Consider the following 89,647-nt stretch of genomic DNA (forward strand, 5'->3'; position numbering starts at 1 on the left):
CGCCTGTACCCGCTCATCAACACCGACAAGCGGATCGCCAAGTACCGCGACGGCTTCGGGCTGTTCGGGTCCGTGTACACGACCCTGTTCAAGAAGTCCTCCGACGAGGAGAGGAAGGAACGGCTGGGCGAGCTGGGGCCGATGGTCCTGGAGATCATCAACGCCCACGTCCACTCCTTCACCGTGGTCGCCTCCCAGGAGGAAGCCCTCGTCCTGGACGCCCAGGGCATCGCCGTCCTCAAGGAGCTGATGGCCCTCGTCCGCCCCAAGCCCGACAAGGACGACGGCGAGGACAAGACGCCCCCGTCCGCGGCGGAGATCCTGGACCACATCAAGGCCGCCCTCGACAAGGGCGTCGAACCAGGGTCTGCCAAGTACACCGCCCTCGCGGAACGGATCAGGCTGCTGCGGGACCGGATCATCCAGGACGCCCAGGACGCCCTGGAGTTCCTGTCCGAAGCACTCCGGGTCGCCCGCGCCATCGTCAACGCCGAGAAGCACCCCGACGAAGCCGTCGTCGTGCTGGACGACGACCGCGTGGGCGTCCTGTCGCGGATCATCCACGACCACGCACCGTCCGGCCTCACTGTCACGGAGAGGAACCTGGCCGAGGAGATCGACCAGGTGGTCACCCGGACCCTCGCCCGGTCATGGGACAACGCAGACGCTCGCAACCGAGGCGTCCGCCGCGCCACCGCTGCGGTCTTCCGCCGGTACATGTTGAAGCCGGTCGGGGAGCCGTACGACTCCACCGTCGCGTACATCGAAGCCCACTACCTTGTCGACTGACGAATGCGCGGACTCCCGGCAACCTGCGGGCGGTCGTCCGGGACTCGTTGCGCTGCTCGGGCCTCGATACCCGTACCACCGCCACCTGCGGGAGGCTAGGCCCGTCGGACCGGCGTGGCATGCAGCTGAACTGGTGGTGTGCTGCGCTGCAGGAGCGAAGCCGGCGGTGCGGCAGTACGACTAGCCGTGGTTGTTGGGTGAGTAATGGGGCACCTCGGTGCCGTGTCGATTGTCGAGGATGCGCTGCCGTCGGGTGGCGTGGGAGACGGACCGTTGGCCCCAACCCGGATCCGCTGCTGCTGGTCGACCTGGTCGTCACGTCGTGCTCGCCGATGAGCTTGGACAGTTCCTCCAGCCAGTCGGGGTCGGCGACGCCGCCGCCGTAGGTGCGGGCTGTCACCCGCTTCGGCGAGTTTCTCGCCTCATCTGCCGCGGGCGTGGACCGCCTGGATCAGGTCTACCGGGAAGTCCTTGAGCGCTACCTGGCCCATCTGCATACCAAGCTCGGTGGGCGAGTGACGCATCGGCACACGATCGGCCAGCTCCGAGCCACGGCAGCGTGCACAGCTGAACCGCCACACCCAGCACGTTGCAGCCCGTACGGAACTGGCGCACGAACGCCCCGTCCGCACCGGTCAACGTGAAGTACCGGATCAGCTCGGCCCGGTTGATCTCCGGAAAGCCCCGAAGCCGCGCCAGTTCCTCTGCCGAGAACACGTCCTGAGTCGCCACGAACCACCACCCGAGCATCGACCGTCACCGAACGGGACGGCACGCTACGGTCACGTCCGCGCTGGTGGTGTAAGAGACGGCCATCGCGTGATCCGGTCTGATGTTATGCGGCGATCGGTGCTGTGTCGGGCTGGTCGGTGTCGTGTTGGCTGGTGTCGACGGTGATCAGGCGGGCTTTGGTCAGTAGTTCCAGGCCCATGTAGCGGCGTCCTTCGGTCCATTCGTCGGTCTGTTCGGCCAGGACTGCCCCGACGAGACGGATGGTCGCCGCCCGGTTCGGGAAGATCCCGACGACGTCGGTGCGGCGGCGGATCTCCTTGTTCAAGCGTTCCTGGGGGTTGTTCGACCAGATCTGGCGCCAGATCTCGCGCGGGAAATCGGTGAAGGCGAGCAGGTCGTCGCGGGCGGCGTCGAGATGTTCGGCCGCGGCCGGGAACTTCGCCTCGATTGTGGCCACGACGCGGTCGAACTGGGCGCGGACGGCGTCGGCGTCAGGCTGGTCGAAGATTGTGCGCACGAGGGTGGCGATCCACGGCTGCGCGGACTTCGGCACCTTCGTCAGCAGGTTGCGCAGATAGTGGGTGCGGCACCGCTGCCAGGACGCGCCGGGCAGGGCCGCCCCGATGGCCTGCACCAGACCGGCGTGCGCGTCGGAGATGACCAGACGGACACCGGACAGGCCTCGGGCGGTCAGGCTGCGTAGGAACGCCAACCAACCGGCGCCATCTTCGTCGGAGGTTACGTCCAGACCCAACACTTCGCGGCCACCGTCGGCGTTGACCCCGACCGCAATCAGCGCGTGGACGTTGACGGTCCGGCCGGCCTCGCGGACCTTCATCGTCAGCGCGTCCATCCACACGAACGTGTAATGGCCCGAGTCGAGGGGCCGGTTGCGGAACGCTTCCACCTGCGCGTCGAGGTGGGCGGCCATCTCCGAGACCTGCGACTTCGACAGCTGCCGGATGCCGAGCTGCTCGACCAGCTTTTCCACTCGCCGCGTTGGACACCCCGAGCAGATAGCTCGTGGCCACGACCGAGACCAGGGCCTGCTCGGCCCGCCGCCGGTGGGTGAGCAGCCAGTCCGGGAAGTAGCTGCCGTGGCGCAGTTTCGGGATCGCCAGGTCGATCGTGCCGGCGCGGGTGTCCCATTCGCGTGTCCGGTAGCCGTTGCGGGAGTTGACCCGCTCATCGCTGCGCTGCCCGTAGCCGGCGCCGCAGATCGCGTCGGCCTCGGCGGACATCACCGCCTGCGCGAACGTGCGGATCATCGCCTGCAACATGTCCGGCGACGCGCTCTCGATCTGCTCGCGCAGCAGGTCAACAGGGTTCACACTCTCAGATGCGGCCATCGCGTTCTCTCTTCCTTCTCTGACTTGGTCGTCTTGAAGGATCGACGCGATGGCCGTCTCTCATCTACGCAACACGCCCATCACGGGGCAAGTCGTACACCACTCCCGCGGACGCAACCCACGCTTACGGGCCGGATCAGAGCTTGATCAACCCTCAGTTCTTAGCGATGCTTCTATGGGTCAAGTCCGTTCTGCGGCTGCCGATGACGTACTTCCGGACGTGCGGCATGGTCGTACTCTCGAGCACCCGATCGCAGGAGGCACCGATGGGCTTGTCAGGCCGGGATTGTCCTGACTGCGGTCGCAGTGTCCGCGAGCCGTTCGAGAAGACCGTCACCGGCCGGGAGGTTTGCCCGGACTGCGCGAACGCCCTGTTCATGGGCTCCGCCGCAGGCGCGATCACCGGGGATGTCGGGTCCGGGTACGGGGTCTGGGCGATGCTCATGCGCAAGGTTCGACGCTCCGGCTGAACGCATGGAGGTCTGCCTGTCGGCGGTGAGGGGCTCGGAAGATCTCGCGGGCGAGGTAACGCTTGATGCAGCGGATGATCTCGCGTCTGCTCTTGCCCTCGGCCGTGCGCCGGGCCGCGTAGGCGCGGGTGCGTTCGTCGTAGCTGAGCCGGCCCAGCGCCAGGACGTAGAGGGCGCGGTTGCCGCCGCGGTTGAGCCGGTACCGGTTGGTCTTGCCCGACGAGGCCGGGATCGGCGCGACTGCGCACAGGTGCGCGAACGCGGACTCGGTGCGCAACCGCTCGGGGTTGTTACCGGCTGCGGCCAGCAGCGCCCCGGCGGTGTCGGCCCCGACGCCCTTGATCGCCATGAGCTGCGGCGCCGCCTGGTGAGCGAGCTGTTCGATCTCGGCGTCAAGCGTGGTGATCTCCGCCGTGAGCTGCTGGTACCGGGTGGCGAGGGACTTGAGCGCCAGCTTGCTGGCCGCCTCGATCCCGGCGAGCTGGCCAGGCCGGCACCGCGCCGCAGCGTCGACGAGCTGCGGCAACGACAACGCGCGCAGCCGGTCGCGCAAGGTCTGCGGGGCGGTGACCAGCACGGCGCGCAGCTGGTTGGCCGCCTGGGTGCGGGCCTTCATCGCCGAGCGGCGTACCAGTCGCAGCGTGCGGATCATCTCCACGGTGCCGTCGGCAGTCTTGGGCATGCCCAGCGCGGTGCCTGCCAGCACCGACCGCGCGGCGGTCTCGGCGTCGATCGCGTCGGTCTTGCCGCGTCGGCGGCGGGTCTGCCGGTTCGGCCGGACGACCTCCACCACCGAGATTCCCTGGTCCAGCAGGTGCCGCGTCAGCCCGGCACCGTAGCTGCCGGTGCCCTCGACGCCGACCTGGTCGACGCCTCCGAACTCCTGCGCCCAGGCCGTCAACCGGGCGTGCCCGGTCGCGGTGCTCAGCACGCTAGTCGTGCCGAGCAGCCGCCCGTGCTGGTCGATCGCCGCCGCCACGTGCACGTCGGCGTGGGTGTCCACGCCGACGGTGACCCGCACCTCGGCCAGCTCGATCGCCGCTGCCACGCCCACCTCGGACCTCCGTCGCGTCGCCTCATCCTGTGCGGCGCCGCCGCCAGCGGGAACGCGGGCAGAACTCCAGTGGGACGCTTCGGGCTCCTATCAGGCCACATCGACCCCGGCCAGGCGGCGGCACAGCGACGTCCTCCCGCCGGCCGACGTATCGCTAACAAGGCACCGCGGCCCGTTGTTTTTCGGGTCAGACCGCCGGGAAGACGTCGGCGATCATGATGCCTGGAGTTGTTTTTGGTCTGGAAACTACGGACGGGCCTTGTAACCGTGCCCGTTGCTGGGTTTCCCCGGGGCCCTGCAGGTGGAGGCCCCTGCATGCCGGTATCAGCGCAGGTGTACCGCCGGCATTACACTGCGGCGATGCAGATCCGGCGGGTCACCGTGAGCAACTTCCGAGGAATCCGTGAGGCGGAGTGGCGGCTGCCATCGCAGCGCTTCTTGTGTCTCGTTGGTCCTGGTGACAGCACAAAGACAACTCTGCTCGACGCGGTCGCGCTAGTGCTTACGGGACGCTTCAACGTGACCTTCAGTGACGCCGATTTCTATCAGTGCGACACGTCCAAGCCGATAACACTCCGGGTTCTCCTCGGCGACCTCACCGACGAGATGCTCGCCGATACGGCATTCGGAATGCATTTGACCGGCTTGACGGCCACGGGGGAGCTCGAGCATGACCCGATATCCGGCTCCGAGCCCTGCCTGTTGCTGCAGTTGACCGTCGACCAGGATCTTGAACCGTCCTGGTCAGTTGTACGGCACGGGGAGTATGAGGACGGCTTCCCCCTGACCAGCGGGAAGCGGAAGTCAATCGGTCTCTTCCGCGTAGACGAGCGGGTCGATACCCATCTGCGGTGGGGCCGTGGATCTGCCCTCTCGCGCCTGACGGACGACGGTGCGAGCCAGGCGGTGACCGCAGCGCAACGCGCCTCCCGCGACGCCGTGTTCGACCAACCCCTTCCGGCGCTCAAGGCAGCGGCGAGCCGGGTTGCTGAAGCAGCTGGTGCGATCGGAGGCGGACGGTTCGATCTGCGTCCGGGCTGGGATCCCGTGGCAAGCGCTTCGCCCAGCTCGCTGCTGCTACACGATGGGACGGTGCCCCTGACGAACGCGGGACTGGGGACACGGCGCTTGACCAGTATCGCCGCTCAAGAGCAAGCGGCGATCAAGGGTGACATCCTTCTCATCGACGAGATTGAGCATGGCCTAGACCCCCATCGGCTCCTGCACGTGCTTCACCGGATCAAACAGCGTTCGGCAGGGAGCCGAGGACAGGTCATCATCAGTACCCACTCGCCACTCGCCGTGCAGGCAATGGCCGCCACTGACATCTGTGTCGTGAGGAGCGACGCGGGCAGGACCGAAGTTCGTGCTGTGCCGGCGGACATCGCCGAGGCCCAGGGCACACTGCGTGCCTGCCCGTCTGCGATCCTTGCCCGGATGGTTATCGTCGGCGAGGGTAAGACCGAGACCGGGATCCTCCGGCAGATGATCCGTACCTGGAATGACGAACGCGCTCGCGACGGCAAGCCATCACACGCCGCGTTGGGCGTGGCGTTTCTCGATGGCGGAGGCAACCCCGCAGCCACTAGAGCCACGATCTTCCAAAATCTCGGAGTCGACGCTGTGCTCGTGGTCGACAACGATGACCGAAGTGTCGACGAGCCCATCGCCGTTGCCGAGAAGGCAGGCGTGGATGTCGTCCGTTGGCAGGCGGACAACTCAACCGAAGTCGAGGTCATCCATACCTTGGACGAGCTAGCGCTCGTCGCGCTGTTGGAACTCGCCGCAGATCTGAAAGGGCCGGATGCGGTCGTCGACCATGTGAGGGCAGCGCTGCCCGCGTTGCCCAAGAGCGAAGACGCTTTGATGTCGTCGGCCTGGTCGGAGGCGGGTTACACCACTGAAGTGGTTCGCGATGCGATCTGTAGGGTTGCGGGTGGCACCGGAAAAAACGCCTCCAGCAAGGCATGGTTCAAGCGGGAAGATGCCGGGGAGAGGCTCGGAGAGTTCATCCTTCAACGCTGGTCCCACTATCAGGACCAGCACCTAGGCAGGGAGCTGATAAGGCTGCGCCACCGCATCTACGGCGACGAGGAGCAGCGAGGCTCCGATGAATGACACCATCCGCAGGAGCGCCGAGCGCCTCCGAGAAGCCATGCCATGCTCAGTCACGATGCCTGCCGGTACCGGCAAGACCGAGATCGTTGCCACTCTCGCCTTTGTCGCGGCCGAGGCGGGGCAGCGCGCCCTCATCCTGACCCACACCAATGCCGGTGTAGAGGCCCTCCGGCGGCGGACGCGCCGGCTGGGCGTCGCTGCTAATGCCGTCCGGATCGAGACGATCGCCAGCTGGGCACACCACCTTGTACGCCAATACCCCCAGCTCGCAGGAGTATCTGTTCCCACTCACGCCAACTGGAGTGAATCAAAGATTTACTACGACGGGGCGCTCAAGGTCTTGAGCAGTGCCGTCATGCGTCGAGTGCTTCCGGCCAGCTACGGCTTCGTCATCGTCGATGAGTATCAGGACTGTAATATTCGTCAGCACGCGCTGGTGATGGCCATTGCTGAGGTGTTGCCGCTGAGCGTATTCGGCGATCCGATGCAGGCAATTTTTGATTTCGACGCTGACCCCCTGGTCAGTTGGTCTACCGACGTTGCCGCCCGGTGGCCCGCGTTGGCCCAGCCGTTCGTCCCTTGGCGCTGGAGGGGCCATAACGACGACCTCGGACAATGGCTGATTGACATCCGGGAGGATTTCGCGCTGGAGCGGCCTATCAGCATCACCGCGACGACGTCCGTGAGGTGGATCAAAGCCAACGCGAACGATTTTTCAAGCGCGGTAAGAGCATGTCGGGATTTGCGGAATGAATACGGCACCGAGACCATTGTTGCGATCGGTCGATGGGCCCGAGACTGCAACGGTGCGGCCAGTCGACTTAACGGCACCTATACAGTCATGGAGACTATCGAAGGTGAAGACATGATTGCCTTCGCGCGCATGGTCGATCAAGGGCATCCGAATGAAATCGCCGCTGCAACGGCGCAGATTGGCAAGGATTGCGCCAGTGGTGTCGCCGGTTATCTTACAAGCGACGATGTCAAGAAGCTCCGGGCCGGTAAGACCATTACTCACCTCAAGCGACCTGGTGCCGAGGATGCGCAGCGTCACCTTTCAGCGCTTCTTGATGATCCGGCACCACGGAGGATAATGGAGGCCCTCACCGCGATAGCCGCGCTTCCCGGTATCCGCCGCTACCGGCATGACGCCTGGTCAACTATCACCCGAGCCTTGGCTTTGGCGTGTACGAACAATACAACGGTCGAAGACGCAGTAGTGCGCCTGCGGAATCAGACCAGAGTAACTGGGCGGACCGCCGTGCCTCACGTCCTTGCTCGACCCACCCTGATCAAGGGGTTGGAGTACGACCACGCGATCATCCTCAACGCGGACGGGCACACACCTACGAGCCTCTATGTGGCGCTGACTCGACCGAGGAAGACGCTGACAATCATCAGTGCGAGCCCGTACCTGTCAACCGTCGCTCGCGCCAGGGAACGGAGAACCCCGCGCGTGCGGGGATGAGAGTGTGACCCGACCGGTTACGGCCACGTCAGCCTGTGGCGGTTGCTGGACGTAGGTAGCTGTAGACGGTTTCGCGGCTGATGCCGTACTCCTTGGCCAGTACGGATTTGCGTTCGCCAGCGGCGGCGCGTTCGCGGAGCTGCTGGGCCTGAGCGGGGGTCAGAGCGGGTTTGCGGCCGGTATAGACGCCGCGCTGTTTCGCTGCGGCGATGCCCTCGCGCTGGCGTTCGAGGATCAGGGCGCGTTCGAACTCGGCGAAGGCGCCCATGACGCTCAGCAGCAGGGTGGCCATCGGAGAGTCCTCGCCGGTGAAGGTGAGGTTCTCCTTGATGAACTCCACCCGTACGCCCTTGCCGGTAAGGGTCCGCACGAGCCGGCGCAGGTCGTCGAGGTTGCGGGCGAGCCGGTCCATTGAATGCACGATCACAGTGTCGCCGTCGCGGACGAACGCGATCAGCTCGTCGAGCTTCGGCCGGGCGGTGTCCTTGCCGGACGCCTTGTCGGTGAACGTCCGCTCGACGGCGATCCCGTCGAGTTGCCGGACGGTGTTCTGGTCCACTGTGCTGACCCTGACGTAGCCAACCCGCATCGTCCGACCCCTTCCAGCCGAAATGCCAAGCTGGACTCTAAGACCCTGTCGGACAAGCGTCAAGAAATGCCGCGAGGAACCCTATCCTGACGCGGTTTGTCGGGGCCGACGGGTGTGGTATTGGGGTGTACCTCAAATGGACATGACCTAAAGAGCGCCCGCCTCAGATTTAAAACTTGAAATTGACTAAACTGAAGTTTTACTGCAACATGACTGTGTAAGTAAACAAACCGAGGTAAGGATGCAAGGGTGACGCAGTCTGAGACAGAAGAAGAGTATGAAGCCGCTTACGAGACGTGGCAGGAGCTTGACGCCGACGTACGTGCCAATGGCGGGGTACGCCGCGTCTCTATGTGGGACCTCCGGTACCTCAGCGGCTACCAGCGGCTCAAGGTCAACGTCGTAGCGACGATCAGCGCCGAACTGGCAAACATGGGGCTCGGTCACCTGCCCGCCGAGCTTCCCCGCAACCAGAACCACTACGTGGTGGTGTACAAGATCGGGAGCGAGGCCGGTGCGGTCATCAACGCCGTACGCAATGGAGCTAGCAGCGAGGAAGCTGAGCGGGCGCTGCGCAAGCTCAATACCTCCGACACCATCCAGGTCGACAGGGAAAACGAAGCGAAGCTCGAAGAACTCGCTGCCAAGGTTGACGAGCTGGAGGCTTTGCTCAAGGGATTCCGCGAGGTACTGCAAGCCTGATGCTCAACCCGACGCCGCAGTGCGAACGTGAACCCGCCATCTGATGTCAAGAGGCGCGCTCACGTTCCCACTGCGACGTCGCTCGTCAAGGGCGGACCGTTCGCCCCGCAGTGCAGAGAGGCGCGGTCACCTGTGCAGACGACCGCGAACATCGACAGCTACGGGCGGGTCTCCACCCGAGAGCAGAACCTCGCCCGCCAGCAGGCCGCACTGACTGCCGCCGGCTGCGCCAAGTGCTTCTTCGACAAGGCCTCCGGCAAGAACACCGACTGGCCCGAGCTAGCCTGCGCCGCCTCGCCACCACGGCGAAGATCCCGGTGAAGATGAGCCCCCACGTGCTGCGCCACACCTGCGCCACCCTCGCCCGCGACGCCGGCGCCCGCCTAGAAGTCCAAGAGCAACTCGGGCATGCCGACGCCCGCACCACCCGCCGCTACGACCACGGCGGGCAGCGCCTCGACCGGCGCCGGCCTACCCCTTTCCGCGTACCTCACCGCCGCCGGCGACGAGCATTCCGCGGAATCAGCAGAGGGAGACCGGCAGCCCCGGCCGGAGCTACGGTCCGGGTCTACTGCGTGGGCGGGAGCATCCCCGTGAGGCGATCATGACGCTGGACGACCTCCTGGACCGCGGACTGCAGCGTCTCCAGCTGGAGGCGGAAGTCCCGCTCGGTCATCCCGTACTGATTGTGCTCAATCGCGGTGAGGTGCAGCGTGGTAACGGTGCTCGCCACGTGCGCGGCCTCCGCCGCGAGAGACAGGAACGGGTGGTCCGGCTGCCCGGAATCTTCCAGGAGTTGCCCCAGCTCCCTCCAGGTTCTGGTGAGCCGCATCGCGGTGAGAAGCAGGAACGGGGTGGGATCCGGGGTCGAACCGCTCTGACCGATCTGACCCTGGAGGACGCCCATCCACTGGTCGTCGGTGGAGACGTGGTGAGAGATCGCCGTCTCTGTTGCGGCGAGCAACGCGCCCAGCAAGGTCGGCAGGTCCCTGTCCGTCGCGGCGTGGGGCAGCGTGGGAGTCAAGCCGAGTGCGCCGAGGGCGTCGATCACGGCCTGAGAGGTGATGGGTCGTCGAGCTGGCTCGGTCACGCCGGGCAATCTACAGCTGCCCGCCGACATCTCTCATCACGGCGATCAGGATCAGCCCGGTCAGGGCGGACCTGACCCCGGCCCGATTCGTTGAGCAGGCCATGACGGATGTGCACCACCTGCGGGAGAACCCGGCGCGCTACTACGAGGTGCTGGGACGGGTTATGTCGGCTCTGCGCGAGACCGGGGCGCTCAACGGCGCCTCCCACCTCGACTGGTGGCCCGGCGCCGGCGGACGGACCTGGGAGATCGAGTGGCAGGGAGGCCCCTTCCCGGCCGAGGTCGCCGCGCGGCTGCTGGGGGCACCGGAGCCCGGTGTCGACGACGACCAGGGCGATGATGCGGTACGCGGCCTGATCTCGCCCGGCCGGGGCGAGAACGAACGCGCGCACCTGCTGGTGCTCGACGTGCCGGTGAACCTACGCGCGATCGACCCGATCGGCACCAGCCACGTCCGGGCAACCCTCACGCTCACGCGGGGGTAGGAGTGCGGATCGCGGCGCTGACGCCGAGCTGCCCAGCTCGACACCGACGGCTACCCGCCGATGCTGCTCTCACAATCGCGCGCACTCGCGTGACGACCTGATGCCATAGGGTTGCCGGCATGGTCGATGTGGACGACGAGCTGGACCACCAGGGTATGGCGATCAAGCTGATCGACGCCTTCGCCGAGCACGACGCGGCGGGCCTGGCTGCGCTTGACGCCGCTGGCCGGGCAGCGCAGGTGCAGGCCCGGCAGGCGCTGTACGACTACGTCGACCGGATCTGGGAGGCCGCCAAGGCCCGCGGCCTGGACCCAGCGGTGCGACCGGACTGGAACGCCGTGGCGGGGCTGCGGGACCTGACCAACGCGCTGGTCCAGCAGGCCGGGCAGGCGCAAGCCGACGCCGGCGAAGACTAAGCAGCCGATGGCCGAGATCGGCTCGCGGGACGCCGAGATCCGGGACCTGGTCGCCAGTACCGCGATGCTGGGCCGGGTGTCCGGGCGTGAGCTGCTCCTGCGGCTGACCGGAGGCCGGTGGCCGCGCCGGTCCGGCTGGCCGGTCGTGCCCCGGCTGGCCACGCCGTGGCAGGACACCGTCTCGAACGAGCGGATCGGCTGGCGGATGCGCGCGGCGAACCTACGCGCCCACGACCCAGATGACGCTTCCGTACGCGACGAGTTCGTGTTCGAGGTCGACTACCAGATATGTCGCCGGTGCCGGATCGGCTGGGTCGAGCAGCCCCACACCCTGCCGGCCTACCGCCGCCGCGGCTTGGGCGCCGCCGGCCTCGCGGCGCTGCGCAGGGAAAACCCCGGATACGCCTGGCACACGCTCGGCGGGCACATCGACGGCTCGCCGGCGTTCTGGGACGCCATCGGCGCCGGCGTCCCGGGCGGCTACCGGCCCCGCCGGATGTGCGGGCACGTCACCGCCGGCGGCTGAACACCCATCACCCACCTCCCGCCCCGGGCTGGCCGATCCGGGGCATCGTCGGCCTCCGCCGGATGCGCCTCGAACAGATGTGCGCCGCCATCGGCGTGTCGAACCTGGACGGAGGCGGGGATGTGTCGGGTTCGTGGGATACCGTCATTCCTCGGCACTGCGGTTGTCACCAACCGTGGATCTCCTACCGTCCGGCGCCGCTTCTCGGAGCGACCGCGGGGCTCCGAACCCCGGAGCCGGAGAGGAGGAACACGGTGCGACAACAGCCGGAGCAGGACCCTCCGCGGGTCACCTCGCGAACCGAGCGGGTGTGGCAGATCGCGAGGCCTGCGCTGGAGCTGGCCGCCCTGATGGCGGCCTACAACCAGCGCGAGGGCCTCGCCGTGGCGGCGAAGGCCCTCGCGGTGCTAGGGCATGCGACGGTGAGCTGGTTCCTAGGCCGAGGCCACCGGTGATGCCCGGGGCGGGGAGCGTCAGCTTCCCGCCCTTCTCTTTTACTACGTCATACACCCTAAGACGTATCAGAGCTGATACAAGGACCGGCTGGTGTGTTGACTCAATCCGTTCCGCTGATGAGCGAACCTCACTACCGGCTGCACCGTGCCCGCCACGATGAGGTTCCGAAGATGCTCTCGTAGAGGATCCGGAACACCTCTGACATCGCCGAGAAGACTGGGACAGGAACTTCCTGAAGGTTTGAGCGGCGGTAGCGTCGCCGACATGAGCGTGGACTGGGGCCGGCTGACACCGACGCTGCGCGCCGGCGACTGGACCTGCCCCGACCACGGCCGAATCCGTCCCACCTCAGGCGGGCTGGTGCCGACATGCCCGCACTGCGACGTCGTCGCCCACCAGGTCCGCGTGACCCGCGACGGGCACCGCGAGTTCGTTGCTCCCGTCCCGGCGTACTGCGCCGGGCCCGAACGCCACCCGCTTACCACCGGCCGGTACCAGCTGAGCTGGATGCCCTGCCCCTGCCCACCGCCGCACACCCCCCGCGGCATCACACCTGGACGTGCTGCTGCGGTGCCCTCACCCACTATCCGCCGGTGATCCCTGGAGGGGGCACTAGCCGGGCCGGTGGCAGAGGCGGCCGGCGCAGGTGATGCTGCGGAATCAGGCGCCGGTGGCGTCGGGGAGCTGCGCGAGCACCTCCGGTGGCGCAGGCTCGACGGGCAGGGGCCGGGGTTCGGTGTGCTTGTCGGGGCGGCACCTGGTGAACGGGCCGTACTCGGCGGCGAGCGCGGTGAGGTGGGGGTCGAGGTGATCGCGCCACCAGATGCTCATGCCGGTCTGCGGGTCGGACACTCGCAGCGTTTCCCACGCCCGCCACAGCGCATACAGGCGGGAGATCGCCTCGGGGTGCGCCCACCAGCGAGGGCACCAGTTCAGGCCGGAGTCCGGCCCGGAGGCGAGGCGCCGCTCGACGACGTGGGCGAGGTAGTCCCCGACGAACGCCTCCACGTTGCGGTAGACCGGCTCCGCCTCGGCGGGCTCGACGGCTGGCGGCGTGGCCGGCGGCGGAGTGTCGCTCGGGTCGCCGGCGAGTTGGCCGAGTAGGGCGCTGAGGTCGGCGATCGGGTCGCCGGCCGGTCCGGGTGGGGACAGTGTCATGGGGTCGGCTCCGGCGGGGCGTTGTCGGGGGTGAGGGTCCAGTCGGTGCGCTCGTGGGGGTCCCAGCGGGCGATCGACGCGCGGATCGCCGCCGCGTAGGGGCCGGTCTGCCAGGGGGCGGTGCGGGCGAGCGCGGGCGGGGCGCCGGAGGCGTAGACGACCATCCGGCCCCGGGGCAGGGCGTGCAGGTCGGACACGTCGAGGATCCGCTGCCGGCGGGTGGCGTGCGAGACCGACCGCTGGCCCCACCCGGATCCGCTGCTGCTCGTCGACCTGGTCGTGACGTCATGCTCACCGATGAGCTTGGACAGTTCTTCGAGCCAGTCGGGGTCGGCGACGCCGCCGCCGTAGGTGCGGACGTTGGCCGCGGACCAGAGTTTGCGCATGCCCTCGCGGCCCCAGACGTCGACGCCTTGGGGGTAGGACTGGAGGATCGTGATGATGGGCAGTCCGTGGGAGCCGTAGAAGGAGTAGAGGGCCGGGAGCTGGCGTAGCCGGCAGATGTTCGCGGCCTCGTCGAGGATGCTCAGCAGCGGCGGGTCGAGGCGCCGGCCGGGGCAGGTGCGGGCGCGTAGCTCGCCGGCGCGCAGGACGGCGTCGGTGAGGGCGGCGACCAGCGGGGCGGGGGAGCCGGGGCCGCCCTGGGACAGCAGGTACAGCACGTCGGTGCTTGCGGCGAAGGCGGCCGGGTCGAACTCGAGGACCCCGCCGCGCGTGGGTGGGGTGACCCAGGCGGTGACGGCGGGTTCGGTGAGGCACATGAGCATCTTCTGGGCGCCCGCGTAGATGCCGCCTCTCGTCTTGTCGGGCATGTTGACCACCCCGGCGACCGCGTCGGCGGGCAGATCGTAGCCATGCTCGCGCAGCAGCTCCGCCGGTTCGTCGTCGCGAGGGCTGACGGCCCACCGGTACGCGGCGAGGATGTCCCGGCCGGCCACGGCGGCCGCGAGCAGCAGGTTCGCCACCAACTCCTCGCTGGAGGGGTCGAAGAAGGCGTCGCGGCTGACGCCGGGTTCGCGTTCGGCGGAGGCGAAGTGCTCGGCGAGGCGGCGGGCGTCGGTGATGGTGGCCACGGCGCGCAGGGGGTTCCACCACATGCCCTGCTTGGGTCCGAGGATGTGCTGCGGGTCGAACGCCCACACGGTGCCGCGTGCGGCGCGGATGTCGCGGGTGGCGTCGACGATGTCGCCCTTGACGCTGGTGACCAGGGTCGGGCCGGGGGCGGCGACGATGGCGGGGATCGCCCGGCAGGTGGTCTTGCCGGTGCGCGGGCCCCAGATGTCGACGGCCATGTCCTCCCACGACTGGCGCAGCGGCATTCCACCGGCGACGGTGTGGGCGATCAGCACGCCGAGCTGGTCGGGGTCGGGCCGGTCGACGTCGGCGAGGCTGGGCCGCAGCCGCCGCCCGCTGCCGGCAACCCCCCGGGGCCCGAGGTGGGCGAGGTCGGCGCGGCTGGCCATGCGGCGGGCCGCCGAGTCGACGCGGGTGCGGCGCCGCCCGACCCACCGCCACGCGGCGATCCCGCCGAGGACCAGCAGGATGAGGAGGGTCACCTCGACGACCGCGGCAACGGTGCAGGCCGTGGTCCACGTGATCTCGCCGCGCAGCACCGCGGTGGCGACCCGGATCGGCCCACCACCGGTGTATCCGGGCGGGCGGACCAGCACGACGGGCAGCCATGCGCCGCTGGCGAGAATCAGGACCAGGGCGGCGATGCCTCCGGCGATCAGGCCCGCGTCGTCGTGGCCACCGCGCGGGCCGGCGGGCCGGCTCATGCCATGGTCCAGCGGAAGTCGGTGTTGCCGAGCCGCATCTCCGTCTCGGTGGGTTCCAGGTGCACCGGGATGCCCGGCCGCGATCCAACCTTGATCAGGAAGTTCCCACGGCCAACGGTGCCGCTGCCCTCAGTCGAAGTCCAGGACGGCGGCGCCGACCAAGACAAGACCTCGCGCCGCTCCGCGTGCGACAGCGGCCGGACCCGGGCGACGGCGTCGAGTTCCTGCTCGGAGCACGGGCCGATCATCAGCACTGCGGAGCGTTCGGCGAAGCCGCGGGCCTTGGCCCGGTCGTGGGCGGTGGGCAGCGCCTCCAGGTCTGCGAGGCTGTGGGTGATGAAGGCGGTGCCGGTGCCCTTCTGCCGGTTGAGGCGGGTGAGGCCGTCGGCGCGGTCGACCAGGCCGTGGCCGACGCGCAGCGCCCGCCACAGCTCGTCGAGCACGGTGAAGAACGTCCGGGCCGGGGCCAGGCCGAGGTCGGCCATCAGGTGCGCGGCCTCCACCTGGGCGAAGCCGTAGGACCAGGTCGACAGCAGGGTCGCGGCGGTGCGCAGCTCGTCGGTGTCGTCGATGCTGGAGATGTCGACGCACACGGCCGGGGTGTCGAGGCGGATCGGCGTGGTGGTCTGCCCCTCGAAGGTGTCGCCGAGGGGTCCGTGCAGCAGTGCCAGCAGGGTGCGGTGCAGGTTGGCGACGTCCTCCCGGAAGCGGGGGACGTCCCCGTCTTCCTGCCAGAGGGTGACCGCGCGGACCTCGGCCGGGGCGTCGCGGATGACGCGCAGGACGTCAGAGAGCACCGGCGGGGTCTCGGTCTCCCGTTCGGCGAGGTAGCGCAGCGCGGCGGCCAGGACGGTGGTCTCGTCGGAGGTGACGGGCCCGCGCCGCACGAGGGTGGCCAGGGCGACGAGCATGTTCAGCCGCCGGTCGGTCACCGCAGCGCGCACGACAGCGCCGGTGCGCTCGTCGACGCGGTCGAGGACCTGCCGCCACGGGCCGGCGTCCAGGGGGTTGATGCGATCGAGGCCGGGCCCGACGCGCAGCACCTGCCCGCCGAGCGCGCGGACCAGCTCGGCGTAGTCGGGCTTGAGGTCGCCGAGGATCAGCGGGGTGACGCCCTGGGCAGTGAGCCCGAGGACCATCCGCCGCACCGCTGTGCTCTTGCCCATGCCGGGCTCGCCCTCGATCCACACCGACGGGTTGTTGATCAGCCGGGCGCGGGTGTACCAGGAGATCGGGTCGAAGCAGACCGCCGAGCCGGTGTAGAGGTGCCGGCCGACCGGCACGCCGATCATCGGCGTCGACGCGCCGGTGCCGAACGGATACAAACCGCACACCTGCACGGTGGTGCCCCGGTACTCCGTCGAGGGCTCGATCCACGACCACCGGCCGCCCCCGGGCGCGCCGTAGCCGAGGCGGCCGGGCCGACGCCCGGCCGGTCGACGCCGTGGTGGTGGGTTGGTTCGAGGGCTGGTGGTCATCGCCGCCGTCCTAGAAGGGGATCGTGGCGTGGGTGGGCAAGACGATGCCGGCGGGTAGGCCGGCGGCGAATCCGGCGGCCTGGCAGCCGTACATCGGCCGGATCGTCAGGCGGGCCTCGCCCGCGCGGGCCCGGATGATGCCGGTGGCCTCGTCGAGCTGCTTGCCGTCGTCGGCGACAGTGGCGGTGACCAGCACGGTGAAGCGGACGACCCCCGCGCCGGTGGCCTCTTCCTGGGCGGCCTGGTCGGCGGCGGCCAGGTCGGTGAGGTCCCGGGCGCTGGGCCGCGGCTTCTTGGCGGCCATGAACCTCGCGTCGCGCTTGTCGGCCTCCACCAGCCGCGCCGCGTCGGCGGGGGAGTACGGCCGGTAGATCATGCTCACCCGCTTGCGCAGCAGTTGCGGGTCCGGGTCGGTGAGCCGGGCGAACAACCTCGAATACACCACCCCGCGCGGGGCCTCCACCATGCACCAGGTGCGCGAGACGCCGGAGTCGTGCCGGTAGGAGTCCCAGCTCTCCCGGGTGGCCACCGGTCCGGCCTGCGTCCAGTCGGGGGTGAGCTGCGGGTCGCGGGCGAGGTCCAGGGCGGCGTCCGGGTCGTAGGCGGCGCGCACCACGGCGGCGAGGCTGCGGGCGGACATCGGCACGATGCCGGCGCCGGTGGCGCCGGTCAACCCGGCGTGCAGGTGCGGCAGCCGGGCGGCGACCTCCCGGCAGACGTCCTCGTGCGACATGGACCGGCCGGGCGGGGCGGTGTAGGTCAGCGACACGCGGGTGTCGACGGCCGCCGACCCGGCCGGGTAGGACCGTACGACGTCGTCGAGGACCTGCAGGGCCAGCGCCGGGGCGTCGGGGCGGGTCGTGGCGGTGACCTCGGCGGCCAGTCGGGTGCCCGGGTCCGGGGTGGTCTCGACGGTGACCTGTGCCTGCACGAGCTGCGGCTCGCGCGACAGGGCCGCCAGCCACGACGCCAGGTGACTGACGCGGGCGTCGATGACGGCCTGGTCGACCAGGTCCATGCCCTCGGGCGCGCACCGCAGGGTGACGGTGTAGTGCCGGCTCTGCGGCACCACGACGACGGCGACGAGCCCGGACCGGCCGGTCTCCACCTCGTACACCTCGGAGCGGGCCAGCACCCCGGGGAGCTGGTGCGCGGCGGTGACCCGGGACGCCACCCCGGAGACGTACACGTGGTGGCGGCGGGCCCGTGCCAGCCACCACGCGATGCGGGCGGTGATGACCTGGAACCCGGTGCGCCCGTTGATCCGGATCGCCAGGGGGGCGAGCACGAGCAACCCGATGACGGCGGTGACCAGTGCGGCCAGGGCGGAGACCGGCAGCATCGCCGCGGACAGCACCATGACCAGGAACGCGGCGATCGTGCCAGCCGGGCCGAGGCCGAACAGGCCAGCGCCAAGCCCCACGCGCCAGTTGCCGTAGGTGCGCTGCTGCTGTTGCTCGCCGGAGCGAGGTTGTACGTCGGTGCTCATGCGCCCTCACCGCCTGTCGCTCCAGATGCCGTGCCGCCGACTTTGCGGACGGTGGCGGGTCCTGCCTGCGTCGCCGTGACCGCAAGGCCGGCTGGCCCGGCCGCCGAGGTGGCGGCGCCCGCCGCGCTCGTTGTCTGCGCCGCGCTGGTCGCCGTCGGGGCGGTCGCGGCCGTCGACGAGCCGGCCGGGGTCGGGGTCGCCGTGCTAGTCCTGGCGCTTCCACCGGAAGGGCGGGGTGCCGGCACCGGCGAGGACGGGGTGGCACCGCCGGGCCGGCCAGGATCACCACCACCGGAGCGCGCCCCGGGCCCGCCGCTGCTGGCGTTGAGCCGAATCGCCCCCGAGGCGACCTGCCCGGCCGCCGACGTCGCCGCGACCGCCGCACTGCCAGACCCACCGGAGGACAGCACCGACACAGCCGGGGCGATCAGCCGCATCAACGCCGGCAGCGCCACGATCGCCATACAGAACATCACCAGACCGGTGAGCAACGTCGTGAGGTCCTGGCCCTTGCCGAGCATCCAGAACGTGGCTGCGTAGATCGTGGCCGCCGCCGGCTTGTAGAGCACCAGAGCGAGCAGCCACGTCAGGTACCGGTCACGGATCGCGCGGCCGGACCCGGCGATGCCCGACGCGGCGGCCAGCGGGAGCAGCCCGGCCAGCAGCACCAGGCCGGCGCCCCGGGCCAGCAGCAGCAGCAACTGCACCATGGTGGCCAGGAACATCATGATCGAGATGCCGATCGCCATTAGCGGGGCGAGTCCGCTGGTCGCGGCGGCTGGCGCGAAGAGGCGAAGCCGGGCACCGAGGTCACCGTCGGCGGAGGCCCTGATAATCCAGTCGGAGTAGCTGTCACCGATCCCGATGAGCAGTTGCACGGCGGGCACGCCGGCACCGGCGAGCACGACCATCGTCACCAGGCCTCTGGTCAGGGTGCCAGCGTCGCGGCCGTTGCGTTCCCAGGCGAGCCGGATCGCCCCGACGAGCACCGCACCCACCGCGAGCGCGGCCACCGCCCAGTTGGTGTAGGCGCTCAGGTAGTCGACGGTGCCATCGCAGACGAGCTTCCCGGATGCGTCGGTGTGGCAGGAGCCCTGGGACACCTTCGGGGTGGGGATGGACATCCAGCCCGCGACCAGGGCCTTGAGCATCTCTGCGGCGGCTTCGGACGCCTGCTCGGACAGTTCCTCGATGAACCGGCCAGCGGTGCTCTCCGCGATCATCCCCGGGACGCATTTCGGGTCGATGACGGGTGTGCACGGCACTACCGCGCACCCCATTCGACGACGCCGATGAGGTCGGAGGTCATCCGGTTGATCGAGGTCCAGGAACCGCCGGGTGGTGGCATCATCCGCCAGTCGCCGTCGCGCCAGAGCAGCGTCAGCGACAACACGTGGTAGCGCGGCGTGCCAGCGGAGGGGGCGCGGAACACCAGGCCGATTACGGCGGTGTCAGGGGTGTAGGACTGGTAGCTGAAGCCGGCGATCTGGCTGAGCTCGCCGGGATCTGCCGGGGTGTCCCCCGCCTCGCGTAGTGCTGCCAGGAGCCGGTCCCGATCGGCGTTCGGCTCGAACTGTTGCTGGATGGTCGGCTCCCACGACTGGCGACCGGCGGAGTAGGCGGCCCGCGTGCTGATCTGCGCGGCGGCGATCAGCGCGCCCTCGGGGGTGTGCGCGTAGCCGGCTGCGGTCTCGCCGGTCCGGCTCGGGCCGGAGGAGGCGCTAACCGGTACAGCCGTCTGGCCGACCAGCTCCCACCGCACGTCGGCCGGCGGAGCCGTTGGCACAGCCTCCGGCGCTCCTGGTGCCGTAGTGCTGCTATCCGCCGGTGTGGAACCGGGCGTCGGCGTGCTGGTTGCAGCGGCACCACTGCGGCCGTTGTTCGCGATGGCGAACACGGCGACCAGGACCCCGATGAGGATGACGGCCAGGAGCAGCACGGCGGCGGCGATGAAGCCGGGGCGCGTCCATGGCGGGCGCTGGGCGAAGTCAGGCGATGACATGGCAGCCTCCCGGCCTGCTAGGCGATCAGGGCGCCGACGATGGTGGATGCGCTGCCGATCAGGATGCAGGCGGCGAACACCCAGCCGAGCTGGGCGACGTTGGTGTCGTCACCGCGGCGGTGCGCGATGGCCATCTTCGCGGCGCTGTAGATGATTCCTCCGACGCACGCGGCGGTGGCGAGCCACGCGATCCACTGGAGGATTTCCAGCACGTTGCTCTGCACCACTCCGGGGGGTGCCACGCCGCCGCCCGGGTTCGGCACCCCACCAGGGGGAGGGGTGGGCGCTGCCAGGTACAGCCCGAGGCGAGCGGGTAGGTCTGCGAGCGTCATCGGTTCACTTCCGGTCTTGTGTGGATCTTTTGTGCGAGGGCGTGGCGGAGTGTCTCGACGTCGGGGGGTGTGCCGACGTCGCGGGGGTCGTCGGCGGCCAGGAGCGCGTCGATCCAGCCGACGCGCCACACCTGCGGCGCCCAGCCGCCGAGCAGGTGCAGTCGTTCGGTGGCGATGCGCGGGGGGCGCCGTGGGGAGGCCGCGACAGCGACCACGCCCAGCACGGTGGTCGTGCCGGCTATGCCGGCGCGGCGACGCCACTGCTCGATCGCTCCGGTGGCCGCCCAGGTGCCGTGGGCGGACAAGCGGCACACCAGCACCACCTGGGCGGGCGGCATCGCCGGCGTCGTCAGCGGCCACGTCCTACCGAAGTCGACTCCGAAGCCGGCCAGCCGCGCCAGGGTGCTCGTGCCCGCTCCACCGTGGCACCCGACCCACCAGATCGGCGGCCATCCACTCAGGAGGACATTTTCCGGAATCGCCGAGGACGGAAGGTGGGGTGCGCTCCCAAGGCGCGTGCGGTGCGCGGTAACAGCGGTTGTCTTCACCGGCGTTCCCGCCGCGCGCAGATGCTCCCCGCCACCTGATGCCTCCCCCGTGTAACAAGGTCACCGACGAGTAGCCGACAGTAGCACCGCGTTTCTCAATGGATCTATGGTGATTGCTCTGCCGCGACAAGGACGCGAATGAAAGTACGGGGGAGGCGTCATATGGCACGCAGAGCAGCCACATCCGCGCGCATCACAGACGGTGGATGGCAGGTTCGGGCGGCGTTGGCTGCTGTGGGTGCGGCGGTGGCGTTGACGGGGTGCGGCACGGCGGCAGAGCCGGGCACACCGGCACCGGACATCAGCGGCCCGGTGTATCCGACCGTCAGCGCGGTCGAGGTGTCGCCGACGTCGTCCCGCGAAGCACCGGGCAGCGACGACCACGGCGACGAGCGTGCCCCGGCCGCGCTGCCGCCGGCGGCCCAGGCGCCGAGGGTGGTGGAGGCGTTCGCGGTGGCATGGGCACGTTCGGATCTGCCGGCGGACGTGTGGTGGAAGCGGGTCGCGCCGCACTGCGAGGACGGCTTTGCCCGCGCGCTGCGTACCGTCGACCCGGGGCAGGTTCCGGCGACCCAGGTGACGGGCCGCCCGGCGGCGAAGCAGGCGCCGAAGAACGGTGCGGCGGTGTACGAGGTGTCCACCGATGCCGGCACACTGACCGTCACCCTCGCCGCCGTGGCTGGGCGCTGGGTGGTCACCGGTAACGACTTCGTTCGGGCGGTTCGGTGACTCGGCGACCGGTCGCGTTGATCGCGGCGGTGGCCGCCGTGGTCATGCTGGTGTGCGGCGGGACGGTGGGCCTGCCGTTGATGTTGTTCGGCCAGGCGCAGGCTGAGGCGGCGGCGTGCGAGGTGCCGTCGCTACCTGGTGCCTCACCGGTGCCGGGCGGCGGCAGGTGGGACAGCGCGCAGAGCACGCACGCGGCGACGATCGTGGCGGTCGGACGCCAGCGGCAGGTGCCGCCGCGCGGGTACGTCATCGCGCTGGCCACCGCGATGCAGGAGTCCACACTGCGCAACCTCGCCAACGCGACGGTGCCCGAGTCGCTGTCGCTGCCGCACGAGGGTGTGGGCCGCGATCACGACTCGGTCGGGCTGTTCCAGCAGCGTCCAGGATGGGGCAGCGTGCGGGAGCGGATGACGCCCAGCTACGCGGCCGAGAAGTTCTACGAGGCGCTGGTGCGCGTCGACGGGTGGCAGCGGATGCGGCTGACCGACGCCGCGCAGGCGGTGCAGCGTTCGGGCCTGCCGGAGGCGTACCAGAAATGGGAGCCCGACGCGGAGCAGCTCGCCGCGCGGGTGCTCGGTCTGCCGAGCATCGACGACATCGGCGGTGGTGCGCCGACGGCCCCGTGCGGCGTCAACGACCTGGGCCCGGTACCGGTTGGTCCGGGCGGTTGGGTGCAGCCGCTGCGGGCGGTGGTCACCAGCCCGTTCGGTCAGCGCAACGGCCGCCTGCACGCGGGCGTCGACATGTCGACGACGGACGTGCGGGGCGACCCGATCCGCGCCGCGTCGGCGGGGGTGGTCGAGCAGGTCAAGTGCGACTGGCACACCACCTGCGACCGGGACGGGCACACCGGCGCGCGCGGCTGCGGCTGGTACGTCGACATCCGCCACGCGGGCAACGTCGTGACCCGCTACTGCCACATGATCGAGCGGCCCGAGGTGTCCATCGGTCAGCGCGTCGCGGCCGGAGCGGTCATCGGACACGTCGGCAACTCCGGCGGAAGCTCCGGGCCGCACCTGCACTTCGAGGTGCACACCAACGTGCGTCCTGGCCCGTTCCACGCCAACGCCAGCAACGCGGTTGACCCCGAGTCGTGGATGCGGGCCCGCGGCGTGCCGCTCGGGACCAGGTCGTGACCGTCGCCCAAACGATGACGGCCTCCCCCGCCGCAGCAGGGGAGGCCGTCATCGTGACGTGGGCGTGGCCGCTACGTCTGCGACGGGACGTCGGCCGGCGGCACCAGCTCGTCCGGCTGACTCTGTGCGGGCTGCGCCTGGCGGGGCGGGCGGCGCCGCCTGGACGTGGTCGACGGCTCCGGCGCGTCCAGGCCGAGCCGGGCCAGGTCGTCGTCGGTCCATCCGCCGGCGAGAGCGTCGGCGTATCGGGCGGCGTAGCGGGCGTTGGCCTCGCGCAGCGCGTCGACGAGCTGGTCGCGGTCGTGCCGGGCGGTAGCGGCCTCGCCGACCAGGGCCGCGCGCTCGCGCAGCAGTTGCAGCGCGGCCTTCTCGGTCTCGGTACGGACGGCCTTGGCGGTCTGGTCGGCCATGGGATCCTCCCCCTGGATGCTCCGGTCTGGTGGCTGTGGACGCCGAGCCTAGCGGCCAAGATCGATCCTCGTGGGCCCGCCCTTGCGGCACCGCTGGTGGCCGCCGGAGGTGCCGGCAGCGCTCATCGAGGACGTCGACCAGGAGCACGGACGTACCACCGGCACGTCGCACAGTGCCGCGCCGCGTCGTCGACGGCGGACGCTGGCAACCGGCCGTGCCGGGTCGCCACGAGGCCGTCTCGTGGTGCGCGCCGTCAGGTGTGCTCGGGTCCGCGACCACGCGGCCAGGTCGCGCACGCGCGACCCACCGGCCTCGCCGGAGCAAGTTGGAGTAAAAGTCTGACTTTTGGTCAGACGGGCCGCGTGGCGGCCGGGCAGATCAGGGCGGCGTCGGCCCGCCGGGAGGGTGGTCGACGTGGCTGAGTCGCCGCAGGTCGGTGTGGTCCGGTTCGGTGCCAGTGAGCGCCGTAGGCGTGCTCACACCGACGAGGATCCGCGCGTGCACCGGGTGACCGTGCGGCTGTCCGAGGCGGAGCGGGCGGCGGTCGAGGCGAATGCGGCGGCGGCCCGGATGGCCACCTCGGCGTACCTGGCGGAGGCCGGTTCGGCGCCGCTCGTGCCCGCCCTAACGGGCCCGGGCGGGGGTGGGGAGACGGGACCGTTGCTGGTCGAGCTGATGGGTGTGCACCGGCAGGTTCGGGGCGCGGCGACCAACCTCAACCAGGCGGTGGCGCGGCTGCACTCGACCGGGGAGCCGGCCGGGGACCTGGCCGCCACGGCGGCGTACCTGGCGCGGATCGCGGCCCGCGTCGACGACCTCGTGACTGCAATCGCTGCCGCCCAGACCGGCCGACGCTGATGATTCCGAAGGTGACCTACGGTGCCCGGGTCCGGGGCCTGTTGGAGTACCTGTGGGGCCCGGGGAAGGTCGAGGAGCACGTCAACCCGCACCTGGTCGCCGGGTACGACGACGTGTCGCTGCTGGCTCCCGGCCGGCACGACCGCGACGGCGAGCGGTGGTCGCTGGACGAGCTGGCGGTACGGTTGGACGCGCCGCAGATCGCCGCCGGCGAGCGCGGCGTCGCGCAGTACGTGTGGCAGTGCTCGCTGAGTCTGCCGGCCCACGAGGGGCAGCTCGACGACGCGACGTGGGGCCGTATCGCGGGCCGGTTCGTGCAGGAGATGGGCTTCGCTGGTGACGCGGAGCGGGCCGGGTGTCGGTGGATCGCGGTGCGGCACGGGCTGTCGGCGAAGGGCAACGACCACGTGCACCTGGTCGTCACCCTCGCCACCGAGGACGGGGCGCCGGTGTGGCTGCGGCAGGACAAGCGGCGCAGCCAGCAGGTCGCCGACCTCCTGGAGGACGAGTTCCACCTGGGTAAGTGGACGCCCGGTCGGGCCGGTGCGACGAAGCGTCCGGAGCTGACCCGGCCCGAGGTCGAGCGGGCCCGGCGCGTCGACCAGGCGCCGGACCGGGAGCTGCTGCGCCGCCAGGTCCGGGCCGCGCTCGCCGGCGCCACCAGCGAGGCCGAGTGGGTCGCGCGGATGAAGGGTGCCGGCCTCCTGGTCGCTGCGCGCACCGCGGCGACCGACGGGGACCAGGTGGTCGGGTACGCCGTGGCGCTGCGGCCGGCCGGTACCGGCAAGCCACGCTGGTATGCCGGTCGCAGCCTGGACGGTGACCTGAGCCTGACCCAGATCCGCAAACGGTGGCCCGACGCGGCGCCGCCGGCGGCCGGGCAGTGGAAGATGGCGGATTCCGCAGAATCGACCATGCTGCGGGGTGAGGACCGGATGGCGGTGTGGCGGTCGTCGGCCGCCGCCCTGGAGGCGATCAGTGGGCGGCTGGCCGGCGTCGCGTCGGGCTCGCCGCAGTGGCCAGCGGCAGCCCGGGCCAGCGCCGACCTACTGGCGCGGGTCGCGGCCGTCACCGAGCCGTCGGGGCGGGGACCGCTGACGCGGGCGGCTGACGCACTGGCCCGCGCGGCGGCACCACCGCGTCGCGCGGCGGCGCCGGCGGCGTCGACGATCGCCGCCGAGCTGGGCCGGGTCGCCGACGCGCTGATGGTCACCGGACCCGCGCGTGACGGCGGTGAGGCGGCAGTGCTGCTCGCCGTTGTCGTGCAGGCGGCCCGGCTGGTGGTGGCGCTGGCCGAGCTGCGCGCGGCCGAGCAGCAGGCACACGCGGCCGGCGCGGCGGCCAGGGCAGCGGCGCACCTGATGCCGCTGCTCGCGCAGGGCGCGGTGCACGTCGAGCGAGACGTTCCAGGCCCGCGCGTCGGGCGCGAGGAGGCGGATGCGATGCGGGCCCGGATCCGTGTCGACCCGGCGGTGGATCAGCAGACGCAGCGATGAGGGACGGAGAGAGGTAGTGGCCGACAACGAGATGGCCGAGATCCACCAGCGGGCCACCGCGGCGATGACCGCCGCGATCCAGGCCGCCGGCCAACTGGCCCAGGTGCTCATCGACGCGCGCATCGCGCAGCTGCAACGCGCCGCCCAGGCCAGCGAGGACCAGGCCCGGCAGATTCGCGCGCAGGCTCGCGCGGCCCAGCAGGCCGACGCGGCGGTGTGGCGGCCGGCGATGCGCCCGGGGTGGTGGCGCACCGCAGGGACGGAGGACATCGCGCGGGTGTGGCGTGCCGCGTCGACGTGGCAGCACATCGACCCCCGGGCGCAGCAGGCCCGGCAGACAGTCGTCGACCAACTCGCCAAGAGAGCGGGCCGGGCGGCCGAGAAGCCCGAGTCGGCGCGAGAGCCGGACGACATCGAGGTGCTGTCCGACGCCGTCGACCGGGCGGTGCGCGAAGCCACGGACCGGGTGCGGCGGCCGGCGATGTCAGCCGAGGCGGTGCGGGACAGGCAGGAGCGGATGGCCGCCGAGGTCCGCAAGGCATGGCCGTCTGGGCAGCGGGCCGAGCGGGTGCTCGGGTGCGAGGCGTGGGGTGCTCTGGCGTACACGCTGGACCAGGCGCAGCAAGCTGGCCACGACGTACAGCAGCTTCTCCGCGGTGTGCCCAGCTTTGTTGACCGGGCCCGGACCCCGGGGGCGTTCGCGTGTCGGGTGGTGCAGGACCAGCTCGACGGACGCATCGATCTCGGCACGGTACGTCGAGACCGCAGTCAGGAGACCGCCGAGAACCAGGCGGTCCGTGCCGATCCGGGGGAGAGCGTCGCAACCAGCAGTGAACGGGCGGTGACGGCTGCTCGGGCGTACCCCGTTTCGACCCGAGATGCTGTGGTGGGGGCGAAGACCGGCAGCGACGTAGCCGGTCAGGTGCCTGCGGTGAAAGCCGTGGAGGCCGGCCTTGACTCGCCCAGCCGGTAGGCGCATGTTCGGTGACAAGCCCGTAGGCGTGTGGCCACGGCCGCGACTCCTGTCGGTCCCCACGTCGACCAGTCGATGTCCACCATTCGCCCCCCGCCGCGTCGCTACGGTCGTGCAGGCTACGCGAGCGCGCCGACGCCGCGCCGGGCGAGCCGGGACGGGGTTGCTTGCGAGATTTACTCATTTGGCGGCCAGTGTCGGCGTCGGTCGATACCCTCGCAGAGCGCGGATGCAGCTCGGCCGATTCCGGCCGAGCACGAGGACCGCCACCGGGGGGACCAGTGACCCAACCAGTCTGGGAGCAACTTGACCCGGTCGCCATGAACGACGGGGTGTACTACGTGCCGGCCGCAGTCGAGTTGCAGCCCCGCCTTTCGGACTGGGGTCAGCCCGACCAGCCCGCTCTCCGCGAGCGCCTGGCGAACGATCGACCCCACGGCATCCGCGGCCAGAAGCTGCTCTGCCTGCTCTGCATGCGCCACCGAGCCCAGAACGGGCTCGGTCGGTCGCCGGTCTGGATGACGTTGGTGGAGGGGCAGTACGGCCCGGTGTTCCGGCACGAAGACGGTTGCTCACCGCACCCGGAGCACGAGCCCGAGACCGACACTCACAAGGCGCTCAAGGAGCGCAAGGCCCGCACGTGGCAGTCCGTCGGCGGCGACGTCAAGCTCGAAGTGTGGCGACCGCGCGCCCGCCGTCGACCCGACGTCGTGGCCGTCGGCCCCGTCCTGACCGTGGCCGGCGAGGTCCAGCACTCCAAGGTCGCCCCGGGTGACATCCGGGCCCGGCAGAAGGCTCTCCACAAGGCGGGCGACCGAGTGGTGTGGACCACCGACCGCAGCGCCGACAACATCGCGTTCCTTCACCCGGTGCCGCACCTGTCCGTGCCCGCTCTCAGCGACTATCGCCTGTACTTGACCGAGCCCCGGCTTGAGATCGGCGCGGGCGCCATCACGTTCGAGGAGCAGCGATGCGGGTGGGCGGACCTCTGGACCGGCACGAACCGCTGTCCAGTCACCCGCAAGGCCGTGCCGTGCGGGCGCCTGCACCTCTACCCGACCTTCAACCCCCGCAGCTACAGCCGCGAGAAGGCCGCCACCACCGCAGCGTTCCCGTGCGGCCCGCGCCCGCACCTGGACCACCTGCTGGAGGGCATCCTGCACGGGTCGTGGTTGCCGTACCGGCACCGTGACCGAGTTACCTGGATCCCCGCGACCTCCCACATGGAGGTTGTCGCCGAGCGGGGCGGGACCCTGGAGCTAGCCGAGGGCGGAAGCGCCCCGCGTCGCGACCGGACGAACGAACGAGCCTGCGAACGCCGAGCCGGAGCGGTCGCCGCCCAGAGCGAGGCACCCGAGGCGGAAAACCTGTCCCCATGCTGCGGCGAGAGGCCGCCCGGGCGTGCCGGGCAGCCGCTGGTTCCCGCGTGCAAGCTCTGCCGGAACTCCCCGACCTACTACCGCAGGGACGAACTCGACCAAGGGCTGTCCAGCCGGTAGGTCCAGCGACCGGTACGGACATGGTCAGGGCCAGACCGGTGGCAAGCCGACCCGGACCGCAGCGCCGGCCACGGCGCGAGGACCGGAAGCGGTGCGGCAGCACCTTCTCTGGCTTCTTTGGTCCGTAAGCCATGGGTTCGCGGGTCGAGGCTGAGCGTGCCCCATGCCACCCGAGGGGGTGTTGTGCCCGACCTGCTGGCGGCCTCCGGCCGGCATCGGCCGGCACGGCACCCCGAAGGCCGTTTCTCGGACCTGTACGGAATAATCGGATGTGGGAGCCGCCGAACCGAATGTCCTGCATGTTTGGACAAATTTCGGGTGCTTCTTTCCTCCTAATGTCACTCGGACGAGGGAGGAGCACCCATGCGTGGGTGGATCGAAGTGGGCTACATGCTGGCCCTAGGCGTGGCGTTCATGTTTGCCGTGGCGTTTGCCGTGGCGTCGAGGAACGCGGCGAAGCGCGCCGATGCCTACAGGGTCCTGTTGAAGTTGGCGGTGATGATGACGTTCGCGCTGGCCATCATCTCGACCCTGTAGACCGCCCCAGACGTCGATGAGCACCCGGCCACGAGACGCGGGTGCTCATCGGGTCGGGTGGCTGAGGACGCAGATGGCGCGGTATCTGCTCGTAGCGCGAGTGGCTGAGATCGTCAGCGGCAAAAGAAGCTGTCGAGCTTGTCGGCGACGGTGCTGTAACCATCCCGCTTCAGCCCTTCAGGAAGCAGTTGCACAAGGTCGGGCAGCGCGCGGCGACCGCCTTCGGGTCCGACACTGGCCACCCGTCCGTTCGCCGCTCGACCGGCCTGCCGCGTCACGCGCACCAGGCCAAACGTCTCTAGCAGCCGGTGCGCCTCGTAGGTCTCCGGGCCGATGCCCATCAACTGCAGCCGGGCCTTGGCCGGCACGGCGACGCCTTCCTCCTGATCCGGGTGGTACATCAGCATGGTCATCAGCAGGAACGCCAGCTCCGCGTCGGACAGCACGCTGATCCAGCCGTTCGTGAACAGCGCCGTCGGCACCACGAACGAGTCATCGCTGTTTTTCGGCACAGAGTAGGACGGCTTTGGCGTGGGGGCAGCCGTTTCCTCCAGGAGCATGAACTCGCGGTGGATGTTGCGGGGTTCGCCGCGATGCGGCAGGGCCACGAGGCATGCACGTTCGAGTGCCTCAAGGCCTTTGCCGAGATGGCGGCGTTGTTTATCTTGCCGCGTGATCATCGTACGGCTGTCACCGGCGTCGTCGGCGTCGGTGGCCAACAGGTCTGTCCAAGCGACACCGTCGCGTCCGGCATGGGACAGCGGCCGCGGATTGCCCGCCGGTCGCTCGCCCGGCTCAGTCCTGGTCTGCGCCTCGAACAGCGCGGTCAGCATGAGTCGCAACGCGACCCCCTTGCGCCCCATGAGCCGGGTGGATGGCGGCCGAGCGTGCGGTGGCGGAACGCCGCGGTCGGACCCGTTGGTCATCGGCTCCCGAAGGCAGACGAACTCTTTGCGCACACGCACGCCGTCGTTGAGCCTGATCGTCATCGACGAGGCATTGCGCAGCAGGTCGCGAAGGTGCAGCCCCGTATCACTGACTGACTGATCAACCCGTTTCAGTTCAAGGCGCTCCAGCCGTGAGAACAGCCGAGTGGAATCGCGACTGGTCAACATCCAGGGCGCCGGGCCGGGAAGAGTCACCGGCTAAATCTAGCGCTGCCGAACGAACGCTTTTGCCCGACCTCTGCGCAGGACCTGCACCGTCCAGGTCGTGCAAAAGCGTTCCGAGCATACAACAAGATCGACTTTCAGGCGGCGTCGGCAGACGCATCATGGGATCCGCAGGTGCATCCGCCTCGGATAGGGGCCAGCCAGGTCAACGAGCCGCGTCGGTATGCCCTGCACCGAACTTGCGTTGGCACGTCGCCGACGTGAGCGCGTGGCCGGGACGCCCGAGGAAATGCGGGCGGCCCCCGGGTTCCATCCGGAGGCCGCGCACGGCACACCCAACCACCTGGCAAGCAGTAGAGGAGAAACCGCATGGCGAGCGTACGTCGCCGCGACCGCTCGAGTACATCGCAGCGCGAGGAGCAACTGTCGGGCCAGCCGTCCCGGTTGCCTCTGCGCTGGGCGGTGATCGGCATCCTGGCCCTCACCGCAGGCATCATTGGCTTCGCGGCCGGCGGCCCGGTCGCGGCCATCACCACCGCCGTGGCGGTCGCACTCGGCGCGCACCAGATGATCGCGTAATACCGCCGGGACCGCGCCGCCCGGCACGAATCGAGACAGTGGGGGGCCGCCGGACATTGGCGACCGGCGGCCCCCTGGCACGATCGATTTGATCAACGGCAACCAACGGCAACGCTGGCCAGCCGGCTGGCAGCCCTAGCGACACCGTCGTCCTACGGTACCGGCGGGGCAGCACCTTCTCCTGACCTGGCCACCTACCGGGCGGACTCCGGTTCAGCCGCCGGCGCGAGGCTGCGCGCTGCCGATGCTGCGGGCCGTGTCGACGTCAACGTCGACACGGTGGTGGTGGCGGACGGGAACGCGGTGGCCGCGACCGCGGCGGCGTCGGCCGGCCGCGAGCCGGGCACGGTGCCCTGCTCGACGCGCGACAGCGGAGTGAGTTTGCTCCACACGAGTTGGGCCATGCCGCCACGGAACGCCTCATTGCCGTGGAGTTCGGTGAGGCGCTCGACGTCGGCAGGGTCGTCGAGCTGACCGATAGCTGCCGTCATCGCGGTGGTGAACGCGGCGGCGAAGGTCGCTTCGTCACCGGATCGAGCGGCGGTCCGAACGTGGTCGACGCGTACGGCCTGCCTGGTGCAGGAATCGAGCAGGGCCCGGTCCCGCCTGAGTGGTGGCCGCGACGATGGCGGACGGCGTCATCGGGCTCACCGGCTGCGGTTGGTCCGGCTCGACGTCACGCTGTGGCGGCATGGTGGAGGCCGCCGGCGCCGGCCAGACCGCGGAACCTTGAAAGTCAGGCCGACGGGGGCCCGGCCGGCCGCTCCGATCGTGCTCCACACCGACCGCGCCCGTTGCCATCGACGGGTGCGACAAGGATTTGTCATGTGCGGGCACGATTGCTCAGTGTGATGAGACGGTTGAGTGTCGTTCTGATGGCGGTCGGCGGGCTGGTTCTGCTATCGGTCGCGCTGGTGTCAGTTCCCCGGTCGTGGTGGGGTGTGCTGGCTTCCGGGTGGCCGGTGCTGGCGACGGTGGTGGTAGGCGTGGCGGTGCTGGTTGCGGGGGTGCTGCTGTGGCGGCGCGACGGCGTGAAGCACGAGGTGTCCGCTGCGCCGGTGCCGCCGGATCGGCAGGTGCGGCCTCTACGGTCGTGGGTGATCTCGGTGGGGGTGGTCCTGGTAGGGACGGTCACCTGCGCTGCGGTGGCCTGGTTGCAGGGTTCGGTGCCGGCGGTGGGTGACGGGGTGCAGCGGGCGCAGTTGCGGGTGGAGTCCATCCGCACCGGTTTGACCATCGGTGCGGCGGTGACCGCCGCGTTCGCGTTGCTGCTGGCGTTCCGTCGTCAGCAGTTGGCGGAGCGCACCCAGCAGGCCGCCGAGTACGACGCTGGGGAGAAGCGGGTCACCGAGTTGTATGTCAAGGCCGCCGACCAGCTTGGCGCGGACAAGGCCCCGGTCCGCCTCGCCGGCCTGTACGCCCTGGAACGCCTCGCCCAGGACAATCCCACACACCGGCAGAGCATCGTGGAAGTGATCTGCGCCTACCTGCGCATGCCCTACACCCCATCCGACGACCAGCCCACCCCCATATCCGCTGCCCAACCATTAGCGGGTGGCCTCGCTCCAGCCACACCGACGGCCGCCACCGGTGAGGTTGACAAACCGGCCGTGGAACCTCGGGAAGAACATCAGGTTCGCCTCGCCGCCCAGCGCATCCTCGCCCGCCATTTGCGACCAATAACCCCAGAAGGGGAACCCCACCCCTTGTACTGGGGACCAAAGGTGACGCTCGATCTCACCGAGGCCGTCCTCATCGACCTCGACCTCACCGGCTGCCGCCTCCACAACGCCACCTTCACCAAAACTCACTTCACCGGAGTGGCAGGGTTCGTCGGGGCGACGTTCAGCGGCGCCGCAGGATTCGGCGCAGCCACGTTCAGCGGTACCGCCGGGTTCGGCGGGGTGACGTTCAGCGGCGACGTCGAGTTCGGCGCAGCGACGTTCACCGAGGCTGGGTTCGTCGGGGCGACGTTCAGCGGCAGTTCCTGGTTCGGCGCAGCGACGTTCAGCGGCGACGTCGAGTTCGGCGCAGCGACGTTCACCGGCGAGGCCGTATTCGTCGAGGCGACGTTCAGCGGCGGCTCCTATTTCGTCGGGGCGACGTTCAGCGGCGACGTCGAGTTCGGCGGGGCGACGTTCAGCGGTGACGCCTGGTTCGACAGGGCGACGTTCAGCGGCGACGCACGGTTCGGCGGGGCAACGTTCACCGGCGACGCCCGGTTCGACGAGGCCACGTTAAGTGGCGACGCCTATTTCGAGGGGGCGACGTTTAGCGGCGACGTTGAGTTCGGCGAGGCGACGTTCGGCAGCGCCGCAGGGTTCGTCGGGGCGACGTTCAGCGGCGACGCCTCGTTCGACAGGGCGACGTTCGGCAGCGCCGCAGTATTCTCCGGGGCGACGTTCGGCAGCGCCGCCAGGTTCGGCGGGGCGACGTTCACCGGAGTGGCAGGGTTCGGCGGGGCGACGTTCAGTGGCGGCGCAAACTTCGACAAGGCGACCCTCGACGGGGCGAGGTACGACGGACCGGAGTCAGTTGCCGAATAGCGTTGCCGAATCAACCTCCATGGCCTGTGCCCGGCCGACGCTTCCAAAGCGACCGGGGATAGACCGGTGGCAAGCCGACCCGGACCGCAGCGCCGGCTACGGCGCGAGGACCGGAAGCGGCGCGGCAGCACCTTCCCTGACCGCGCCCACGTCCTACCGGGCGGATTCCGGTTCCGCCGTCGGGGCGGGGCTGTGCGCCGCCGACGCTGCGGGCCGTGTCGACGCCGGCGACGGCACGGCGGTGGTGGCGGACGGGAACGCGGTGGCCACGACCGCCGCGGCGTCGGCCGGCCGCGAATCGGGCACGGTGTCCTGGTCGACGCCGGCCAGTGGGGTGAGTTTGCTCCACACGAGTTGGGCCAGGCCGTCACGGAACGCGTCGTTACCGTGGAGTTCGGTGAGGCGCCCGACGTCGGCGGGGTCGTCGAGTTGGCCGATGGTCGTGGCCATCGCGGTGGCGAAGGCGGCGGTGAAGGCCGCTTCGTCGCCGGCCCGGGCGGCGGCCTGGACCTGGTCGACGCGCACGGCCTGCCTGGTGCAGGCGTCGAGGAGGGCCCGATCTGCACGGGTGGTGGCCGCGACGATGGCGGCTGGCGTCATCGGGTCCACGGGCTGCGGTTGGTCCGGGCCGACGTCACGCTGCGGCGGTGCGGTGAGGGCCGTCGGCGCCGGTGGCGGGGCGGCGCGGACGACCTGGTGCACGGCCTGCCCGGCGGCGCTGTAGAGGGCGTGGCGCCAGTCCGGCTCGTCGCAGCGGAGCATGACGGCCACGGCCATTTCCGTGTTGCCGGGGTCGGCCAGCGCGTGGTTGAGCGCGGTGTCGAAGGTGGCGGCGAAGGCGGGCAGATCGGTGGTGCGGGCGGCCTGCTGGACGGCTCTGTCGCTGGCGACGTTCTGTACCCGGCGTTCGAGCCAGCTTTGTTCGTCGGGGGTCAGGCCCTCGCGCACGCTGGCTGGCATCCAGTCGGTGACGGTGACCGGCACGGCGGGCGGGCTACTTGGCGGGGGTGGTGGTGGGGCGGCCATCAGGTCGATGACGGCGTTGATGGCGCGGAGCCGGCGGCGGGTGTCCAGCAGTTCGGCGCGGCGGGGGAAGGGCTGGTCGAGTTGCTCGACGGCCCGGTTGATCTCGTCCTGTTGCTGAGCGATGCGCGTCTGCACGGTGTCCCGGGCGCTGTCGAGGTCGGTGAGCTGGTTCTCCAGACGGCGGACCAGGCCGGTGGGGTCACCCTCGATCGCGGCGGTGAGGCTGATGGTGGTGGAGGAGTCGGTGATTCCGTGGAATTTCAGCGCGACGAGCAGGCCGTCACGGCCGGTCCAGAGCACCGCGTCGACGCGGAAGCCGCCGAGCTCTGCCACGCCGTCGGCTTCGCGCTGGTCGGTGGAGGCGATGCCCTGGGAGTGGGCGGTCAGGGCGTGTTGCAGGGCCCGGCCGGCTTCGGCGCGTTTGGTGAAGCGGTGGCCGGCGACGGTGGCGGCGAACTTGTCGCCGCGGGTGTCCTGGCGGCGGCTGATCGCGTCGTCGAGGACGTCGACGCGGCGGGTGTCCTTGACGATCCACGCCTTGAGGTTGCCGATCTGTCGGCGCAGCGCCGCCTGGGTGTTGTGGTGGGCGCGGTCGGCGCGGTCCAGGCGGGTGAGGTCCTGGGCGACCTGCTCGCGGTCCATCAGCAGCGGGTTGCCGGTGGCGATGGCCTTGATCTGGTGCGCCTGCAACGTCTCGTCGCTGACGTCCTCGATCTCGCGGGCGGAGGTGCCGCGCATGATCTGGTCGATGAAGGTGCCCTTGCGGGCCACGGTCTGCCAGGAGAAGGCGTCGAAGCTGCCGGCGACGACGTAGCGGTAGATGCTGATCTCGGCGTTCTGGTTGCCCTGACGCAGGATGCGGCCCTCGCGTTGGGTGACGTCAGCGGGCCGCCACGGGCAGTCGAGGTGGTGCAGCGCGACCGCGCGGGCCTGGACGTTGGTGCCGACACCCATCTTGGCGGTGGAGCCGATGAGTACAGCGACGTCGCCGGAGCGGCAGGCGTTGAACAGGCTGGCCTTCTTGGCGTCGGTGTCGGCCTCGTGGATGTAGCGGATCTTCTCGCGGGGCATCCCCCGGTCGACGAGCAGGTCGGCGAGGGCGTCGTAGACGTTCCACTTCTCCGGGTTGGGTGTGGACTGGTCGCAGAAGACGATCTGTAGGGCGCCCGGGGTGGGGTGCGGCACCGGCGTGGCGGCGTCGGGGTTGAGCAGGTAGACGGTGTCGCGGGTGTCGCGCCAGATCGCCGCGATGCGGTTGGCGGCGGCGTCGATCTTGCCGGGGGTGTTCTGCTCGCCGCCGATGAGGCGCATGTCCAGGGAGGCGGCGCGGGCCTCCCCGGAGACCTTGAGCATGTTGTCCTGTTCCGGCTCGACGCGGCGGTTGCGGATGTCGTCGACGCGCTCGTCGAGGCTGGAGATGAACTCTTCCAGCTCGGGTGAGGGGTCGAGCGTGACGATGTGCGGGGCGCGTTCGCCGTCGTCGCGTTGGGTCAGCAGCGGCGTGGGCAGCGCCAGGTCCTCGGGCGTGCGGACGTCGCCGTAGGTCCGCATCATCAGCGACAGCTCGGGCACGTTGGTGTACTTGGCCAGCCGGGCGCGCATCTGGAAGCCCTGCCCGGTCGGCGACACCTCGATCGCGGTGACGACCTTGGCGAAGGTGGCCGCCCAGGTGTCGAAGTCGCTGGTGCCGGTGGCCGCCAGCAGGTCCGGGCGGAGTTGGCGGGTCACCACGTACAGCTCTCGCACGCTGTTGGCGATCGGGGTGGCGGTGGCGCCACACACCACCCGCAGGCCCTGCTTGCGGCGCAGGTAGCTCAGCTTCATCCGGAAGTCGACCGCCCGGTCGGAGCCCTCGTGGCCGGCGTCGGGGATGGCGCTGTTGATGGTGTCGTTCTTCAGCTCGTGCAGCTCGTCGCGGTAGATGAAGTCGATGCCGGTCTGCTCGAACGTGACACCCGGATCCCGGGCCCTGCCCAGCTTCTCCTTGATCCGTTCCTCTTTGCGCGCGAGGGTGTTCTGCAGCCGCTTGACGGTGCTGTTGCGCTTGGGGCTCTCGCCGTTTTCGATGGCCTGCTCACCGGCGCGCACAATCTTCTCGCGCAGCTCCGCCAGTTCCTCGTCGAGGAAGGCGCGCTGCTCGTCCGGGGACAGCGACAGCCGCTCGAAGAAGCTCGCGGCCATGATGATGGCGTCCCAGTCGCCGGTCGCGGCCCGGGCGACGAAGCGGCGCCGCCGCTGGGTGCTCATGTCGTCGCGGCCGGCGGCCAGCAGCCGGGCCCGGGGGTAGATCTGGAGGAACTCGCGGGTGAACTGCTCCAGCATGTGGTTGGGCACCACGATCGCCGGCTTGTTGACCAGGCCGAGGCGGCGCTGCTCCATCGCGGAGATGGCCATCACGGCGGTCTTGCCGGCGCCGACGGCGTGGAACAGCCCGACCGCCGGTTCGGCGACGATGCGGGCCACCGCCTCCACCTGGTGCGGGCGGGGTACGAAGCCCACCGCGATGCCCGGCAGCGACCGGGTCACCCCGACGTAGGAGCGCGGCACGGTGGCGTTGAACAGCTCGTTGTAGCGGGTGGCGACCTCGGCGGCCCGCTCCGGGTCCTCCCACACCCAGGCGCCGAAGCGTTCCTCCAGCTCGATCGCCTTGGCCTGCGCCGCTGCGGTGGCCTCCACGTCGAGGGCCCGCTTGCCCTCTTCCACCTCCACGAATACCCGGATCGGGGTCTTGGTCAGCAGCCGCTGCGCCAGGTCCGGCGCGGCCATGCCCGACGTGCCCCAGGTCGAGCAGGCCAGCACGCCGGCGCGCAAGCCGCGGACTCGCCAGTCGGAGCCGCCGACGTGTTCCACCCGCAGCCCCGGGTCCCGCAGCGTCTCCCGCAGGAACTGCTCGACGAGGGCGGCGGGCAGGAACGGCGCACCGAACGCCGCGTCGATCTCGCCCGGCCCGAGGTCGCGGGGCACGACACGGTGCAGCGCCCGCACGTTGGTCTCGAAACGCGGGGCTTCTTCGGCGGCGGCCTGGGCGGCACGCAGCTTGACGCGCACGTTGCCCGACAGGTACTCCGGGGCCTCCACGAGCCGACCCGTGTCGGGTTCGTCGAAGACCAGTTCGCCGAGCGCGGCGCGGGCCTCTGGCTCGCTGACACCCAGCAGCCGGGCCACCTCCGGCAGCCGGACCTCGCCGTGGGTGTCGACGCAGATCGCCAGGGCGTCCTGCGGGGTGTCGGCGCCGAGCTGCGGTGCCCGGGGCAGGATGACGCGCCGGGTGAAGATGTCGGCCTTGGTGGCGCGCTGGGTCGGATCGTCGAAGTGTTCGAGGGCGAACACGGTGGCGGCGTGCGGGTCGGTCTGCCGGAACTTGCCCATCGGCGGGTTGATCCGGGCCATCTTCGGCTCGCCGGTCTCCGGGTCCGTGCGGCCGGTCGGGCGCCGGGTGTACCGGTTGAGCGGCCCGTAGGTGGCCACGTAGGCGTCGTAGCGGTCGTTGAGCTGCGCGCGCAGCGCCGCTGGCGTGCCCTCGGCGGCCGGGCCGCCGTGCTCGTCACCGTCGTCGAGGGTGGCCGCCTCAGCGGACAGCAGGGCGGTCACGGTGTCCCGCAGCCCGAGCAGCGCCCGCAGCTCGTCGGCCTGAGTGGCGGGCACCTCGTGGGGCACGACCTGACCATCAGCGACCGTGGTGAAGGTGCCGGCGTCCAGCGCCTCGATGTGGCCCTCGGCGCGGTCGGTCGGCGCGAGCACCGCCAGCGGTTCGGCCAGCCGGTCGGCGTCGTCGCGGGGCGTCATGGCCAGCCCGTCGCGGCGGGCCTCGGCGACGACGTCGCGCAGTACCCGCGCCAGGTCCTCGGCCGTGTCTGCGCCCGCACGCACGATCAGCTCGCCGTCGCGGTTCATGCCGCGCCCCAGCACCATCTCCCCGAGCACCCGCTCCGGCCGATCGAGGAAGTAGCCGTTGACGTGCTCAGGCTGCTCGGCGTCCGTGTCGAGGCCCAGGGGGCGGGTCTGCTCCCACGTCATCGGAGCAGGCTCACGGTCCGGCTCGCGGCGCCGCAGGATCAGCAGGTCGGTGATGGCCTGCGTGCCGGCGGTGGCCTGGTGCGCGCCCGAGGGCAGACGCACCGCGGCAACCAGGTCGGCCAGCGCGGCCATCTCCCGCCGGGCCGCCGGATGCCGGGCGTCCATCGTGAAACGGGAGGTCAGCACCGCGACCAGCCCACCAGGCCGGGTCAAATGCAGGCTCTTGATGATGAAGTGGTTGTGCAGCGAATGCCGGCCCGGGTTGTGTCGCCGGTCGACCAGGGGTAGCCGCGCGAACGGCACGTTGCCCACCGCCAGGTCGAACGCGCCGGACGGGGCCCGGGTCTCAGCGAAGCTCTCGGTGCGGATCTCCGCGTGCGGGTACAGGGCGGCGGCGATGCCGGCGGTCACCGGGTCCAGTTCTACGCCGACCATGCGTGCCTGCTGCGGGGCCAGGCCGATGAAGTTGCCGGAGCCGCAGCCCGGCTCCAGCACCGCGCCGCCGTCGAAGCCCAGCTCCCGCACCGCGTCCCAGATCGCCTGCACGTAGGCGACGTCGGTGTAGTGCGCGTTGAGGACGGTGCGTTCGGCGGCGGCGAACTCTGCCGGCGATAGCAGCTCCCGCAACTCGGCTCGCTGCTCGGCGAAGCGGGCGTAGTTGGGGTGGTTGGTGCGGGCCTCGAACACCCCCGCCACCGCACCCCACCCGGACCAGCGGGCCAGCACGGTCTGCTCCTGGGCGGTCGCCGGCCGGCCGGCGGACTGCACCTCCCGCAGGGTGCGCAGAGCGGCCAGGTTTGCTCGGAGCTTGGCCATCTCGCCGGCGGGCGCCAGGTCCTGCTGGCCGCTCGGCCGGAACGATTCCGTGGCATCAACCACCGCGGCGTCGGGCGCCGGGTCGTCGGCGGCCGGCCCGGTGGGATCGGGGCCGGCCGCGCCGACGTCGTCGACCGGATCGGCTACCGGGTCGGCGGCACCGGTTCGTCGTTCTGGTCGGCCTCTTCCTGCGCGACCCGCTGCCACCACGGGTCGTTCGGGTCCTCCACCAGCGGCGTCCACGCCGGGCTCGCCGGCGTCGTCGACGCGCTCGGCGTCTCGCCCGGCGGGCCGTCCGTCGCCGGGTCGATCAGGATCAGCTCGGGCAGGATCTCCTCCTCCGCCGTCCGCTGCGCCGCGTTCAGCCGGCCCAGCTTGCCGAGGTAGCCCTCGTCCGGCAGGTCCGGCCCGGCCAGCTCCCGGGCCCGCTGCTCGATCGCCGTCGCTGCTTCCTCCCCCAAAGTCGAGAAGAAGCTGTTCGGGTCCTCGATGGTCGCGTACCGCTGGGGCAGGTACGTCTGCCAGTGCCTCTGGGCCTGAGCCCCGTACCGGTTCATTCCGCGTCTCCGTCTCTGCTCGCTGCTGCTCCGGTGCTGCTGTGGGCGGCTGGTCACCAGGAGCGGATGGAGGGCCGTTCGTGGCGGTGGCGCCGCTGAGCATCACCGGTGCCGGCGCGTCGACGGCGGTGTCCGGGGTCGTGCTCGCAGGTGCCGGTGGCGTGGGCATGACTGGCACACCCAGCCGTTCAGCGGCGTACGAGGCCCACCGGTCAACGAGGTCGGCGGGCTGCCCGTCGAGCATGGCGCGGATGGAGTCGGCGGCCACCGCCCGCCCCTTCGGCGTGACGAACCCTCGGGCGGCCCGGGCGACCCGGCTGGTGACCGCAGCCTCCACCAAGGGATGGGACTCCACGACGGCGCTGGCGCCGGAGTAGGCGTACCCGAGCGGCACTGGCCTGCTCGGATGGCGGGCCACGGCGGGGGCGAGCAGTTGGTAAGCCCGTTCGGCCTGCCGGTCGTGCTCGTTTTCGAGGACGACGGTGACGCCGGCCGCCGTGTCGGCGTGCGCGGTGAGCGCGGCGACCTGCGAGCCGGTCAGCGTGGGCCCGGCGGGCGCCACCACCAGCGGCGCGTCCTCGCCCAGCTCGTCGGCGCGTTCGGCCAGAGCGATGGCCTCCAACGCGCTGCGGGCCACGACGGCCCGGCCGGCCCGCTCGGGCTGCTCCGCCAGGCCGATGAGGCAGTCAGCCGGCCGGTAGACCGCCGTGGTGGGGCTGTGCAGCACCGGCGCCGCGTCGGTCGCCGCGCCGGGCGGGGCGTAGCCGACCCACCCGACGACCGGTGCCCCGGCAGCACGGTGGTCGCGCACCCCGACCATCACCCGGTTGCGGAACCGGTCGACCAACTGCCCGCCGCGGCTGGTCGCGGCCAGGCCACTGGCCACGATCTCGGCGTCGGAGAACCCGCGCCGCCGCAGTTCGTTGACGACCGTTGCCGGCCGATCCGGGGCGTATCCCACCGTCCAGGGCCCGTCAGTCGGCACGTCCTGTGCCGTCAGCCACCGCGATGGCCCTGGCGCGTCGTCAAGCTGCTGGCGGTAGACCTCGGCGGCGACGGCCTGGGCAGCGAGCAACCGCTGCCGGACAGCCTGGTCCACGGACGGCGCCGGGGCGGGGCCGGCTACCTGCGCCGCCAGGGACTCCGCCCGACTCGCCAGGTCATCGACCCGGTCCACCGAGGCGACGATCCGCTCGACCGTCGTGTCACGAGGCGCAGCCATCACCGGTCCTGGCCCGCGCCACCACCATCTGGCAGCAGCCCCGCCGCACGCAGTGCCTCGAATACCCGCTGGTGATCGCCCAGCACCCGCACGATCGCGTCAATCTGGTCCTGCAACCCGGTCAACGCCGCGTCGACGTCGCGCTCTGGCGTGGCCTGGCTGTGCGGCTCGCTCACGATTCCCCCGCATGATCGTTTGAGCACATCAAGGTAGCCGGCCGGCGCATACGCCGCACCCCCGTTGCCGCGCCGCCGGTGGGCGCACCGGGGGCAGCGCCCGCGCGTCGGTGCGGGTCAGTTCCCGCCGGTAGACCGGCGGAAGAACGACGCCTCCGGCGGGGCCTCTCTCGGAGATGCCCGGGGGAGGACCACCGGCGCCAGGTGGATGAGTGGTCACCCAGGGGTGGGATCCCCTCGCGCCGGCCGCCCAGAGGGCTACCAAACCGGCTCCGGGACGACCAGGCCAAGCCGCTTCGCGGTCGGCTACGCCGAGCCTGGCCGTCCCGGAGCCGGCCCGGTCGATCGGAGATCGGCCGACACGAGGAGATCCCACCCCACCCCCGGCACCGCGCGCGGGCAAGCCCGCAACCCCGCCCACCACCACGGCCTACGCCGCGTCGTACCGGTCGAGTACGTACTTGACGCTGCTCTTGGCCCACGTCCCCTTGCCCGACGGGGTCGGCACCTTCTCGGCGTTCAGCCGCTCGGCGATGGCCGCCAGCGACAGCCCCTCACCGCGCAGTTCCGCCGCCCGGGCGGCCGAGGGCGGCACCGGTGCCGGCGGCCGACCCAGCCGCACACCCCGATCCCGGGCCGCCGCCATCCCCGCCGACACCTCGGGCCGGCGCATCTCAGATTCGCTGCTCATGCCCCACAGCGTACGGCAAAAAGGTACAGAAAAAGACCCCCGAAGGAGCTTTTTATGCACCTTTTCCTGTACGATAGAGAGGCAAGGAACGGTCCGGCCAGGTGAGCCACCACCCGGCCGGACCAGGAAGAACAGCCCCTCTGCGAAAGGGAGTTCCATGACCCAGCGTACGACGATCCCGGCCCGGGAGATCAACCACAACGACGAGTGCGTTGGCTGCGGCGCGCACTTCGCCGACCCGTGCCACCCGGAGTGCCCGTTCGAGACCGGCACGTTCAGCCCGGCGGTCATCCTGCGGGCCGCCAACCGGCGGGTGCGCAACCACCCGGCCGGGGTCGGCTACGACATCGCCGGCGCGATCTTCGCCGCCGCCGTCGACCTGGCCGGCAACGACCAGGCGCAGGCCCTCGCCGACGAGGCCCGGCAGGCGCTGGCCGACTACCTGGTCGGCCAGTGGCCGCCGAAGGCCGAGGCGATCCGCAACCAGGTGGTCTACCGCCACGGCCTTTTCGCCCAGCTCACCGAGATAGGGACCTCGCTGTACGGCGCGGCCGACCAGCACGACGGCAACGACCCCGACGACTGCTGACACCCGGCCGGGCCGGCCCCCGGTGGGCCGGCCCGGCTCCCACCACCCACGTCAGCACATCGAAGGGATCCAGAACATGACCAGCACTACCCACACCCGGACCACCCAACTCGCACCGGTCCGCATCGGCCGAGGCCGCGTCGTCCACCTCGGCAACCTGAGCAGCATCACGGGCCCGGCCGACGAGCCCCGCTATGTCGCCGGCTCGTGCGGGGCCAGCACCCGAGGCGACACGTCACGGTCGGTGCCGCCGTCACCGCGCCGATCGACTGCCGTACCTGCACGCGCTCCAACCCGATCCGCGTGGCCTGGATCAACGCCACGGTGACCGCGTCAACCAGCGAGCCGGTGACCCTGCCGCACACCGGACTGACCGTGCCGCACACCCAGCTCCGCGTCGACGGCCCCACCCAGGTCGGCCCCGGCCGCGCGGAGCAGCACCGGCTGTACCTCGGTGCCCGCTTTATTGGCTGGATCACCACCCACCCGCGCCACACGAACCGCAGCGCCACCTACCAGACGAACTCCCTCGGAGGGAGGGAGCTTGACGAGTACGCCCAGCAGTGCCGGCTGTTCAACGGCGAGCCCGCCACCGTCGCCGACGTTCTGGCCGAGCTGGTCCGCGAGCACATCACCGCAGCAGCCGTCGCCGAGCGGCTGGCCGCCTCCCACACCCTGGTCCGGCTCATGCAGCACATCCGCGACGGCGACGGTCAGCCCATCGGGGCCCCGTACCCGACCACCTACGCCAGCGCGAACGCACCGCTGACCACCGATCCCACCTGGCACCGCGCGGTAGCCCGCGCCCTGCACCGCGACTCCCCCGCCGGCCCCGGCCAGCACTGGCAGATCTGGACCCCCACCGGCTGGACCCGCCTGCCCGACGTCGTCGACGTCGACCAGGACCTCGGCTGACCGCACCCGTGCCCGGGCCGCCACCGGCCCGGGCGCGGGGACGCCGACCGACCAGCAACGACGGGGAGACCACCATGACCACCAGCCACCGGACCGACGCTCGCACCATCCTCGCCACCGCCACTCCGACCACCCACCGCCCGCTGCTGGCCTGGGCCGTCGGGGCCATCGCCTGCGCTCACGCCATCGACCCGCTGACCTACTGGCGCACCCGAGACGCCCGACAGCTCGCCCCCGACTACCTCGGGATGTCACTGCCTGCCGGCCGGATGCTCCGGCTCACCAAGACCCGGATCGAGATCACCGACGGGAACCTCCAACAGCCGCTACGGCTGACCTGGACCGACCTGGGCAACGTGCTCGACAGCGGCCGACTCACCGATGACCTGATCCACCGCTGCCAGCAGGCCGTCATCGCCTGGCGCGACCACCCGGGCGGATTCCGGGGAATCGGCTGGAACGACGTCCTCGACGCCTGCTCCCACGCCGGAGACGCCGTATGGGCAGCGTGCCGGCCAACCGAACCTGGCGAGCAGCTCGACCTGTTCGGCCTGGCCGGCATCGAAAGCTGAGGCCCGCCGTACCAGAACGGTGAGCACCTGGACGCCGCGCTCCTCGGGCGCGGAACCGACCCGGGATCCGGGCTGGTTCCGCGCCCGAGGAGCGCGGCGGACCGTGAGCTGACCTTCCAGCGATGGCCTGACTCAACCGGGGCTTGCATCCTCTAAGACGTCAACGACAGCAACCGTGACGTTGTCCGGCCCCCCGTGGTCAAGAGCGAGCACGATTAGGCGATCGACCGCCTGCTTCGGTGTCGAGGCATCTGCCAGCACGGCGTGCACCAGGTGTTCCGGCACGTACGAACTGAGACCGTCGGAGCACAGCAGGAAGCGGTCGCCTGGGGTCAAGGTCAACAGGGTGATGTCTGGTGACCGGCCGTCCGGCCTCCCGTCGAGGAAGCGTGCCAGCCGTTCCGGCAGATTGGGTACGTCTGCTGCGTCGGCGACCAGCAGTCCGTAGACGTGATCTTCGGTGATCTGTGTCGTGTGACCAGTCGGCCTGTGGAGTCGGTAGGCGCGAGAATCCCCGATGTTGGCCAAGGCGGCACTCGTGCCGTTGAGCAACATGGCGACCAGCGTGGTGCCCATGCCAGCGAGCCCAGGTTCGGATGCGATCCGTGCTCGAAGAGCGTTGCTGGCGGCGTTGACAGCCTGCCCCAGCGCGGTGGGTAGAAAGTGCTGATCAACTTCTTGGTCGTATTGCCGCAGCGTCTCGATCACCGTCGAGCTGGCGACGTCGCCGGCGACGTGCCCCCCGAGCCCATCAGCCACGGCGATCAGAGAGCGCCCCAGGTAGATCGAATCCTCGTTGCGCCGTCGGACGTATCCGACGTGGGACCCACCCGCCTGTTCTAGGCGGAGAGCTGGCGTCATGCCGCACCCCCTCGGCCGGCATCGGGTGCATCTCCGGCCTCTTCAGGCCAAGGGTCTCGGGCCAACTCGTCTCGGTGTAGAACGTGGATCGTCTCGACGCGGTCGCTGGCAACGACATACTCCGTCACTTCGACGGGCTGACCGTCGGCCCCGGATGTGCCGACACGCACGATCTCCAAGACGGGGAGGCTGGTCGGGATCTCAAGTAGTGCTGCTTCTTCTTTGCTGGGCATGCGGGCTCTGTGGATCTCCATCCAACTCAGCGGCCAGTGGCCAGCGCGCTCAATCCGGTACAGCCAGTCTCCGGGGCCTGGCGCTTGCGAGGCGACGCCCGGAATGTCGGCCACCCGAGGGTGGATCCAGGAGATGTTGATCTGGAAGGGGGGCTCCGACTCCGGACCGGTGACCCGGAACCGCCGCAGCACCTCGGTGTCGACCGGTACGCCGAGCAGCTTGGCAATCCGGGGATCGGCTAGTGGCTCGACCGTTGCCGCAGGTGGGACGTGGTGCTTCCAAACCTCCTGGCTGGATGCTGAGGGGAACGAGTAGCCAGGTGCGGTGGCGTTCCGCTTGACCAGGTTTCCGCGAGGGCGTCGAGGGCGGATGGTCCCGTGGCGGACGATGATGCCCCTCCCTTGGACCGCCCAGACGTAACCTTCGGCCTCCAGCGCTCCGATGGCCCTTCCGATGGTGTCCCGGTTCGCTTCGTACTCGGCGGCGAAGTCGTCGAGGCGCGGCAGCTTGGAACCGGGCTCCCACTCGTTGGCCTTGATCCGTTCCCGGATCTTGGCCGCTATGTCCAGGTAGCGCGAGTGCACGGCCACCGCATCTCCTCATCTCCAAGAATTGTCTTGGGACTATCGTTGACAGCCGAGAGTCTGACAGTCAACATTGTCCCAAGACAAGACCGAAGGGCCAAAGGATCGCACCCATTGGCCCAAAAAGGGACCGCGGCGGATCGCACCCGCCGCGGTCATGGTCCCGACGGATCGCACCCGTCGTAACCAATGCCCTGTGGATTGACACCGCAGGGCGACGGCATCTCTACCTGAGGAGGCTCAGATGCCTGCAACGAGAGTACGTGCTGCCCAAACTCATGCAGGGCAGACCCAAGCAGCATTGATGACCAACGAGGTGTCGGCGCTGGTGGCGCGGGCGCAGGCCGGTGACGTGGAGGCGTTCGGGCTGGTCTACGACCGGTACTTCGACCAGGTCTTCCGCTTCATCTATCGCCGAGTGATGGACCGCCAGGTGGCTGAGGACCTGACCTCGGAGACGTGGCTGCGGGCCCTGCGTAACCTGTCGGCGTTTCGTCGGCCGGGCGGTGACTTCGGCGCGTGGGTCACCACGATCGCCCGGAACTTGACCGTCAACCACATGCAGTCGCACCAGCGGCGCGAGCGTCCGGTGGCCGAGGTCCGCGACACGGTTTCGGCCGGCGAGGTGGCGGGCCCGGAGGCGCTCGCGGTGCAGCAGCTGACCCGTGAGGCCCTGGCCGAGGGGATCGCACAGCTCAGCCCGGTGCAGCGGCAGTGCATCACGCTGCGGTACCTGCGGGAGCTGTCGATCGAGGAGACCGCCCAGGTGCTGGGCAAGACCCCATCGGCGGTGAAGGCCGTGCAGCACAAGGCGCTGCGGGCGCTGCGTGGGCTGCTGTCGACGACGGCGGTGATGCCGGCATGAACACCACGACGATGACGCCGACCAGCGGCGCCGACCGTGCCGCGCTGCTGCGTGCGGCGAAGGGCCAGCCGGCCCCGACGTCGCAGGTGCCGATGGGCATTCGGGCCACTGTGGGCCCTGGCGTACCGGCGACCCCGACCCCCGCGCCCGCCCCGCCGGTGGCCGAGGCCCGTCGCTCGATGGACGAGCTGCTGCGGGTCGCCGCCGACAGTGAGGCCGCCCGAACGCGGCAGTTCGCCGCGAAGATCACCGCCCTGATGGCGGAGCTGACCGAGCGCGTCGAGGCGGAGGAGACGACGCGCCGGGAGCGGGAGGCCGCCGAGAAGCGGCGCCAGGAGTTGGCCGAGGCCGAGGCGGCGCTGGCGAGCAAGCTCGCCGAGGTGCGGCAGGAGCTGCGGTCGACCGGCCGCCGCGATTCTGCGGCATCCCCGTCGCGTAACCGCCGTGCCGGTGCCGACGACCGGGCCAAGATCCGCGCCTGGGCGCTGGCCAACGGCTACCAGGTCAAGGACCGGGGCCGGCTCTCCCGCGAAATCCGCGAGGCGTACGCCGCCGCGACCGCCTCAGAGGTGGACCAGTGAAGGCGCTGAAGATGGTGATCCCCGCGCTTGGTGTGCTGTCGCTGGCGGGGCACGTGTGGGCCGCGCAGGTGGCCCGCGCCCAGCGGTGCCGGCTGGCGCAGGCCCGTCGGGACGCGACCACGGACCCGCTGACCGGCCTGGCGAACCGGGCGGGCCTGTCGGCCGCGCTGGACGACCTGGACGGCGAGTCCTACGACCTGGTCCATGTGGACCTGGACGGCTTCAAGCCGGTCAACGACACCTGGGGCCACGCCGCTGGTGACCGGCTGCTGGTGGAGATCGCCCGCCGGCTGCGGGCGTCTCTGGAGGACATCGAGGACGCCGTGGTGGCCCGCATCGGCGGTGACGAGTTCGTGTTGATGGCGCCGTCGTCGGTGCCGCTGGCGCACTACCTGGGCGCGGAGGTCATTACCTCCCTGCGGGAGCCGATCGAGGTCGCCGACGGGGTGTCGGTGTCGGTGACGGCCAGCGTCGGCGCGATCCACGCGACCGCCAACGAGGACCGTGCCCGGGTGGCGGCGGCGGCCGATGCCGCCGTGTACGAGGTCAAGGCGCGCGGTGGTGACGGTCTGGTTGAGCACAACCCCCTGTCCAGGCTGCCGGAGGTGGAGCAGCGTCCGTTGCTGCGGATGCGGGACCTGGCCGCCTTGGAGAACGCGCTGGGGGTGGCGGCATGACGACCTCCAACCTTCCGAGCGTCGGGCGTGCGGTGGCGTGTCGGCCGCCGCAGGCCGGGCCCCTGCTGCGGCAGGTGTTTCCGGTTCCGCCGAGCCTGCGGCTCGACGACGTCGGGGCGTTGTGTCCCATGGAGGACGTGGTGCTGACCCGGCAGGTCGACGGCTGGGCGTGCCCGGCCTGCGGGGCCGCGTGGGACTACCAGGGCCACAACGGCTGGTGGCCGATCACGCCGGCCGTGGAGGCGGTCGACCAGGACGACGTCGCGCCGGTCCGGTCGGGCCGGGCGGTGCGGGTCGCCGTCGCTGGTGTGGTCGCGGCTGGGCCGGCCGCCGTCGCGGTGACCGCTGGGCGCCGCTACGCCGAGCACACCGACGTCGCCCCGGACCTGCTGCTCTACTCCCCGGTCGCCGCGCTCGGTCTGGTCGCCGTGGTGGTGGCGGGTCGGCGGGTCGTGCGGTGGGTCGACGAGCACCGCCACGGCCTGGCCGTGGACGTCGACGAGGCCGACCTCGACCCGCTGGGCCCGGAGCTGCTCGCGCAGGTCCGGGCCCGCCGTGGGGAGGTGTGCTGATGGCCGCGCAATTGATGGTGCGGGTGCACCTGGACTGGACCGCGCCGGGTCACTACGAGGCCGGGGTGTCGCTGCCGTGCCGGGTGTGCGTCACCGCCACGCACATGCGTGACGGTCGGGGCGAGGCGTGCCACCAGTCGTGCGCCGAGGACGAGATCGCCCGGGAGCTGCTCGGCACCGGGCGGGCGCTGATCGCCGACGAGCGGATGTCGGCCCCGGCACCGCTGGCCGGCGGGTCGCCCGTCCTGGCGGGAGGTGCTCGGTGAGCACGGAGACGACTCCGAGCGGCGTGGACGTGCCGGTGGACAACCGGGCGGACAAGGTCGAGGACACCGTCAAGCTGGTCGTGCTCATCGCGATCATGTTGGCCGCGCTCGCGGCGTCCTTCACGCACATGAAGGACTGGACGATGGAGTGGATGCCGGAGCACACCCCGGAGTGGTTCGGGTGGGCAAACGCGGTCATCTCCGAGCTGGTGCCGCTGGTGGCGACGCTGTCGCTGCGCAAGCGGCTGCGGCAGGGCAAGAGCTTGTTGTCCTACGCCCTGGTGATCCTGCTGTTCGGCGCGGTGCTGTCCCTGGCGGCGCAGTTGTCGGCGGTCGGCGCGGACGCCTCGTGGTCGGCGAAGTTCCTTTCCTGCCTGCCGTCGCTGGCTTTCCTGTTCCTGTCGAAGCTGGTGCTCGGCGATCTTGACGGCGGTCGGAAGCACGCGGAAATCGAGGCCGAGCGGCAGCGCCTGGCCGACGCCGAGGCTGCCCGTCGGGCGGAAGAGGTGCGGGCGGCGCGGGCGGAAACGGCCGCCGCCCGGGCGGCGCAGGCGGAAGCCGAAGAGACGGCACGGGCGGAAACGGCGCGGGCCGAGGCGGAAACCGCCGCCCGGATCAAGGCGGAAACCCGCGCGGGCGAAGCGGAAACGCGGGCGTGCTCCGAGGCGGAAACGCGGGCGGAAATCGAGGCCGCGACGGAGGCGGAAATCGCCGAGCACGCCCGGGCAGCCGCCGAGGCTCGTGAGGCGGTGCGGGTAGCCGAGCAGCGGGCCGCCGCCGCGATCGAGGCGGCGCGGGTGGCTGAGGGTCGGCTGGCCGAGGCCCGCGACGCCGGGGACCGGGCGGCGACCGCTCGGGCCCTGACCGAGCAGGCCACCGCCGAGCAGGTGCGGGTGCTCACCGAGGCCGCTGAGCAGGCCGAACGCGACTACCAGCAGGCCCTGGCGGAGGCCCGCTACACCGGTCAGGTGGCCCAGGAACGGGCCGACGAGTTGGCCGAGACGGTGCGGGAGCTGCGGGCGCAGCTCGACCAGGCGCAGCGTTTCGCTGAGGCTCAGGCGACCGCGCGGGCCCTCGCCGAGCAGGAGAGCCAAGCGATTACCGACGCCCGCGATGGTCTCGTCAACGAGCTGGAGCGTACTCGCCGGGCCCTCGCCAGGGCCCAGGAGAAGGCGGAAACCAGCGGGGGGCGGCAGCCGGAAATCGTGCGGCCTGCCGCCCGGAAATCTCTGGCCGCCGTGCCGGCGCGGTTGCCGGCTGACCTGCCCGAGGTGGAAACGGTGAAGCCGGAAAAGGTGGCCGCCATCCTGCTGGCCCGGGCGGAAAACCCGGACGCGAAGCAGGCGGAGCTCGCGGTGATCACCGGGATTTCCGACCGCACGATCCGCAAGGTCCTCGCCGCCGTGCCGGCGGAAATCGTCGGCCAGGTCCTCGAACTCACCAGCGGTCGCGTCGCCTGAGCCGACCGGCCAGCGCCGCGCGCACAGCCGGTGGCCGTGAGCCGGTGAGCCCACGGTGCTCGATCCGCCAACGACGTCGGGTCGAGTGCCGTGGCCCCACCCCTCGGCAGGCGGAACAACCCATGCGAGCCCGTATCGACCCGCACCAACCGCACCTGATGGAGGTGATCCCGTGAGCGCCCAACCCGCCGAGGACAACTACCGACCGTCACCGATGCCGCGAATTCCGTTCCGGCGTGAGGCGGACGTCGTTTCCCTCGCTCCGCACAGGTCAGAGGCCCCTCCGACCACTCCCCTACCGGAATCCAACCAGGACGAACCCGCCCATACCGAACCGGCCTCTTCCGGCCCCAACTCCGGCACCGGAATTACTCTCCGTGACATTCCGGGGGATTGGGAGAGCGTCACGGCGGTGTGGACCGGCTCCCCGGAGCCGCTGTCCGACCTCGTCGCGCTGACCGGTCAGGCCCGCGACGGCCAGGACGCCCAGGCCATCGCGATGGCCTGCTGGGCGGTGCTCGTGCTCATCCCCCGTGGCCTGCTGCACCTGGCCTCCTGGGTCCTGGCCCATCCCCTGCGATCGCTGGCCGCCGCTGCGGTGGCCGCGGTCTTCCTCGTCACCCGCACTCTCTGAGAGGAGCACCCGTCATGACTAGCGCACTGATCGTGCTCGGCGGACTCGTCTACATCGTCCTGTCGATCGCCTTCCACTTCACTCCCCGCCTGCGGGTCGCCGCCGGCCTGGTGGTCGGCGCGCTGCTCGCCGGCAGTCTCGTCACCCAGGTCAACAAGTGGCTCGCCAAGGGCATCACGTCGGTCGCCGAGCCGATCGGCGACTGGATCGGTCAGGACACCAAGCAGGTCGCCCTGGCCCTCCCCACCGCGCTGGGTCTCGCGCTCGGGATCGTCGTGGTCGTCTTCATGCGCGGCAAGGGCGGCGGCAAGGGCGCCGGCGGCGGCAAGGGCGCGGCCGGCAAGGGCGGCGGCGGTGGTGGTGGCAAGTCCAAGTTGGCCCACGCCGCGCTCGCCTGCGCCCTGCTGCTGCCGATGATCATTGGCGGTCTCGGCGCGACCATCCGGGACGTGGTCAAGTGATCTTCTTCGACATCCTGGTGTACCTGGCGGTGGCGAAGATCGCCGTGCTGCTGCTCGAGGACGCCGCGTACGCGGTGCGCGGCAAGCAGTCCCCGCGCCGGCAGGCCCGCGCCCGTCAGCAGGCCACCGGCGGCGGCAAGACCACCGGCGACGGCAAGACCGCCGACGGCGCGGCCGGTGCCGCTGGTGGCCGGTCAGGTGGCACGGTCGCGGCGGCCGACGGCTACTTCGCCGGGCTGATCGAGGACGCCACCGAACGGGCTCGGGCCCGCCGCCGCCGCGCGGTGGCCCGTAAGCGCGGCGCCCAGGCCGTCGACGGCGTCGTGGTCGACGTCGACGACGACGGCCGCTGGTACGCCGACTGCGACCACTGCGGCTGGTCCAGCCGCCCCTACCGCATCGAGGCCAACGCCCAGGGCGCCGGCCGCGAGCACACCCGCACCGAGCACCCCGAGCAGTACACCGGGGAGAAGGAGGCCGCCCAGGACAGCGACACCAACACCGATTCCACCGAATCGGCCGCCGACGTCGACGCCGGCGAGCAGGAACCGCGACGACCGGCACTGCGGGTGATCCCGGGCGGCGCCCAGGAGCCGGCCATGCCGGAGGCCGCCGGCCAGCCCGAACAGTCGGCCCAGGCAGCGCAGCCGATGCCCGCCGACCCCGCTCCACCGATGCCGAAGCCGACGCAGGAGTGGCCGCAGCGGTTCCACTACACCAAGTGCGACCGGTGCGGGAACACCAGCGTCACCGCCGAGATGCCGCACAGATGTCCCCGATGCGGGGCGGACGACAGCCGGCTGCGCGCGGTCCCCAATCCGCCGTCCGATGGCCCGGTGTTTCGGTGGCGGTGCCCGCGGTGCCGCGCGGGCCGGGCGGGCTTTGACTCGATGGCCGCCGCCGAGGCCGCCGCCGCCCAGCACACCTGCCCCCCGGCCGCCGACATTCCGGCGCCGACCACCCCGGTCACCCAGGGCGACCGGGAGCGGCTGCGCTCCGAGCTGTACGGCAAGTGCGCCCACCGCGAGGTCCGCGAGGGCTTCCCCGACCAGTGGTGCGACAACCCCGTCGGCCCGGACGGCCCGTACTGCGACGAGCACCAGACCACCGGCACCGACGCCGGGGATGACCAGCACCACCCGGCCGCCGTCCCGACGGCGGCGGCCGGTTCGCCCAGCACCACCGATCTGAAGGAGATGACCGTGAACCTCGAAGCTACTGGCCCTGAGGAGATCCGCGCCGCGTTTACCGCTGCGGCCGAGGGCGCCGGGGAGAACGCCGAGACGATCGGCGGGATCGCCGGCGTGCTGACCGAGGCCGCTGACCGCTACGAGGGGCTGGAGATGGCCGCCTCGACCGTCGGGCACCTGCGCGACGCCGCCGAGCAGTTCTCCGCCGCCCACGCGGCGCTGAACAGCGCCCAGGAGGAGTTGCAGGCCGCCTTGGCCGACTTCAACAACAAGGACGGTGCGGTGGCCGAGGTCGTCGCTGAGGCCGGCGGCAACGTCGCGTCGAAGGAAGTCCTGGTCGGCTGACCAACCCCTCCCCGGGCCCCGGGGCGATCACCGCCCCGGGGCCCCGCCCCTCCCCCCTTTTTCTCGCACCACCTGCCAAGCCCCGACGTATGAGGAGCCCGCGATGTCGACCCGGACCGCTGACGAGATCCGCGCGGAGCGCCTGGCCAAGCTGGGCCGGGCCCTGAGTGCCGTGCTCGCCGTCACCGCCTACGCGCTGGCGTGGCTAGTCAAGCGCAGCTGGCGGCGGCTGCTGCCGGTCTACTGGGTCGCCGCCGAACTGGTGGTCGCCTGGGTGGCCGGGCCGCTCGGTGTGTCGTGGCAGACGGTGGCGATCCTCGCTCTGGCCATCGCCGCCACGGCGGCCGGTTGGCGGACCCGCTCCCGCACGGTGCGGGCGTGGCGGGCCGCGATCGCAGTGGTCCTCGGCGGGTGCGCCGTCGCCACGGTCGCCGCTGGTGGGCCGGCCGCGATGGCCGCCCACCCCACGTGGACCATTTTCGTGCCGACTCTCGCCGGCGTGGTGCTCGGCTGGCCGTGGTGGTACCACCTGCGCCAGCGCCCGCCGCAGCCCGAGCCGACCCCGGCCCCGGCCGTGGCCGACGTGCCGGCCGAGACGGATCCGCTGACCGCGCACTGGCAGCACCGCTGGGAGCACGAGGTGCTGCCCGCGAAGGTGTGTGAGGGCACCACCCTGGTGCAGGCGGTCGCGCCCCGCCCCGGAGTTGTCGAGGCCCTCGTACGGTTGGCTCCCGGCACGAAACCGGGCCCGCTGGTCAAGACCGGCCCGGACGTGGAGGTCGCCCTGGACCTCGACGAGGGCGCGGTCGGGTGGCGCAACACCGGTAAGCGGGCGTGGCTGCGGGTGATCTTCGTCGAGCAGTCGTACATCGCCGGTGGGGTGCCGTGGACCGGCCCCACCTACGCCAACGGCCGCTTCGAGCTGGCCCGGTTCAGCGACGGCTCTCCCGGCCACTACGTGCTGACCCGACCCAACTTCGGGGTGCTCGGCGGTCTGATCGTCGGATCGATGGGCAGCGGCAAGTCCCGCGCCCTGGGCGCGCTGATCGCAAACCTGCTCGCCGCGGGGGTGCAGGTCGCCGTCGGTGACCCGCAGAACGGGCAGTCGCTGCCGGCATGGAAAGACGTGGTGGAGTACCACTCCGGCGTCGAGGCGACCGCCCTGCTGGCCCGCCGATTCCACGCCGAGGTGATGCGCCGCTCGAAGCTGCTCGCCGACGCCGGCGTCGAGGCCTTCGACGAGAACGACCCCCGCGTGAAGGCCCTCGGCCTGAGCACGTTCGTCGCCGTCATCGACGAGTGCCAGCTCGTGCTGATCCCGAACACCCCGATCGTCGGCGTGGTCGAGCAGGCCGCCGAGACGATGCGTAAGACCGGCTGCGCCCTCGTGCTGGCCACCCAGCTCCCCCAGATGAAGTCCCTTGGCGGGTCGGTGCGTCTGCGTGACGCCCTAGTCTCCGGCAACGCCTTCGTGCTGCGGCTGTCCAACCGGGGTAGCGGCTCGACGATCCTGCCCGACGATTTCGTCGGCGACCCGTTCGCGCTGCCCGCCGAGATCGACGGCAAGACCACCGCCGGCATGGGCTACCTGCGCAACAGCAACCGCGTCGGCATGATCTGCCGCGTCCCGAACCTCGACGAGGCCGCCGTGGCCGCCGCCAGCTTCCGCGTGCCCGTGCGGTGGCAGGTCCCGGCGGTCGACCCGGCCAGCCCGATCGTGCTCGCCGGCCACCGTGCTCCGGCCGCCACCGCCAAGACGACCACCACCACGGGCGGCAGCGCCGTGGACCGGCTGCGCGCCGCGTTCGGTGGTGGCCGCAAGAGCACCGTGGTGGTGGAGCAGGTCACTCCGGCCACCCCCGCCGAGTGGGTGCTGGCGTGCCTGCGCCGTGGGCCCGCCTCCGCCCAGGCGCTGCTGGACCGCCCCGACTGCCCCGTCGAGCAGTCCCAGCTCTACGCCCTGCTCGGTCGGCTCAAGGACGCCAAGAAGATCACCCCGCCCGCCCAGCGCGGCGGCCCCTGGACCCTGTCGGCCTGACCGCCGCCGTGACCGCCGGCCCCTGTCGGGTCCGGCCCTCGCGGTGGCCGCCAAGCCCAGCCCACCCCTGCCCCCTGCCGCGCACCCACTCCCGCCCGGACAAGGAGACCCCCATGGCCAGCACCACCCGCCGCCGCACCACCGCGAAGAAAGCCGAGGTCGACCGCAGCGCCGCCATCGCCCGCTGGTGCGGCGCGGCCGTCCGCGCCACCTGGCACCGCGCCGCCGGTCGCACCGGGCGTCTCGCCCGCCGCCTGCCCAGCCCTCACCGCACCCCCGGCCTGGACCTGTCCGGCCACGACCACGCCGGCCTGACCCTGCTGCTGACCGGCCTGACCGTCGCCGCCGCGCATTGGACCAACCCCGCCGGACCGCTCGGGCGGATCCTGGACGTGCCGGCCGCCGTCACCGACGCCCTGTTCGGCGGGCTCGCTCCGCTCGCGCCGCTGCCGCTAATTTGGCTCGCCGTGCAGGTGATGCGCCACCCCGCCCGCACCCACACCGTCCGCACCCTCGCCCAGGCCGCCGGCACGATCGGGATCGCCGCCGGCCTCGGCGGACTGCTCGACCTCGCCGCGCCCGGCGCGGGCGGGCTGTTCGGCCGCCTGGCCGGCGCTCTCGACCTCGTGCTCAGCCCGTGGGGTGCCGTGCCGATCCTGATCGGACTCGTCGCCGCCGGCCTGACCGCCCTCACCGGCATCACCCCGGTCGCCGTGGCGACCAGCATCGCCGCCCTACGCCGCCGCACCCCCGCGTCGCCGGCGCCCGACCTCCTCGACCTCGTCGACGCCGACGACGCCGACGACGTCGACCAGCACGACACCACCGCCACGCCGACGGCCGCCACGGCCCCCGCTGCGGGTGATTCCGCCGAATCCGCGTCTCGCCCGCCGCGACCGCGCCGGGCGGCCGACCCGGCCACCACGACCGCCGCGCCGGTGTCGCCGGCGACGACGGCCAGCGGCTACCAGTTGCCGCCGGTGAGCCTGCTCGCCGCCGGCGAGTCCACCCGCCGCCGCGTCGGGCCCAGCGACGCCGGCTGGATGGCGCTCCAAGGCGTCCTCGACGAGTTCAAGGTCGCCGCGAAGGTGTCCGGCGCTCGCCGCGGACCGACCGTCACCCGCTACGAGATCACCCTCGGCCCCGGCGTGAAGGTCCAGCGGGTCACCGGCCTGGCCAAGAACTTCGCCTACGCCGTTGGCACCGAGAACGTGCGGATGCTCGACACGATCCCGGGCAAGAGCGCCGTCGGGGTGGAGCTGCCCAACCCGGACCGGGAGATCGTGACCCTCGGCGACGTCATCCGCGCCGCCGCCCGCGACCAGCACCGGCTCCTGGTCGGTCTGGGCCAGGACATCGACGGCAGCGCGGTCACCGCCAACCTCGCGGCCATGCCCCACATCCTCATCGGCGGCGCCACCGGCGCCGGCAAGTCCGGCTGCCTCAACACCCTGCTCGTCTCCCTGCTCACGCGGGCCACCCCCGAGGAGGTGCGGCTGCTGCTGATCGACCCCAAGCGCGTCGAGCTGACCGCCTACGAGGGCCTTCCGCACCTGGTCACCCCGATCATCACCAACGCCCGTAAAGCCGCCGACGCCCTGGAGTGGGTCGTGCGAGAGATGGACATGCGCTACGACGACATGGCCGCCCACGGCGTGCGGCACGTCGACGAGTACAACCGCAAGGTCCGCGCCGGGCAGATCACTGCCCCGGCCGGCAGCGACCGGACCCTGGAGCCGTACCCGTACCTGGTGGTCGTCGTCGACGAGCTGGCCGACCTGATGATGGTCGCCCCCCGCGACGTCGAGGACTCCGTCGTGCGGATTACCCAGCTCGCCCGCGCCGCCGGCATTCACCTCGTGCTGGCCACCCAGCGGCCCTCCGTGGACGTGGTGACCGGGCTGATCAAGGCCAACGTGCCGTCCCGCCTCGCGTTCGCCACCAGCTCCCTGACCGACTCCCGCGTCATCATCGACCAGCCCGGCGCCGAAAAACTCCTCGGCAAGGGCGACGGCCTGTACCTGCCCATGGGCGCCTCCACCCCGATCCGGATCCAGGGCGCCTGGGTGTCCGACGCCGAGGTCACCGCCGTCGTCGACCACTGGCGTACCCAGGCCAGCGCCCAGCCGGCCGCCGCGACCGCCGCGACCGCCGCCATGCTGCCGGCCACCACCAGCCCGGCCGGCCCGACGGTGGACACCACCACGGCGCTCGACGACCTCGACACCGACGACCGGGCCCTGCTGCGCGAGGCCATCGAACTGATCGTCACCAGCCAGTTCGGGTCGACCTCGATGCTGCAACGCAAGCTGCGCATCGGCTTCGCCAAAGCCGGCCGCCTCATGGACACCCTCGCCACCCTGCGGATCGTCGGCCCCGCCCAAGGCTCCAAGGCCCGCGACGTCCTTATCCGCCCCGACGACCTGCCCGACCTGCTCACCGCACTCGGCGGCGACACCCCCACCCAGCCCGACGACAGCACCAGCGCCACGGTGCTGCCCTTCCGCAGCGGCACCCGCCGCTAACCACGACAGGAGACCCCCGCCATGACGACTACCCAGACCCGCACCACCACCGCCCCGGTCACCATCCCCGTCCGCCTCCAGATCAGCGACACCGACGCCGCCGACCAGCCCCGCGTCAGCCAGATGATCGTCACCGGCTGGCCCGTCGCGCCCGGCCTGGCCGTGCACGTCACCGTCGACGACGGGCAGCGCCTCGACGGCCGCTACAGCCTCGTGCACCTGCCCAGCGGCCTCGCCCTGGCCCAGCGACTGTGCGCCCGCCACGTCGACGAGGCTGCAGCCGCGGCGATCGCCACCGGCATCGACTGGAGCGACGACGCCGCGCAGATCCTCGCCGACACCCGCGTCACCCCGCTGCGCCCGAGCGACGCCCCGTGGAGCTGGTGCGGCTACGACGACTCCTGCCGCCGCGAGGTGTACCCGCGCCCCGAATCCGTTCTGTACGACCCCACCAGCCGATAACGCCGCGCGGGCGGCCCCCTGCCTCCTACAGCCCGGGGCCGCCCGCCACCCCATCCAGCCCACAAGAACCAGAGGAGCACCCTCATCGTGCCTGATCCCGGAGAGCCGACCTACCTCGGCGTCGACTACGCCAGCACCTACGAGCCGCGCAGCCCACACGGCCCGCGCCGCCACTTCTGCATTCCGACCGCTGGCGCATTCGCGGTGCTGGTGGAGATCTCCACCAGCACCGCCACCAGCACCTCCCGCTGCACCGGCTGCGGCACCACCGACAGCGACCCTTCCGAGCTGGAGATGCTTGCCCGCGCCGGCGCGCACGCCTCCGCCTGCGGTCGAGGCACCGCCACCGCCGCCCTGGACGCCGAGATCGCCACCGCGCGCGCCGAGTTGTACCGCGTCGACCCCAAGGCCGCCGGCTACCTGCAGATGGCTGGCGTGCTGCTCGGCGCTGGCTTGGCCGTGCTCGGCGGCGCCGGAGCTAGCGGCCACCTCCCCACCGCAGCCCTTGTCACCGGCGCGGCTACAGCCGTCGTGGTGCTGACCGCCGTGGTGCTGCTGTTGACGGCCTCCCGCCCGCGCCTGGGCGACGGATACGGGTTCATGGCCTACGCCGACGCTGACGACGCCCAGGACGTGCTCGCCCGCCTCGCCGCTGGCGACGCCGAGCAAGTCGCGCAGATGACCCCACTGAGCCGCGCCCGCGAGCTGCTCTGGTTCTCGCGCACCGTCCGTACCAAGTACGCCGCGATCTCCCGCGCGGTGCCGCTGCTGCTGGCCGGGTACGCCGGCGCCGCCGTCACCGCCGCCCTCGCGATCTGGGCTAGGTGACCGACATGACCGTCACCACCACGATCGTCGTGCAGGACCGCGTCGACGCCTACGAGCTGTTCGCCGCCGCCCGCACCGTGCTCGGCCTGCCCCTTGACGGCCGCTGGCACCTGGTCGACCACGGCCTCACCCACATGCTGCAAACCCTGCCCGACCAGGGCGCACCCGCCCTCGCCAGCGTCCACTTCCCGGTCAACGGCGGCCGGCACCCCGGCGAGCCCGACGCCGGCATTCCCGGCGGCTACGCCCTGCTCGCCTTCACCAGCGACGGCGGCGACACCGGCCGGACCCGCCACTGGCACCGCGACCTCACCGGCCGCGCCAGCGCGTGGCTCACCAACCGGCGCCTCGCCTGGACCTACTCCTACGACGACGGGCCCTACACCACCGGCTACGCCCCGCACACCCCAGCGGGCACCCGATGACCCGCCGCCCGTTCGAGCTGCTCGTCGCCGGCACCACCGACGAGTACCGCCTCGACATCGTCACCGACCCCGAGCCCGACAACCCCGCAGCCGTCGTCTACTTCACCGCTCCCGACGTCGACGCCGCCTGCCGCCAGGCGCAGCGGCTGCTTGACGCCGTCGACAGCCCCGCCGACCGCTACGGCGAGCTGTACGTCCACGACGGCGACGGCATCGCCGTCTACTGCGACACCATTCACCGGCCCGAGTGACCATTCAAAGGACCCGAATGGGCGGCCCAATTGATCGGGCCGCCCATTCGACTGCATACGTTCAGATTTTCTTGGTCACAAACGCCGCCCGGCTCGTGATGGTATGTCCGGATTTCTCGGGCGGTCCACACAGGATCTTCGGGGATGCCTGGTTTCAGCGCGTGTTGGGGTCCCTGCAACGCTGAAAGCCGCCGTAAGATCCACGGGTTATAACCCCGATCTGATCTTGAGGGAGCGCCCGCGCTCAACCCCTAACTCCATAAAAGAACAGAGCCCCAAACCCCTCTCGTTTGGCCGCGGTGAGGGTTTGAGGCTCCAACCAAGCTCGGAGGACACCATAGCACCCACCTCCGGGCTGGGTGCACTCTTGTCTCTCGACACCTTTTCTGCGTGTCGCGGCGACGCCTACGCGCGCCCAGTCCCCTCGCTTGATGTTGCAGCAATCGCGGTGCCGCGATGATTACGGCACCGAACCTGACCCCACTAGCCGCCGACCGGGTGGCCGCGACCGGGCACTGCCCGGTCTGCGCCGCTGTCGGTCGGACGGTGCTAGCCGCTCCCGGCCGCGACCGCTGCACGGTGCACCTGGCCCGGCCCGCCCTGTTGGTAGAGACGACTCGCACCGGGCAGGCCCGGCTGATCGCTCCGGCGGGTGCTCGTCGGCGGCCGGTGTATCCGACGGGTGTGCAGACGCCGTGCGTGTCCTGCGCCAGTGCGGGCCGGGACACGCAGGGCCTGCCCCGTGACGGCGCCGGGTCGGAACCGCTGTGCATCCCATGCTGGCGCAGCCGCAAGGAGCGGGAACAGCGCCGCCAGGCGACCGAGCTACGCGCCGGGGTACTCGACGACGTCGACGACGTCGTAGAGGGCTGTGCGGCGTGTGGTGAGTGGGAGCCGTCGCCGACGTGCTGGCTGTGTGGCTACTCGTGGCTGGCGGCCATCCGCGAGGAGTTCGCCCTAGAGCAGGAGGCCGAGCAGGCCACCGCAGCGGCCGTCGTCCAGGCGGAGCGGGTCGCGGTGGAGGTCCGCTTCGGCCAGCTCGCCGAGATTACCGAGGCTGAGCAGCGGGTGGCGGAGCTGACCGCGTGGGTGCAGCGACTGCGGGAGGTCATCGAGGCGTTCGCCGCCGGCCGTCGCCGTGGCCGCGCTGTGGTGCACCTGGCCGATCTGCTGGCCCGCCAGGCGTCCGTGAAGGCGTCGAAGCGTGGCCGCCCGTCGGTGCTGGCCCGCGTCGCTGGCGTGCTGGCCGTGGACGCCAACGCCCGGATCACCCGTCCGGGGCGGCTGCGTACCGCCGAGCTAGCCGACTGCCAGCCGCGCACCGTCACCGGCTGCTGGGCCCGCGCGGAGGCCCTGGAGTGGATGGAACGCACCGCTCAGGGCCGCCGCCTGTCGCTGGAAGAGCGAACCCGGCTGGGCCGCACGTACGACCGGGCGGAGTTCGACCTGGCGCCCCTGGGCGGCCGGGAGCGTGCCGTCGCGCGGGAGCCGTACCTGCCGGTGGCGCTGCTAGTAATCGAGGGGCTGCTCGCGCACGCCGTGGCGCTGCTGGAGGCCGCCCAGGACGACGTCGACGCGCTGCACGCCCGCGCCGGCACGGTGATGGACATGGCCGCGATGGCGCGGCGTGCTCAGCTTCGCCAGGCCGTGGCCGCCGCCCGGGATACCGCCATCGAGGGCGCCGAGGACCTCGCTCGGCACGGGCTGAATATCTGCCACCCCCGCGCAGCGTCTACAGGTATGAGTGTTTACTCCTGGCTCGTGGTTCGGGGTAAGACTCCTCCGTCGATCACTCGCCCTCGGTCGGTGGGGCCGAGTCGGCGGAAGAATGGCGCTTCGCGCTCACCAGCAAGAGCGGTGCCACGATCCGTACGGCGTCCTAGGCCGATCGAGAAAGCGTGTGCGCCGTCACGAGGGTCGCGCCGTCCAAACTGGATGGAATGGGGCGCGTACGACCTGGCACGGGCCGCACAGCGGGCCTGGAAGTGGCTGGCAAACGTGCCTCTGCCCCGGGTCGCGGCCACGCTCGGGTCCCGGCTCGGTCCGGGCTGGACGATGCCGGTGCTGCTCGACTGGATCGAGCGCAGCCGTGGCGGCCGGGAGCTGCTCGACGCGCCGAAGTTGCCGCTGGGCTACCTGCGGTCCCTGCTCGACGAATCGCTGACCGGCGACGTCGAGCCGCCGCACCCGGCCCGCCGCTACGACCAACACCGCGCCCAGGTCGCCGCCGAGCACCGCCGCGACGTCGTCGAGCAGGCCGCCGCAGTGGCCACCGCCCGCAACGCCGCTCGCGCCGAGTGGGACAGCCGCGAGCAGGCCCGCCAGGCCGAGCGCGCCGGGCCCGGCGCCGGCCGCCACGCCGCCCTGGCCGCCGCCCGCGCCGCCGCGCGTGGCGACCACGCCGCCGCCCGCGCCATCGCCGCCGACGCGCAGGACTGGCCAGCAGTCGCCCAGCCGGGCGCTGGCCTTTCCCCGGCTCTGGCCCACTAGCACCACGTATCCCAGGTACCTCAGTACAGCCCGGCCCCTGAAATCGCCTCACAGGCGTTCTCAGGGGCCCGCTTTGTGATCTTGCCAATACAAGATCAGATAGTATCAAATTTCTAGAATCGGATAACTGTTACTACTTCCTAGAAATGGAAACTAGGATAAGATGGGGTCATGACAGAGACGAGTGCGGCGGGCCCCCGCGGTGTGCCGCCGACCTGCAAGTACGACCAGCGGCCCCTGGCCTACGCCGGCCGGGGCCGCCCGCCGGAGTTCTGCCCGGACGACGAGCGCCGGCACCCTGGCGGGAAGAACTGCCGGCAGATGTACGCCGAGCAGCGGCAGGCGGAGCTGGCCGCCGGCCTGAACAAGCCCCTCGCGGCGTACCGGGAGGCGACGGCGCGGGTGCTGCCGGCGGTGGAGGCCCTCACCGGCGAGCTGGCCACGGTGGTGGGCGCGATGCGCGAGGTAGACGGGTCGGCGGTGGCCCGGGTGGAGCAGGCCGAGGTCGCCGCCGTCGCTGCGGCGCAGCGGGCCCAGAGCGCCGAGGACGACCGCGACAAGGCACTGCGCGAGGCCCGGTCCGCTCGTGCGGGCGAGGCCACCGCGAAGGAGGCGCAGCGGGTGGCGGAACGGCGGGCCCGTGACGCCGAGGCCGAGGCCGAACGCGTCCAGCGCGACGCCTGGCGACAGGTCGCCGACGCCCGCGAGGCCCAGGGCCGCGCCGAGGCTGCCGCCGGCGAACGAGCCCAAGCCGTCATCACCGAAACCGGCCGCCGCGAGGCCGCCGAGCAGCGCGCCGCCGACCTCACCGACCAGCTCAAGACCCTGCGCCGCGACCTCACCGAAGCCCAGGCCGAGGTTCGCAAGACCGACAAGGCCCTACAGGCGGAGGTCACCCGCGCTGAGCGTGCCGAGGCCACCATCGCGGCCGTCACCGCTGAACGCGATGCTGCCCGCGCCGACGTCACCCGCCTCACCGCCAACGTCGCCCGCCTGACCTCCGAGGTGGACACCCTCCGCGCCGAGCTCGTCGACGCGCGTACCGCCGGCGAGCAGTTGCGCGTGGAGCTGGCCGCCGCGACCCGCCGCGCCGAGACCGCCGAGGCCCGCGCCGAGCAGGCCGAGGCCACCACCGCGGCTGTTGCCGCCGAACGTGACACCGCCCGTACCGAGCGGGCCGACGCCGAGAACGCCCGCCGGGACCTCGACGCCGAGCTGCGCGCCGCCCGGGCCACCCTCGCCGAGGTTCGCCGCCAGGTCGAGCAGCTCCAGACCGAGCGCCGCGCCGCCGAGCAGGCGGCCCAGGACGCTCGCGCCGACGCCATCCGACACGAGACCACCGCGACGGCCGCCGTCGACCGCGCCCAGGCCGCCGAGGCCCGCGCCGAGCGGCTCCAGGCCGAGCTCAACCAGGCCCGCACCAAGCCGGGCCGCAAGCCGTGACGGCGGGCGATTCCGAGGAATCGCCCGCCGTCATCCGACCGTTCACGCGGCCGGGGCCGTGTTCCCGCACGACCCCGACCACTACCTCCGGATTCGAAACCGCCGACAGCAACCCCGACACCCGGAAGGCAGGCACCATCATGACCGACCCCCGTACCGACACCCACCCCAACGCTGGCGCGAACACGACCGCGCCGCAGCTGGTGGTGCTCATCGGCCCGGCCGGCGCCGGCAAGTCCACCTGGGCTGGTGCCCACTACCAGTCGCACCAGGTCCACAGCCTCGACTGGCTGCGCGCCGTGGTGTCCGACGACGAGTGCGACCAGGACGCCACCGCCGACGCGCTCGTCCTGCTCACCGCGATCCTGCACACCCGCCTGGCCCGCCGGCTGACCACCGTCGTCGACGCCACCAGCACCAGCGTCGCCGACCGGGCGTGGCTGCTGGGCATCGCCGCCGAGCACCAGGTGCCCGCCGTCGCCGTCACCTTCACCACCCCGCTGGAGGTGTGCCTGGCCCGGCAGGCCGCCCGACCCGGCCCCGCGCCGGGCCGTCGGTGGGGACGCGCCGTGCCGGCCGCCGCCGTCGTCGACCAGCACGCCCGCACCTGCGACGCCCTGGCCACCCTGCACGCCGAGGGCTTTACCCACGTCACCGAGATCGAAGGAGGGGACATCGCCACCGAGATTCACTACCAGACCTACGACGCCGTCACCGACACCGCTGGCGCTGCGACGCTCACCGTGGCGCACCTGGTGGACGGCCTCGGCGAGGCCGACCGCCTGGCCGCCGCTCACGCCGGATCCGACGTCGACGTCGATGTCACCGCCGTCGTGCGCCCGGACGGCCGCGACCTCGTGCGGGAGTGGGAGCGAACCCACGCCGACGTCCTGTGACAGGCCACGCCGGCCCGGGCGGCAGCACCTGCCCCGCCTGACACCACCCGTTCGCGCGGTCGGGGTCGTGCTGGAACACAACCCCGACCACTACCTCCAGCCCCCGAACCGCTGAGCAGCAACCCGAGACACCGAAAGGCAGCATCATCATGACCGAACCCCGCACCTACACCCATCCCGACGTCTACCTGCGCGGCGTCGCCGAGGGCTGGGCCGAGGCCCAGACCGACCCGACCCGCATCGACGACTGGCCCGCCCGGCAGGCCGCCGCCGCGCTCCCGTTCCGGGTCGTGGCCGGCCGCCCGGTCAACCCGTGCGAGTCCACCCCCGTGCGCTACGGCCGCAACCGGCTCGGGCACTGGGGCGAGGCACGCTGCGCCGACGCCGCGGTGACCGCGACCGACGCTACCGGCGCCCGCTGGATCGTCATGATCGAGCGCCCGCGTGGGGACGGCTGGGCGCTGCCCGGCGGCCACATCGAGGCGGGCGAGACCCCCGCGCAGGCGGCGGCGCGGGAGCTGAGGGAGGAGACCGGCCTGGTCGTCACGCTCGCCGACCCGTGGGTGCGGACGCTGCCGGCCCGCTACGTGCCGGACCCGCGTGCCTCGGACGAGGCGTGGATGGTCACCACCCTCACCACGATCGACCTCGGCGTGCACGAGCCGGACCACCTGCCGGCCCTGGTCGCCGGCGACGACGCCCAACGCGCCGAGTGGATCCGCGCCGACAGCTACACCGACCTGGCCCGACACCTGGCCACCACCACCGGTGGCATCGTGTTATCCGCGCACCAGCAGATGCTCGCCGAACTGCTCGGCGGCCCGACGTGGCCGACGCTGGACATGGTGGCCGAGATCAACGGCATCGCGCTGAGCGACATCGGCGAGGACGGCGACATCATCGCCTTGGGCCACCACGACCCGGCCCGGCTGCTCACCGCGCTGCGCCGCTACGCCCGCGAGGTGCGGGGCGAGGCCCTGGCCCCCGCCGACCCGGCCGCCCCTCACGCGCAGATCCGCCACGAGTGGGGCGTCAACATCAGCGAGGCCGCCGGCCCCGATCAGGAGTGGTACCTGGAGACGGCGCCGGCCGACACCCCGGGCGCGTTCCCGATCACCCGCTGGTACGAGAACTGACTACCCCTGCCCCCAGGAGGACAGACACATGGGTTGGATCAACAGAGCGATCGGCACCGGCCGGGACCTCGACCGCGTCGAGACCGAGCTGGCCGGCATGGGCCCCAGGGACCCCCGCCGGACCAAGCTCAGCAAGGAGGCCGCCCGCCTCCAACAGCAGCAGACCACCGAGATCTCCAAGGCCCTGCGCAACGGCGCGGACGAGCAGACCGTTCGCTTCGCTCTCGGGCTGCACGGGCAGGGAGCGAACCGCGCCGACAGCCGTGGCCGACCCACCCCCGCGCAAGAGTTGCAGCAGATGATTGACCGCCACGGCATCGACACCGTTACCGAGGCCCTGTACCGCAGAGACCGACCAACCGACCCGCCGCCGCCGTCGACGAGCCAGTGCGGCCGGCACGGCACGGATCGTCGCCTGCCGTGTGGTTCCCGCTGAGCGGGCACCACACGGCAGGCACGGTGTCGGTGGGTTGCGCTACGCTGCCCGCTGGCCCTGGCCGAACACCCTCACCGTCGCCACCGCCCACGACGGCCTGCACCTCTACTTCCGCGCTCCGATCGGCATCGTGGTGCCCAACTCGATCAGCCGGTGGCCCGGCATCGACGTCCGCGCCCCCGGCCACCGCCTCGGCGGCTACCTCGTCGGCCCCGGCTCCGTCGTCGACGGCCGCCCCTACACGATCGCCCGCGACCTGCCGATCGCGCCGCTACCGCCCTGGCTCACCGCCCGCCTGCCCAACTCGCGCCACACCACCGCGGCGGTCACCTCGTGATCCGGGTACGCCTGGTCGCCAACGACGTCGACGAGCTGCACGCTGCTGCCGCCGCCGTCGCCGAGGCCCTCACCGTCACACACACCAGCCGGCCTGTCCCCCGCCGCAGCGGCGACGGCGTATCCCTCTACCTGCGCGCCGAACTTCCCGCTGGTGCGCCACCGGACAAAAGGAAGAAATCGTGACCGAGAGCGACAGCACTGCGACGGCCTACGACCAGGACCACCGGCGGCTTCCGGGCGGCGGGTTCACCTGCGAGCGGCCGGCCTGCACCCACCTCAACGGCCAAGCCGAGCTGATCGAGCGTGACCTGGCGCGAGAGCTGGCCGACGTCGGCCAACAGCCCCCGACCCCGGTCCCGGACCGCACCCCCGGCCCAGCGCCTTTCTGAGTTCGCGCGGTTGCTGTACGTAATGGTATGACAGGAGTAGCCTGATCGGTATGACAAAGCGCCGAGTGACCGTCTCCGTGCCCGAGGACGTGGCCGAGACCCTGGAGCGGCAGCCCAACGCCTCCGCGTACGTCGCCCAAGCCGTCCGCGACCGCAGGCGCATGGACGAGTTCCGTGCGCTGATGGCCGATGCCGGGGTGCAGCTCACCGAGCAAGGCATGGCCGAGGCCCGTGCTCGCCGGCTACAGGTGCAGGCCCAATGGCCCCACGAGCGGTACGAGGCCGTGCGCGACCGGGTGCGCCAGCACATGCAGGATGAGGCAGACGACGCCAGCCGGCCGGCCGCGTGAGCGTCGAGGGCGAGCAGCGTCCGGTCGTGCTGGTGCTGGACCGCTCAGCGCTGCTGGCCTACCCGTACTCGATCCACGTCGGGGAACCCATCGGTGAGGTCATCACCGATGGCCAGCGCTTCGGCGTCACCGCCGTTACTGCCGCTGAGGCCCTGGAGCTGGCCGCCGACGCCAAGCACCGAAAGCACCTGCACCGGCTGCTCAGCCACGACTCCTGTGCACGGCTGCCCACCCGGGGTGAGTCGTGGCAGGAGCTGTCCTACTGGCGTGGTCTCACCGGGCGCGTCGACCTGGCCGCCACGGTGATGGCCGCCCTGGAGCACCAAGCATCGATCCTGACCAGCGAGGGCAACCGGTACGGGCCCGAGGGGCACCTGCCGGTCATCCACATGCCCGCGTGACAGCAGACCGCAGCGACCCGGCATCCAACGGAAGCACCCGTGCCCCCGGCAACCGGGGACACGGGTGCTTCTCTCGTTGGCTCGACGTCGACCAGGAGGCGGGCGCCGGGATACGCCGGGCCACGCTTCACGCGTTCTTTCCCTCACCCATCATCTGAGTGACAGCCGCAGCGATGTTGCTCCACTTCCAAGCCAAGGTGCGGTTGCGCTGCAGCCCGGCCGGAAGAATGCTGCTGGTCCCCCCTCCGCCGACGTAGACACCAAAGACCGGCACGTCGAGATCCTTGGCCATCGCGATCTCCTTCGCGACACCTGTGGCGGTCGACATGTACTTGCCGACCAAAACGATGCACATGTTCGTGCTCGCCATCTTGATCTTGATCAAATTCTCCCACTGACTCTGCGGCAGCGAGGTCTTGCTGGACCAGTCGTGCACCGTGAACGGCGTCGGCGAGTCACTCTTCGCCTGCCCAGCGAACAGCATCTTTTCGGTCTGGTTGTGGTCGAAATCGAAACTGACGAAGGCGCGTGGGTTGGCCATCAGGGGTACTCCTTAGTCCGGGTCAACAGCAGACAGTAACGCCCAGTACCGACATGCTGGTATCGGCGGACACCCCGAGCGAGCCGCGCTGCCAAGCCGCCGGTCATGCAGAGGGTCTACTGTTTGACGCGGATACCCCGTCTTGCCTCGGCAAGAGCGTGGGCCAAAGCCGGCACCGCAGGCGTGCAGTTCGTCTGTCTCGCCACCCGATACCAGCAGCTCGCGGCAGAGATCAACGCGCTCGACGCCGAGATATGGCTTCGCCATCGATTCGCGAGCGCTCTATGGCCTACGTCTAGCCTCGAAGTCTCTGTGACCACCCTTTTGGCGGCTGCCGTCCTCCTGCGGCCATGAGTAGGGTCATCGATCCGACAAAGCCGTTGGGCGCGCTGGCTCCATTAAGAGAATCAGGCGATGAAGCGGTGGGTGTCGCCATCGGTGTTGGCCGTCCTCGTTGCGTGCCTGGTCTTCGCCGTCCTGCCGTTGGGCACGGCGCACGGCTCGGGCCCGACGCCGGAGATCTTCACAAGCTTTACCCCGAGTCAGCATGTCCCTGGAAACTGGACGGAGGAGAAGCCTAGTGATGCCCTTCGACCAGTCGACACCGGCGCTGGCGTCTGCTTCCCAGGAACCGGGCGGCTTTGGACGGGAGACGACGGCAGTGCATTTGCCCTGAGTTGGTGGACCTGCCCCGAAGAGGCAGCGCGCTATCTGGCCGACGAGGCGTTCGCCGATCGGCTGCGCATGGGGCGTACCACAGGAGCGGAAAGCTACCTCGGCGGCGCGGACGCCGTTTTTCCGCTCGACAACCACACCGCGGTGCGGAAGTGGGTACAGGGCCCGTACTCGATCCAGTTGTGGATGCGATGCGCCACCCTGACGTTTCCCGCCTGCGGACGGTTGACTGGGCCACCGGCCCGGGGCATTGCGGCTGAACTCCCCAGCGAGCCGCGGGTCACCTTCCTTCTGCCGCCGTTCACCAGAGTCCTGTCGTCGATCCTGTCGATTTGGATCTTTCTGGTCGGGACCGTCACGCTGGCCGGGTGGGCGGTCCGGCCGAGGTTCGATACCGGCCGAGGTGATGCCCGTCTAGTCGCAGTTGACGGGAAGGCCAGAGCCTTCCGGTGGCGGCACCGCGGTCAGCGGTTCGCCTATGCAGTCGCGGTGTTGGCGGGGATGTTCCTCCTCGGTGCGCTGCTGCCGCCACACGACAGCGTGGCGGCGACCTCAGCGCGCCTTGGCGCGGCCGCGCTGCTGGTCGGGGTGGCGGTCGGTATCCACGTTGCCTGCCGGCACCAGGCCACCGGACCGGCAATCCCGCTTCGCCGACGGCTCCGGATCGCGCGGCCCTCGCCACGGCGGGTCGTCGGCGCGGCGGTGGCGATGCTGCTGGCGGTCGTCTTTTCCACCGTGCCGGTGGTCATGCTCTTCGCGCTCATCATCCTGGGACTTCTGGCGCACACGACGAACAGCGGGCTTTCGGAATCCAGTGCGCTATTGCTGCCAGCGGTCGGGCTTGTCGTCATCGCCGCGCTGGGTACCCTGTTCGACCGGTTCGCGCGACGGCTGCGAATGCGCAACGCCTGGGAGGCGATCGAGGCGGACCCCCGGCCCCACATTCTCTACCTGCGCAACTTCGGCGATGACCAGCAGAAACTTCCCGTCTCCGCGCTGAGTCGCAGCGGACTGTGGCAGGTTCTAACCGGGTGGCTGAACCCGGTCCGGCGCAGCCGCTTCGAAGAAGTGCTCGCCAAGGCGCTGTCCGCATTTGGTCCTGTCATCGCAGTGGACCAGCCAGGCACGAGATTCTCCCGGCTCGGCGCTGCGAAGAGCGTTCTTATGCAGGAGGGCTGGCTCATGCAAGTGACGCGGTGGGCCCACGAGGCGCACGCTGTCGTCGTTTCGGCCACACCCGACGACATCCGTCCCGGCCTACGCGACGAACTCAGGATGATCGCCAACGCTCTGCCCCACGGCCGCGTGGTCCTCATTCTGGGCCCGAGGAGAAGGAGAACGGTCCTGCACGTCGCCTTCGACCGGTTCTTGCGGGAGGTCCGTAATTACCCCATCTTTGCCTCGCTAACCCGCTGGCCCGTCGCCGACGGGACACTGGTTCTGGTCCACCTGCCGCAACGTGGGTGGGGGTCCTGGCGGGGCTGGTCCGCGCGTCGCCGCACCGCCTGGACCTACACCGCCGCTATCCATGAGGCGATGTCTGTGGCCAGCAGCGTGTGGGGACAACCTGACGCAGAGGCCGTTAGGCAATGAAGAAGGCCGCTGCGGCGATGATCCAGTGCAAGCCGGCGGGGGTTAGGACGTATTGGGCATTCGTCCACGCTGTTGAACATCTTTCACCGGCGCATGTTCGTCGACACCTCCGCCGTGAACACTGCTCGTGTCAGGTAGGCGACAGCGACAGTCGCTGCACCTGCTCCGGGCGCGGATCCAGGGGCGGCCCTGCTGCACTGGCTCCGCCGCCTACGTATCCCCTGGGAAATCGCGACGACATCCACGAAGCCCTCCCCACCCTCGCCTGCGCCACCATCTGCTGGCGCCGACTCCAACGCTCAAAGGGTTAGGAGTTGTCAACCCGTCGCCCCAGCCCATGTCCGTCGGCGCGCTCGATCGGGACGATCCAGCGCACCGACGGTGGTGGTCACAGTCGTTGCGGTGTCGGTTAACCGCGGTTAACCGAAAAACACGCCGGCCCGGACCGGGCTTCTGGCCAGGCCCAGGACAGCCCTAGCATGGCAGGCATCCGAAGTACCGCGGCCACGATCGGCCCCGGGAAGCACACGGAACGGAGCCCGCATGACTCAGGTGCATGTCGTCGCCAACCAGAAGGGCGGCGTCGGTAAGACCACCCTCGCCGTAAATCTGGGGGCAGTGACCTACGATGTCTTGGTCAACCCCGAGCCGATCCTTCGGTCAACCGCTGAAGCTGTCGGCGACCCGGAGAGCCCGGTGATGGTTGCGTCCACGGACCCCCAAGCATCGTCCGTGTGGTGGTCAAAGCGTGTGGAGCAGCAAGGGGGCGGACTACCGTTCGACTTCGCCCAGGTCGACGACCCCCGCGATCTCCGCAAGCTGCGGAACCTGCACTACGAGCACATCTTCGTCGACACGCCGGGCTCGCTAGAGGACGAACGCATCCTCCAAGCCGCGCTCGACGAGTGCGATGACGTCCTCGTGCCGATGGTGCCTGAGCCGCTCTGCTACGACCCGACGACTCGAACGATCGAGTCCGTCATAGCGCCGCGCGGGATTCCGTATCGGGTAGTCGTCAACAGTTGGGACCCGCGAGACGGGCTCCCCGATCTTCAGCAGACCGCCCAGTTCATCCGTCGCAAGGGCTGGCCGATGTGCAACACCGTCATCCGGCGGTACAAGCTGCACTCGCGAGCCTCCGCAGAGGGCTTGGTCGTCACGCAGTACCCGAAGAATCGGACGGCCATGGAGGCACGCGAGGACTTCTTCCGGCTAGCGCTGGAGATGGGCTATGGCGGGGGAGTTGCAATCCCCTCACAGGCCAGCGCACCGAACCTCCAGGAGGTCTGACGTGGCGGGTAAGCGAGTAAATCTTTCGGACCTCGCCAGCGATCCGGTGCTGCCAGAGGCGCGGGTACCGACCTTCGCCGAGGCGGCACCACGAACGGCCCGGGTTCACCAGGTCGCGGCCAACCCACTGAACACCCGGGACCTCGACGCCGACCACGCGAAGATCGAGAGCATCGCCGAGTCGATGCGTACGCACGGGCAACTCCAGCCCTGTGCCGTGGTAGCCCGGGAAGCCTTCCTGCGCATCTTTCCGGAGCATGAGGCTGCGATCGAAAAAGCCGCATGGGTACAGGTCACCGGCGGCAGACGACGCGCGGCGGCGCTCCTGGCGAGCCAACCGACGCTGGACATCGTCGTCAAGAACAACCTGGCGGACAGCAGAGAGGCGTGGGTCAGCGCCACGGCCGCCGAGAACCTCGACCGCGAGAACCTCGATCCAATCGAGGAGGCCAAGGCTGTTCAGCTACTGGTACGGGAGTGTGGATCAGGTAAGGCGGCCGCCGCGCGCCTATCTCGCACCCCCGCCTGGGTAACTCAGCGACTGAATCTGCTCAAGTTGGCACTGGAGGTACAGACACTGCTGCGGTCCGGAGAGCTTCCTCTCCGAGACGTCCGTGATCTCCACCAGCTTCCCCCTGACGAACAACTCGTAGAGCTGCAACGGCGACAGCAACCAACCGAGCCACCGGAATTAACCGCGGTTAACCGAGAGCACAGCCCTGATGGAACCTCACCCCACGCGCCAAGCGCGCGGAGGTCAGCAACTGCGTCCGCCATCAGACGCCTTGGTGGCACGCCTGACAAGATCGCGGAGGCGCTGCGGGCAGAGATGACGAGCGAGGATCTACGAGCCCTAGCAAATCTTCTTCTGCGCTCGTCGGCAGCCGCCAACGGCCAGGACCAGTAGCCACTCCATTGGCATCGGCGAGCAACCCGTCACGCCGGGTTGCTCGCCGATGCCCTTCCGCCGCCTTCTACTACTTCCAGTCAGAACGGATCGGGCCTGTTCCGCACGGGCACGCGCCCGCCGATTTCGAGAGCGTCGACTCGTGCAGCCGGGCGCTGCTGCGCTTCGCGCCAAACCGATGATGATCTTCTCCGGCCGCGCCCTCACCTACGTCACCACCCGCGACCCGTTCGGCGTTGTCGCGCTGTGCCGCTCGGCGACCGGCGACTGCGCGCTCGCCTGGGCGGCCGCGCTGCCGAACGTGGTTGCCGACCCCGCCGAGGTTGGTGACCGGATTGCGGTCACCACGCCGGCGGGAGGGAGGCGTCCTGCTGCTCGACGCGGCCAGCCGTAAAGTTTTCAAGAGTGCCGGCGCGCTGGCTCGCGCCCGTGGAGGGTTGTGGCGTACGGCGGCCGCTTCCTCGTGGTCGACATAACCGACGGCGCACTGGTTGGCGCGGCCCCGATGGCCCTCGACAAGGTCGACGCGGTGGCGGTGCCCAGTCCCAGCGGCCTGCTACTGGCCAGTGACCGGCTGGTGCCCACGAGCATCGAGGACGGCTCGGTCGTCCAGGTGGACCTACGTACCCGGGTGGCGCTGGGCCGCGCGCCGATCGTCAGGATCGACATGATCGCGGGTCGAGCTTGTGGTGGTCCAGCAGCCACCGCATCTCCCAGGCGTGCCGGCGTTCGCCGCCGGCACGACGACGATGAGTTTGGGCTTCTCTGCCAGCGTCCGGCACCCAGCGTGATGTCGCCCGCGCTGCCGGCCGCCATCAGCAGCGCAACCACAGAACCGACTCGACGTGGCTATTTTGGCCGAGAAGAGGCGACCACGCACGGGCACCTACCCGCCAACGTCGTGCCGAATCCCGGTACGGTACTGACCGACTCGACTCCCACTCGTGAAAGAACTCGGGTAGGCGAAAGAGAAGGTGGGACATGACCAGCAGCAGGGCCGACCGCTCCCAGAACGAGAAGCGCGGACAGGAACAGGCGCCGAAGATCGACCGGCCGGTGCGACCGTCCACGCCGCCGATACCTCCGCCGCCCAGCAGCGGGGGAAACAGCGACCGGAGCTAGACCGGAACCTTGATACCCTCCTCGTTGCTCGGCGTGTTCCTATTCCTCTTCATGCTCACACCGGGCCTCGCGTACGTGCTGCGCCGCGAGCGCGCCGTGCCGGAGGCTCACCGATCCGCGTTCCGGGAGACCATTCAGGTCGTTACCGCCAGCGTGGTCAGCCTTTTCGTGACAGGGCTCCTCTTCGCCGGCGCGCGCGCGATCTGGCCGACCCGGACGTTGAACATCCGCGGTCTGATTCAGGCGCCGGAGAAGTTCTTCGTGGGCCATCATGTCCAGGTCGGCTGGTGGGCTGTGGCGTACCTCGCCGCAGCGAGCCTGTTCGCCTGGCTCGCTGCCGACCCGCGACTAGCCAAGTCACGCGTCGCGAAGCAGCTGGCGAAATCCAGGATCGTCCGCCTCGCAGTTGGACCACCGGCTCCGATCACGCCGACCTCGGCTTGGTACGTGGCGGCACATGCCTTCGACGGCGACGAGCCGGGGTTGATCCAGGTTGGCGCCCAACTCGACGACGGGACCTATGTCATCGGGTACCTCGATCACTTCAACATCGACACCGGCGAGACGGCCGACCGCGACATATTGCTGCACGGACCACTCGGGCTGGTCACGACTGACGGGCAGAAGCACAACCTGGAATCGACTTTCACGGTCATCTCGGCGCGGCGGATCGTCCGCGTCGACTTCACACACCTGGCACCCTCGGTCCGGCCCGCGCCGGTCTTCGCTCCGGTCGCGCCGGCTCCCGCAGTTCCGGATGTGCCAACGCTGGCGCGCGAGGGTGGCAAGCTAATCCGCTGGGTCTGCCGCCGGTAGCATTGCTCTCGTGTTTCGCCGACGGCCACCGGCATTCCGCTCGGCCAGTGGCTGAACGACCGGACCAAACTGACCGTGCGTACTGGTGCTACCGGCTAAGCCGTCTGCGAAGCTGCTGGTCGGACTCCACCCGGAGAGGGGGCCATGCGAAAAGCACTGATCGTCGGTATCGACTACTACGAACGCCTGCGTGACCTCAGTGGATGCGTCAATGACGCTACCGCGGTGCATGCTGTGCTCGAGCGGCATGCCGACGGCACGCGTAACTTCGTCACTCCGCTGATCCTGACGGCGCGCGACGCCACCGAGGCAATCAGCAAACACGAGCTCAAAGCGGCCGTACGGGAGTTGTTCGCGGATGCGGCCGAGATAGCACTGTTCTACTTTGCCGGCCACGGATATATCGAGGACACCGGCGGTTTCCTGTGTTCCAGCGATGCCGCGTACGGCGACGACGGGCTGGCCCTGTCCGAGGTGATGACGTGGGCCAACACGTCCCCGGCTCGCAATAAGGTCATCGTGCTGGACAGCTGCCACAGCGGGGTCACCGGCAACAACCCGCTTAGCAGGCAGGTGGCCGAGGTCTCCGACGGCGTGACCATCCTGACGGCCTCCACCGCCAACCAGTACGCCATGGAGACCCCAGGTGGCGGTTCCGGAATCTTCACCAACCTGTTCGTGGACGCGCTGAACGGAGGGGCGGCCAACCTTACCGGCGACATCACCCCGGGCAGCGTGTACGCGCACATCGATCAGTCGCTCGGGACCTGGGCGCAGCGACCGGTGTTTAAGACCAACGTCAAGACCTTCGTGTCTCTCCGGAAGACCGAGCCACCCATCGCCCTGGTGGAACTCCAGGCGCTGACGAGATACTTCCCGTCGGCGGACCACGAGTTGCGGCTCGACCCGAGCTTCGAACCTGAGCGGTCCGCCGCCGACCAGCTCGATCGTTCGATCCCGCCACCCGACCCCGTCAACACACGCACCTTCCGAGTCCTGCAGAACTATGCGAGGGTCAACCTCCTGCGTCCAGTCGACGCACCGCATATGTGGCATGCCGCCATGCGGAGCAGATCCTGCCGGTTGACCGCGCTCGGACAGCACTACTGGCGACTAGTCGATGGAGGCCTGATCTGACATGTTGGACGATCTGCCGGCCGTTCTCCGCGCGGCACAGGTGATGGAGCAGTTGGCGGCGGTGGAGCACGAACGCTGGTCGCACTGGCAACGTTACCTGCACTCGCAGTGCGTTCCGGCCGGTGACGGCTCGCTCATCATCCCTGCCGCACTAGTCGCGAGGTGGACCGAGCAGATGTCGACCGCCTACGCTGACCTGACGGAGGCGGAGAAGGAGAGCGACCGGGAGCAGGTACGGAAGTACCTTTCGGTGATCGGCTCCGTGTTGCGGTCCACCGGCCGCTGAGCTCCGGCCAGGCACTGCCGGCGACTTTTCACATCGGGTCAGCTCCGAACGTTAGGTTCTGCGTTGATCTTGTGGCTACCCTGTCGACGAGTTCGAGCTCCCCGGACCGGATGCGCCGATGACGACCTTGAGCTGGGCGCGGCTGATGTTCGCCGCGTTCCAGCTCGCCGCGCAGGCCAACCTCGTCGAGTCTGACCAGCTGACCCACGGCGCGACCGGAGCGCCGCCGGACCGAACGCGCCGGCCTGCCGCCCCGCGACGTGCGAGTGGCCCGGCTGCGCCGCGTCCTGAGCGCCAACGGAGACTCCGAGGCCGACCGGGGCGGCCGCGAGTGGCGGCACCGGTGGGTCGTGCGCGGCCACTGGCGCAAGCACTGGTACCCCAGCCTCAACGACCACCGGCCGCTGTGGATCGCCCCGTACCTCAAGGGCCCGGTCGACGCCCCCCCTGATCGGCGGCGACAAGGTCACCATCATGAACACCCCGCCCGTGCAGCGGTAGGGGCAGCGAGCCCGCGCGCCCGTCCCGGTGAATCGGACGGGCTCACGGCGAAGGAGCGGGGCGCGGTGGAGCGCAATACTGCCCTGAGTTGGCGGTGCCGGCGCGTCCAGGGCGACGCGTGACAGGTTCCTACAGCTCGCCGAGGATGCGCTCGCGTTGTTCGGCGTACTCACCGTCGCTGATGAGGCCGTCGCGATAGAGGGTGGCGAGTTGCCGGAGCCGATCGGCGATCCCGCTTGGCGGTGGTGTCGGGTCGGTGTGCGGGTGTGTTGCACGGTTGTCGGGATCCGACCCGACAGCCTCGCCAGCGCTGATGGCTTGCGCTGATGAGTTCGTCTGGTTGACGGTGCTGGCGATGTGCCAGAAGCATTCGTCGAGGGCGGTGGCGTTGCTGGCGGCGGTGGTCAGGTGCCGCAGGGTCTCCGGCACGCAGTCCAGCACGGCGGTCAGGCGAGTGGCGTGGGCGGTGGTGGGCACCAAGCGCCCGGCGAGGATGTCCATCGTCACCGTCGCGGCGATGTCGGCCCTGCTGGCCAGCTCGGTGGGGGACACGCCGGCGAACTCGGCGTAGGTGCACAGGTAGCGGGCCAACGCCCGCCGCGCCGGCGGGACCTGCGGGTCGATGGTGGTCACCAGGTGTCCGAGGCGGATCCGGCGACGGGCGACGGGCGGTTCTGGCAGGTCGATGATCGGCTTGTCGCGGAGAGCCGGCGCGGCGATGAGTTCGAGGTAGACGCACTGGCGGGCGTAGTCCTCCCGAAGGGTGGCGACTTCCGCGGCGATGGTCTTCACCCGGAGCAGCTCGTCCCTGGTCTGGTGGAACTGCGCTTCGAGCTGGTTGGCGCGGCGCACCTCGTAGTTGCGGCTGTTCTCCGAGGCCCGCAGGTTGTCGATATAGCGTGCGGTCTCCTCCCTGAGGCGGTCCTGCAGCCGGGCGAGCTTGCGCTGCAGGACCGGCACGACCGGCTCGCTCTCGGGCACGTTGCGCTGGCCCGGTTTGCCTGGCGGCCGGCTGACCGGGCCGTTGTAGCCGTGGGGCCGGTGACCGCGAGCGCACTCGTACCAACCCGCGGCGACGGCCCGGATGCTGGCCGTGTCGCAGCTGTCCGGCAGGCACCCGATGATCAGCTCGGTCATCTCCCACGTCGGACCGAGGCGGTAGCGGCTGAGTTGCTCGGACAGCTTCTGTCGGTTCAAGCCGGGGAAGTCCAGACGACGCTTGCGGGCGTTGCGGATGATCGCTGACTGCCCGCCGATACCGAGGTAGTCGTCGATGAGGCTGCGCACGTAGAGGGTGTATTCGGCGGCGTCGGGGTTGGCGCTGCGCCGCCGGATCGTGGCTTCGTCCACGACGTACGGGCGGGTGTTGCGGGCAGGCGAGCGGTGAGCAGCGGTGCTCATTCGGGTCGTCCTTGAGGCACGAGAGGTGGGCCCGGCAACGGCGATGTTGTCGGGAGTCTGCCGGGATCCCTTTCCCGACATCGCGGGCGCCGGGGAGGGTAATCCGTGCCGATCAGTGCTGACTGGCTGGTCGGTCAGGGTGCTCCGCGTGGGTCAGATGGCCGCCTGAGCAGCGTGGAGCACCCGTCATCTATACATGATGCGAGACGGTGGTGACAGAGTGCAGTACACAGCCGGGCTCCGGCGCGCCGCAGCGGTTATCAGCGCACTGGTTGTGTGCCCTTACGCCCTTGGTGACGGCAGGAGAGATCGTCCAGGTCAACCCCGTCGGCACAAGCCCCGACACCGTCGTCCACCCCGCTGGACCAGGCGCCCGCGCCGGGGGACGTCTCGCTGATCCGGTCCACTAGCTGAGACGACCTCCGAGGACGGGCCGCTGCCTGCTGGGGCGACCGGGCGGCCGATTCCAGATGAATATCCGCTCCTGTGGGGCCGGGCGGATGTCGGCGTGGACGCCGAAGACCACCCAGGGGTCGAAGCCGACCCCGGTGTCGAGGACTTCGAAGCCCTGTCGCCGGTAGAAGGCATCCAGTCCCGGGGTGGTCGGCGCCTGCCCGTAAACGCTGATGTAGCCCAGGTGTTCGTACACCTGGTGGCAGTAGCCGAGTAGGGCGGCGCCGATGCCGTGGCCACGAACCTGCGAGGCCACCGCCAGGGACTTGATGCGGCAGATCTTCAACACGCCCATCGTCAGAATCTGCGTTGCCTGCTTGACGCCGCCGCCGACGCGCTGGTTGTGCTGCAGCATCTGTCCGACCACACCCAATGGGGGGTACGCCACGAGCGCCCCGATGACGCCCTGCTCGTCGTGCTCGGCGACCAGGACCAAGGTGACGTGCGCGAACAGCTGCCGCTGGTCGGCACTCTGGTACTCGGCGAACCTGCCAGCCATGACGCGCAGGAACCCGTCCTTGCCACCTTCGCGTAGGCCAGCTCGAACCTCCGTGCCGGCGATGCCAGTTCGGACGGCGTCCATCACCTCGACCTCGATGTCGACTCCCGCCAGCCGTGACAGCGCGGTCACCGCGTCGATGTCCTCGGCGCGGGCTTGGCGGATCCGCACCTGCGGAAGCGGTGACCAACCATCGACCAGGTCCGTCTCCGTCAGGTGCTCGATCTCGGGCTGCGGTGGCGCTGCCGTGTGTAGACGGGCCTGCGGAATCGGGTGCCGGACTGGCTCTCGTCGACGCGCCCGGGAGCTACGCTTCTTACCCACGTTCCATGACCTCCCCAGTCGTTCTGTCAGAGGGTCACCGTACCGTCACGTTGCGACCGCGAATCGGGCCTGCAGATCAAGGACGCGCTTGCGTTCGTCGACGCCGTCGGTGGCGACCAGGACCTGATGCTGGCCGCGTACAGGCTGCGCGATGACCGCCGGCATCACTGGGCCGCCGCGAACCTGGTCAACGAGGTCCAGCGGATCCGGGAGCGTCAAACGGCGATTGACGTGGCCAGCAAGAAACTGGCCGCCGAGGGCACCCCGGTCATCGCCGACCCGATCAAGCAGTTCGGCAACGACTACTGGCAGCGCCGTTTGACCGGGGCGAAGGCGATCACCGCCGCCCGCAAGGCCGGCGAGCTAGCCGCAGGTGTCGACTCGTGGGGTGCGATCACGTACTACTCGACCGGCCGGAAACCGAAGGCCGCGGACAACCGCAGCCCCGTCGAGCAGCAGGGGATCACCGATGACCGGGAGCATCGGAGGGCCATGACCGCCCGGTCGGAGGCTGCGGCCGTGCTGGCCGCTCGGGCGCCGAAGCTGCCGAAGTCGGCGGCGGACATCATCGACGCCTGGCTGTGGGGCGCCGGGCAACGAGTGCGCCCAGCTCGCCCACCGGTGGCTGGTCGATGCCGGCGTCGGCCCCGGACCCAGCCCTGCCCAACTACAGGTGGTGGGAGGACGTCCGTCGAGCGGACTGGCCGACCCGGGTACACGCCGCTCACGCACTCGGCATCGCCCGCCGCGAGGTGCAGGCCCGCGCTACCTACCAGGCCTGGACCGAGGGGGACAAGGAGTGGCTGGACCGCCTCGTCGAGGAGGCCGGCTACACCCCGACCGAGTGGGAGCAGGCCCGCCTGGCCGCCATCGAGCCGCCCGCCGGCGAGACCGCCGTCGACCAGGTCGACGCGGAGGGTGCCGGCGCGGGTGTCGCTGACCTACGACGCCGAGGACGCCTGCTGCTGGCTGCTGTTCTACGACTTGGAGGTCGACAAGCCGGCCGCGGGCGCGGAGCACCTCACCGACCCCGACGACGTCGACGGCGCCCAGGCGTGGGCGGCCGAGGTGTTGGCCGAGCGGCACCGGATCGAGGTCACCGGCTGGGCCGACGGGCAGTTGCTGCCCGGCCGGCCGGCGTACCTCGCAGTGCACGCCGGCGATCCCACCGCAGCGGCGGCCGGGACGGGCCCGGTGGGGGAGTGGCGGCTGGTGCACGACCCGGTCGACGACGCGTGGCTGCTCCTGGCCGACGACAAGCCCCACGCCGACCACGACGCCCTGCCGGCCGCCAGCGTCGACGAGGCGTGCCAGTGGGCCACCACCGTGCTGGCCGACGCCGGCGTGGTCTGCCACGGCTGGACCACCCGCGCCGACGGCAACGCGGCGCTCGAGTACGTGGCCGACCTGACGGGGGAGTGCTGACCTGGCTGACCGTGGTGATTCCGCGTAATCGCCCGACTGTCGAGTGATGCCGAGCGGCCCGAAGGAGACTCGGGCCGCTCGTCATCTTCGGTGGTGAGGCGATGCGCGGTTAGGTGGCGGGGGATGCCGAGGCGCTGGGGGCCGCAGGGGGCGCGGTGACGGGCACCGCAGTGACGGCGTCGACGCCGTCGACGTCGGGCTTGGGCTTCAGCTCGCCGGTCATGCAGCTCTTGATGTAGGCCTCCTCGACCCGGTCGAGCCACTTCGCGGATGAGGCCAGATCACCGTCACGTGGCGGCGACTGGTCGAGCAGCTCGTAGCCGATCGCGCAGGCGTCCTTCGAGGGCGCCGTCTTCTGCTCGTAGAGCTTGACCCGGTAGTCGATGCCCTGCTGGGACACCTTGTCGAGGTACTGCATTCGTTCGTCGTACGAGGGGTGGCCACACCCGGTCGCGCCCAGCATCGCCGCGAGCGCGATCCCGCTGGCGGCAACATTCCGAAATCTCATGAGCGCAGAGTGTAAGGGTGGGGGGCGACGGGTCTCGATGCCCCGCTGTGGCGAGCTGAGAGACGCCACCTCGATGTCAGCGCTGATCGGCCATCTCGATGTCAGCGAAAGCGCCACGGCTGACACTTTGGGTTGCCGGTAAGAAAAGCGTCACCAGCCGCAAACGCGGCTGATCATGGAAGTCATCGGTAGGAGTAGCGCCCTGGCGACGAGAATGCGCCAGGCAAGATAGCTAGCGTTTTGACCCGCGGTGGCCAGGACATCACCCGCCCAGAGACAACCTGGTCGATCCCGGCGTGCTCTGCTGGGGAGGTGCCGGATCGCGAGGAAAGTAATGTGCTGGTGCCCCCGTGCGCGCTAACCGCGCTAATGACGGTTGCTGCGCGTGAGGGGCGGTCTCGGGACGAGACGGTACGGCGGATGCTGCTGGCACACGTCGCGCGGCAGGAAGACCTGCCAGTCGGGGAGCGGCTGACGCACATCTCGACGGTGCTGCGATATCCGGGCGTGGCCCGGTGGAACGGCGATGCGCGGCGGGAGTGGCCGAGACCGAAGAGGCTGCGGCTGCGGGTGCCGGCGGGCACGCTGGACCGACTGCGGGCGGTGTCGTTGCAGTTGCCCGGCCAGTCCCCGCGGGCGCATCGGGACTATCAGGCCCGGCGGCTCACCGACGCGGTGATGACCGCGATTGCGGTTGTGGAGCCGTTCGAGGATGAGTTCCTACGCGGTTTGCGGCCGCTGCTGCGGCACGATGCGGCGGTCGGGCTGTGGCGGCTGGCGGCGGCCGCGACCACCACTGCACCGGAGCTGGCGGTCCACGCGCGAGCCGACCGCGCCCGCGAGGCCGAGGACTACGCGCGGCACCGGGAGGCGCTGCTGGTCGACGAAATTCTGGAAGACCGGCCGTGGCACTCCCCGGCCCGGTTCGACGCGGCCGCCACGCTGGCGCGGGAACTGCTGACGGGCCCGGCCGCCGATGACAATGAGCGGATGCTGCACGCGCAGAGCGCGGACGGCTGGCACGAGCGGCTGCAGGACCTGCGGCACGCCGACGAGTTCGTGCGGGCGCACTACCTAGGAAGGTCCAGCTCCTACACCTGGGCGGGCCGGGGCGCGTCCGCGGTGTGGCGAGCCCGGCGCGCGGTGGCGATGCAGGATTTCGAGGATTGGCTGGTGGCCGACCAGCGCTCCACCCGGCACGATGTCCGCTCCCCCGGCTGGCGGGTCCGGATGCCCGCGGGCTGGCGGGCTGTGCACGCCGGACGCTGGGAGAGCCCGGTCCCCGAGCCGTATCGGGAGTGGCTCGACGCCGGGCAGCTGCTGGCCTTCCCTGTCGGCAGCCGGCGGGTGGTGTGGCCGCTCGTTGACGGCACCGCGCCGGTGCCGGAGATCGCGCCGCTGATCGCCGGCGCTCGCGGGATCGCCGACCGGCACATCAGCGGCTTCATCGAGGCCGTGCTGCTGGACTGGCAACACGGCGCGGAGGCCTTCGACGACTCCTCGGTCCCGATGGCCCTGCGGCTGCCCGCCGCAGCGGCGTACGAGCTCGGGCTGATCGACGTGGTGCAGTATCGCGAGCTGGCCGCGGAGGCGTACGCCATCTCCCAGCAGCAGAGGATGGCGGTGATCGGCCAGCTCACCGCCGATGAGCAGGGCGCCCGGGCTGCCTTGGACGCGGTGCTGGGCAACGCCCGGATGTTCGCCCGGGCATGCCGTCGTTACGGGATCGATCCACCCCAGACCGCACGGCCGGTCTGGACGTGGCCCGGCAGGCCCCTCGCCGGCAGGGCCACGGCGGCGATGCCGCCTGGAACCGTGACGGTGCTCGCCCAACACGCCTTCCGGGCCCGCCGCCGAATTCTGGGCGGGCTGATGAACGAGGCGTGGAAGGACGGCTTCTTCCAGCCCGGCGTACGCGCCGGTGCCCCTCTCGCCTGGCTCGACGATGAGTGACCGTACCTGATCTTGTGACACCCAGCATTACAGAAACCTCTCCCCTTGTTGCTGAACTGGTTCCAGAGGCGGATCCGCCTCCCACCGCCAGAAAGCGGAATGGATCCGAATAGAAGGGGCGTAATGGGCAAAAAGCACCAAGCCGCGAAGTACCAGCACCTCTGCGGCTGCAACAGACGAAACGAACTGGCCGTGGGCGCCGTCCTCCAGACGGTCCTCGTCCAGGTCGCCGTTGCGATACTTCGGGACTGGATCGGGATCGGGTAGCGGTCCGCCCGCGACCCGAAGCGGATTCCATGCCGTCGTCGCCAGCGGACCTCCCGTACCGGCCCCGGCGGTCGGCAGCGGCCTCGCGGTCCACCAGCCCTCCCGCTCCGCGGACGACTCCCCGACGGTGCCAGCAGCGCCGACGTAAAGCCCGGAACCGCCCCCGGATATGCGCGCGGCCGCCAGCGCTCTTTCCCGCCTGTGCTTGCGGGCGGGGAAGGGCGGGGAAGAGGGGGTGCTGGTGTCCGAGCCGGCGCTGGAGCTCGCGTTGATGGACTACTCGGACCGGTACGGTCTGCACACCGTCGGGGTCTACGCGGCGCGATTCGGCTACCTCGCCGCGTGGCCCCTCGCCGGGTTGGGCCAGCGGATGAGCGGACGGCCTGTCGACCTGGCGGCCCTGCGGACGGAGTTCGCGGGGGGTGCTGCGGGACCAGTTGCCGCCCTACCAGATTCGGCGCGGCTGGTAGGGCGCTGCCTGACGTGCGGGTCCGGCCCGCTGACCCTGGTTGGTCGGCGGGCCGGACCTGGTGCCGTCGCTAGTTCTCGATGAGGAAGGCGTGCCCGCCGCCGTGGTTGGCGTAGCGGTTGTCAATGTCCGAAGTCGCGTGCACGGATCTCCGCAGTCCTCGGCACTAGTCACTGGGGTGGGGGGCGAGGCTGCGGCGCAGCAGGATGGTGAGTACGGCGCGGGCGTCGCGGCGTCGTTGCGGGGACCGGGCGAGTAGGGCGGTCAAGGCGGCGGCGGTGACGGTGGCCGTGTAGAGCACGGTGCCGATCTTGTGTGGGAAACGATCGTTTTCCAGACAAGATCAAGATGTGCCATCGGGGCGGGTAAATCGTGTCTGAAAAACCCGTCCGAGAAGTCGGCGTGTCCAACAACGTGACGACGGGTTTGTTGGGCACTCTGGACGGCGTGACCGTCACCCCCACGCCCACCGAGGACGACCTGCTCGCCTCGACTCCGCCCGCAGGCGTGCTTGTCGGCTACGGCCGGGTCTCCACCCGCGAGCAGAATCTTGCCCGCCAGCAAACCGCACTTACTGCGGCCGGCTGCGCCAAGTGCTTCTTCGACAAAGCCTCCGGGAAGAACACCGACCGGCCCGAGCTGGCCAAGGTGTTCGAGTACATCCGGCCTGGCGACGTGCTCACCGTCGTCTCGCTCGACCGGCTCGGCCGCTCGCTGGAGGACCTGATCGGCATCGTCGGCCGGCTCAACCGTCACGGCATCGGCTTCCAGTCCCTGCACGAGAAGCTCGACACCACCACCGCAGGCGGGATGTTCGTCTTCCACGTCTTCGCCGCGCTGGCCGAGTTCCTACGGACCATCATCGTGGCCAACACCAACGAGGGCCTGGCCGCCGCTCGCGCCCGCGGGCAACGCCTCGGCCGGCCGCCGGCCATGACCCCAGAGAAAGTCGCCTACGCGCTGCAACTGCTCGCCGAGCCGAACCGCACGATGACCTCGATCGCCAAGCTCCTCGGCGTATCTCGCAGCACCCTGTACAACGCGCTGCCTGGCCTCGTTCCGGCCCAACGCGACGACCAGGCCGCCCTGCAAGACCGGTGAGCAGCGGCACCAGTGCTGTACGTGGTGAACGGGCTGCCGGGGCTGCTGGACTCCCGGCTGGGGCCGGGCCGCCGCCGGGGTTCTCGACGCCCGCTAACTGAGCGGCGGTCCTCGGCCAGCACCGCGTACGCTCGTGGCCGGTTGCCGAGCAGGTTGAACAGCGTGGCGGATGACGCCCGCGTCAGTACGAGGCGACGCGGGAGGTACCGGGCCATGGAGAGCGGGATGACGCCGGTCGACGAGCTGACCGGAATGATCGAGCAGAGTGCCGACGTTGACGTCCGGCTGGCTCTGTATCGCAGTGAGGACGGCTGGCAGATCAGCTATGGCGAGGTGCTGATCGGCGCCGACAGTACCGGCCCCGAGCGAACCTGGCTCTACAGCGATGACGCCTTCGTCGAGCGCCACCTATCGGGATCCCTGGCCGCCGACCTGGTGCGGAAGAAGCCGCAGCAAATCGCCGGCTTGACAGTGTCCGCGCCTGCTGCGCAGCCAAGCGGCAACTTCCAGCGGCTCGCCGGCCAGGTGCGCTGGAACAACACAGTGCTGCCGTGGCCACGCACCGAATGGCAGCTCAGCCCAGCCAAGCAGGCGCCGACGCGACGGCGGAAGGTACTGGTCGGCAACGGGCCGAGCTTCCTGCACGCCGAGGCCGCGTTCAATGCCTTCTTCTACGCAGCCGCCGTCGAAAACGGCCCCCGTCCTCCACACATGTTGTGGCGCATCGTCCGGTTGGACCACCGCGGTCGGATCCACCGGGTCACCATCGCCCCGGACGCACTGACGGTGGTCATTAAGGGCGCTGAACTTGCCGGAGCACAGGTGGAGCTGACCACCCCGGACGGTTCGCAGCTCCGCCCGGTCGGCGCGACCGGGCGGGTCCGGCTGCGGCTGCCACGCGGCCTGGCTCCAGCCACCCTGTTAATGCTGCGCTCCGACGACGACTGGCTGGACTTCCGCTACTTCCCTGTGCCAGGGACTGGCGGCGACGGCGACCGTACGGTGATTTGGGACCTGCCGGGCGCCGACGCGAGCGTGCTGATCGCCGGCGGCGAGACCGAGTACGTGGAGTTCAAGCAGGAGGTGCCCACCGGCGAGTCCCGCAAGAAGACGCTCAAGACGGTGGCCGCCTTCGCCTCCGGCGAAGGCGGGACCGTGCTGGTCGGGGTGACCGACGACGGGCAGATTGCCGGCGTCGACGCGACGAAGCTCGACGAGCAGATGCGCACCCTGCGCAGCATGATCCGCGACAACATCGACCCTGACCCTCCGGTCACGGTGCGCCCAGTGCCGGTGGACGGTAAGACCGTCGTGCTGGTCGAGGTGAGCGCCGGCGGCCGCTGGTACGCGTACAACCCGAAGCGACCCGAGTTCTATCTGCGCCGCGGCGCCAGCACGGTCCCGGCACAGCTGCAGGAGATCGCCGTCCGGTTCGGTCAGCCGTCGGCCTTTTGGTGAACGGGCCGGGGGGTCGCGTACGCGCTGCAGCTGCTCGCCGAGCCGAACCGGACGATGATCTCGATTGCCCCAGCTGCTCGCGGCTCATCACTGGCTAGGGCCTTCTTCACCGTGTTACGACAAGTACTGGAGCCCGCCCGCAACCACGTGGTCAGTTTCAGGCGGAGCCGACACGCGGGTGTTCACCTGGCAGGACACGCCCGGCGTGTACATGCCGGGCTCGCCCGAAATAGGGTGGCCAGCCGGAACACTGCGGCCTTCGGGTCGCCACCCTTTGACGAGCAAGGACACCCCGACTGATGGCAGTGATCCAGCAGGAGATCGAGAACCGGTTGTGGGACGCCGCCGACGAGCTGCGCGTGGCGATGCCCGAAGCGCAGTACTCCTCGGTCGTCTTCCCGCTGATGTTCTGGAAGTACCTGTCGGACACCTGGGAGCACCACCACCAGGAGTTCCTGGACGACAACGAGGGCCTGGATGGCCTCTCCGCCGAGGAGGCCCACGAGATCGAGTACCGCGACTACCAATCGTTCGAGATCCCGTTCATCCACCCCGGCACCGTCCAGCAGCGTCGCGCCTCCTGGTCGTCCATCCTCGCGACCATTACCCAGCCCGGCCTCGGCCAGCGGGTCCGCGCCTCCCTGCAGGCCATCGAGACGGCCAACCCTGACAAGTTCTCCCGCCTGTTCGGGTCCATGACTTGGACCTCCGAAGAGGTGTTGTCGGGGGAGGTGTTGGCGGCGGTCATGCAGGCGATGGACCGTACCCCAAAGATGCACGAGGGCAACATGTCCCACGACGTGCTCGGTGGGGCGTACGAGTACCTGCTGAAGCGGTTCTCCGATGGGTCGGGCACCCGCGCCGGCCAGTTCTTCACCCCGCGCGAGGTCGTCGAGCTGATCGTCGAGGTCCTGGCTCCCAAGAGCTTCGAGTCGGTGTACGACCCGACCTGTGGGTCGGGCGGGATGCTCATCGCCTCCGCGAACCTCCTGAAGGCCCACGGCGGGCGTGGCTACACGCTCAAGCTGTACGGGCAGGAGGCTGTAGCGGACACTGCGGGTGTGGCACGCATGAACCTCTTCATGCACAACCTCACCCAGTTCCAGGTTGAGGTCGGCGACACCCTGAAGGACCCGCGCTTCAAGAAGCCGGACGGGTCTATCGCCCAGTTCGATGTGATCGTCGCCAACCCGCCTTACAGCCTGAAGTGGAAGCCCTGGACCAAGGACCCGCGCGCCATCGGCGGTGTAGCTCCACAGTCGTCGGCGGACTGGGCGTTCGTGCAGCACATGATCGCGTCGATGAACCCGAAGAAGGGGCGTGCCGGCGTCGTCTTGCCCCACGGCGTTCTCTTCCGCGGCGGCCAGGAAGCAGCCATCCGCCAGCGCGTCCTGGACGACGACCTCCTGGAAGCCGTGATCGGGCTGCCTGCGAACCTCTTCTACAGCACGACGATCCCCACCTGCATCCTCGTGTTCCGCGCACCCGGCACCAAGACCCCGGAGCGGCAGGACGGGGTGCTGTTCATCGACGCCTCCAAGCGGTTCGCCAAGGCCAAGAATCGCAACATCCTCACTGACGCCGACATCGCCGACGTCGTGACTGCCTACCACCCGAGATTGGATGCCGATGGCAACCCGGTAGACCCCGACGGAGAAGGCGGCCTGGTAGCGCGCTTCGTGCCCACCACCGAGATCGTGGCGAACGGGTACGACCTCAACATCGGCCGTTACATCAAGCAGGCCGCCGCTGAACAGGAAGACCTCGGAACTCTCATCGACGCCTACAACATCGCCCGAGCCGAGCGCCAGAAGACCGAGCAGCGCATGCTTTCCGTCCTCGCCGAGGCCGGGATTGAGGGCTTCGATGAGTGACCCGACGAGTAGCGACCCGGCAGCCGACGCGCAGGAGGAATGGGTTCGCGCACCTCTCTCGCGATTCCTCACATCGAACGTGGAGGTCGTCGATGTGGACCCGAATCAGACTTATCCGACCGTAGGAGTCCTGAACAGGGGGAGAGGGCTGCTCTACCGCGATCCCGTCGCAGGAAGCTCTACGGCCTACAAGAAGCTCAACCGGATCGGCCCCGGCATGCTCGTCTACAGCCGGCTCAAGGCATTCGAAGGCGCGATCACGGTTACCCCCGACGATCTGCCGGAATCGTTCGCGTCTCAGGAGTTCCCTACCTTCGCCTTCGCGTCTGACCTGGACCCCGACTTCTTCCGCATCCTCACGACAACGCAGAGCATGTGGGACGCACTCCAAGGCGCGTCGAAGGGGATGGGCGGCAGGCGCGAGCGGGTGAAGCCCGCGGACTTCCTCAACATCGTCATGGACATCCCGCCGTTCCCCGTTCAGGAGCGGATCGTCGAAGTCATCCGGGCGGTGGACGACCAGATCACCGCACTCGGTTCCGAGGCGGACGTGCTCGATGAGCTTTGGTGGGCGCTGGGACGGGAGATGGCGGTAGCCGTTGCCGACGAGGGGACGGTCCCACTGGGGTCGTTTTGCGATATCTCGGGAGGTCTCACCAAGAACAAGAAGGACCTTGAGCAGCCGGACCTTGTCGAGGTGCCGTATCTGCGCGTAGCGAATGTCCATCGACATCACCTGAATTTGTCTGAGGTGGCGACGATTCAGACTACCCGGGCCAAGGCGGAGAAGCTTCGACTGCACCCGGGCGACGTTCTGATGAACGAGGGCGGGGACAAGGACAAGCTTGGCCGGGGACACGTATGGGAGGGCCAGATTCCCGACTGCATCCACCAGAACCACGTCTTCAGGGTCCGGGTCACCGATCAACGCTTTGACCCGTATTTCGTGTCGGCTTGGGGTAACACCTTCGGTCGGGAGTGGTTCGAGACATTCGGCACCCAGACCACAGGGATTGCCTCCATCAACCGCGCGACCCTCAGCAGATTCCCCGTACCGGATGTTCCGTTGTTCGTCCAGCAGAACTGGGCGGGGCGTCTCGGCGCCGTCGTAGAGACGATGGACTCCCTCCGAGTTCAGGCCGCCAGTCTCCGTCAGGTTCGGACGGGACTGCTGTCGGGCTTGTTGGATCGCACAATCGAGATTGAGTCCCGCCTAGTTGGAGGTCTGATCCGTGGCGAAGGGCATTCGGGAGCGTGAGTTCCAGAACCTGATGATCCAGTGGTCCCTCCCGATGGGCTGGGGCTACACAGCGGGCAGGTCGCTGCCGCGCGAGACGACGCAGACGGTGGTCGCCGGCCAGCTGCGGGATGCCATCGTTCGGCTCAATCCTGGGGTGATCGATGGGTTCGAAGTGGACGCGGTGGTCGAGGAAATCATCGCCACGGTGAACGCTGTTGAAGGCGGGCTGGTGCGGGCCAACGAGCAAGTCCTGCACCTGCTGCGCGGGCGTAAGGAGTTTCGGGACGCCGAAGGCGTGTGGCATGCCCTGAAGGTCATCGAGTTTGAGCACCCGCCTGCTAACACGCTGGTCGTGTCGGACGAGGTGACCATCACTGTCCCCGGCAAGACCTCCCGCCGGTTCGATCTCGTGTACTGGGTTAACGGCCTGCCCTTGGTCGTGGTCGAGGTGAAGTCGCCGACCGCGAAGTCCGGGTGGCTCGACGCCGCCCGCGAGATCAACGACGTGTACGCCAATGAGTACCCGTGGTTCTTCACCCCCAATGTCTTCGCCGTCGCCTCCGACGGGCTGAAGCTGCGGTTCGGTGCCGTTGGCGCGCCCACGAACCTGTGGCAGCCGTTCCGGTCCACCGCCGACGACGAGAACCTGTCCGGCCAGGCCGACGTGCAGCGCTCCGTCGAGCTGCTGCTCAACCCCGCGACCGTCCTAGACATGCTCGCGAACTTCGCCCTCTTCGACACCTCCGGTGGTGGGGTGGACAAGAAGTACCTGCCCCGCTACCCGCAGATGGAGGCCGCGCACCTGATCCACGAGCGGATCTTGGAAGGCGGGTCAAAGGGCCTGATCTGGCACCATCAAGGGTCCGGGAAGACGCTGCTGATGGTGTTCGCCGCCTCGCTGCTGTTGGCCGATACCCGCACCGCGTCGCCCACGATCATCCTGCTCTCGGATCGAACGCAGCTCGTCCGGCAGACCTCCGGGGTGTTCACCTCGGCGATGGGGGACGCCTATTTCCACCTGCCCGCCACCAGCCAGGAGTTGCGTTCTCTGCTGGCTGACGACGTGCGCGGTGTCATCTCCACGACCGTCCACAAGTTCGCCAACGCCGGCAAGAACCTGTCGAAGCGGGGCAACATCATCGTGCTGGTCGACGAGGCACACCGCACCCAATCCGACAAAGA

Annotated in this window: 87 protein-coding genes and 5 pseudogenes; 62 read left to right on the forward strand and 30 right to left on the reverse strand. The window is 70.3% G+C overall.

Annotated elements, in window-relative coordinates; translation table 11 throughout:
• A pseudogene (locus ACGFIR_RS30000) lies at positions 1 to 789 on the forward strand (type I restriction endonuclease subunit R); the annotation flags it as partial.
• Positions 790 to 1,042: 253 nt separating this feature from the next.
• Here ACGFIR_RS30000 and ACGFIR_RS30005 read toward each other — a convergent pair.
• The 4 genes and pseudogenes from ACGFIR_RS30005 to ACGFIR_RS30020 form a co-directional block, all read right to left on the reverse strand.
• Positions 1,043 to 1,189: pseudogene (locus ACGFIR_RS30005) on the reverse strand (TraM recognition domain-containing protein); the annotation flags it as partial.
• Between the two features lie 143 nt (positions 1,190 to 1,332).
• A pseudogene (locus ACGFIR_RS30010) lies at positions 1,333 to 1,521 on the reverse strand (DUF4158 domain-containing protein); the annotation flags it as partial.
• 103 nt (positions 1,522 to 1,624) lie between these two features.
• A pseudogene (locus ACGFIR_RS30015) lies at positions 1,625 to 2,870 on the reverse strand (IS256 family transposase).
• 441 nt (positions 2,871 to 3,311) lie between these two features.
• A complete protein-coding gene (locus tag ACGFIR_RS30020) occupies positions 3,312 to 4,388 on the reverse strand; it encodes an IS110 family transposase (RefSeq protein ID WP_393148756.1) in 1,077 nt (358 codons plus the stop codon).
• Between the two features lie 366 nt (positions 4,389 to 4,754).
• Here ACGFIR_RS30020 and ACGFIR_RS30025 point away from each other — a divergent pair, with 366 nt between their 5' ends.
• Together ACGFIR_RS30025 and ACGFIR_RS30030 are read left to right on the forward strand one after the other, a co-directional pair.
• A complete protein-coding gene (locus ACGFIR_RS30025; protein WP_393148594.1) occupies positions 4,755 to 6,512 on the forward strand; it encodes an ATP-dependent endonuclease in 1,758 nt (585 codons plus the stop codon).
• Positions 6,505 to 7,980, forward strand: a complete 1,476-nt coding sequence (locus ACGFIR_RS30030; protein ID WP_393148596.1) for a UvrD-helicase domain-containing protein — start codon at positions 6,505 to 6,507, stop codon at positions 7,978 to 7,980. Before ACGFIR_RS30025 ends, ACGFIR_RS30030 begins: the two co-directional genes overlap by 8 nt.
• A 28-nt stretch (positions 7,981 to 8,008) precedes the next feature.
• Here ACGFIR_RS30030 and ACGFIR_RS30035 read toward each other — a convergent pair whose 3' ends face one another.
• Positions 8,009 to 8,569 (reverse strand): recombinase family protein, encoded by a 561-nt coding sequence (locus ACGFIR_RS30035; protein ID WP_393148598.1) that lies wholly within the window; start codon positions 8,567 to 8,569, stop codon positions 8,009 to 8,011.
• Between the two features lie 249 nt (positions 8,570 to 8,818).
• On the opposite strand from ACGFIR_RS30035, the gene ACGFIR_RS30040 reads away from it, so the two are divergent.
• The 3 genes from ACGFIR_RS30040 (at position 8,819) to ACGFIR_RS30050 (ending at position 9,879) form a co-directional block, all read left to right on the forward strand.
• Positions 8,819 to 9,271, forward strand: a complete 453-nt coding sequence (locus ACGFIR_RS30040; protein WP_393148600.1) for a hypothetical protein — start codon at positions 8,819 to 8,821, stop codon at positions 9,269 to 9,271.
• A 132-nt stretch (positions 9,272 to 9,403) separates the two neighbouring features.
• On the forward strand, positions 9,404 to 9,592 hold the full coding sequence (locus ACGFIR_RS30045) for a recombinase family protein (RefSeq protein ID WP_393148602.1): 189 nt from the start codon (positions 9,404 to 9,406) through the stop codon (positions 9,590 to 9,592).
• Positions 9,505 to 9,879, forward strand: a complete 375-nt coding sequence (locus ACGFIR_RS30050; RefSeq protein WP_393148604.1) for a tyrosine-type recombinase/integrase — start codon at positions 9,505 to 9,507, stop codon at positions 9,877 to 9,879. The genes ACGFIR_RS30045 and ACGFIR_RS30050 overlap by 88 nt, the downstream gene beginning before the upstream one ends.
• Here the strand turns inward: ACGFIR_RS30050 and ACGFIR_RS30055 are convergent.
• Positions 9,840 to 10,361, reverse strand: a complete 522-nt coding sequence (locus ACGFIR_RS30055; protein ID WP_393148606.1) for a hypothetical protein — start codon at positions 10,359 to 10,361, stop codon at positions 9,840 to 9,842. The genes ACGFIR_RS30050 and ACGFIR_RS30055 overlap by 40 nt on opposite strands.
• Positions 10,362 to 10,462: 101 nt before the next feature.
• Here ACGFIR_RS30055 and ACGFIR_RS30060 point away from each other — a divergent pair, with 101 nt between their 5' ends.
• The 3 genes from ACGFIR_RS30060 to ACGFIR_RS30070 all read left to right on the forward strand — a co-directional run bounded on the left by ACGFIR_RS30060 (position 10,463) and on the right by ACGFIR_RS30070 (position 11,788).
• Positions 10,463 to 10,846, forward strand: a complete 384-nt coding sequence (locus ACGFIR_RS30060; protein ID WP_393148608.1) for a hypothetical protein — start codon at positions 10,463 to 10,465, stop codon at positions 10,844 to 10,846.
• A gap of 119 nt (positions 10,847 to 10,965) precedes the next feature.
• Positions 10,966 to 11,262, forward strand: coding sequence for a hypothetical protein (locus tag ACGFIR_RS30065; protein WP_393148610.1), 297 nt, complete (start codon positions 10,966 to 10,968; stop codon positions 11,260 to 11,262).
• A gap of 7 nt (positions 11,263 to 11,269) precedes the next feature.
• Positions 11,270 to 11,788, forward strand: a complete 519-nt coding sequence (locus tag ACGFIR_RS30070) for a hypothetical protein (RefSeq protein ID WP_393148612.1) — start codon at positions 11,270 to 11,272, stop codon at positions 11,786 to 11,788.
• 1,116 nt (positions 11,789 to 12,904) lie between these two features.
• On the opposite strand, the gene ACGFIR_RS30075 is transcribed toward ACGFIR_RS30070, so the two are convergent.
• The 8 genes from ACGFIR_RS30075 to ACGFIR_RS30110 form a co-directional block, all read right to left on the reverse strand.
• A complete protein-coding gene (locus ACGFIR_RS30075; RefSeq protein ID WP_393148614.1) occupies positions 12,905 to 13,402 on the reverse strand; it encodes a DUF4913 domain-containing protein in 498 nt (165 codons plus the stop codon).
• Positions 13,399 to 15,180, reverse strand: coding sequence for a type IV secretory system conjugative DNA transfer family protein (locus ACGFIR_RS30080; RefSeq protein WP_393148616.1), 1,782 nt, complete (start codon positions 15,178 to 15,180; stop codon positions 13,399 to 13,401). The genes ACGFIR_RS30075 and ACGFIR_RS30080 overlap by 4 nt, the downstream gene beginning before the upstream one ends.
• Positions 15,177 to 16,658 carry an ATP/GTP-binding protein gene (locus tag ACGFIR_RS30085; RefSeq protein WP_393148618.1) on the reverse strand — a complete coding sequence of 494 codons (1,482 nt, stop codon included), beginning with the start codon at positions 16,656 to 16,658 and terminating at the stop codon, positions 15,177 to 15,179. The genes ACGFIR_RS30080 and ACGFIR_RS30085 overlap by 4 nt, the downstream gene beginning before the upstream one ends.
• A 10-nt stretch (positions 16,659 to 16,668) precedes the next feature.
• Positions 16,669 to 18,147, reverse strand: a complete 1,479-nt coding sequence (locus ACGFIR_RS30090) for an SCO6880 family protein (protein ID WP_393148620.1) — start codon at positions 18,145 to 18,147, stop codon at positions 16,669 to 16,671.
• Positions 18,144 to 19,370 carry a hypothetical protein gene (locus ACGFIR_RS30095; RefSeq protein WP_393148622.1) on the reverse strand — a complete coding sequence of 409 codons (1,227 nt, stop codon included), beginning with the start codon at positions 19,368 to 19,370 and terminating at the stop codon, positions 18,144 to 18,146. The genes ACGFIR_RS30090 and ACGFIR_RS30095 overlap by 4 nt, the downstream gene beginning before the upstream one ends.
• A 41-nt stretch (positions 19,371 to 19,411) precedes the next feature.
• The gene (locus ACGFIR_RS30100) at positions 19,412 to 20,149 is read right to left on the reverse strand and encodes a hypothetical protein (protein ID WP_393148624.1); all 738 of its coding nucleotides are present in this window, start codon (positions 20,147 to 20,149) and stop codon (positions 19,412 to 19,414) included.
• A 17-nt stretch (positions 20,150 to 20,166) separates the two neighbouring features.
• The gene (locus tag ACGFIR_RS30105; RefSeq protein ID WP_350823658.1) at positions 20,167 to 20,391 is read right to left on the reverse strand and encodes a hypothetical protein; all 225 of its coding nucleotides are present in this window, start codon (positions 20,389 to 20,391) and stop codon (positions 20,167 to 20,169) included.
• Positions 20,392 to 20,477: 86 nt separating this feature from the next.
• On the reverse strand, positions 20,478 to 20,819 hold the full coding sequence (locus tag ACGFIR_RS30110; protein WP_393148626.1) for a hypothetical protein: 342 nt from the start codon (positions 20,817 to 20,819) through the stop codon (positions 20,478 to 20,480).
• Between the two features lie 456 nt (positions 20,820 to 21,275).
• On the opposite strand from ACGFIR_RS30110, the gene ACGFIR_RS30115 reads away from it, so the two are divergent.
• Both ACGFIR_RS30115 and ACGFIR_RS30120 read left to right on the forward strand, forming a co-directional pair.
• Positions 21,276 to 21,758 carry a hypothetical protein gene (locus ACGFIR_RS30115; RefSeq protein ID WP_393148628.1) on the forward strand — a complete coding sequence of 161 codons (483 nt, stop codon included), beginning with the start codon at positions 21,276 to 21,278 and terminating at the stop codon, positions 21,756 to 21,758.
• The gene (locus ACGFIR_RS30120; RefSeq protein ID WP_393148630.1) at positions 21,755 to 22,894 is read left to right on the forward strand and encodes a M23 family metallopeptidase; all 1,140 of its coding nucleotides are present in this window, start codon (positions 21,755 to 21,757) and stop codon (positions 22,892 to 22,894) included. Before ACGFIR_RS30115 ends, ACGFIR_RS30120 begins: the two co-directional genes overlap by 4 nt.
• Before the next feature lie 71 nt (positions 22,895 to 22,965).
• On the opposite strand, the gene ACGFIR_RS30125 is transcribed toward ACGFIR_RS30120, so the two are convergent.
• Positions 22,966 to 23,304, reverse strand: a complete 339-nt coding sequence (locus ACGFIR_RS30125) for a hypothetical protein (RefSeq protein ID WP_393148632.1) — start codon at positions 23,302 to 23,304, stop codon at positions 22,966 to 22,968.
• Positions 23,305 to 23,719: 415 nt separating this feature from the next.
• Here ACGFIR_RS30125 and ACGFIR_RS30130 point away from each other — a divergent pair, with 415 nt between their 5' ends.
• The 5 genes from ACGFIR_RS30130 to ACGFIR_RS30150 all read left to right on the forward strand — a co-directional run bounded on the left by ACGFIR_RS30130 (position 23,720) and on the right by ACGFIR_RS30150 (position 28,668).
• On the forward strand, positions 23,720 to 24,163 hold the full coding sequence (locus tag ACGFIR_RS30130; RefSeq protein WP_393148634.1) for a plasmid mobilization protein: 444 nt from the start codon (positions 23,720 to 23,722) through the stop codon (positions 24,161 to 24,163).
• Positions 24,163 to 25,659: a relaxase/mobilization nuclease domain-containing protein gene (locus tag ACGFIR_RS30135; RefSeq protein ID WP_393148636.1), complete on the forward strand. Its 1,497-nt coding sequence runs from the start codon at positions 24,163 to 24,165 to the stop codon at positions 25,657 to 25,659. The genes ACGFIR_RS30130 and ACGFIR_RS30135 overlap by 1 nt, the downstream gene beginning before the upstream one ends.
• Positions 25,660 to 25,675: 16 nt before the next feature.
• Entirely contained in the window at positions 25,676 to 26,632 is a 957-nt protein-coding gene (locus ACGFIR_RS30140) for a hypothetical protein (protein ID WP_393148638.1), read from the forward strand.
• Between the two features lie 320 nt (positions 26,633 to 26,952).
• Positions 26,953 to 28,131 carry a competence protein CoiA family protein gene (locus tag ACGFIR_RS30145; protein ID WP_393148640.1) on the forward strand — a complete coding sequence of 393 codons (1,179 nt, stop codon included), beginning with the start codon at positions 26,953 to 26,955 and terminating at the stop codon, positions 28,129 to 28,131.
• A 363-nt stretch (positions 28,132 to 28,494) separates the two neighbouring features.
• On the forward strand, positions 28,495 to 28,668 hold the full coding sequence (locus tag ACGFIR_RS30150) for a hypothetical protein (protein ID WP_393148642.1): 174 nt from the start codon (positions 28,495 to 28,497) through the stop codon (positions 28,666 to 28,668).
• A 113-nt stretch (positions 28,669 to 28,781) separates the two neighbouring features.
• Here ACGFIR_RS30150 and ACGFIR_RS30155 read toward each other — a convergent pair whose 3' ends face one another.
• Complete coding sequence (locus tag ACGFIR_RS30155) at positions 28,782 to 29,810, reverse strand: hypothetical protein (protein ID WP_393148644.1); 1,029 nt, start codon at positions 29,808 to 29,810, stop codon at positions 28,782 to 28,784.
• Positions 29,811 to 30,149: 339 nt separating this feature from the next.
• Between ACGFIR_RS30155 and ACGFIR_RS30160 the strand changes: the two genes are divergently transcribed.
• Positions 30,150 to 30,359 carry a hypothetical protein gene (locus tag ACGFIR_RS30160; RefSeq protein ID WP_393148646.1) on the forward strand — a complete coding sequence of 70 codons (210 nt, stop codon included), beginning with the start codon at positions 30,150 to 30,152 and terminating at the stop codon, positions 30,357 to 30,359.
• A 194-nt stretch (positions 30,360 to 30,553) separates the two neighbouring features.
• Here the strand turns inward: ACGFIR_RS30160 and ACGFIR_RS30165 are convergent, their stop codons facing one another.
• Positions 30,554 to 30,850, reverse strand: a complete 297-nt coding sequence (locus ACGFIR_RS30165) for a hypothetical protein (protein ID WP_393148648.1) — start codon at positions 30,848 to 30,850, stop codon at positions 30,554 to 30,556.
• Between the two features lie 369 nt (positions 30,851 to 31,219).
• On the opposite strand from ACGFIR_RS30165, the gene ACGFIR_RS30170 reads away from it, so the two are divergent.
• On the forward strand, positions 31,220 to 32,905 hold the full coding sequence (locus ACGFIR_RS30170; RefSeq protein ID WP_393148650.1) for a pentapeptide repeat-containing protein: 1,686 nt from the start codon (positions 31,220 to 31,222) through the stop codon (positions 32,903 to 32,905).
• A 153-nt stretch (positions 32,906 to 33,058) separates the two neighbouring features.
• Here the strand turns inward: ACGFIR_RS30170 and ACGFIR_RS30175 are convergent, their stop codons facing one another.
• Together ACGFIR_RS30175 and ACGFIR_RS30180 are read right to left on the reverse strand one after the other, a co-directional pair.
• Complete coding sequence (locus ACGFIR_RS30175; protein ID WP_393148758.1) at positions 33,059 to 38,827, reverse strand: helicase-related protein; 5,769 nt, start codon at positions 38,825 to 38,827, stop codon at positions 33,059 to 33,061.
• Positions 38,828 to 38,907: 80 nt separating this feature from the next.
• Complete coding sequence (locus tag ACGFIR_RS30180; RefSeq protein ID WP_393148760.1) at positions 38,908 to 39,321, reverse strand: hypothetical protein; 414 nt, start codon at positions 39,319 to 39,321, stop codon at positions 38,908 to 38,910.
• Between the two features lie 80 nt (positions 39,322 to 39,401).
• Here ACGFIR_RS30180 and ACGFIR_RS30185 point away from each other — a divergent pair, with 80 nt between their 5' ends.
• Positions 39,402 to 39,698, forward strand: coding sequence for a hypothetical protein (locus ACGFIR_RS30185; RefSeq protein WP_393148762.1), 297 nt, complete (start codon positions 39,402 to 39,404; stop codon positions 39,696 to 39,698).
• Positions 39,699 to 40,006: 308 nt separating this feature from the next.
• On the opposite strand, the pseudogene ACGFIR_RS30190 reads toward ACGFIR_RS30185, so the two are convergent.
• The 3 genes and pseudogenes from ACGFIR_RS30190 to ACGFIR_RS30200 all read right to left on the reverse strand — a co-directional run.
• Positions 40,007 to 40,543: pseudogene (locus ACGFIR_RS30190) on the reverse strand (hypothetical protein); the annotation flags it as partial.
• Entirely contained in the window at positions 40,543 to 40,719 is a 177-nt protein-coding gene (locus tag ACGFIR_RS30195) for a hypothetical protein (RefSeq protein WP_165942569.1), read from the reverse strand. The pseudogene ACGFIR_RS30190 and the gene ACGFIR_RS30195, both read right to left, overlap by 1 nt.
• A gap of 430 nt (positions 40,720 to 41,149) precedes the next feature.
• Complete coding sequence (locus ACGFIR_RS30200; RefSeq protein WP_393148652.1) at positions 41,150 to 41,410, reverse strand: recombinase family protein; 261 nt, start codon at positions 41,408 to 41,410, stop codon at positions 41,150 to 41,152.
• Positions 41,411 to 41,567: 157 nt separating this feature from the next.
• Here ACGFIR_RS30200 and ACGFIR_RS30205 point away from each other — a divergent pair, with 157 nt between their 5' ends.
• The 3 genes from ACGFIR_RS30205 (at position 41,568) to ACGFIR_RS30215 (ending at position 43,486) form a co-directional block, all read left to right on the forward strand.
• Positions 41,568 to 41,999 (forward strand): hypothetical protein, encoded by a 432-nt coding sequence (locus ACGFIR_RS30205; RefSeq protein ID WP_393148654.1) that lies wholly within the window; start codon positions 41,568 to 41,570, stop codon positions 41,997 to 41,999.
• A gap of 207 nt (positions 42,000 to 42,206) precedes the next feature.
• Positions 42,207 to 42,914: a hypothetical protein gene (locus ACGFIR_RS30210; protein ID WP_393148656.1), complete on the forward strand. Its 708-nt coding sequence runs from the start codon at positions 42,207 to 42,209 to the stop codon at positions 42,912 to 42,914.
• 74 nt (positions 42,915 to 42,988) lie between these two features.
• Entirely contained in the window at positions 42,989 to 43,486 is a 498-nt protein-coding gene (locus ACGFIR_RS30215; RefSeq protein WP_393148658.1) for a hypothetical protein, read from the forward strand.
• A 132-nt stretch (positions 43,487 to 43,618) separates the two neighbouring features.
• Here ACGFIR_RS30215 and ACGFIR_RS30220 read toward each other — a convergent pair whose 3' ends face one another.
• Together ACGFIR_RS30220 and ACGFIR_RS30225 are read right to left on the reverse strand one after the other, a co-directional pair.
• Positions 43,619 to 44,347 (reverse strand): PP2C family protein-serine/threonine phosphatase, encoded by a 729-nt coding sequence (locus ACGFIR_RS30220; RefSeq protein ID WP_393148660.1) that lies wholly within the window; start codon positions 44,345 to 44,347, stop codon positions 43,619 to 43,621.
• Positions 44,344 to 45,171 carry a GntR family transcriptional regulator gene (locus ACGFIR_RS30225; RefSeq protein WP_393148662.1) on the reverse strand — a complete coding sequence of 276 codons (828 nt, stop codon included), beginning with the start codon at positions 45,169 to 45,171 and terminating at the stop codon, positions 44,344 to 44,346. The genes ACGFIR_RS30220 and ACGFIR_RS30225 overlap by 4 nt, the downstream gene beginning before the upstream one ends.
• 298 nt (positions 45,172 to 45,469) lie before the next feature.
• Between ACGFIR_RS30225 and ACGFIR_RS30230 the strand changes: the two genes are divergently transcribed.
• The 25 genes from ACGFIR_RS30230 to ACGFIR_RS30350 all read left to right on the forward strand — a co-directional run bounded on the left by ACGFIR_RS30230 (position 45,470) and on the right by ACGFIR_RS30350 (position 66,625).
• Positions 45,470 to 46,030 carry a sigma-70 family RNA polymerase sigma factor gene (locus ACGFIR_RS30230; protein WP_393148664.1) on the forward strand — a complete coding sequence of 187 codons (561 nt, stop codon included), beginning with the start codon at positions 45,470 to 45,472 and terminating at the stop codon, positions 46,028 to 46,030.
• Positions 46,027 to 46,611, forward strand: a complete 585-nt coding sequence (locus tag ACGFIR_RS30235) for a histone-like nucleoid-structuring protein Lsr2 (RefSeq protein ID WP_393148666.1) — start codon at positions 46,027 to 46,029, stop codon at positions 46,609 to 46,611. Before ACGFIR_RS30230 ends, ACGFIR_RS30235 begins: the two co-directional genes overlap by 4 nt.
• Complete coding sequence (locus ACGFIR_RS30240) at positions 46,608 to 47,288, forward strand: diguanylate cyclase domain-containing protein (RefSeq protein WP_393148668.1); 681 nt, start codon at positions 46,608 to 46,610, stop codon at positions 47,286 to 47,288. The genes ACGFIR_RS30235 and ACGFIR_RS30240 overlap by 4 nt, the downstream gene beginning before the upstream one ends.
• Complete coding sequence (locus ACGFIR_RS30245) at positions 47,285 to 47,860, forward strand: hypothetical protein (RefSeq protein ID WP_393148670.1); 576 nt, start codon at positions 47,285 to 47,287, stop codon at positions 47,858 to 47,860. Before ACGFIR_RS30240 ends, ACGFIR_RS30245 begins: the two co-directional genes overlap by 4 nt.
• Positions 47,860 to 48,126 (forward strand): hypothetical protein, encoded by a 267-nt coding sequence (locus ACGFIR_RS30250; protein ID WP_393148672.1) that lies wholly within the window; start codon positions 47,860 to 47,862, stop codon positions 48,124 to 48,126. The genes ACGFIR_RS30245 and ACGFIR_RS30250 overlap by 1 nt, the downstream gene beginning before the upstream one ends.
• Complete coding sequence (locus tag ACGFIR_RS30255) at positions 48,123 to 49,586, forward strand: hypothetical protein (RefSeq protein WP_393148674.1); 1,464 nt, start codon at positions 48,123 to 48,125, stop codon at positions 49,584 to 49,586. The genes ACGFIR_RS30250 and ACGFIR_RS30255 overlap by 4 nt, the downstream gene beginning before the upstream one ends.
• A 412-nt stretch (positions 49,587 to 49,998) precedes the next feature.
• Positions 49,999 to 50,220: a hypothetical protein gene (locus ACGFIR_RS30260; protein ID WP_393148676.1), complete on the forward strand. Its 222-nt coding sequence runs from the start codon at positions 49,999 to 50,001 to the stop codon at positions 50,218 to 50,220.
• A gap of 14 nt (positions 50,221 to 50,234) precedes the next feature.
• On the forward strand, positions 50,235 to 50,681 hold the full coding sequence (locus ACGFIR_RS30265; protein ID WP_393148678.1) for a hypothetical protein: 447 nt from the start codon (positions 50,235 to 50,237) through the stop codon (positions 50,679 to 50,681).
• Positions 50,678 to 52,216: a hypothetical protein gene (locus ACGFIR_RS30270; protein ID WP_393148680.1), complete on the forward strand. Its 1,539-nt coding sequence runs from the start codon at positions 50,678 to 50,680 to the stop codon at positions 52,214 to 52,216. Before ACGFIR_RS30265 ends, ACGFIR_RS30270 begins: the two co-directional genes overlap by 4 nt.
• A 103-nt stretch (positions 52,217 to 52,319) precedes the next feature.
• Positions 52,320 to 54,254: an FtsK/SpoIIIE domain-containing protein gene (locus ACGFIR_RS30275; RefSeq protein ID WP_393148682.1), complete on the forward strand. Its 1,935-nt coding sequence runs from the start codon at positions 52,320 to 52,322 to the stop codon at positions 54,252 to 54,254.
• A gap of 113 nt (positions 54,255 to 54,367) precedes the next feature.
• Positions 54,368 to 56,779, forward strand: a complete 2,412-nt coding sequence (locus ACGFIR_RS30280; RefSeq protein WP_393148684.1) for a DNA translocase FtsK — start codon at positions 54,368 to 54,370, stop codon at positions 56,777 to 56,779.
• A gap of 21 nt (positions 56,780 to 56,800) precedes the next feature.
• Positions 56,801 to 57,241, forward strand: a complete 441-nt coding sequence (locus tag ACGFIR_RS30285) for a hypothetical protein (RefSeq protein WP_393148686.1) — start codon at positions 56,801 to 56,803, stop codon at positions 57,239 to 57,241.
• Between the two features lie 87 nt (positions 57,242 to 57,328).
• Positions 57,329 to 58,069: a Pycsar system effector family protein gene (locus tag ACGFIR_RS30290; protein WP_393148688.1), complete on the forward strand. Its 741-nt coding sequence runs from the start codon at positions 57,329 to 57,331 to the stop codon at positions 58,067 to 58,069.
• 5 nt (positions 58,070 to 58,074) lie between these two features.
• Positions 58,075 to 58,494 (forward strand): hypothetical protein, encoded by a 420-nt coding sequence (locus ACGFIR_RS30295; protein WP_393148690.1) that lies wholly within the window; start codon positions 58,075 to 58,077, stop codon positions 58,492 to 58,494.
• Positions 58,491 to 58,745 carry a hypothetical protein gene (locus ACGFIR_RS30300; protein ID WP_393148692.1) on the forward strand — a complete coding sequence of 85 codons (255 nt, stop codon included), beginning with the start codon at positions 58,491 to 58,493 and terminating at the stop codon, positions 58,743 to 58,745. The genes ACGFIR_RS30295 and ACGFIR_RS30300 overlap by 4 nt, the downstream gene beginning before the upstream one ends.
• A gap of 456 nt (positions 58,746 to 59,201) precedes the next feature.
• Entirely contained in the window at positions 59,202 to 61,235 is a 2,034-nt protein-coding gene (locus tag ACGFIR_RS30305; RefSeq protein WP_393148694.1) for a hypothetical protein, read from the forward strand.
• A gap of 171 nt (positions 61,236 to 61,406) precedes the next feature.
• A complete protein-coding gene (locus tag ACGFIR_RS30310) occupies positions 61,407 to 62,678 on the forward strand; it encodes a hypothetical protein (RefSeq protein WP_393148696.1) in 1,272 nt (423 codons plus the stop codon).
• A gap of 140 nt (positions 62,679 to 62,818) precedes the next feature.
• Positions 62,819 to 63,574, forward strand: a complete 756-nt coding sequence (locus ACGFIR_RS30315) for an AAA family ATPase (RefSeq protein WP_393148698.1) — start codon at positions 62,819 to 62,821, stop codon at positions 63,572 to 63,574.
• Positions 63,575 to 63,723: 149 nt separating this feature from the next.
• Positions 63,724 to 64,710, forward strand: a complete 987-nt coding sequence (locus ACGFIR_RS30320) for an NUDIX domain-containing protein (protein WP_393148700.1) — start codon at positions 63,724 to 63,726, stop codon at positions 64,708 to 64,710.
• A gap of 28 nt (positions 64,711 to 64,738) precedes the next feature.
• Positions 64,739 to 65,146 carry a hypothetical protein gene (locus ACGFIR_RS30325; protein WP_393148702.1) on the forward strand — a complete coding sequence of 136 codons (408 nt, stop codon included), beginning with the start codon at positions 64,739 to 64,741 and terminating at the stop codon, positions 65,144 to 65,146.
• Positions 65,147 to 65,180: 34 nt separating this feature from the next.
• Positions 65,181 to 65,483, forward strand: a complete 303-nt coding sequence (locus tag ACGFIR_RS30330) for a bifunctional DNA primase/polymerase (RefSeq protein ID WP_393148704.1) — start codon at positions 65,181 to 65,183, stop codon at positions 65,481 to 65,483.
• On the forward strand, positions 65,480 to 65,668 hold the full coding sequence (locus tag ACGFIR_RS30335; RefSeq protein WP_393148706.1) for a hypothetical protein: 189 nt from the start codon (positions 65,480 to 65,482) through the stop codon (positions 65,666 to 65,668). The genes ACGFIR_RS30330 and ACGFIR_RS30335 overlap by 4 nt, the downstream gene beginning before the upstream one ends.
• On the forward strand, positions 65,665 to 65,874 hold the full coding sequence (locus ACGFIR_RS30340) for a hypothetical protein (RefSeq protein ID WP_393148708.1): 210 nt from the start codon (positions 65,665 to 65,667) through the stop codon (positions 65,872 to 65,874). Before ACGFIR_RS30335 ends, ACGFIR_RS30340 begins: the two co-directional genes overlap by 4 nt.
• A 50-nt stretch (positions 65,875 to 65,924) precedes the next feature.
• The gene (locus ACGFIR_RS30345) at positions 65,925 to 66,224 is read left to right on the forward strand and encodes a hypothetical protein (protein ID WP_393148710.1); all 300 of its coding nucleotides are present in this window, start codon (positions 65,925 to 65,927) and stop codon (positions 66,222 to 66,224) included.
• Positions 66,221 to 66,625, forward strand: coding sequence for a hypothetical protein (locus ACGFIR_RS30350; protein WP_393148712.1), 405 nt, complete (start codon positions 66,221 to 66,223; stop codon positions 66,623 to 66,625). The genes ACGFIR_RS30345 and ACGFIR_RS30350 overlap by 4 nt, the downstream gene beginning before the upstream one ends.
• Before the next feature lie 127 nt (positions 66,626 to 66,752).
• On the opposite strand, the gene ACGFIR_RS30355 is transcribed toward ACGFIR_RS30350, so the two are convergent.
• Positions 66,753 to 67,166, reverse strand: coding sequence for a TIR domain-containing protein (locus tag ACGFIR_RS30355; protein ID WP_393148714.1), 414 nt, complete (start codon positions 67,164 to 67,166; stop codon positions 66,753 to 66,755).
• Between the two features lie 414 nt (positions 67,167 to 67,580).
• Between ACGFIR_RS30355 and ACGFIR_RS30360 the strand changes: the two genes are divergently transcribed.
• The 8 genes from ACGFIR_RS30360 (at position 67,581) to ACGFIR_RS30395 (ending at position 74,992) form a co-directional block, all read left to right on the forward strand.
• Positions 67,581 to 69,434, forward strand: a complete 1,854-nt coding sequence (locus ACGFIR_RS30360; protein WP_393148716.1) for a hypothetical protein — start codon at positions 67,581 to 67,583, stop codon at positions 69,432 to 69,434.
• A 543-nt stretch (positions 69,435 to 69,977) separates the two neighbouring features.
• The gene (locus tag ACGFIR_RS30365; protein WP_393148718.1) at positions 69,978 to 70,724 is read left to right on the forward strand and encodes a ParA family protein; all 747 of its coding nucleotides are present in this window, start codon (positions 69,978 to 69,980) and stop codon (positions 70,722 to 70,724) included.
• A 1-nt stretch (position 70,725) separates the two neighbouring features.
• Positions 70,726 to 71,631: a ParB/RepB/Spo0J family partition protein gene (locus ACGFIR_RS30370; RefSeq protein ID WP_393148720.1), complete on the forward strand. Its 906-nt coding sequence runs from the start codon at positions 70,726 to 70,728 to the stop codon at positions 71,629 to 71,631.
• 142 nt (positions 71,632 to 71,773) lie between these two features.
• Entirely contained in the window at positions 71,774 to 72,025 is a 252-nt protein-coding gene (locus ACGFIR_RS30375) for a hypothetical protein (protein WP_393148722.1), read from the forward strand.
• A 45-nt stretch (positions 72,026 to 72,070) separates the two neighbouring features.
• The gene (locus ACGFIR_RS30380) at positions 72,071 to 72,616 is read left to right on the forward strand and encodes a hypothetical protein (protein ID WP_393148724.1); all 546 of its coding nucleotides are present in this window, start codon (positions 72,071 to 72,073) and stop codon (positions 72,614 to 72,616) included.
• Positions 72,617 to 72,777: 161 nt separating this feature from the next.
• Positions 72,778 to 73,569 (forward strand): DUF6338 family protein, encoded by a 792-nt coding sequence (locus tag ACGFIR_RS30385; protein ID WP_393148726.1) that lies wholly within the window; start codon positions 72,778 to 72,780, stop codon positions 73,567 to 73,569.
• Positions 73,570 to 73,713: 144 nt separating this feature from the next.
• Positions 73,714 to 74,706, forward strand: coding sequence for a caspase domain-containing protein (locus tag ACGFIR_RS30390; RefSeq protein ID WP_393148728.1), 993 nt, complete (start codon positions 73,714 to 73,716; stop codon positions 74,704 to 74,706).
• Between the two features lies 1 nt (position 74,707).
• Positions 74,708 to 74,992, forward strand: a complete 285-nt coding sequence (locus tag ACGFIR_RS30395) for a hypothetical protein (RefSeq protein ID WP_393148730.1) — start codon at positions 74,708 to 74,710, stop codon at positions 74,990 to 74,992.
• Between the two features lie 630 nt (positions 74,993 to 75,622).
• On the opposite strand, the gene ACGFIR_RS30400 is transcribed toward ACGFIR_RS30395, so the two are convergent.
• The 3 genes from ACGFIR_RS30400 to ACGFIR_RS30410 form a co-directional block, all read right to left on the reverse strand.
• Positions 75,623 to 76,894, reverse strand: coding sequence for a hypothetical protein (locus tag ACGFIR_RS30400; protein WP_393148732.1), 1,272 nt, complete (start codon positions 76,892 to 76,894; stop codon positions 75,623 to 75,625).
• Between the two features lie 406 nt (positions 76,895 to 77,300).
• Positions 77,301 to 78,170, reverse strand: coding sequence for a GNAT family N-acetyltransferase (locus ACGFIR_RS30405; RefSeq protein ID WP_393148734.1), 870 nt, complete (start codon positions 78,168 to 78,170; stop codon positions 77,301 to 77,303).
• 45 nt (positions 78,171 to 78,215) lie between these two features.
• Entirely contained in the window at positions 78,216 to 78,389 is a 174-nt protein-coding gene (locus ACGFIR_RS30410; RefSeq protein ID WP_393148736.1) for a hypothetical protein, read from the reverse strand.
• A gap of 711 nt (positions 78,390 to 79,100) precedes the next feature.
• Here ACGFIR_RS30410 and ACGFIR_RS30415 point away from each other — a divergent pair.
• Entirely contained in the window at positions 79,101 to 79,595 is a 495-nt protein-coding gene (locus ACGFIR_RS30415) for a hypothetical protein (protein WP_393148738.1), read from the forward strand.
• 109 nt (positions 79,596 to 79,704) lie between these two features.
• On the opposite strand, the gene ACGFIR_RS30420 is transcribed toward ACGFIR_RS30415, so the two are convergent.
• On the reverse strand, positions 79,705 to 80,103 hold the full coding sequence (locus ACGFIR_RS30420; protein WP_393148740.1) for a hypothetical protein: 399 nt from the start codon (positions 80,101 to 80,103) through the stop codon (positions 79,705 to 79,707).
• 312 nt (positions 80,104 to 80,415) lie between these two features.
• Here ACGFIR_RS30420 and ACGFIR_RS30425 point away from each other — a divergent pair, with 312 nt between their 5' ends.
• Positions 80,416 to 82,056 (forward strand): hypothetical protein, encoded by a 1,641-nt coding sequence (locus ACGFIR_RS30425; RefSeq protein ID WP_393148742.1) that lies wholly within the window; start codon positions 80,416 to 80,418, stop codon positions 82,054 to 82,056.
• A gap of 902 nt (positions 82,057 to 82,958) precedes the next feature.
• Here ACGFIR_RS30425 and ACGFIR_RS30430 read toward each other — a convergent pair.
• Complete coding sequence (locus ACGFIR_RS30430) at positions 82,959 to 83,093, reverse strand: hypothetical protein (RefSeq protein ID WP_393148744.1); 135 nt, start codon at positions 83,091 to 83,093, stop codon at positions 82,959 to 82,961.
• Between the two features lie 101 nt (positions 83,094 to 83,194).
• On the opposite strand from ACGFIR_RS30430, the gene ACGFIR_RS30435 reads away from it, so the two are divergent.
• The 5 genes from ACGFIR_RS30435 to ACGFIR_RS30455 form a co-directional block, all read left to right on the forward strand.
• Entirely contained in the window at positions 83,195 to 83,893 is a 699-nt protein-coding gene (locus tag ACGFIR_RS30435; protein WP_393148746.1) for a recombinase family protein, read from the forward strand.
• 225 nt (positions 83,894 to 84,118) lie between these two features.
• Positions 84,119 to 85,351, forward strand: a complete 1,233-nt coding sequence (locus ACGFIR_RS30440; RefSeq protein ID WP_393148748.1) for a helix-turn-helix domain-containing protein — start codon at positions 84,119 to 84,121, stop codon at positions 85,349 to 85,351.
• Between the two features lie 299 nt (positions 85,352 to 85,650).
• Entirely contained in the window at positions 85,651 to 87,225 is a 1,575-nt protein-coding gene (locus ACGFIR_RS30445; RefSeq protein ID WP_393148750.1) for an N-6 DNA methylase, read from the forward strand.
• Positions 87,218 to 88,483 (forward strand): hypothetical protein, encoded by a 1,266-nt coding sequence (locus ACGFIR_RS30450; protein ID WP_393148752.1) that lies wholly within the window; start codon positions 87,218 to 87,220, stop codon positions 88,481 to 88,483. Before ACGFIR_RS30445 ends, ACGFIR_RS30450 begins: the two co-directional genes overlap by 8 nt.
• Positions 88,458 to 89,647, forward strand: a 1,190-nt coding sequence (locus tag ACGFIR_RS30455) for a type I restriction endonuclease (protein WP_393148754.1), incomplete at its 3' end; no start/stop codon positions are given. The genes ACGFIR_RS30450 and ACGFIR_RS30455, both read left to right, overlap by 26 nt.

It is taken from the genome of Micromonospora sp. NPDC049051 (genome assembly GCF_043197575.1).
Lineage (GTDB): Bacteria > Actinomycetota > Actinomycetes > Mycobacteriales > Micromonosporaceae > Micromonospora.

Coding starts and splice junctions, on each gene's coding strand:
- ACGFIR_RS30420 (WP_393148740.1), bottom strand. CDS start 80,103: ATGAGATTTCGGAATGTTGCCGCCAGCGGGATCGCGCTCGCGGCGATG.
- ACGFIR_RS30275 (WP_393148682.1), top strand. CDS start 52,320: ATGTCGACCCGGACCGCTGACGAGATCCGCGCGGAGCGCCTGGCCAAG.
- ACGFIR_RS30355 (WP_393148714.1), bottom strand. CDS start 67,166: ATGGCCAACCCACGCGCCTTCGTCAGTTTCGATTTCGACCACAACCAG.
- ACGFIR_RS30180 (WP_393148760.1), bottom strand. CDS start 39,321: ATGAACCGGTACGGGGCTCAGGCCCAGAGGCACTGGCAGACGTACCTG.
- ACGFIR_RS30160 (WP_393148646.1), top strand. CDS start 30,150: ATGGCGAGCGTACGTCGCCGCGACCGCTCGAGTACATCGCAGCGCGAG.
- ACGFIR_RS30025 (WP_393148594.1), top strand. CDS start 4,755: ATGCAGATCCGGCGGGTCACCGTGAGCAACTTCCGAGGAATCCGTGAG.
- ACGFIR_RS30310 (WP_393148696.1), top strand. CDS start 61,407: ATGACAGAGACGAGTGCGGCGGGCCCCCGCGGTGTGCCGCCGACCTGC.
- ACGFIR_RS30095 (WP_393148622.1), bottom strand. CDS start 19,370: ATGATCGCGGAGAGCACCGCTGGCCGGTTCATCGAGGAACTGTCCGAG.
- ACGFIR_RS30365 (WP_393148718.1), top strand. CDS start 69,978: ATGACTCAGGTGCATGTCGTCGCCAACCAGAAGGGCGGCGTCGGTAAG.
- ACGFIR_RS30135 (WP_393148636.1), top strand. CDS start 24,163: ATGATTCCGAAGGTGACCTACGGTGCCCGGGTCCGGGGCCTGTTGGAG.
- ACGFIR_RS30245 (WP_393148670.1), top strand. CDS start 47,285: ATGACGACCTCCAACCTTCCGAGCGTCGGGCGTGCGGTGGCGTGTCGG.
- ACGFIR_RS30400 (WP_393148732.1), bottom strand. CDS start 76,894: ATGAGCACCGCTGCTCACCGCTCGCCTGCCCGCAACACCCGCCCGTAC.
- ACGFIR_RS30325 (WP_393148702.1), top strand. CDS start 64,739: ATGGGTTGGATCAACAGAGCGATCGGCACCGGCCGGGACCTCGACCGC.
- ACGFIR_RS30100 (WP_393148624.1), bottom strand. CDS start 20,149: ATGTCATCGCCTGACTTCGCCCAGCGCCCGCCATGGACGCGCCCCGGC.
- ACGFIR_RS30060 (WP_393148608.1), top strand. CDS start 10,463: ATGACGGATGTGCACCACCTGCGGGAGAACCCGGCGCGCTACTACGAG.
- ACGFIR_RS30220 (WP_393148660.1), bottom strand. CDS start 44,347: ATGACGCCAGCTCTCCGCCTAGAACAGGCGGGTGGGTCCCACGTCGGA.
- ACGFIR_RS30030 (WP_393148596.1), top strand. CDS start 6,505: ATGAATGACACCATCCGCAGGAGCGCCGAGCGCCTCCGAGAAGCCATG.
- ACGFIR_RS30300 (WP_393148692.1), top strand. CDS start 58,491: ATGACCCGCCGCCCGTTCGAGCTGCTCGTCGCCGGCACCACCGACGAG.
- ACGFIR_RS30320 (WP_393148700.1), top strand. CDS start 63,724: ATGACCGAACCCCGCACCTACACCCATCCCGACGTCTACCTGCGCGGC.
- ACGFIR_RS30070 (WP_393148612.1), top strand. CDS start 11,270: ATGGCCGAGATCGGCTCGCGGGACGCCGAGATCCGGGACCTGGTCGCC.
- ACGFIR_RS30345 (WP_393148710.1), top strand. CDS start 65,925: ATGACAAAGCGCCGAGTGACCGTCTCCGTGCCCGAGGACGTGGCCGAG.
- ACGFIR_RS30235 (WP_393148666.1), top strand. CDS start 46,027: ATGAACACCACGACGATGACGCCGACCAGCGGCGCCGACCGTGCCGCG.
- ACGFIR_RS30085 (WP_393148618.1), bottom strand. CDS start 16,658: ATGACCACCAGCCCTCGAACCAACCCACCACCACGGCGTCGACCGGCC.
- ACGFIR_RS30445 (WP_393148750.1), top strand. CDS start 85,651: ATGGCAGTGATCCAGCAGGAGATCGAGAACCGGTTGTGGGACGCCGCC.
- ACGFIR_RS30035 (WP_393148598.1), bottom strand. CDS start 8,569: ATGCGGGTTGGCTACGTCAGGGTCAGCACAGTGGACCAGAACACCGTC.
- ACGFIR_RS30395 (WP_393148730.1), top strand. CDS start 74,708: ATGTTGGACGATCTGCCGGCCGTTCTCCGCGCGGCACAGGTGATGGAG.
- ACGFIR_RS30360 (WP_393148716.1), top strand. CDS start 67,581: ATGAAGCGGTGGGTGTCGCCATCGGTGTTGGCCGTCCTCGTTGCGTGC.
- ACGFIR_RS30305 (WP_393148694.1), top strand. CDS start 59,202: ATGATTACGGCACCGAACCTGACCCCACTAGCCGCCGACCGGGTGGCC.
- ACGFIR_RS30315 (WP_393148698.1), top strand. CDS start 62,819: ATGACCGACCCCCGTACCGACACCCACCCCAACGCTGGCGCGAACACG.
- ACGFIR_RS30215 (WP_393148658.1), top strand. CDS start 42,989: ATGACCACCAGCCACCGGACCGACGCTCGCACCATCCTCGCCACCGCC.
- ACGFIR_RS30295 (WP_393148690.1), top strand. CDS start 58,075: ATGACCGTCACCACCACGATCGTCGTGCAGGACCGCGTCGACGCCTAC.
- ACGFIR_RS30065 (WP_393148610.1), top strand. CDS start 10,966: ATGGTCGATGTGGACGACGAGCTGGACCACCAGGGTATGGCGATCAAG.
- ACGFIR_RS30205 (WP_393148654.1), top strand. CDS start 41,568: ATGACCCAGCGTACGACGATCCCGGCCCGGGAGATCAACCACAACGAC.
- ACGFIR_RS30145 (WP_393148640.1), top strand. CDS start 26,953: ATGAACGACGGGGTGTACTACGTGCCGGCCGCAGTCGAGTTGCAGCCC.
- ACGFIR_RS30080 (WP_393148616.1), bottom strand. CDS start 15,180: ATGAGCCGGCCCGCCGGCCCGCGCGGTGGCCACGACGACGCGGGCCTG.
- ACGFIR_RS30200 (WP_393148652.1), bottom strand. CDS start 41,410: ATGAGCAGCGAATCTGAGATGCGCCGGCCCGAGGTGTCGGCGGGGATG.
- ACGFIR_RS30285 (WP_393148686.1), top strand. CDS start 56,801: ATGACGACTACCCAGACCCGCACCACCACCGCCCCGGTCACCATCCCC.
- ACGFIR_RS30250 (WP_393148672.1), top strand. CDS start 47,860: ATGGCCGCGCAATTGATGGTGCGGGTGCACCTGGACTGGACCGCGCCG.
- ACGFIR_RS30075 (WP_393148614.1), bottom strand. CDS start 13,402: ATGACACTGTCCCCACCCGGACCGGCCGGCGACCCGATCGCCGACCTC.
- ACGFIR_RS30390 (WP_393148728.1), top strand. CDS start 73,714: ATGCGAAAAGCACTGATCGTCGGTATCGACTACTACGAACGCCTGCGT.
- ACGFIR_RS30230 (WP_393148664.1), top strand. CDS start 45,470: ATGACCAACGAGGTGTCGGCGCTGGTGGCGCGGGCGCAGGCCGGTGAC.
- ACGFIR_RS30440 (WP_393148748.1), top strand. CDS start 84,119: ATGACGCCGGTCGACGAGCTGACCGGAATGATCGAGCAGAGTGCCGAC.
- ACGFIR_RS30265 (WP_393148678.1), top strand. CDS start 50,235: ATGACTAGCGCACTGATCGTGCTCGGCGGACTCGTCTACATCGTCCTG.
- ACGFIR_RS30280 (WP_393148684.1), top strand. CDS start 54,368: ATGGCCAGCACCACCCGCCGCCGCACCACCGCGAAGAAAGCCGAGGTC.
- ACGFIR_RS30090 (WP_393148620.1), bottom strand. CDS start 18,147: ATGAGCACCGACGTACAACCTCGCTCCGGCGAGCAACAGCAGCAGCGC.
- ACGFIR_RS30450 (WP_393148752.1), top strand. CDS start 87,218: ATGAGTGACCCGACGAGTAGCGACCCGGCAGCCGACGCGCAGGAGGAA.
- ACGFIR_RS30110 (WP_393148626.1), bottom strand. CDS start 20,819: ATGCCGCCCGCCCAGGTGGTGCTGGTGTGCCGCTTGTCCGCCCACGGC.
- ACGFIR_RS30150 (WP_393148642.1), top strand. CDS start 28,495: ATGCGTGGGTGGATCGAAGTGGGCTACATGCTGGCCCTAGGCGTGGCG.
- ACGFIR_RS30125 (WP_393148632.1), bottom strand. CDS start 23,304: ATGGCCGACCAGACCGCCAAGGCCGTCCGTACCGAGACCGAGAAGGCC.
- ACGFIR_RS30165 (WP_393148648.1), bottom strand. CDS start 30,850: ATGACGGCAGCTATCGGTCAGCTCGACGACCCTGCCGACGTCGAGCGC.